Consider the following 115343-nt stretch of genomic DNA (forward strand, 5'->3'; position numbering starts at 1 on the left):
CTCCTCGGTGTGCAGGGCGCGGCGAGCCCGTCGGGCTCGATGGATCTGGCGGGGGTGGGTGTAGAGCGAGAGCAGCGCAGCGAGCTCATCGAGGGCGAAGCCGACCTGCCTGGTCAGCAGCAGTCCGAGCATCCGCAGCACGGTGCCGGCGATCAGCCGTAGCCACAGCAGCGGCAGCATCTGCGGACGACAGTTGACCAGCAGCGTGTAGAGCGCCGCCCGACGCTCGGCGTACCGGGTGTGTCGACCGGTCAGTGGCGTACGGCGCAGCCCCCGGTGCGCTGCTTCGGCGTGGAAGACGACCGCCGCCGGGGCCACCACGCAGCGGTGGCCGGAGGCCGCGGCCCGCCAGCCGAAGTCGAGGTCGTTGCCGAAGATCGGAAGTTCGTCGTCGAAGCCGCCCAGGCGTTCGAGCACCTCGCGGCGCACCAGCATCCCCGCTGTGTTGACGGCCAGCACCTCGCGGATGTCGTCGTGCTGGCCCTGGTCGTACTCGCCTCGCTCGAGGCCGGTCTCGCGGCGTCCGGTGCCGGAGATGGTGACGCCGACCTCCAGCAGCCGGCGCAGCGAGGGCCACTCCCGCAGCTTCGGCCCACAGATGTCGGCGTCCCGCTGCAGCGCCGCCTCGAGCAGTTCGAGCAGGGCACTGGGAGCCGGGGCCGAGTCGTCGTGCAGCAGCCAGATCCACTCGGGCGCGACGCCACGCGAGGCGAGGTGGTCCAGCGCTCGGCGTACTGCCGCCGGGAAGGAGGTCGAGGACGGGGCCGGGTCGAGGTGGCCGTCCCACGGGCCGACGCGCAGGGCGGCGGCGAGCAGTTCCCGGCTGTCGTCCTTGCTGCCGGTGTCCACGGCGACCAGGTGGGTGGGGGCGATCTCCTGGGCCTGCAGACCGGCGAGGACCTGCGGCAGCCAGCGGGCACCGTCATGGCTGACGAGCACGCAGGCGACGCTAGGAAGACTCACGGCCGACACCTTAGGGTGTCGGCCGTGTGAGTTCAGACTGCGCGTCGCTTCAGCTTGCGGCGTTCTCGCTCGGAGAGCCCGCCCCAGATGCCGAACCGCTCATCCTTCATCAACGCATACTCAAGGCAGTCGTCGCGCACCTCACAGGTGAGACACACCTTCTTCGCCTCGCGTGTGGAGCCGCCCTTCTCGGGGAAGAACGCCTCCGGATCCGTTTGCGCGCACAGCGCGCGGTCCTGCCACCCCAACTCTTCTACGTCGGGGTCTACGAGAAACAGTTCTCTCACGGTTCTTCGCCCCTTTTCGACCCTCGCACCCGCCCGACCGGCGAACGCGACACTATTGGAATTACATGCCTGTCATACCCCACAAGTCAAGCCCTGATCTGATATGGGGCAGGCTTGGTGTCCATGTATCGGATCACGGTCCTCTCCGGAGGCATGGGCGGAGCCCGGTTCCTGCAGGGTCTCAAGCACGGAATCGCGGCGGGGCGCTTGCCCCGGGCGGAGATCACCGTGGTGGCCAACACCGCCGACGACCTGTGGGTGCACGGACTGAAGGTCTGCCCCGACCTGGACACGGTGATGTACACCCTGGGCGACGGCATCGACACCGAGCGAGGTTGGGGACGCCGGGAGGAGAGCTGGAGCGTCCGGGAGGAGTTGGCGGCGTACGGCGTGGAGCCGACCTGGTTCGGCCTCGGTGACCGCGACATCGCCACCCACCTGGTGCGCACCCAGATGCTCGAGGCCGGCTACCCGCTGTCGCAGGTCACCGAGGCACTGTGCGCCAGGTGGCAGCCGGGGGTGCGGTTGCTGCCGATGACCGACGACCGGGTCGAGACGCACGTCGCGGTCGCCGATGCCGACAGCCCGAGTGGGCAGCGGGTGATGCACTTCCAGGAGTACTGGGTCCGCCTGCAGGCGTCGGTGCCGGCCGAGACGGTGGTGGTGGTCGGCCAGCCGGAGTCGACCCCGGCCCCCGGGGTTCTCGAGGCCATCGGCGGAGCCGACGTGGTGTTCCTGCCGCCCTCGAACCCGGTGGTCTCGGTCGGCACCATCCTGGGGGTCCCCGGTGTCCGGAGCGCCCTGACCACGACACCGGCGTCGGTGGTCGGCCTGTCCCCCATCGTCGGTGGGCGACACGTGCGCGGGATGGCCGAGCAGATGCTCGCCGCGATCGGTGTCGACGCCCAGGCCGGTGCCGTCGGCCGTCACTACGGCTCCCGGGCGGCCGGCGGCGTCCTGGACGGATGGCTGGTGGACACCGCCGACGCCGGCCAGGTCGAGGAGGTCGAGGCCGCCGGGATCAGGTGCCGATCGGTGCCGCTGATGATGACCGACCCGGACGCCACCGCGGCGATGGCCAGGGCCGCACTCGACCTGGTCGGCCGATGATCACCCTGCACGCCCCCGACGGGGTGGGCGAGGTGTCGCCGGGCGACGATCTCGCCGCGCTGCTGCTCGCCAGCACCGATGCGTGCCAGGACGGCGACATCGTGCTGGTCACGTCCAAGGTGGTCAGCAAGGCCGAGGGGCGGATCCTGACCGGCACCCGCGACGATGCGCTGCCGGGTCAGACCCGTCGCGTGGTCGCCCGCCGGGGACCCACCGTGATCGTCCGGAACCTGCTCGGCCTGACGATGGCCGCCGCCGGCATCGACGCCTCCAACGTCGAGGCGGGCCGGGTGCTGCTGCTGCCCGAGGACCCCGACGCGAGTGCCCGGCGGTTGCGCGCCGCCATCCGGGAGCGGACCGGGGTCAATGTGGGGGTGATCGTCACCGACACGGCGGGGCGGGCGTGGCGGACCGGGCAGACCGACATCGCCATCGGCGCCGCCGGCATCCGTGTGGTGGAGGAGTTCGCCGGCCGCACCGACGCGCACGGCAATCCGCTGCTGGTCACCGCCCCGGCGGTGGCCGACGAACTTGCCGGGGCCGCCGAGCTGGCCAGCGGCAAGCTCGGTGGGCGACCGTTCGTGGTGGTCCGGGGGCGGGCCGACCTGGTGCTGGACGCTGGTGAGCACGGCACCGGAGCCTCGGTGCTGATCAGGGCCGAGGGGGATGACCTGTTCGGGTACGGCGCCCGGGAGGCGGTCCGCCGGGCGGTCAGCGGCGACGCCGCGGACCGGGCGCCGTTCGGGCCGCCGCTGACCGCCGACGACCTGGCCGCCGAGTTGACCGAGACGGTGGCCGGGCTGGACGTCGACCGACACGGCGACGAGGTGGAGGTGCGGGCCCCGGATGCCGCCACGGCGGCCCGCGCGAGGGTGCTGGCCTACGCCTGTGGCTGGCAGAGCGAGGCCGGGCACCCGACTCGGCTGCGGCTGCGACCAGCGACTGCATAGACTCTGCCTCGATCCCACGAGAACGAGCAGAGAGCCCCGACGTGACCAAGAAGAACTCGGCCAAGGCGGACCGCCGCGCCGTCGTCGACCAGTTGCGCAGCCAGCAGAAGAATGCGGACCGGCGACGCAACATGATGATCGTCGGCGTCAGCATGCTCGTGGCCGCGCTCATCATCGGCTCCGCGGCGTACCGGCCGGTGAAGAACTGGTACGACCTGCAGAAGTTCAGCGGCCTGGACCTCTCCTCGATCGGCGCCCCCGCCGACGTCTGTGGCGAGGTCACCGTCGACTCCTCGGGTGCGGCCGGCTCGCACGTGGCCCCGGGCACGCCGATGACGTACCCGGAGGCACCGCCGGCGTTCGGCGACCACTGGGAGACCTGGGATCCGATGGAGCGGAAGTTCTACACCGCGGCGGACCGCCCCGACCTGGGCATGCTGGTGCACAACCTCGAGCACGGCTACGCGATCCTCTGGTACGACGAGACGGCGGCGGCGGACTCGGAGATGATGGCCACCATCCGAGGCATCGCCAGCACGTTCAGCGGCAGCACCAACTACCGGATGAAGTTCAAGGCGGTGCCGTGGACGAGCGCCGACGGTGACGAGTTCCCCGAGGACCAGCACATCGCCTTCACCCGCTGGTCCGCCGGCGGCATCGGGAACACCGACCAGGCGATGTTCCAGGGTGTCTGGCAGTACTGCAGCGAACCCTCCGGGGAGGCGCTGGAGCAGTTCATGCTCGAGTACCCCTACATGGACTCCCCCGAGCCGAACGCCAGCTGAGCGACCCGGCCGGTTCAGGTCAGGCCGGTTCAGGTCAGGCCGGTTCAGGTCAGGCCGGTTCAGGTCAGATCTGAGCGACCCGCGTCCTTGAGGCGGGCCACGATGCCCTTGACCTGCTGGGCATGGGCCCGGGTGGTCACCAGCAGCGCGTCCGGGGTGTCCACCACCACCACGTCGTCCAGGCCGATCACCGCCACCACCCGATCGCCGCCGGGGATCACCAGGCCGCTGGACTCGACGCCGAGCACCGTCTCGGCCTCGCCGAGGACGGTCAGCCCGGCGGGCTCCGCGTCCAGCAGGCCGCGCAGCGCGTCGAAGTCGCCGACGTCCTCCCAGTCGAACCCGGCCGGCACCACCACCACCCGGCCGGCGCTGGCGGCCGGTTCGGCCACCGCATGGTCGAGCGCGATCCGGGGCAGCGTCTCCCAGACCTCGGCCAGCGTGTCAGGGGCGGCGGCGACCGCGCGCAGTGCCGCCGCGAAGTCGGGATCGGAATCGGCGAGGAGGTCCAGCAGCACCCCGGGACGACAGACGAACATGCCGGCGTTCCAGACATGGGTGCCGGCCGCCACGTACCGCTCGGCCACCGACTGGGACGGCTTCTCCACGAACTCGTCGACATGCCACACCTGGTCGTGATCGGCCAGCGGGCCACCTCGGGCGATGTAGCCGAACCCGGTGGCCGGATGGGTGGGAGTGATCCCGATCGTCACCAGCCAACCGTCGCGAGCGGCGGTGACCGCCCGGCGTACACACTCCCCGAAGGCCCGCCCGTCGGCGATCACGTGATCGGCGGCGAACGACCCCATCACCGCATCGGGGTCGCGGCGCTCCAGGAGGGCGGCGGCCAGCCCGATGGCGGCCATCGAGTCGCGGGCCGAGGGTTCGGCGATCAGTTGGTCCGGGGCCACCTGCGGCAACTGGGCGGCGACGGCGTCGCGGTGCCGTTGGCCGGTGACCACCACCAGTCGGTCGGCGACCAAGGGGCTGAGCCGGTCGGCGGTCTGCTGCAACAGGGACCGACCGGTCCCGGTCAGGTCGTGCAGGAACTTGGGGCTGCCGGCCCTCGACACCGGCCACAACCGGGTGCCGGCGCCGCCGGCCGGGACCACTGCCCAGAAGTGCGGCACCTGCGTCTCGTCCACCATGGCAGCGAAGCCTAACCGGGCCACGGCACCTAGGCTTGGCCGGTGACCACCTTCAACGACGTGTTGCAGCGCCGACTGCGCGCGGACGCCGGCCGGCCCCTGGTGACCTGCTACGACGAGCGGACCGGTGAACGCACCGAACTCTCGGTGACCACCTACGCGAACTGGGTGGCCAAGACCGCGTCGCTGTGGGTCGAGGAGTTCGACCTCGAGCGGGGATCCCGGGTCCGACTCGACCTGCCGACACACTGGCTGGGCCCGGTCTTCCTGGGTGCCGCCTGGTGTCTCGGCGCGGTGGTCGTCGCCGACGGCGAGGAGTCGGACCTGGTGGTCTGCGGGCCTGACGGCGTCGAACGCGCAGCGGCTCTCGGCGTCCCCGTGCTCGCCTCGGCGCTGCTGCCGATGGGCGTTCGCTTCCGCGAGGCACTTCCCTCCGGTGTGCGTGACTACGGCGTTGAGGTGTGGTCACAACCGGACGCGTTCGTGCCCTGGGATCCGCCTGGTGATCAGGACGCGGCATTCGACGACCTCAGCCAGGCCGCCCTGTGGACCCAGCCGACGGCTGCGGTGCCGGAACGGATCCTCACCGACGCCAATCCGGTGACCCGGGCCGGCCTGTGGAGCTTCACCGGCCCGTTCGCGGCCGGCGGCTCCACGGTCTGGGTGGCCGGCGGCAACCCGGACCGGCACGCCGATCTGGCTGCCACCGAGCATGCGGTGGTCGTGGGTCAGCCGATCAGGTCGTAGCCGGCCAGACCGTCGCTGAGGTAGCGACGGGGGGTGGCGTTGCCGGAGCCGTCGTTGCGGATCACGTACAGGTGCCCGGTGCTGCGTTCCCGAGCCAGCAGGCCGGGCCGGCCGTTGAGCATCAGGTCGGGCGTCCACACCACCGCGTCGTACGGGGCGAGGTTCGCTCCGCGCAAGGTTGGCATGCCAGCCGCCGGCACGGGCTCGCCCACCGGGTTCAGCCGGTTGCCCGGCAGGATGTGCACCTGCCCGGTCGCGGCCCGGGTCACCAGGTCGGGACGCCCGTTCCCGTTGACGTCACCCAGGGCGTGCACCTGCTGGCCGCTGTGGTCGGCGGAGCTGATGGTGACCGGTGCCGCGAACTGGCCTCGGCCGTTCCCCTGTCGGACCCGCAGGCGGCCGTTGTCTGCGCGCCGGATGACCAGATCGCCGTGTCCATTGCCGGTCCAGTCACCTGCATTGATCAGCAGATCGATGTTGTTCGCGCTGATGCCGGTGTCGACGGCATCGCCAACGTCGTAGTAGCCGAGGTGCTTGACCACCGACAGCCGGCCGTTCGGGCGACGCCCGACGAGGTCGGGCCCGGACCCCGTCGACCCCACCCGGCCGGGGCTGGACAGCATCACCTGATTGGCGACACCCGTGATCGGTCCATGAGGCGCCCCGAAGTTGGCGCCGTTCCACGGGAGCACGTAGCCACGACGAGTCTTGGCGTCGCGGACGAAGATGTCCGGACGCCCGTTCCCGGTGTGGTCGCCGAGACCGGTGATCGCGTCCCAGCGGTCCCAGGAACCAGCGATTCGCTGCCTGGGGGCCAGTCTGGCGCCGCCGACCGCCGCATGCAGCCACAACCGTCCCAGCCGGTCCTTGGCCAGGATGTCACCGCGACCGTTCCCAGACAGGTCACCGGCACCCACCACCGTGACGTAGTTGCCGAAGTTCCGTCCGAGACTGATCCGCTTGAACCCTCCGCTGGGTCGCCCGCGGAACAGGATCAGCGCCTTGGTGGCGGGGTTGAAGCCGACCAGGTCGTTGCGCCCGTTGCCGGTCAGGTCGCCGACGGCGGTCAGGTGGATGACGTTGGCGAATGCTCTGGGCTTGAACTTCCGGACCGCCTTGGCGAAGCGGCCGTTCGGCCTACCCGGCCGGATCAGCACCCGTCCCTTGGCGTTGCGGAGCACCAGGTCGGCGCGTCCGTTGCCGGTCAGGTCCGGCGAGACGAGGAGGCTCTCGAACCTTTCGAAGTTTCCGAAGGCCTCCGACTGGCGATAGCGGAGCAGTCCCTCGGTCGGCAGCAGCATGATCCGGTTGTCGCTGCGCCGCCGCAGCACCAGGTCGGGGTACGGCGATCCGATCAGGTTCCCCCGGGGGTCAGGCACGATCGTGGGCAGCGACGGCGCCGGCGGTGGCGCCGGCGTGCTCACCCCGCCGCCGTTGCGCTGGATGGTTGCGGCTCTGCTGCGGACCGCAGGAAGCTTGGCATAGATGTAGCGGCCGGGGCAGGCGGTGGACCCCACGTCGCGGTGACCGACGATGGTGTTGAAGGAGCGTCCGTTGTGGGTCCAGGTGGTGTTCGCGGTCACGCCGTGGTGAGCCAGCTTCCAGGCCATCAGGTGCTCGAAGGCCGCCATCATCGCCGAACTGGGCTCCTTGATGTCGTAGTTCCCCAGCGCACTGGCCCCGAAGGCGACGTGGTTGTAGCCGCTGGCGTGGGCGCCGATCACGGCGCGGCCGGATCCACCCTTACGGCCGATCCAGATCGTGCCGAACCGGTCGACCAGGAAGTTGTAGCCGATGTCCTTCCAGCCGCGCGACTGGGTGTGGTAGCTGTAGATGCTCCGGATCATCGCCGGCACCTGGGACGCCGAGTAGTCGTTGGACGTCACCGTGTGGTGGATGACGCCGCCCTTCACTGCGCCGTACGTCGGCGTTCCGGCCCAACTCTCGTTGGCCCCCCAGTCCTTGCGGGTCCGCAGCGCCGGCTTGGTGACCGAGCTGAGCGCGAGGGCGTCGTCGCCGCCCTCGGTCTCGGTGGCTGCGTCGCCGGGGGCGTCGGCGGGCACCTCCGTCTGGGTCTCGGAGTGGCCGGGATCGATCACCACCAGCCGTAGTCCGGTGGGTACTGCTCCGTCATCGGTGAAGGCACGGGCCTGGACCGCGTCCACCTCACCCACGAAGAAGATCTCGGTGCCGTCGCGGAGGCCGCTGGCCTCATCACTGTCGACGTTGGGCGCATCGACCGGGGAGTACTCCGCGTGCTCCCACTCCGACCACTCCTCACCCGTCCGGGTGCGAACCTCGACCAGGATCTGCTGCTCGGACCATTCCTGACCCACGTCCCAGGTGACGCCGACCGCGCCGTACCCGGTGACGGGGTGCTCGTCGCTGACGGCGGCCAGGAGCCCGTCGGAGAGCAGTTCCTCCTCGGCCTCGGCCAGCAGGTGGGCCAGGTGGTCGTCGGTCTCCTCGGCCGGTGAGGTGTCGTGCTCGTCGGTGGCCTGACGACGCCCGTCCACGTCCGCGAACGCCTCGGCCAGCGCGCCGGCCGCCGGGAGCTCGGCCTCCAGCGCCTCGGCCTCCTCGAACGCGTGCTCCACGAGGGTCGGGTCGACCACCTCGGTCTCCACCACCACCGTCTCCGACACCGGCGTCGCGGTGCCCGAGTACTCCTCGCCGGGGGCCTTGCGAACCACGTCCAGAGAGATGACATTGGTGGCGGGTGCGAGGACGACGACCACCACACCGAGGGCCAGGATCTGCTGGCACGCGGTGACGAAACCGGCCTTCTTGACGGGCATGGGGTCCACTCCAGTGATGGGGAAGGATCACGTGAGTCCCAAGTGTCACATCAGTCACAGGGGTCACCGCAAGGGTTCGTGAGTAACTACAATGATGTAATTTCCAGTCGACACGCCGACACATTCCAAATTTCCTCCCCCTCCCTGCCCCAGGGGTGGGCGGAACACCCTGATATCAGGGACTGCTGAACGTTGTCAGGGGTTGCAACCCCTGACAACGTTCGGAACACCCTGACATCAGGGTGTTCCGTCAGACCGAGTACCGGGTGGGTCAGACGTCGGAGCCGAGCTCGTCGTCGATGTCGTCCTCGGGGGTGCCCTTGGGCTCGTCGTACTTGAGGTAGCGGATCCCCTCGGCGACGTCCCCGTCGAAGCCGACCCGACCGTGCTCCAGGACGATCGCCCGGTCACACATCTTGCGCACCGACCCGGGCGCGTGGCTGACGTAGAAGATCGTCCGCCCCGACTCACGGATCTCCTGCATCCGCTCCATGCACTTCTTCTTGAACGGCTTGTCCCCCACCGCCAACACTTCGTCGGCGAGGAAGATGTCCGAGTCGACATGGATGGCCACCGAGAAACCCAGCCGAGCCGCCATCCCGGAACTGTAGTGACCGACCGGGGTGTCCAGGAACTGGCTGATGTCGGAGAACTCGACGATCTCGTCGAACTTCCCCCGCGTCTCGGCCTCAGTCATTCCGTTGATGGCGGCGTTGATGTAGATGTTCTCGCGGCCGGTGAGCTGCGGGTGGAAGCCGGCTCCGGTGGCGATCAGGCCGGCGATCCGACCCCGAGTGCGCACCGAGCCCCGATCCGGCCGCATCACCCCGCTCACCAGGCGCAGCAGCGTCGACTTCCCGGACCCGTTGAGGCCCATCAGCCCGATCGACTCGCCCTGCTGAACAGTGAACGAGACGTCATCGAGAGCCAGGAAGCGATTGCTCACGTCGCGCCCGCGCATCTTCGCTACGGCCATCTGCTTCAAGGTCCGGTGGTAGCGGAGCGTGAACTGCTTGGCGACACCGTCCACCACGATCGACTCAGACATGCAAGCGCCTCACAGATGCTCGGGGATCTTGTTCTCGTACCGGGTGAAGACCCACTGGGCAATCCCCAGCAGCACCACCGCGACGAGCAACGACACACCCGCGCGCATGAATAGGTCGTCGGGGAGATGCTCCAGCGCAGTGGCCTCGGGGTCCTTCGTGGTGCCGACCCAGAAGGCACGATGCATCAGCAGCACCGCCTGGGCGATCGGGTTCGCCAGGTACGCCTCCAGGCTTCCGGCCCCGAACCGGTCCTCCACCATGGTGAACGGGTAGATCATCGGCACCCCGAACCTGATGAACATGGTCAACACGTTCACCAGGCTGCCGACGTCGCGCATGAAGACGTTCGCGACGCTGAAGATCAGCGCGAGGGCCGTGCCGAGCACACACATCAGCAGCAGCGCCAGCAACAACGCGGCCATCCCGACCAGGTCAGGCACCCAACCCACGACGACACAGACCCCGGTCAGGATCACCAACTGCGGTCCGGCGTGGAACCCTGACACCAGCATTGAGGCCACCGGGAACATCTCCCGAGGGACCGCCAGCTTTGTCACCAGCGCCTTGTTCTGCACGATCGATCGAGTGCCGCCATTGAGGGTCTCGCCGAAGAAGACCACCACCACCAGCCCGGCGAAGACGTGGATCCCGAACCACTCGATCTCCCGCAGATTCATGATGATGCCCATCACCACGAAGAAGAGCACGAACTGCGCCGCCGGGTTGATGTAGGACCACAGCATCCCCAGGAACGAGCCTTGGTACCTGGCCTGGATCTCCCGCCTCACCAGCAACCGGAGCAGGTACCGTCGCTGAAACACCTCCAGCAGACCGGTGTTCGCCGCCGGGTCCACCAGCGGAGCGTCCACGTCCCGGCGCGGTGGCTCACCCGCGCCGGCAACCGTCTCACTCATCGGAGCCCAGCCACGGGGCGAAGGTCTTCTCCCATGCCTCGGGAGACGTGATCTCGGACAGCGCCTCGCGGTACCGCTCAGCCAAGGCGTCCCACTGGCTGGCCAACTCCTTGTGGATGGCCATCGTCTCCTTCATCGACCCGGCGAAGAGTTCCCGGTCGCGACGGTAGAAGGCCGCCGCTGTGCCGTCAGGCATTGAGACCACTGCCGAGTCGTACTTGCTGATCCGGTACCACTTCGCGTCGGTCGCCGAGATCGCCGTCTCGGGGTGGTGGCGAGCGAGTTCTCGGGGTTTGCGGAACTGCCGCAGCGGTTGCAGCAACGCTGTGACGGCCTCCTGACTGCGTGACGCCACCCGACCGTCGTCCAGTCTCCGGGCCAACTTGCTGGGGCGCACCGACGGGAACGCCTCCGGGTCCGACTCTGTCTGACCGTCGCTGTACCTGCGAGAGAGTTCGCGGATCTCAGGCAGGGTGCGGGCGAGTGCATCGTGCAGACCCTCGGGCCCGGCCAGCACATCCTGCAGGGCGCGGTGCCGCAGCGCGGCCGTCGAGTACTGCATCGAGACCAGGTGCTTGACCTGATGGTTGAAGCTCTCCAGCAGCATCCGGCCGCCACGCGGGTACTGCGAGTGCAGGAGCGCGGCGATGAAGCGGTTCCGGACATGGAAGTACGCCTGCCAGTCCAGGGCATCGTTCTTGTCGGTCCACGGCACATGCCAGACCGCGGCCCCGGGGAGGGTCACGGTCGGATAGCCGGCCTCTTTGGCCCGCAGCCCGTACTCGGAGTCGTCCCACTTGATGAACACCGGCAGGCTGAGCCCGATCGTGCGGAGCACCTCGAGTGGGATCAGGCACATGAACCAGCCGTTGTAGTCCACGTCGACCCGCATGTGCATCCACCGAGTGGAGCGCAGATTCCGGCTTGTCAGGTCCCAGCCGGGGATCACGTTCGGAGCTGACCCCCACCAGAACCGATAGGGCGCCACCCTCTCGCCGAAACTGTGCAACTGAGTTTTGTGATAGATCGAGAACATGTGGCCGCCGACGATGGTCGGCCTACGACACAGATCGCCGAAGGTGGCGGCGCGGACGATGCCCTCGGGCTCGCACTCGACGTCGTCGTCGAGCATCAGACAGTACGTCGACTCGTCTGCCTTGAGCGCCTCGTACTGGGCGCGTGCGAAACCACCGGAGCCGCCGAGGTTGCCCTGTGTGATGATCCGCAGCTTCTTCCCCAGTGCTTCCAGGGCGGCGTCGAAGTGGTCGGAGTCAACGACCAGATCCTTGCCCTGCTCCATCACCAGGACCCGGTCCAGGACCAGCGCGAGTTCCGGGTGATCCCCGAGCGAGGCGAGCAGTTTGGCGCAGAAGTCGGGCCGGTTCATGGTGGTGATCCCGATAGTGACCGTGCCGGGGGTATCCAGGTCGGCGGGGACCTGGGCGGTCCACTCGGCCGTCTCCACCACCACCGCTGAGTCGTCGGGAGCCACCACGTCGTACCAGTACCAGCCGCCATCGGTGAAGGGCTTCAGGGTGAGTCGGAAGGAATGCGTCGTCAGATCCTCGGCATTGACCGCACCGGCCACCTGCTGGGACCGACCGTTGGCCATCGATCGGAAGACGCTGACCTTGGCGCCACGACCGCGAATGGTCACGGCCAGATCGACCTCGGTCACCACCGTCCACCGTCGCCAGTAGCTCGCTGCGAAGGCATTGAAGTAGCTGCCGAACGACAGGCTCTCCCCCGCCTCGATCCGGATCGAGGTCCGGGACTCGATCTGCTCGGGATGAATGGTGGCGCCTGTCTGGACACCCTGACGACTCATCGCAGAGTTGAGTTCCCGCGCCTTGCGGTTGCTGCCCACGTCGTACTTGTCTGCGTCCAGCACCAACGGCTCGGGGTCGACGTAGAGACGGATCGCCTCGATCTCGGCCTTGGCCGGCATGATCTGCCGCTGCAGCAGCCGGGTGACCACCGGGTCACCACCAGTTGCCGGGGCCCGCACCGCGATCGGTGCCGGATGTACAGCCGGAGGCAGTTGCTTCCCACTCATGCGTCCACTCCTCCGCTGGTCAGCGGCACACCGTCCACGAAGTGCGGCCGGAGTTTGTTCTCGAACATCGACAGCGCCGATCCGATCGCCATGTGCATGTCGAGGTACTTGTAGGTGCCCAACCGGCCACCGAAGAGCACCATCGGCTCAGCCTTGGCGAGTTCGCGGTACTTGAGCAGCTTCTCCCGGTCCTCGGCGGTGTTGATCGGGTAGTAGGGCTCGTCGTCGTCGGTGGCGAAGCGCGAGTACTCGTGCACGATCACGGTCTTGCCGGGCAGGTGGGTCCGCTCGGGGTGGAAGTGCTTGAACTCGTGGATGCGGGTGTAGGGCACGTCGGCATCGTTGTAGTTCAGCACCGCACAACCCTGGAAGTCGTCCACGTCCTTGACCTCGGCCTCCAGGTCGACGGTTCGCCAGGAGAGTCGGCCCTCGGCGTTGTCGAAGTACTCGTCCACGGGGCCGGTGTAGATGATCGGCACCTTGCCCTTGAACTCGTCGGCGACGTCGAAGAAGTCCGTCTCCAGCCGGACCTCGATGTTCTCGTGGTCGGCCATCCGGGTCAGCCAGGCGGTGTAGCCGTCGACCGGCAGGCCCTCGTAGGTGTCGTTGAAGTAGCGGTTGTCGAAGGTGTAGCGGACCGGGAGCCGGGTGATGATGTCGGCGCTCAGCTCGGTCGGGTCCGTCTGCCACTGCTTGCCCGTGTAGCCCTTGACGAACGCCTCGTAGAGCGGCCGGCCGATCAAGGAGATCGCCTTCTCCTCCAGGTTGGTGGCGTCCTCGGTGGCGATCTCACTGGCCTGCTCGGCGATCAGTGCGCGCGCCTCGTCAGGGGTGAAGGCGCGTCCGAAGAACTGGCTGATCAGACCGAGATTCATCGGGAAGGAGTAGATCTGGCCCTGGTACTTGGCGAACACCCGGTGTTGGTAGCTGGTGAACGCGGTGAACCGGTTCACGTACTCCCAGACCTTCTCGTTGGAGGTGTGGAAGAGGTGGGCGCCGTACTTGTGCACTTCGATGCCGGTCTCCGGCTCGACCTCGCTGTAGGCGTTGCCGCCGAGGTGGTACCGACGCTCCAGCACCAGCACCTTCAGACCCAGCTCGGCAGCGCAGCGCTCCGCGATGGTGAGGCCGAAGAAGCCGGAGCCGACGACGACGAGGTCGGGCAGGTCGGGGGCATCAGTGGTGGACACGATCGGTCAGTCTACGGAAGGACCCACCGAGGGTGTGACACCACGCGCAATGGCCGGCGCCGCACGCATGGCCTTGATCACGTTCCGGGCCTCCGCACGGCCCCCCCGCACCGGGCTGAGCATCAGCACGGCCAGCATGATCAGCCACGGCTTGAGGCGCACCAGCACGTTCTCGCCGTACCGCAGATGCACGACGAAGAGGTTCCGGTACATGTAGTACCCCTTCCAGGTATCCAGCGCGTGCTGTTGGTCGAAGTCGAGTTGCCGGACCAGGACGGCGTCGCGGACGGCCCAGATCCGGAACCCGGCCCGGCGGGCCCGCAACGCGAAGTCCACGTCGTCGTAGAAGATGAAGAACGCCGGATCGGGCAGCCCGATCGCAGCCACCACCTCGCGCCGGACCAGGAACCCCTCGAACGCGACGTTCTGGATCTCCACCAGCTCCGGCATCGCCTCACGGGTCCGGTACGTCGTCTCGACCATCGCCGTCTTCGGCTTGATCGCGAACGGGTTGGCCAGGTCGAACCGCACCGCCGCCTTCTCGCACAGGGCGCCTCGGGAGTCCTCGCGCACCGCGGCCAGGCAGGCCTCGTCGTGGCTCAGCAGGACGCCGAGGCAGTCCGGCGCGGGGATCACGTCGTCATCCATCAGCCAGATCCGGTCGAACCCCTGCTCGTAGGCGGTCTTCATGCCGAGGTGGAATCCGCCGGCGCCGCCGAGGTTCTCGGGGCTGCGGATCACCTGGACGGGGAAGGCCGCCAACACCTCGGGAGTCCGGTCGGTGCTGGCGTTGTCCACCACCAACACCGCGTCCGGGGCCGGGTCGAGGCGGGCCAGCCCGGCGAGCATCTTCTCCAGCAGGTCGGCCCGGTTGTAGGTGACCACGACCACGGCCACTGTCTCCGTGCTCATGCCAGGTACCTCCGGTGTCCCGAGAAGTCTCCCCGCAACCCGGCGTACGCGGCCCGGGCGCTGATCGGGATCCGGGCCGGCTGCGGCCGGGTGAACAGGTAGAACCAGACGGTCTTCACCCAGAACGCGACCACCTGCAGCCAGCCCCGGTGCTCGCGCAGATTGACGGTGTTGTTGCGGGCCATGCAGTAGTGCTTCAGTTCGCTCGGGCTGTGGTTGTAGGTGGTGCGGCCGAACATCATCGGCGTGCCGAGCTCACCGATCGAGGGATGATGCACCTTCGCGGCGGTGACTGTGGCGATGCGGGCGCCGGCCCGTTCCGCGCGCAGTCGGTACTCGTGATCGTCGCCCCAGATGAAGAACTCCTCCCGCGGCAGCCCGATCCGCTGCACCAGTTCGCGGGTGACCAGCACCCCGTTGAACGGGATCACGATGCCGGCGATCACGCCGCTCGGGTCCGCCCGTTCGGCGACCGACACGTCGTGCACCACGCGGGTGCCGCCGGGGAGTCGGATCGGGAACACCAGTCGATCCGGGGCCGCCTCGTCCACCACCAGGGGCCCCCAGAAGTCGAGTCCGTGGTGGTCCAACAGGGTGGCCAGGCAGTCCCGCTCGGGGAGCCCGTCGTCGTCCATCAGCCAGACCAGGTCGGCGCCTTCGTCGACGGCCCAGCCGAGGCCGTGGTGGAAGCCGCCGGCGCCGCCGCGGTTCTCGTCCAGGGTGTGGTGCCGGAGTCCGGGGATGTCGGCGGCCTCGAGCCAGGCCCCGGTGCCGTCGTCGGAGGCGTTGTCGACGACCAGGACCTCGTCGACCTCGCCGATCTCGGCGAGCCGGTCCAGGAGACGCTGCAGCAGCGGCAACCGGTTGAAGGTCACCACCACGGCGACGATGCGGCGCTCGGACACGGCCGCCACCCTAGCCGTCACGCCCCCGATCAGCAGGCGTCGGCCAGGTCGTCGGCCTCGTTCGCCTGGTAGCCGTGGCGCAGCGACCCCTTGGAGCCGCCGGTGGTCTCGTTCGGGTTCGGGCCGGGCGTGTCGGCCGCTCCGGTCGTTCCCGACGATCCTGCCGCACCGCTGGACTCCGCCGGCTTGGGCTTCGCCAGTGCGCGCCCCTCGGCGCGGGCGATGGCGTTGTCGACCATCTGCCGCACCTTGGCCAGGTCGGGGTTCCTGGTGTTGATTTGCGGCGGGGTGAACGACACGGAGCCGATCGGGTGGTTCCGGGCCTTCAGCGCCAGGTCGATGAAGGTGTCGAGTTCGCCTGAGGGCAGGTTGGTCTCGAACATGGCCACCGACGCCGACGCGATCTTGTCGAAGTTGCGGACCACCCGCTGCGGGCTGATCTGGCCGACCATGGCGTGCATCACGCACTTCTGGCGTGCCATCCGGGAGTAGTCGTCGGACCCCTCTCGGGCCCGAGCGAACCAGAGCGTGTCGTGCCCGTTCAGTTTGCGGGTGCCCGGCTCGAGGTAGTGGGTCACGTCCCGGCCCAGGCCACCGACCGGGATCGGGTCGCGCAGGGTGAGGGTGACGCCGCCGACCGCGTCGACGAGCCTTCGGAAGCCCTGCATGTTGACGATCGCCCAGTAGTTGATGTCCAGGCCGGTGATCCCCTCGACGGCCTGCATGGTGGCCTCGACGCCGGGGTTCTCCGTGTCGAAGAGTTGTGGCCGGTCCTCAGCCCAGGTGCTGACCGCGTTGAGATAGCAGTCGTCACAGTTCCAGCCGTCCGGGAAGTGGTCGGCCATCACCGAGCCGTCTGCGAACGGGAAGTTCTGCAGGTTCCGCGGCAGCCCGAAGATCACCGTGCGTCCGGTCTTGGCGTCGATGCTGGCCACGTTCAGCGAGTCCGGCCGCAGACCCATCCGACCGTCGCCGGAGTCTGCTCCGAGCAGCAGCACGTTGTAGCGGCCGTTGCTGGCGTCGGAGCGCTCCGAGCCGGTGAACATGGTGGCGACGAAGTCGCGCTGCACGCTGACCAGGTGTGCGGAGAAGAGGACCGCCCCGGCCACCGAGAAGACCAGGGCGCCGTTGAGCCCGGTCATCAGCAGCCGCTGGTTGCGCAGCAGCGACAGCGGCCGGCCGAGTCGCCAGGCGTCGATGAGGAGCCCCGCCCATCCGAGGGCGACCAGGGTCAACACCATTTGCACCGAACCGAGCGCGAGGGTGGAGGAGACCAGTGTGAAGATCAGGCCATGCCACAGGTAGCCGAGCAGCAGCAGGAAGCCGAAGACGGCCCATAGGGCCGCCCAGACCCGGATCGCGGCCCGGCCCAGGGGGCGGTGGCCAGCGACCAGCTGCGCGGACCCGGGGAGCACCAGGGTCATCACCATCAGGGTGATGGCGCGTCGGAACCGCACCCGTGCCGCGCGCTCACCAGCGGCGACCCGGGCCATGCCCGACTGAGGTACGGGTGGCATGGGATGCCTCTCGTCCGGGGAAGGATCAGTCCGGGCCAGTATCACCAGTCACAGGTGTCACATGCGTCACGGCGCGCCGAGCGGTCCTGGATCAACTGCGGATCAACTGTGGCGCCCTGCTTCGATCTCCCGCTTGCTCGCCAGCCGGTGGGCGCGGCGGATCTCGGCCTCCCGGAACCGCCGTACCTCCTCCGGCGTCTCCGGGGTCAACGCAGGCACCGGCCGCGGACGCCCGTCCGCGTCGACGGCCACGAAGACGAAGTACGCCGAAGCCACGTGTCGCGGCGAACTCGCCGCGTCGTTCCACGGCTGGGCCTCGACTCGGACGCCGATCTCCATCGAGGAGCGCCCCGCCCAGTTGACCTGCGCACTGGTGCGGATGATGTCGCCCACGTGCACCGGAGTCAGGAAGGCCATCTCATCCATCGAGGCGGTCACCGCGGGCCCGCCCGAGTGCCGTTGCGCCACCGCACCTGCGGTGGTGTCGGCCAACTTCATGATCTCGCCGCCGTGCACGTTCCCGTGCAGGTTGGCCTCGCCGGCGTGGGCGATGATGGCCAGCGAGACACGGGCGTACGACGACCCGTGCGCCGCGTCGGGGGCGTCTTCGAGCGAGGGTGCCATGGCGGCACGGTAGCGTCTGTGCGCATGGCAGAACGTCCTGGGACTCCAGGTCCCCGACCCGGGACCCCTGAGTACGACTGGCTCTACGGTTCCGGCACCGCCGGGACGGGGCAGCCCGATCAGACCCGCATCCTCCCCGCCGAGCCAACACGCCGGGGGGTTGAGGGCACCCGCGCCACCCAGGACGGGCCCGCCAAACCGCCGGTGCGGCCCGGGCCGCCGCCCCTCGCCCAACCCACGCCGCCGCGCCGCCGCCGGAGGCTGCGGCCGGGCGTCCTGCTGGTGGTGCTGGTGCTGGCACTGGTGGCCTACCTGGTCGCTGTCCCCTACTGGGCATGGACCCAGACCGACCGGATCGACGCCTGGCCCACCGAGGCGCGGCCCGCCTCCCAACCGGGCACCACCTATCTGATCCTGGGCAGCGACACGGCCGACGACCTCACGCCGGAGCAGCAGCGCCAGGTCCGGGCCGGGGTCCGGGACGGTTCCCGTGCGGACACGATCATGTTGCTGCGCGTGGGCAGCGGACCGAACGTGCTGATGTCGATCCCCCGCGACTCGATCGTGGCCATTCCGGGACGTGGCACTACGAAGATCAATGCTGCGCACGCCTTCGGTGGCGCACCATTGATGGTCGCGACCATCGAACAGAACACCGGCATCCGCGTCGATCATGTGGTTGAGCTCGGCTTCGGCAGCGTGGTCAACATGGTCGATGCCCTCGGGGGCATCGAGGTGTGTCCGGAGTCGGCGATGGTGGACAAGGACGCGCGGCTGGACATCGCCGCCGGCTGCCAGGAGGTCGACGGGGTGACCGCCCTCGCCTACGCCCGCTCCCGCAAGACCGGCCGGCTCGGCGACATCAATCGGGCCGAGAATCAGCGCGAGGTCGTCTCGGCCATCGGCCACAAGGCGCTCAGCCCGTGGACGGTGCTGAACCCGGTGCGCTGGTGGCAACTGAACACCGCCGCCGCCGGCACCGTGACCACCAGCGAGGGCACCGGCCTGGTGGCGATGGGCAGGTTCGCGCTGGCGCTGACCCGAGCCGGCGGAGACTCCACCCTCACCTGCGGCATCCCGATCCGGGACCTGCAGGTGAACTGGGACACCGAACGGGCCGAGCGGCTCTTCGCCCGCATCATCGCGGGCGAGACTGACCGGATCGGCCGCCAACTCTGCACCCCGACGGGACTTCCACGATGAGCGACTACCGGACCCTCGACTGGTCCGTGACCGACCGCGTCCTCACCCTGACGCTGGACCGTCCCGACGCCTTGAACGCCTTCACCGTGACGATGGCCGATGAACTCGTCGACGCCTACGGACGCGCCTCCGACGACGATGCGGTGGGCGCGATCGTGGTCACTGGCTCCGGCCGCGCCTTCTGCGCCGGCATGGACCTGTCGGTGCCCGGCAACGTATTCGGCCTCGACGAGGACCTCGCACTGAGCCCTGCCGAGCTGGAGGCCCGGTACGACGACCCGGCGGTGGTCTCCGGGGTCCGCGACACCGGCGGTCGGGTCAGCCTGGCCGTCTACGAGTGCCGCAAGCCGGTGATCGCGGCGATCAACGGTCCCGCGGTCGGCATCGGCGCCACCATGACGTTGCCGATGGACGTGCGGCTGGCTTCGACCCAGGCCCGGATCGGCTTCGTGTTCGGCAGGATCGGCATCGTGCCCGAGGCCTGCTCGTCGTACTTCCTGCCCAGGATCGTCGGCATGTCACAGGCGCTGGAGTGGGTCTACGGCGCGGACATCCTCACCGCCGAGCAGGCACTGGCCGGTGGGCTGGTCCGCTCGGTGCACGAGCCCGAGCAACTCCTGGACGCGGCGTACGAGTTGGCGCACCGGTTCATCGATCACCGCTCCCCGGTCGGGGTGGCCCTGGCCCGGCAGATGATGTATCGCGGCGCGGGTGCCAGCCACCCCCGCGAGGCCCATCTGGCCGAGTCGCTGGCGATGTGGCATGCCTCGGTCGGCGACGGCAAGGAAGGGGTGGCGGCCTTCTTGGAGAAGCGGTCGCCCGAGTTCACCGCCAAGGCGTCGCAGACCCCGGACGTCTTCGGCGCCGCATTGCGGCCGTGACGCGGCTGTTCACAGCGAGCCGAGCCGCGGTGACAGCGCTGCTGCTGCTCGGCTTGGCCGGGTGCACGGTAGGGGCCGGCGACTCAGTCGACGACGACATCGCAGCCGTACTGGAGACCCTCGCCGTCGACACCGTCTATGTCACCTACCAAGGCGACGGACACGGCTTGGAAGAGCTGGGGACCCTGACCCGCAACGGCTTGTCCGAGATGCTGACCGAACCAGCGGCGTACACGTTCAACGGCGTGTCGGGAAACGGGCGAGATGTCGTGGTCACTGCTGGCGGCGTACCGGCCGAGGAGTACGGCGGGGGGTTCCTCTTCGATGAGCACTTCCGCCTGGTCGACGGCCGGCTGGAACCGCTTCCGGAAGCTGACGTGATGCTCTTCGCACCGGAACTGTCACCGGAAGGCGACATCGTGGTGATGCGACGGGACAAGGGTTTCGCGATCCTGCGGAACGGCGAGACCACCTGGGAGACCGACCCACGCAGCAGTTCGCAGAGCCTGCGGAGCAACCTCGAATGGACTTCGGAGGGACACCTGGTCACCCTCAGGAAGGGGGGCAAGCCCGGTTCAAGGATCGTCTTGTACACGACCGATGGCGGCGAGCGTCAGGGCGGAACCGCGTTCTGTGCTGTAGGGCTCACACCGGCTCCGAGCCGTGCGTTCCTGGCGACCTACCCGTCCATGTCACGGAAGGAACGTGAGGCAGCCCCGGGCTGCGACCGAGCCCACCTCCTCGGCTACGACGCGGACTTCAACCAGACCCACGTCACCGAGTTGCCGCCCGGCTGGTGGCCGCTCGCCTGGTCCGAGGACTCCACCACCCTGCTGATGTCCAGCACAGACGAGATCGCAGCCGTGAGCATCACCGGTGAGGTGATCGCGACGGCGTCAGTGCCACGGCGGGTGCTGACGGCGGCGATGATCTACCGCGAGTCAGAACCAGGGCCCGCCGAGTAGGCGACTTCACAGGTTCCTGCTACGCGACGGCTCAGCCATCGGCAGCGTCGCCGCGACCGAAGCGACCGCCAGGCCCGTAGCCCCGGTGGCCGTCGGGCTTGCCGGTTCCGTCCGGCTTGCCACGACCGTCCGGGGGGCCGAGGTGCTCGGGTCGACCCTTGCCGTCCGACATCCCGAAGCCGTGGCGCCCGTGGCCCTTGCCGAGCCCACCGGGACCCCAGCCACGCTGACCGGACTCGATCCGCTCGCGCAGCTCCTCCGCCCGCTCCTCGGAGATGCGTCCATCCTCCACCGCGCGCGCCAACTGCTCGAGTTTGCGCTCCCGGTACTCCTGATCGCGCTCCGCCCGGATCTCCGCCTGGGCCTCACCCAGCGCGTCGGCCACCTCGTCGGCATCGAGACCGAGCTTCTCGGCCAGCCGCTCGGCCAGTTCGCGGTGCTTCTCCGCGACCCGTTCGGCGGCGGCCGCACGACCAGGATTCTCAGAGTCCCCGGAGGTCTGGGCGAGCGCCAGTCCACCGGCCCCCAGGGCCAGTACGGCTGCTGCCGCCGTCCCCGCAACCCACGATGTGCGTCTCACCAGCGTCTCCTTCGCCTCCGGTTCCCTCCACTGTGCCTCAGGAACCTGGGAGTTGGCCATGGAAAGCCTTTGAGAAGACCGTGAAGTCTCCCTCGATCAGAGGTCGGACTGCACTCCGGCGAGGAGTTGCCGGGCCATCACGATGCGCTGCACCTGGTTGGTGCCCTCGTAGATCTGAGTGATCTTGGCGTCGCGCATCATCCGCTCCACCGGGTAGTCGCGGGTGAAGCCGTAGCCACCGAGCAACTGGACCGCATCGGTGGTCACCTGCATCGCCACGTCCGAGGCGAAGCACTTGGCGGCGGCGCCGAAGAAGGTCAGGTCGGCGTCGCCCCGCTCGGAACGGCCCGCGGCCGCGTAGGTCATCTGCCGCGCCGCCTCGATCTTCATGCCCATGTCGGCGATCATGAACTGCAGGCCCTGGAAGTCCCCGATCGGCTTGCCGAACTGCTGACGCTCCTTGACATAGCCCAGCGCATAGTCCAGCGCCCCCTGGGCAACGCCGACGGCCTGCGCGGCGATGGTGATCCGGGTGTGGTCCAGGGTCTTCATCGCATACTCGAAGCCCTTGCCCTCCTCGCCGATCAGCCGGTCCGCGGGGATCCGCACCTTGTCCAGGTACACCTCACGGGTGGGGCTGCCCTTGATGCCGAGCTTCTTCTCCGGAGCGCCGAACGAGACGCCCTCGTCCGACTTCTCCACCACGAACGCCGAGATCCCGCGGGACCGGCTGTCGGGATCGGTCATCGCCAGCACGGTGTAGAACTCCGACTCCCCGGCGTTGGTGATCCATCGCTTGGTGCCGTTGAGCACCCAGCCGTCGCCGTCACGGACGGCCCGGGTCTTCTGGTTCGCCGCGTCGGAGCCGGCCTCGGGCTCGGACAGACAGTAGGAGAACATCCCGTCGCCGGCGGCCAGCTTGGACAGGTACCTGGCCTTCAGTTCCTCCGAGCCGCCGATGATCACCGGCAACGAGCCGAGCTTGTTGACGGCCGGGATCAGGCTGGCGGAGACGTCGGCGCGGGCCACCTCCTCGATCACGATCACGGTGGCCAGCGCGTCGGCACCCGCGCCGCCGTACTGCTCGGCGACGTGCGGGGCGTGGAAGTCCGAGGCGACCAACGCATCGTGCGCCTCCTGCGGGAACCGCGCCTCCTCGTCCACCTCGGCGGCGTACGGCGCCACTTTCGCGTCGCAAACAGCCCGCACCGCCTCCCGGATCGCCTGGTGTTCCTCGGAGAGTGCGTACATGGGCTGGTCTGCGGTCATGGCGCGGATTCTAGGTCAGGGTGAACCGACGCTAACCCCGAGGCGTCCCCGCTGGACAGCTACCGTGAACACATGACCGTCCCCGGTGCCGACCTGGCGCTCCCGGCTGGTCCCGGCATCCCCTCCGGGCTGGTGATCCCGGCAGCCGAGCTGACCGAACGCTTCTCCCGCTCCCCCGGCCCGGGCGGGCAGTCGGTCAACACCAGCGACACCCGGGTCGAGCTGGTGTACGCCGTGTCCGCCTCGGCAGCCTTGAGCGACTCCCAACGCGAGCAGGTGCTGCGCCGGCTCGCCGACCGACTCGTCGACGGCACCCTCGTGGTGACCGCCTCGGAACACCGCAGTCAGCACCGGAACCGGGTCGCGGCCCGGGAGCGGCTGAGCCGACTGCTGCGCGAGGCCCTGGCCCCACCGGCACCGCCACGGCGGCCCACCCGGCCGACCGCCGGCTCCCAGCGCCGACGAGTGGCCGCGAAGAAGCGCCGCAGCGCCACGAAGACGTTGCGGGGCCGAGTGCGCGGCGACGAGTGAGCGACGCCGAGCCGACCGTTCTCAGCGAGACGCAAGCCCACCTGCGGCCCGGGAGACCCACCGGACCACCGCTTCGGCCGGCCCCCGGCGGCCGGCCACCGCGAAGCCGGCTCCGATCCCCAGCACCACCAGCAGGTGCCAGGCGATCGCGTCGGGTTCCTCAGCCGGCCACACCTGCGGGGTGCGCATCACCACATGGAGCGTGTAGAGGGACAGGGTCATCGCCCCGGCCCCGGTGAGCACCTGCAGCACCCGCCCGAGCCCTGCCGGCAGCATCGCCACGACCAGCAGGCTCACGCCCAGGACCAGCAGCGACGTCCCGATGGTGTGGGCGAGGTCGAAGGGGGTGCCGCTGTGCGGGGCGGACACCCACAACCAGTGCCAGGTCTCCCCCGCCGGCGTGGTGCCGAACATGCCGCCGGCGATCCCGTCCAGGAACTGCTCACGCTGCTCGCCGCTGGCGGAGCCGGTCAGCGCCCGGAGCGTGTCGGCCTGCCGGGTCGCCTCGTCCGAGATCAGCTTCGCCGCCGAAGCCAGCACTGCTCCCCCGGCCGCCACCGCCCCCGCGACCTGCCAGCGGCGCAGGTCCAGTCGCCCCAGGGCCATCCCGGCGAGCAGGTAGGCCATCCACACGAACGCCGGGTAGTAGCCGGTGAGGAACAACTCCGCCAGCAACTCCCCCGGACTGCTCAGTTGATCCAGGTTCGGGCTGTCCACGCCACGGTCGGGGAGGAACGGGCGCACCAGATGCGAGAGGACCGGCGCCAGCACCACCCACACGGCGGCGGCCACGGCGAGCCGTCGAGCCGACCATTCCAGGAACGGCACCGCGAGCACGAACAGCATCGCGTAGTAGCTGAGGATGACCGCCAGGCCGGAGTCCAATCCGCCGAGCACCAGGCCCAAGGCACCGATCAACAGGGCTCGGACCAGCAACTGCACGACCCGTTCGGCGCGTGTCGGCCGCCGGTCCCGACGAGCCCAGCCGCTGCCCAGCGTCAGGCTCACTCCGGCCAGCACCGCGAAGAGCGCCGAGGCCCGACCACCCGCGATCGACTGCCACAGGGCAAGGTCGCCGTCGGGCGTACGGGCGACCAGGACATGGGTGGCGATCATGCCGAGCAGCGCCAGGCACCGCGCGACGTCGACGCCGATCAGACGGTTCAGAAGCCCACCTTCCGGCCCTGCTGCCCCGCAGCATCGCGAACCACGGCGCCCTTGGCGTGGGCCTGGTCCCGCAACTGCACGGCGTACCCGGCAAGCTTCTCGGTCAGCGCGCTGTCACCGGAGCCGAGGATCCGCGCGGCCAGCAGGCCCGCGTTCTTGGCTCCGCCCACCGAGACGGTGGCCACCGGGATCCCGCCGGGCATCTGCACGATCGAGAGCAGCGAATCCAACCCGTCGAGGTGTCGCAGCGGCACGGGTACGCCGATCACCGGCAGGGTCGTCACCGACGCGAGCATCCCGGGCAGGTGGGCGGCGCCGCCAGCGCCGGCGATGATCACCCGCAGTCCACGCTCAGCGGCCTGCTGGCCGTAGGAGATCATCTCGGCGGGCATCCGGTGCGCGGAGACCACATCGGCCTCATAGCTGATCCCGAACTCGTCGAGCACCTCGGCGGCGGCCTGCATCACCGGCCAGTCCGAGTCCGACCCCATCACGATCCCGACCAGCGGCGTCTGCTCCATGACGGCCGAGCCTAGCCGGTGGCCGGGCCTGCTCGCGGTCGAGCCCGCCGATCGCCGGCAGTCGCGATCTCAGTCCGATTCGTCGCCGAGGTCGCCCCGGAACCAGGCGGCCGCATGCCGAGCGCGCTGCAGGCAGTCCTCCAGGTCATCCCCGTAGGCGTTGACATGGCCGACCTTGCGCCCGGGCCGCAGGCCCTTGCCGTAGAGGTGCACCTTGAGTCGCGGATCCCGGGCCATCACGTGCGGATAGCCGTCGTAGAGGCGACCAGCGTCGACGTCGCCACCGAGGATGTTCACCATCACCGTCCACCGGTCCCGCGGCTCCGGGGAGCCCAGCGGCAGGTCCAGCACCGCCCGGAGGTGGTTCTCGAACTGGCAGGTGACGGCCCCGTCCTGGCTCCAATGGCCAGTGTTGTGCGGCCGCATCGCCAACTCGTTGACCAGCACCCGTCCGTCCGTGGTCTCGAACAACTCCACCGCCAGGATGCCGACCACGCCGAGCTCACCGGCGATGGTGAGGCCGATCCGCTGCGCCTCGCCCGCCAGCACCGGGTCGAGGTCGGGGGCCGGGGCGATCACCTCGTGGCAGACACCGTCGCGCTGGCGTGACTCCACCACCGGGTACGCCGCTGCCTGGCCGCTGGGCGACCTGGCCACCAGCACCGACAGCTCCCGGGTGAAGTCGACGAGTTCCTCGGCCAACACCGCGACGCCGGCCTCCGCAGCGACTCGCAGCGGTTCGTCCACCTCGGCGATCGAGCGGACCACCCAGACGCCCTTGCCGTCGTACCCGCCCCGGGTGGTCTTGAGCACGCAGGGGAAGCCGAACTCAGCGACCTCCGTCGCGGAATCGACGACCCGGTGGCGTGGGCAGGGCACCCCGAGCCCGGTCAGCGCCTGGCGCATCACCGCCTTGTCCTGGGCGTGCACCAGGGCATCGGGGCCGGGCCGCACCGGCACCCCGTCGGCCTCCAGGGCGCGCAGGTGCTCGGTCGGCACATGCTCATGGTCGAAGGTCACCGCAGCACAGCCCTCGACGATCCGACGCAGCGCTGCCAGGTCGCGATGGTCGCCGACCTGCTGGTCGACGATCACTTGGGCGGCGGAGGCATCGGGGCTCTCGGCCAGCAGTCGCAGCCGTACCCCGAGCTCGTTGGCCGGCGAGGCCATCATCCGCGCGAGCTGACCGGCGCCGATCACGGCGAGGGCGGGTGCGAGGGCGGCAGACACGCCGCACAGGATAGTGGGGCGGCAGGTCAGCCGCTGAACGAGTCCGAGGAGGCGCGCTCGAACCGCAGCCCGTGACCCCGGATGGTGCTGATCAAGGTCGGATGGCGGGCATCGTCGCCGAGTTTGCGGCGCAACCAGCCCAGGTGCACGTCGATGGTCTTGGCGGAGGTCCAGAAGTTCGTCTGCCACACGTCGCGCATCAATTCGTCCCTCGTCACGATCTCGCCGGGGCGACTGATCAGGGCATGCAGGAGGTCGAACTCCTTGCGGGAGAGGAGCACCTCAGCATCCCCCCGCCAGACCCGTCGAGCCTGCGGATCCACGCGGACGTCCTGGACTTCCATCACGCTTCTGACAGTAAGCAGAACGCCCGAGACGGCGTGGCCGAATCCAGAAAATTTGACTTAGTGCGGCCAGCGCCGGATCCGGAGCCCGGCGCCGCCGCGACTGGTCAGGCGCGGCGGACGGTGATCGGCTCGACGAGGCCGAACCCGTGCAGCGGGCGGGCCGGCATCCGACGGTACTCGAACTCCCCCTCGGGCAACCGGTCTGCGGTGGCCTGGTCGATGATCAACCGGTTCCGCCGGGCCACCTGGGTGAGCCTGGACGCCAGATTGACCGGAGGCCCGAATACGTCCCCGAGGCGCAGCGTCACCTGCCCGGACGCGAGTCCGAGACGGACGTCGGGCATCCGCTGGTCACGTCCGATCACGGCGATGATCCCCTCGGCGGTCTCCAGGGCGGCCCCCGGGTCGTCGTTGACGAAGAGGACCGAGTCCCCCAGCGACTTGATCACCCGACCCCGGTTGTTGGCGATCACGTCCGCGCAGCGCGACTCGAAGACCTCGACGAGGTCACCGATCCGCTCCTCGCCGATCTCGTTGGAGAGCTCGGTGAAGCTCACCAGGTCCGCGAAGCCCACGGTCAGGAACGCACCGCGCTCGTCGCCACCGAACATGGCGGACTGGCGGGCCAGGGCCGCCGCGAGGTGACGGCGCCACGCGTAGACCAGCATCCGCTCGAACGGCGGGTTGAGGTGCTCGAGGAGTCCTACCGCGATCTGGGGGTCACGCAGCAACTCCGGACTCAGGTACTGCACCAGCCCGGCCACCTCCCAGTCGGCCAGTCGGGCGACCGTCTGCCCGATGCCCCGGGTCAGGTTCACCGCCGTGTCCACGTCGATGTCGCGCTCGTCCATCACCTCAGCCAGGTCGGTGAGGGCGTCCTTGTCGGCGGCGGTGAACGCCACCTCGGTCCCGGGCTCGGCGAACCCCAGCGCCCGCCACAGCCGTCGGGCCACCAGCATCGAGAGCCCCGCTTCGGCAGCGACCTGTTCGGCGGTCCACTCCCGGGCTCCGCCCAGCACGAGTTGCTCCACCTGCTCGGAGAACTCCGCCTCGGCGCGGACATGCACCACATCCCCGGCTCCGACCGGCACCGTCCCGGCGTCGGTCTCCACCATCAGCCGGCCGGTGCCGTCGATCCCGGTAGCCGTGCCGCGCAGCTCCGACCCGTCCGGCAGCGCCACCCGGACCACCCGACCGAGGGTGACGCAGCGGGCCGCGTACTTCTCCCGCAGCGTCGCCGCACCCTGCCCCAGCCACGCGTCGTACTCGGACAACAGCGCCCGGACCAGACCAGCCAGCAGCGCCGTGCGGTCCGGGGTCTGTCCGGTCGCCTCCGCGATCGAGGTGGCCTCCTCGATCGGCAGCTCAGCGGCGGTGGTGGTCACGTTGAGGCCGATGCCCACCACCGCGACCGGACCGGTGTCGGTCTCCACGCGTTCCACCAGGATCCCGGCGACCTTGCGGTCGCCGAGCAGCACGTCGTTGGGCCACTTGAGGCCCGTCTCCACGCCGGCCTCGGCCAGTGCCGTCTGGACGGCGTACCCGGTGACCAGGGGGAGCCAGGGCCAGGCCTGGGGCGGAATCTCCGGCCGCAGCAGCACCGAGAAGGTCAGCGCCGCCCGCGCCGGAGACACCCAGGTGCGGTCCAGCCGACCACGACCTGAGGTCTGGTGCTCCACCACCACCACGGTGCCGTGCGGGGCGCCGGCGCGGGCCAGTTCGGCAGCGTCGGCGTTGCTCGATCCCGACTCCTCGCGGACGTCCACGGTGGCGACGATGTCGGCCAACTGCTGGGCGAGCCGATCCGGATCGAGGGGTGGGCGCGTGCGGGCGGCGTCGGTCATGGGCACTAGATTGGCACGCGGTGTCGCGGCAGGCACCACAGGAGTTGCCGAGGAGGCCTGAGAACGTGAGTGCAGTACCCGACGAGCCGACGATCGACATCCACACCACGGCAGGCAAGCTTGCCGATCTGGAGCGCCGCCTGGACGAGGCCGTGCACGCGGGCTCGGCCAAGGCCGTGGAGAAGCAGCACGCGAAGGGCCGCCAGACCGCCCGTGAGCGGATCGAGATGCTCTTCGACGAGGGCTCCTTCGTCGAGCTCGACGAACTGGCACGGCACCGCTCCACCGCCTTCGGTCTGGAGAAGAACCGGCCCTACGGCGACGGGGTCATCACCGGCTACGGCACCATCGACGGCCGTCAGGTGTGCGTCTTCTCCCAGGACTTCACCGTCTTCGGTGGGTCCCTGGGTGAGGTCTACGGCGAGAAGATCACCAAGGTGATGGACCTGGCCATGAAGACCGGCTGCCCGATCATCGGCATCAACGAGGGAGCCGGTGCCCGGATCCAGGAGGGTGTCGTCTCGCTGGGCCTGTACGGCGAGATCTTCCGCCGCAACGTGCACGCGTCCGGCGTGATCCCACAGATCTCCCTGATCATGGGCAACTGCGCCGGGGGCCACGTGTACTCCCCCGCGGTCACCGACTTCACGATCATGGTCGACCAGACCTCGGCGATGTTCATCACCGGTCCTGACGTGATCAAGACGGTCACCGGCGAGGACGTCTCGATGGAGGACCTCGGCGGCGCCCGGACCCACAACACCAAGTCCGGCAACGCCCACTACATGGCGGCCGACGAGGAGGATGCCCTCGACTACGTCAAGGCGCTGCTCTCCTTCCTGCCGCAGAACAACATGGACGAGCCGCCCTCCTTCGACGAGGTGGCCGACACCGACTTCTCCGACACCGACCGGGCCCTGGACACGCTGATCCCCGACAGCCCCAACCAGCCCTACGACATGCACACGGTGATCGAGTCCGTCGTCGACGACGAGGAGTTCGTCGAGGTTCAGGCGATGTTCGCACCCAACATGATCATCGGCTTCGGTCGCGTCGAAGGTCGCCCGGTGGGCGTGGTCGCCAACCAGCCGATGCAGTTCGCCGGCACGTTGGACATCGATGCCTCGGAGAAGGCAGCCCGGTTCGTCCGGACCTGCGATGCGTTCAACATCCCGGTCCTCACCTTCGTCGATGTGCCCGGCTTCCTGCCCGGCACCGACCAGGAGTGGAACGGCATCATCCGCCGCGGCGCCAAGCTGATCTACGCCTACGCCGAGGCCACCGTGCCCCTGATCACCGTGATCACCCGCAAGGCCTACGGCGGCGCCTACGACGTGATGGGCTCCAAGCACCTCGGCGCCGACATCAACCTCGCCTGGCCGACCGCCCAGATCGCCGTGATGGGCGCCCAGGGGGCCGCCAACATCGTGCACCGCAAGACCCTGGCCGAGGTGGAGGCCTCCGGCGGTGACGTGGAGGCACGCCGGGCGGAGCTGATCGATGAGTACGAGACCACCCTGGCCAACCCCTACATCGCCGCCGAGCGTGGCTACGTGGACGCGGTGATCACGCCGCACGAGACCCGCGTCGAGGTGGTCCGGGCGCTGCGACTGCTCCGCTCCAAGCGGGAGACGCTGCCGCCCAAGAAGCACGGCAACATCCCGCTCTGACTCCGACCGTCCCCCGCACCAGCCGAGGATCACGCCGATGACCGACGCCACCCACACTCCGCCGGCCCTGCACGTCGTCAACGCTGACGCCACGCCCGAGGAGATCGCCGCGGTGGTGGCGGTCTTCAGCGCGCTCGGCGGATCAGCGGACTCCGCGCCGCGGGCGCCGCGCCCGGAGTGGAACGCCCCGCACCGGCTCGTCCGACGGCCGGTGCAGCACGGCCTCGGAGGGTGGCGGTCCAGCGCCCTGCCGCGCTGACCGAAGAGCCGGAAATGGCACAGGCACCGTCGGTGCCCTCCGGCTAGGGTGACTGCGTGACCGAGCCGGACATCCACGCACTCTCCGACAGCTACCTCGAGGACTACTGCCGCCTGGACCCGATCGCTGCCACCTTCCTGGGGGTGGCCGGACACGACCACGCATGGCCGGACCTGTCCCCGGACGGGTTCGCTGCCCGCGAGCGACTGGACCGGGCGACGTGCCAGCGGGCCGAGGCGATGACCCCGGTCGCGGAACGGGACCGGGTGGCGCGCGAGGCACTGGTCGAGCGGCTGGGCCTCGCGGTGGAGCGCGTCGACGCCGGGGTCGCCCGACGCCAGTTCAACGTGCTCACCTCACCGCTGCACGACGTACGGCAGGTGTTCGACCTGATGCCGACCGAGACCGAAGCCGACTGGGTCGCCATCGCCACCCGGCTGGCCTCGGTGCCCGACGTGCTCGACGGGTTGCGGCGCACCCTGGCCGAAGAAGCGGCCGCCGGTCGGGTGGTCGCCGCCCGGCAGTATGCCGAGGTCGCCGATCAGGTGACCGGGTGGACCAGCTCCGAGACCGGACCCGATGTGTTCACCGCGCTGGTCTCCGGGGCGGCCGGGATCCCCGACTCACTGACCGCTGAACTCGGCGCCGCCGCAGCCCGAGCCCGCGACGCGTTCGGCTCGTTCGGGACGTTCCTGAGCGCGGAAATGGTGCCGCTGGGCCGGGAGAAGGAGGCCGTGGGTCGCGAGGAGTACGAACTGGCGTCGCGTGAGTTCCTGGGCGCCACGGTCGACCTGGAACAGACCTATGCCTGGGGCTGGGACGAGCTGGCTCGCCTCACCGAGGACATGTCGGCCACCGCCGCCCGGATCCTGCCCGGCGCCGGGATCGCCGAAGCGGTGGCCCACCTGGACGCCGACCCCGACCGACAGATCCAGGGCAAGGAGGCGTTCCGGGACTGGATGCAGGAGCTGGCCGACCGGACCGTCGCCGAACTGGCGGACGTGCACTTCGACATCCCCGAGCCGATACGTCGCATCGAATGCTGTCTGGCCCCGACCAGCGACGGCGGCATCTACTACACCGGACCGTCGGAGGACTTCAGCCGGCCGGGCCGGATGTGGTGGTCGGTCCCCGAGGGCATCACCAGCTTCACCCCGTGGCGGGAGGTCACCACCGTCTTCCACGAGGGTGTCCCCGGCCACCACCTGCAGGTCGGGCAGACCGTCTATCGCAGCGAAGCGCTGAACCGGTGGCAACGGTTGATGTGCTGGGTCAGCGGTCACGGCGAGGGGTGGGCGCTCTACGCCGAAAGGCTGATGGACGAGCTCGGCTACCTGGCCGACCCCGCTGACCGGCTCGGGATGTTGGACGCGCAGACCCTCCGGGCGGCCCGGGTGATCGTCGACATCGGCATGCATCTGGAGTTGCCGATCCCGGCGAACCCCTGGAACTTCCACGTCGGCGAGACCTGGACGCCGGAGTTGGGGCTGGAGTTCATGCGCGCGCACGCGCGGATGGAGGACGCCTTCATCCGCTTCGAGGTCAAGCGGTACCTGGGGTGGCCCGGCCAGGCTCCGTCGTACAAGGTCGGCGAGCGGATCTGGCTCGAGGCCCGAGAGAGCGCCAAGGCACGCCACGGCGCCGACTTCGACCTCAAGGCCTTCCACTCCGCGGCGCTCGACCTGGGCTCGATCGGCCTCGATCCGCTGCGGGCCGCGCTGGCGCGACTGTGAGGAGGCAGGCCCGACCGTGATGAACGCGATCACCGACGTTCCCGGGATCCGGGTGGGTCACGCCCACCGCGTCGGCGACGGCTGGCTCACCGGCACCACCGTGGTGCTGCCACCGTCGACCGGCGCGGTGGCCGGCGTGGATGTGCGCGGCGGCGGGCCGGGCACCCGGGAGACCGATCTGCTGGATCCGCGGAACCTGGTCGAGCGGGTGCACGCGATCGTGCTGGGCGGCGGATCGGCGCTCGGCCTGGCCGCCGTCGACGGGGTGGCGGCCCGGTTGCTGGCCGCCGGCGTCGGCTACCCCGTCGGCGCCGCTCCGGGCGAGGTGGTGCCGATCGTGCCGGCTGCGATCTGTTTCGATCTCGGTCGCGGTGGCGAGTTCGGCCACTACCCGGACGCTGCGTTGGGCGCGCAGGCGTACGACGCCGCCACCGACGTCACCGGCCAGGGCAACGTGGGCGCCGGCACCGGGGCGCGCAGCGGCGGCCTCAAGGGCGGGGTCGGCACCGCGTCGACCACCCTGCCCGGCGGCCACACGGTCGGCGCTCTGGTGGTGGTCAACTCGGTGGGCTCGTGTGTGGACCCGGCCACCGGCGAACTCTACGCAGCCCGCTTCTGCCGACCCGGGGACCTGCCCGGACTACGCCGCCCGGACCCCGACGACCTCGCGGCAGCGGTTGCGGCGGCCGCGTCCCAACCCGCGGAGCGGCGGTCGGCGCTGGCGACCACGATCGGTGTGATCGCCACCGATCTCACCCTGACCAAGGCCCAGTGCGCGAAGGTGTCCGGCATCGGCCACGACGGGCTGGCCCGGGCGATCAGACCGGTGCACACCATGTTCGACGGAGACACCCTGTTCACGATGGCGACCGGGGCCGGTCCGGCTCCGGACCCGATGGTCTTCCACGGACTGCTGGAGGAGGCGGCCGACTGCGTCACCCGGGCGGTGGCCCGGGCGATGCTGGCAGCGCAGAGCACCAGCACCGACTGGGGCGAGATGCGCAGCTACTCCGCAGCCTTCCCCAGCGCCCTGGTCTGACCGCGCTGGTCTGACCGCCCTGGTCCGACCGCGCTGGTCAGACCACCGCCTGCTCCCCCACCGCCCGGGCCTCGGCCTTGGCGGCGTCCACCGCGGCGCGCGCGGCCTCGGTCGCGGCTGCGGGAGTGGTCGCGGGAGTGGCTGTGGGGGCGATCACCTGGGGCCGGGCGACCGGCCCGATCCGGGGGGCCGGCACCGCCGGCGGCGGCGCCGGCTGATCCTCGCGGCTCGCGAACGCCGAGGTGACCGTCCGCACCGCCTCGGTGAACTCACCGGGGATCATCAGCCACCCGTTCCCGTTCTCCGCCAGCTTGGGCAGCATCTCCAGGTACTTGTAGGCCAGCACCTTGGGATCGGCGTCGTTGGCGTGCACCGCCTGGAACACCCGCTCCAACGCCTGGGCCTCCCCCTCGGCGGTCAGGATCATCGCCTGCCGGCGCCCTTCTGCCTCGAGGATCTGCTTGTTGCGCGTCCCCTCGGCGGTCAGGATCAGCGCCGCCCGCTCCCCCTCGGCGTGCAGGATGGCAGCGCGCTTGTCCCGTTCGGCGCGCATCTGCTTCTCCATCGCCTCCTTGATGGTCACCGGCGGGTCGATCGCCTTGATCTCCACGCGGTTCACCCGGATCCCCCACTTGCCGGTGGCCTCGTCCAGCACGTCCCGGAGGCGGGTGTTGATCGTCTCCCGGGAGGTGAGGGTGCTTTCGAGGTCCATCGAGCCGATCTGGTTGCGCAGCGTCGTGACGGTGAGCTGATCGATCGCGTGCAGATAGTCGGCGACCTCGTAGGCCGCCGCCCGAGGGTCGGTGATCTGGTAGTAGAGGACGGTGTCGATGTTGACCACCAGGTTGTCCTCGGTGATCACCGGCTTGGGGTCGGAGGAGTAGACCTGCTCGCGTACGTCGAGCCGGGTGTTCACCCGATCGACCAGCGGGATGATGAAGTTCAGACCCGGCTGGAGCGTGCGTTGATAGCGGCCGAACCGTTCGATGTTGTAGCGGCGCGCCTGCGGCACGATGCGGATGGTAGCGGCCACACCGAAGGCCACCAGCAACGCCAGGATGATGATCGGCACCAACAGGGTCATCGTGCTCACTCCTCGTTCAGTTCGGGTAGCGGGTCCCGGGGCAGCACCAGGGCAGTGGCGCCCTCGATGCCGAGGACGTCGACGCGCACGCCGACCGGGATCACCAGGTCCTCGTCATAGGACCGGGCCGTCCAGTCCTCACCGACCAGATGGACCAGCCCGGTGGTCGCGGTGATCTCCCGGGTGACCAACGCCTGCCGGCCGATCAGCGCATCACTGCCCTCACGCGAGCGCGGTGGCAGCACCAGGTGCCGACGGGCGATCGGGCGGACCGCCCACAGCCCCACGGCGCCGGTCACCGCGAAGGTGAGCACCTGGATCGGCAGCGCGGCACCGAGTCCGGCAGCGAGCGCGGCAGCCAGCGCGGCGGCGGCAAGGAGGCCGAACGCCAGCGTCAGCGTGAGGGACTCCACCACGCCGAGGAGTACGGCCAGCACCAACCAGAGCATCCACCACATAGGACCACCAATCCGCACGGGATGTGGTCCCTCCATGGTACGCCGACCCCAAGGCCTAGGGTCGTCCCGTGATCACGTTCGTCCTTGCCTCAGCCTCGCCCGCCCGTCTGGAGACCCTGCGCCGTGCCGGCCTCGATCCGACGGTGGTGGTGTCAGGAGTCGACGAATCCCAGGTGGACGGATTGCCGGCAGCCGAGCTGGCCTTGCAGTTGGCGGAGTTGAAGTGTGCCGCGGTCGCCGCACGCGCCGACCTGCCCGCGGACGCCCTGGTGTTGGGGTGCGACTCGGTGCTCGAGTTCGGCTCCCAGATCCTGGGCAAGCCTGCGGACGCTGCGGAGGCGGCCGCCCGCTGGCATCAGATGCGGGGAGGGTCGGGCGTCCTGCACACCGGCCACAGTCTCCGTGACACCCGCACCGGCCAGGTGGCGGCCGCCACCGCGTCCACGCGTGTGCACTTCGCGGACCTGACCGACGCCGAGATCGCGGCGTACGTGGCGACCGGGGAACCCCTGCACGTGGCTGGCGCGTTCACCGTGGACGCCCTGGGTGGGCCGTTCGTGGCCGGGATCGAGGGCGATCACCACAACGTGGTGGGGGTGAGCCTGCCGCTGCTCAGGGACCTGGTGGCGGAGTTGGGTCACTCCTGGGTGTCTCTGTGGAGCCCGTCGTGACTCCGGGGTGGACGTGGCCCTCGCGGTGGTCGATCGGCTCGATGGTGTTCGCGATCCTCGCCTTGTGATAGGCGGGCCTGGCGAAGACCAGGTGCCGGAACAGCCAGAACCGCGCAGTCACCCCCAGGGTCAGCCCGATGACGTTGGCAGCCACGTTGTCAGAGATCGGGTCGGTCAGCTCCAGCACGTTGCGGCTGAACCACAGGCATCCCAGCGGCAGCACCATCGTCATCGAGTTGATCAGCAGGTACATGGTGCGCCCCCCGTCGGGGTGCACCGGCCGTCGGTGTTGGAAGGCCCAGTGCCGCGAGCCGTTGTAGGAGATGCTCATCCCGATCGCGTTGGCGACGATGAACGCCAGCAGCGGCCGATCGGCCAGCCAGGCGTCACCGGAGTGGAAGCCGTGCAGCAGGAAGTTGAACAGCGCTACGGCGACGAGGGTGGCCACCCCGCCGACGGCGAGGAAGCGCGAGATCTCGTCGACCAGCCGGCGCCCGGTGTTCACACCTGCCAACCTACCGCTCGCCCGCCGGGCGGGTGCGCACCTGCTCGGGTCGCAGGAAGACGAAGGCACGGAACGCCCAGAACCGGGTCACGGTGGCCAGTCCCAACCCGATCACGTTCGCGGAGACATTGTCGGAGATCGGGTCGTCCAGACCGAGCAGGTAGCGGCTGATCGCCAGGCACACCACCGGGATCACCAGGGTGGCCGCACCGATCGCGAAGAAGCGGAAGGGACCGGTGACCTCGTCGGTCACCTCTCGGTGAGCGAACGCCCACCCGCGGAGGCCGAGGTAGGCGAGCACCCCACCGACCGCGTTCGCCACCACGTACGCCGGCACCGGCAGCGCGTGCATCGGACCGGCGCGCCCGGGCAACCCGTGCACCAGCACGTTGAAGCCGACCAGTGCCACGATGGTTGCGACCACCCCGACGGTCAGGAACCGCGCTGCCTCCGGGGCGAGGCGAGCGAGGCGTCCGAGCATGCTCTCGACCCTACGGGGCAGCCTGAAGGCGCCCCGGCCAGGGTCGCTCCGCGTCCATGGCACAGGCAGGCGGCCCGGTGCCGGATCGAACCCCCTAGACTCACCTGCGGCAGCGCACCGGCTGTGCCTGCCTTGCGAGACCAAGAGGAGAGTCCGTGCCAGTCAAGCCGTTGAACAAGGTCCTCATCGCCAACCGTGGCGAGATCGCCGTCCGTGTCGTCCGTGCCTGCAAGGACGCCGGGATCGGCAGTGTTGCCGTCTACGCCGAGCCGGACCGGGACGCATTGTTCGTGCGCCTGGCCGACGAGGCGTACTCGCTCAACGGGGCGACGCCGGCCGACTCCTACCTCGACATCGACAAGATCCTGGACGTGGCCAAGCGCTCCGGCGCGGACTCGGTGCACCCCGGCTACGGCTTCCTCGCCGAGAACGCCGGCTTCGCGCAGGCGGTCCTCGACGCCGGGCTGATCTGGATCGGCCCCTCGCCGGCGGCCATCGAAGGTCTCGGCGACAAGGCCAAGGCCAAGCAGATCGCGCTCGCCGCTGGTGCGCCGCTGGCGCCGGGTCTCAAGGACGCCGTCCAGGATGCCGACGAGATCGTCGAGTTCGCGAAGGCCCACGGACTCCCGGTCGCGATCAAGGCCGTCTTCGGTGGCGGTGGCCGGGGCCTGAAGGTGGCGCGCACGCTCGAGGAGATCCCCGAGCTCTACGAGTCGGCGGTCCGCGAGGCGGTGACCGCCTTCGGTCGCGGCGAGTGTCTGGTCGAGAAGTTCCTGGACCGTCCCCGGCACGTGGAGACCCAGTGCCTGGCCGACCAGCACGGCAACGTGGTGGTCGTCTCCACCCGCGACTGCTCACTGCAGCGGCGGCACCAGAAGCTCGTCGAGGAGGCGCCCGCGCCGTTCCTCACCGACGATCAACTGGAGACGCTCTACTCCTCCTCCAAAGCGATCCTGCGTGAGGCCGGGTACGTCGGCGCCGGCACCTGTGAGTTCCTGGTCGGCCGCGACGGGACCATCTCGTTCCTGGAGGTCAACACCCGCCTCCAGGTGGAGCACCCGGTCTCCGAGGAGGTCACCGGCATCGACCTGGTCCGGGAGATGTTCCGGATCGCCGCCGGCGAGGAGCTCGGCTACGACGACCCGGAGATCCGCGGCCACTCGATCGAGTTCCGGATCAATGCCGAGGACGCCGGCACCAACTTCATGCCCGCGCCGGGCACCCTGTCCGCCTGGCATCCGCCGTCGGGACCCGGCGTACGCGTCGACTCCGGCTACGAGAACGGCGAGACCATCCCGGGCTCCTTCGACTCGCTGGTGGCCAAGCTGATCGTCACCGGCCGCGACCGCACCCAGGCCCTGGAACGCTCCCGCCGGGCTCTCGACGAGTTCATCGTCGACGGCATGCCGACGGTGATCCCCTTCCACCGTGTGGTGATCGACGACCCGGCCTATGTGGGCGCCTCGACGCCCACCGGCGAAGGCACTTTCGAGGTCTACACCACCTGGATCGAGACCGACTTCGACAACCAGATCGCCCCCTACTCAGGTGAGGCTGCCGAGGCCGAGGAGGCCGGCGAACGGCAGAGCGTGGTCGTCGAGGTCGGCGGTCGCCGCCTGGACGTGGTGCTGCCCGCCGGGCTCGGATTCGGAGCCGGTCCGGCTGCTGCTGCGAAGAAGCCGAAGCGGAAGAAGGGCAAGGCCGGCGCTGCGGCCAGCGGAGACGCGGTCGCCTCGCCGATGCAGGGCACCATCGTGAAGATCGCGGTCGCCGAAGGCGACCAGGTCGCCGAGGGGGACGTGATCGTGGTCCTCGAAGCGATGAAGATGGAGCAGCCCCTCAAGGCTCACAAGGCCGGCACCGTCACGGGACTGGACGCCGAGGTCGGCGCCACCGTGACCTCGGGCGCCGTACTCTGCGAGATCAAGGACTGAGCACCCCCCTCGAACGCCGCCGCGAGTCTCTCGCGGCGGCGTTCGTGCTCCCTCGACACCCGACCGGCGTCAAGGTAAAGAGCAGGGTAAAGGCCAGGGCAAAATCTGGGGCAGGTTCGGCGAATCCGCTTGACGCCTCTGCTCCCGCGGAGGAGGTTGGGCCGTGGGAGCAAGAACATAAGTCGTTGCGTTGCTTCGACGGCCAGACGAACCGGTGGGGGCCGGACGTAGGGTCCTCGGACGGGGTTGAGCAGCGTCTGGCGTTAACACCACGGGGTGTCTGACGCGATCCTTCGGGGAGGGTCGCAGTTTCGTCGTGAGCGGGGCTGCTGAACACAAAGGCTCAATGCCATGTCCAAGCTCTGGTCTGTTCCGACGAAGCGCGCCCTGTCCACCGGACACCTGCGCGCGTTGATCGCCCTCATCGCCGCCTTGGCGGTGGTGCTGCTGGCGACTCCGTTCATGGCCTTGTCGGCCTCTGCGGAGACCGACGAGTCGCCCGACGACGTCGTCGCCGCGGCGCAGGCGGCTGAGCCGGATCCGGAGCCTGCCCCGAAGCCGGAGCCTGCCCCCGAGCCGAAACCAGAGCCCGAGCCCGCTCCAGAGCCGAAGCCGGCACCGGAGCCCGCTCCAGAGCCGGAGCCTGTACCCGAGCCGGAGCCTTCGCCCGAGCCGGAGCCGGAGCCTGAGCCGGAGGTGGCCGCCGCAGTCGACGAGACGGAGCAGGCCGCCGAGGAGGAGGCCGCGGAGCAGGAGTCCGTGGCGGCGAGCAGCACCCTGACCACCAAGTCGGCCGGCACCGAGCCCGAGGACGACCTCATCGCGCCGATGAGCCACGACGGCTGCGGCCCGAACTCCGGCACCGGCACGATCCCCGGTGGCGGCGGCTTCGCGCAGAACACCAAGGCCGACAGCAGCGGTAACTGGATCCACAGCGTGCTGAACAACAACAACTCCAACTACGCCGAGGGACAGTTCGTCCCCCAGCGGATCATCGTCACCGGGCTCAACCCGGGCACCAACCACCTGGTCATCGGCCACCAGGTCACCAAGGGCGGCAAGTACGCCTACGACTACCTGGGCAACCTCGCGATCTCGCCCGGTTCCGCCTCGGTGAGCTGGGATGCCGTCTCGGCACCATTGGCCGCCTTCCCGGGCGCCAACCACGAACAGACGGTGCACATCACCTTCCAGGTGCCCAACGGGGTCACCGAGGTGACGATCACCTTCGGCGGGCACATCGCCTCCGAGTTCGACTACGGGCCGGGTCTGGGCGCCGGGTCGATCAGCGGTGCGCCGTACCACATCTGGCTCGAGTCCCTGAACTGTGCTTCGGCCGGCAACCGGGACAACCAACTGATGGCCTCGGCGTTGGAGTCCGGGCACATCACCATCGCCAAGCAGGCCCAGCCGCCGACCGCGGACCTGTTCTCCTTCGACCTGTCCCGGCCGGACGCCAACTTCCAGTTCCAGTTGGCCCACGGCGGGAGCGTGACCTTCTGGGTGGCCCCGGGTGGCTATGCAGCCGAGGAGATCAACCTCCCCGCTGGCTGGACGCTGGATGACATCGTCTGTGTCAACACCGGGGACAGCTCCTCGAGCGTGAACGTCGGGAATGCCACCGCCTCGATCACGGTCGCTGACGGGGGCACCACCACCTGCACGTTCCACAACACCAAGACGTCCTCGCTGATCGTCGACAAGGTGTGGGTGGTCAACGGACAGAGCTACCCCAACGGACAGCAGCCGGACCTGATGTCGGCTGGGCTGCTCCTGGATGGGGCCGGGCACTCCTTCGGGGTGCCGAAGACCGGCTACCTGTCCGGCACCCAGGTCAGCATCGACGAGACGGTCGACTTCGAGAGCTGGTTGTGCACGCTCGACGACTCCCGGGTCACCTCGGTCAACGGTGCCAACACCAACCATCAGCTGCCACACCTGGCCACGCTGGACGATCCCGACAACACCTTCACGATCACCAACACGGTGACCTGTGACTCCGCCCTGACGCTGATCAAACTGGTCGACAACGGCGACACCGGCGGCACCGCGGTGCCCGCGGACTGGATGCTGCATGCCAACGGCCCGGACAACGTCCAGGGAGCCGGCGGCTTCGAACTGGTGACGGTCACCCCCGGCGCCTACACACTGAGCGAGTCCGGTGGCCCCGGCGGCTACACCGCCGGCGACTGGGACTGCGACGGCGGGTCACTGTCCGGTGACGTGGTGACCGTGGCGCTGGGTGAGACCGCGACCTGTGTCATCACCAACACGGCGATCGCCGGTGAGTACATCGGCGAGAAGACCAGCGACCCGGTCAGCGGCTCCACCGTGGAGCCCGGTGACGTGATCACCTACACGGTCACCCTGACCAAGACCAACGACGGTGTGAACCTGCTCAACGTCGTCACCACGGACGACCTGTCCGGAGTGCTGGCACACGCCACGCTGGTCGACGGCAGCATCAACGCCTCGGCCGGCACCGCAGCGCTGGTCGGAGACCAGTTGGTCTGGGAGCTGCCGGTGCTCAGCGGCACTGAGACGCTCACCTACCAGGTGCTGGTCAACGACGACGCCTGGGGCGTGACCCTGGTCAACGTGGTCACCTCCGACGGTGCCGAGGAGTGCATCGACGGCTGCACGACCACCCACCACACACCGCACTATCTGCTGCACAAGAGCAGCGTGCCGCCGTCGGGCAGCGAGGTGCTGCCAGGTGACCAGATCGTCTACACGCTGCACGTGGAGAACGACTCCGACGGCCACCTGAGCGGCAAGATCGTCGAGGACGACCTGTCCGGAGTGCTGGCGAACGCGACCCTCGACGAGGGTTCGCTGCCGCCGAGCGCCATCCTGGCCGGCACCACGCTGATCTGGGGCCTGCCGGATCTGGCCCCGGGTGAGACCGCGGAGCTGTCCTACACGGTCACCGTCAACGCCGGCGCCTGGAACGTCGAGCTGGTCAACGTGGCCACTCCCGACGAGGCCGGCGACTGCGTCGAAGCGTGCAGCACCGACCACTTCACCCCGCCGGTGACCACGCTGGTGATCAAGAAGGTCGACTTCGAGACCGGTGAGGCCCTCGCCGGAGCGGTGTTCGAGCTCTGGCACAACGACGAGCTCATCGACACCCAGGTCAGCGACGCTGACGGCCTGGCCAAGTTCGGCGAGCTGCTGCCGGGTGACTACCTGGTGGTAGAGGTCGCCGCACCTGACGGGTACGCCCTCCCGGACGACCCGACCATGGCGATCACCATCGACGACGACAACTTCGTGCCGATGGGCGAGATGGCCGAGATCCTGTTCACCAACGCCGCCCTCGGCCAGATCGAGGTGGTGGCCAAGCAGCAGTTCACCCGCTCCGGCGGGGAGTGGGTGCTGGCCCCCAGCGGCTCGACGGTCGAGTACGGCGACCGGGTGCTCTACCGGGTCGCGGTCCGGGCCACCGGCCGCAAGCTCTTCCACGACGTCACGGTCACCGACTACATCCCGGGCATGAGCCCGGAGGACGAGACCTCGACGCTGGTGGCGGAGTACCGCGACGGTACGGCCCGGTGTGTCGGCATCGACTGCGTGGTCACCGTCGACGACGACGGTCTGATCACCTGGGCCGCCGGCACCATCACCGACGTCGAGTTCACGGTCGAGTTCGAGGTGTTCTTCCCCGACGTGGACATCGCCCCAGGTACCTCCAGCGAGGACTTCCTGTGGAACGTCGGCTACCTCGGCTGGTCGGAGTTCGTCGGGTTCGAGGTCATCGACTCCCTCGACCCCGACGACATCGTGGCCCGCGGCGCCGCCGCTCGTGCAGCGACGGAGATCTTCGTGGAGCACCTGTTGCGTTCCAACGAAGTCGTGATCGGCGCCTCCGGCGAGGTGGCACCGTTCGTCGAGGACAAGACCCCCGGCAAGCTACCGCCGGGAGTGGCGGGTCTGCCCGAGGTCGGACTGGGTGCCTACCTGGCACAGTTGGCCCTGCTGGCTCTGGTCTTGCTGATGGCAGGTCTGGCGTTGCTGCGGATGCACGGAGGGAACAGGGCAGGCGCACGGCGCGAAGCCTGATCTGTCTGGACCGGGCCGCCGCCGTCAGGCCCGGTCCAGGGGTCACCGCCGAGGACCGTAGTTACCGGACCGTACCGCGGTCTGAACCGCATTCTCCCTGGTCGTGTCCACTAGCCTGCGACGCATGATCCAGCAGGGCATGTTCACCAAGATCCTGGTCGCGAACCGGGGCGAGATCGCGATCCGCGCCTTCCGTGCGGCGTACGAGGTCGGCGCCCGGACGGTCGCGGTGTTCCCGTACGAGGACCGCGGCTCCGAGCACCGGATGAAGGCCGACGAGGCCTACCAGATCGGCGAGCGCGGACACCCGGTGAAGGCCTACCTGGATCCCCAGGCGATCGTCGACGTGGCCCTGCTGTGCGGCGCCGACGCCATCTATCCCGGCTACGGGTTCCTGTCGGAGAACCCCGGCCTGGCCGAGGCCTGCACTGCCGCCGGGATCACCTTCATCGGCCCCGATGCGAGCGTCCTGGAGCTGACCGGCAACAAGGCCCGTGCCATCGCAGCCGCGAAGAAGGCCGGCGTGCCGACGCTGCGGTCCGTGCCGCCGTCCACCGACGCCGCGGCACTGGTCGCGGCCGCATCCGAGTTGCCGTTCCCGGTCTTCGTGAAGGCCGTGGCCGGTGGCGGTGGTCGCGGGATGCGCCGCGTCGACGACCCCGCCGACCTCGCCACCGCGGTGGAGACCTGCATGCGGGAGGGCGAGGGCGCGTTCGGCGACGGCACCGTCTTCATCGAGCAGGCTGTGGTCGACCCCCGACACATCGAGGTGCAGATCCTCGCCGACGGCACCGGCGACGTGATCCATCTCTTCGAGCGGGACTGCTCGGTGCAGCGGCGACACCAGAAGGTCGTCGAGATCGCCCCGGCGCCGAACCTCGACCCGGCGCTGCGCGAGCAGATGTGCGCCGACGCGGTCAGGTTCGCCCGCGAGATCGGCTACCGCAACGCCGGCACCGTGGAGTTCCTGGTGGATGCGGCCGGCAACCACGTGTTCATCGAGATGAACCCGCGCATCCAGGTCGAGCACACGGTGACCGAGGAGGTCACCGACGTCGACCTGGTCGAGTCCCAGATCCGGATCGCGGCCGGCTCGACGTTGGCCGACCTGGGGCTCAGCCAGGACCGGATCCGGGTCCGCGGGGCCGCCCTGCAGTGCCGGATCACCACCGAGGACCCGGCCAACGACTTCCGGCCGGACACCGGCAAGATCACCACCTACCGCTCCCCCGGCGGCGCCGGCGTACGACTGGACGGCGGCACCACCTACACCGGAGCCGAGGTGTCGGCCCACTTCGACTCGATGCTGGCCAAGCTCACCTGCCGAGGCCGGACCCACGAACTCGCGGTCCAGAAGGCCCGGCGAGCGTTGGCGGAGTTCCGGATCCGTGGCGTCGCCACCAACATCGCCTTCCTCTCCGCGCTGCTCGAGGAGCCTGATTTCACCGCCGGGAAGGTGACCACGTCCTTCATCCCCGATCACCCGCACCTGCTGGCCGCCCGGCAGCCCGGCGACCGGGGCTCGAAGCTGCTCGCCTATCTGGCCGACGTGACCGTCAACCAGCCGCACGGACCCTCACCGGTCAGCATCGACCCGACCAGCAAGCTTCCTGACCTGGCCGACACCGCAGCACCCGACGGCTCCCGGCAACTGCTGCTGTCGCTGGGTCCGGAGGAGTTCGCGACCAGGCTCCGCCAGCAGGACCGGGTCGCGGTCACCGACACCACGTTCCGCGACGCTCACCAGTCCCTGCTGGCCACCCGGGTCCGCACCCGCGATCTGGTCGCCGTCGCCGGGCATGTGGCCCGGATGACCCCGGAACTGCTGTCCATCGAGGCCTGGGGTGGGGCCACCTACGACGTGGCGCTGCGGTTCCTCGGTGAGGACCCCTGGGAACGACTGGCCGCGCTGCGCGAGGCAGCCCCCAACGTGTGCCTGCAGATGCTGCTGCGCGGTCGGAACACGGTCGGCTACACGCCGTACCCGACCGCAGTCACCGACGTGTTCGTGGCCGAGGCGGCCGCCACCGGCATCGACATCTTCCGGATCTTCGACGCCCTCAACGACGTGGAGCAGATGCGGCCGGCGATCGAGGCGGTGCGCTCCACCGGCAGCACCGTCGCGGAGGTGGCGCTCTGCTACACCGGCGACCTCTCCGACCCGGCCGAGCAGCTCTACACCCTCGACTACTACCTGCGCCTGGCCGAGCGTGCGGTGCAGGCCGGCGCACACGTGCTGGCGATCAAGGACATGGCCGGACTGCTCCGGGTGCCGGCCGCACGCACCCTGGTCACCGCCCTGCGACGTGAGTTCGACCTGCCCGTGCACCTGCACACCCACGACACCCCCGGCGGCCAGTTGGCGACGTTGCTCGCCGCCATCGAGGCCGGGGTCGACGCCGTCGACGCGGCCAGCGCGCCGATGGCCGGCACGACCTCCCAGCCTCCGCTGTCCGCGCTCGTCTCCGCCACTGACCACTCCGAGCGTGAGACCGGCCTCTCCCTCGCCGCCATCAACGCCCTCGAGCCCTACTGGGAGGCGGTACGCCGGGTCTACTCGCCGTTCGAGTCAGGTCTGCCGTCGCCGACCGGGCGGGTCTACCACCATGAGATCCCCGGCGGCCAGCTCTCGAACCTGCGCCAGCAGGCGATCGCCCTGGGTCTGGGCGAGCGGTTCGAGGAGGTCGAGGACATGTACGCCGCCGCCGACCGGATCCTGGGCCGGCTGGTGAAGGTGACCCCGTCGTCGAAGGTGGTCGGCGACCTGGCCCTGGCCCTGGTCGGGCTCGGTGCCGACGCCGACGCGTTCGCCGCGGAGCCGGGCAGGTTCGACATCCCTGCGTCGGTGATCGGCTTCCTGCACGGCGAGTTGGGGGATCCTCCCGGTGGCTGGCCCGAGCCGTTCCGGACCAAGGCGCTGGCGGGGCGCTCCTGGACGCCGCCCGCAGAGACGCTGACCAGCGACCAGGAGCAGCGGCTCAAGTCGGATCCCCGAGCCACCCTCAACGAGCTGCTCTTCCCCGGTCCGACCAAGGAGTTCAACGAGATCCGGGCCACCTACGGCGACCTGTCGGTGCTGCCCACCTTGGACCACCTCTACGGTCTCCAAGCCGGTGAGGAGCACGAGGTGAAGCTGGCCGAGGGCAAGAAGTTGCTGATCGGCCTCGAGGCGATCAGCGAGCCCGACGAACGCGGCTACCGCACGGTGATGTGCACCATCAACGGTCAACTGCGCCCGGTGGTGGTGCGGGATCGCTCCATCGCCGCGGAGGTGACCGCGGCGGAGAAGGCCGACGCTGGAGTGCCGGGGCAGGTCGCGGCACCGTTCCAAGGTGTGGTCACGGTCCAGGTGGAGGTCGGCCAGTCGGTCGCCGAGGGTGACGTGGTCGCCACCATCGAGGCGATGAAGATGGAGGCCTCCATCACCGCCGGTGTCGGCGGTACCGTGCAGCGGGTCGCCTTGCCGGGCACCCAGTCGGTGGACGGCGGAGACCTGGTGCTGGTGATCGACCCCGATCAGCCGAAGGCGAAGTAGGTCGACCGCAGGCCGAGCACCATCCGGAAGTCGTGACCGGTCACCGTCCGGCTGCCTTGGTCACCCACCAGCCTCACTTCAACGACCCGACCGCCCCACTGGCCCTCACCGTCGCGCCGCGTGACGATGATCCGCTGAGGCCTGCCCAGCCCCGGCCACGCCGCTCGCACCGCAGGCCGGGCGATGCTCACGGTCCAGTCGTGGTTGGGGTTGATGGCGACGCCGTCGAAGGAGTCGGCCTTGCCGACCTGGTAGGGCACGGTCCCGGGGGCGGCGTGGCCGCCGTTGCTGGAGGAGTACTGGGTGAAGGCGGGGGCACCGTTGTGGACCCGGATCTCACCCTTGGTGGCCCGTACCGCGGCGTTGGTGCTCGGGTGGTGGGCGCTGAAGCCTCCGTAGACCTGGCAGGCGGTGGTGTCACAGATGTCGTGATTGCCTCGCGGATGGCGCATCGCATTGGCGGCGTAGGTGCGCGCGGCGACGGTTTGGGCACGCAGCGCTGCCTGCGACCAACTGGCCGGCATCTCTCGGGGGACGACGCCCCTCAGATAGGCCTGGAGTCCGAGCACGTTGATGGTCTGACCCGACGACGACCGCAGCACTCCGCGGTAGGGCCGCATCCCGGCCGGGGTGCGCAGCATGATCGGGCGACCACCCGCTGTGAACTGCCCACCGCCGGAGAGGCGCTTCCAGCGGTGCCAACTGCCGCCCCGGCGGAAGTCGACCCGGGTGCGCCCGTTCGCCAACGGCACCAGCCGCCAGCGTCCGGCTCCGTTGTCGGGGAGGCGATGCACCCCGGCCGCGAGGTCACGGACCCTCAGATGTGAGCGCGCCCTGACCACCAGGTTCTTGTGGGTCGCCGCTGTCAACAGCACCCGGATCCGGCCACCGGCTCGACCTATCTCGGTGCCGGCGTAGTAGAAGTCCAGGATCTCCTGATGGCTGTGCCCGGCTCGCGCCGCACCCTCGGCGCCGTACTGGGACATCCCGCGGCCATGCCCGAAGCCCTTGCCGGTGAGGGTCACCGACGTGGAGGAGCCGAACACGTACTCGTCGTTGCTGGCGTGCGCCGGAGCAGAGGCGACCGTCAGCGTCGCCGCCACCAGACCGATGCTGGCGAGGGCGGCCGCGCTCGGACGGGTCCGTGACCTGGCAGGGCTCGACACGACATTTCCTCCGCTTGTGTGGCTGTTGTGACTGGTGTGACTCCTGCATGGGAACACGAAGGAAGTGTCGCCCACAAGCCAGGTTGATGAACTACATCCATGTAGTTCATCGTTTCGCCGAAGGATCCTCGCTTGCGGACGCTACTGATCGACACTCCTGCCGGGCTACCGGGACGGGGCTAGATTGGGGGCCATGGAACTCCTGGTCGTGGTCGGCGCAGTGATCGTCGTCCTGGCGGTGCTCTACCACCGCGCCCAGCAACGCGAGCTCGGCGCCGCCGACGACGCACTCGCCAAGGTCGCCCGCGTCGCCGAGGAGGACGTCACCCGCTTCGGCGAGGAGTTGCAGCAACTCCACATCGAGACTCTCACCACCACCCTCGACACGCCGATGCGCCAGGACTACCAGCAGGCGCTCGACTGCTACGAGAACGCCAAACAGTTGCTGCAGGGCGCCCAGGTCCCCGACGACATCACCGGGGTGACCCGGGCGCTCGAGGACGGCCGCTACGCGATGGCCTGCGTGCTGGCCCGCCAGGACGGCGAGCCGCTGCCCCAACGACGACCGCCGTGCTTCTTCAACGCCGCCCACGGCCCCGCCCAGACCGACGTCAGCTGGTCCCCTCCGGGTGGAGTGGCCCGGGACGTGCCCGTCTGTCTCGCCGATGCCGAGCGGCTGGCCCACGGCGCCGAGCCGGCGACCCGACTGGTCCGTGACGGCAACCGGATGGTGCCCTGGTACGACGGCGGGCCGGCGTACCAGCCCTATGCGAACGGCTACTACGGGGCATACGCCCTCAACGGCCTCTTCCCCGCCTTCGTGCTCGGGGCGATGATGTCCGGCGCCTTCTTCGACACCGGTGCTGCGGCCGGCGGTGGGCTGGGCGACGGCGACTTCGCAGGAGGCGACGCCGGGGGTGACGCTGGAGGCGACGGGGGCTTCGGCGACGGCGGGTTCGGCGACGGCGGCGGACTGGACTTCGGCGGCTTCTGAACTACCCGCAGTGGGATCAGAACTGGTGCAGCCGACGGGCGGCCTCACCGATCGACCCCGACATCGACGGATAGACCGTGAACGCCTGCGCCAACTGGTCGGCGGTCAGGCTCTCGGTCACCGCGATCGAGATCGGGTGGATCAGCTCACTGGCTCGTGGCCCCACCACCACCCCACCGACGACGATCCGGGTGCCGGGGCGGCAGAAGAGCTTCACGAACCCGTCACGCACGCCCTGCATCTTGGCGCGGGGGTTGCCCGACAGCGGCAGCATCACCGCCTCGGCGTCGATCTCGCCGGCATCGATGGCCTGCTGCGACCAGCCGACGGTGGCGATCTCCGGGGCGGTGAAGACGTTGGAGGAGACCCGCTTGAGGTTCAACGGATGCACGCTGTCACCGAGGAAGTGCCACATCGCGATCCGCCCCTGCATCGCCGCCACCGACGCCAGCATCAGTACGCCGGTGCAGTCGCCGGCCGCATAGACGCCGCGGGCGGAGGTGCGCGAGACCCTGTCGACGGTGATGAACCCACCCTCATCGAGGGTGACTCCGGCCTCCTCCAGCCCGAGGCCGGCGGTGTTCGGGATCGACCCCAGCGCCAGGATGCAGTGCGAGCCGGTGACGCTGCGGCCGTCGGTCAAGGTGACGGTGACCGTGTCACCGTCGCGGGTGACCGACTCCATCCGGGACTGCGACAGCACCTGCATGCCACGTCGGATGGAGACATCCTCGAGCACCTGGGAGGCGTCCGCGTCCTCGCCGGGCAGCACGCGGTCGCGTGAGGAGACGAGGGTGACCTCGATCCCCAGGGCGAGGTAGGCGCTGGCGAACTCGGCGCCGGTGACTCCGGAGCCGACCACGATCAGGTGCTCGGGCCGCTCGTCGAGGTCGTAGACCTGCTCCCAGGTGAGGATCCGCTCGCCGTCGGGCTGGGCACTGGGCAGGGTGCGTGGGGCGGCGCCGGTGGCGACCAGCACCGCGTCGGCCTCCAGGGTCTCCACGGAGCCGTCGGCCAACGTGGCGAGCACCCGGTCGGGGCCGGCCAGGCGGCCGAAGCCGGGCACGATCCGGACGTTCTCCTTGATGAGTCGACGTTCGATGTCGGCCGACTGCTCCGCGGCAAGCCGCTTGACGCGGGCGTTGACCGTGGCCAGATCGACGCTGACGCCGGCGTCCTCGTCGATCACCACGCCGAGCTCAGCTGCGGCCCGCACCTCACTCATCACCTCGGCGGTGGCGATCAGGGTCTTCGACGGGACACAGTCGGTGAGCACTGCTGAGCCGCCCAGACCGTCCGAGTCGACGACGATCACCTCGGCCCCGAGTTGGGCGGCGACCAGAGCCGACTCATAACCTCCGGGTCCACCACCGATGATCACCACACGCGACATGGCCGTCATTCTTGCATCGTCGGCTCTAGCATCGACCGGTGACCGTACGCGACTTCGAGGCGATCTCTCGCCCACTCCGACTCTCCGCGGTGCCACTGATGCTGGTCGCCGGACTCCTGGTCGCCGGCCAGAGCGAGATCAACGGTCGGCTCGCCGCCGAGTTGGGTGTCGGCCCCCGGGCCGGCATCGGCGCTGCCCTGATCAGCTTCGGCAGCGGCCTGGCCCTGCTCGTCGTACTCACCCTGGTCCAGCCGCGGCACCGCGCGGGGGTCCGGCACCTGGTCGCTGCGGTCCGCGACGAGCGGCTCCCCGTCCCGCACCTGCTCGGTGGCCTGTGTGGCGCGTTCCTGGTCGCCAGTCAGGGCCTGACCGTGCCGACGATCGGAGTGGCCCTCTTCATCGTGGCGGTCACCGCCGGTCAGACCACGAGCAGCCTCCTCGTCGATCACCACGGCCTCGGCCCGTCCGGGCCGCAGGCTCTCAGCCGCCCGCGGCTGGTGGCCGCCGTCTTCGCGGTGGTGGCGGTGCTGATCGCGACCGGGGAGCGGCTGCACACCTCGGTTTCACTCCAGGTGGCGCTGCTCGCCGCACTACCGCTGCTGGCCGGTGCCGGGATCGCGGTCCAGCAGGCGTTCAACGGCCGGGTCTCCCATCAGGTGGGCCCGTGGATCACCACCCTGAACAACTTCGCCGTCGGCACCGCCGGATTGTTCCTGGCCTTCCTGGGCAGTCTGTTGCTGCCCGGGCAGCTGCAGGCGCTGCCGACCACCTGGTGGCTCTACGTCGGCGGCGCGATGGGGGTCGCCTTCATCTGGCTGGCGGCCCTGCTGGTCAAGGTGCACGGCGTGCTGGTGCTCGGACTGGCGGTGATCGCCGGCCAGGTGGTCGGCTCCCAAGCCATCGAGCTCGCCACCACCGCCCACATCGGGCCACTCGGCGTCCTGGCCGGGGCCCTGACCATCGTCGGGGTGCTGGTGGCGCTGCTGCTGCGTGGGGTCAGAGGTTGATCATGTGCCCGGTGATGCCGTGCACGGCCTCCTTGACCGCCTCGGACAGCGTCGGATGCGCGAACACGTTGCGGGAGACCTCGTCCGCGGTCAGGTCCCACTGCTGGGCCAGGGTGAGCGCGGGCAGCAGTTCGGTGACGTCCGGCCCGATCATGTGCGCACCGAGGATCTCGTTGAACTCGGCGTCGGCGACCACCTTCACGAAGCCGACCGCGTCCCCGAGCCCCTGGGCCTTGCCGTTGGCCGAGAACGGGAACGTCGACGTCTTCACGTCGTACCCCCGCTCCTTGGCCTGCTCCTCGGAGTAGCCGAAGGAGCCGATCTGCGGCTGGCAGTAGGTGGCCCGCGGGATCATGTCGAAGTTGATCTCCTGGGTCTCCGCGTCGGCGATGGTCTCTGCGGCCACCACCCCCATCGCCTCGGCGACGTGGGCGAGCATCATCTTGCCGGTGACGTCACCGATCGCGTAGACGTTCGGCACGTTGGTGCGGCCGCGGCCGTCGATGGCGATGGCGCCGCGGTCGGTCAGTTCGACACCGGTGTTCTCCAGGCCGAAGCCCTCCACCCGGGGTGCGAAGCCGAAGGCAGCCAGGAACTTGTCGGCGGCGAGCACCTCCTCGTCTCCGCCGCCGGCCGGAGCCACCGTGACCTTGACACCGGAGCCGGTGTCCTCGACACCCTTCACCGCAGTCGAGGTGAGGACCTTCACGCCGAGCTTCTTGTAGTGCTTGAGCAGCTCCTTGGAGACCGCCGCATCCTCGGTGGGCACCATCCGGTCAAGGAACTCGACGATGGTGACGTCGACACCGAAGTTCTTCATCACGTAGGCGAACTCGACGCCGATGGCGCCGGATCCTCCGATGATCATCGATGAGGGCAGCTCAGCGTCGAGGATCTGCTCCTCGTAGGTGACCACGTTGCCGCCGATGCTGACGCCGGGGACGGTGCGCACCGTGGCGCCGGTGGCGATGATCAGGTGGTCGCAGGTGTAGGTGGTCGACGAGCCGTCGTTGCCGGCCACCTCGATGCCCTGCTTGCCGTCCTTGGCGCCGGTCAGGGTGCCCCATCCGTCGATCTCGGTGATCTTGTTCTTCTTCATCAGGTAGTGGACGCCCTTGACGATGCCGTCACTGACCTGGCGCGACCGCTGGTGCGTCGGCCCGTACGACATGGAGGCGTCGCCCTCGATGCCGAACTTGGCCTTCTCGTGGGTGAGCAGGTGGGCGAGCTCGGCGTTCTTGAGCAGCGCCTTGGAGGGGATGCAGCCGACGTTGAGGCAGACGCCTCCCCAGTACTGCTTCTCCACCACGGCGACGGACTGGCCGAGTTGGGCTGCACGGATGGCGGCGACGTACCCACCGGGGCCGGCACCGAGGACGAGGACGTTGAAGTGGGTCACGCCCCGAAGCCTACTAGTGCCGCTGGGGCGACGGTGAGTGCGGACGGCACGGCTTGGCGGGGCCTGTCATGGTGGATGAGTATGAGCATCTCGGAGACCCCGCCCGCCAGCTCGGCCGGACGTGCGCTGGGGCGTCGGCACGCGGTGGCGATCGCTGCGGTGGCACCGGTGGCCGCACTCCTGGGCAGCCCCGCCGCCGCCGGCGTGCGACCCGAACGACTCCGCCTGCGACGCGACCCGGGCTCGCCGGTCGCCGCCCTGGACGTCGCCCTGCCCTCGTCCCAGGGTCGCTACCGGAGCCCGGTGATGGAGACGACCGGCTTCACCATGCTGGGGGTGACCTGGCGCTCGGGCCGGGGCACCGTCCGCGTCCGGGTCCGCGACGGCGCGGGCGGCTGGGGTCGGTGGCAGGTGCTCCGCGCCCTGCACGACGGCCCGGACGGCACCAGCGCGGAGGGCGCGCACAGTCCCCGAGCCACCGAACCGGTCTACGTCGGGCGCAGCGACGCCGTCCAGGTGGAGCTGATCGGCCGGCATCGTGACGCGGAGTTGGCGCTGATCGACACGGGCCGCCGCAACGACGACATCGAGCCGCCGGTCGAGCCGATGGCGAGGCCGACGCTGGAACCGACATCCGTGGACGCCCGGCAGAGCAGCGTCCCTCGTCCGCGGGTCCGCCGACGCCGGGCCTGGGGCGCCGACGACAGCCTCCTCAACGGCACCCCCGATCGCAACCGGACGATCAAGCAGGTGCACCTGCACCACACCGCCACCGGGAACAGTTACACCCGGCGCGAGGTCCCTGGGATCATCCGTGGCATCTACCGCTACCACACCCAGAACCTGGGCTGGTACGACATCGGCTACAACTTCCTCGTCGACCGGTTCGGCCGGATCTGGGTGGGGCGCCGAGGCAGCGCGCACGCCACCCGACTGGTCCGCGGTGCGCACACCCGCGGGTTCAACCATGCCTCGATCGGGGTGGCGGTGATCGGCAACTTCGAGGATGCGACTTCGAACCGACGGATCGTCGGGGCCGTGGCCCGGATCGCCGCCTGGCGACTGGCCCAGTTCGACCGCAGGCCTCGGGCCAGGATCCTGATGAAGTCACGAGGCAGCAGCCTGTACCCGAAGGGCGAGGAGGTCAGGCTCCCGGTGATCGACGGTCACCGCGACACCAACGCCACCGCCTGCCCGGGCGAGCACCTGTACGCGCGGTTGCCGAACATCCGGCGACGCACCAAGCGGCGGATCGACAGGCTCTCCTGACCGGCTAGGGTGACGCACGTGACGCTGTATGCCGCCTACGGGACGAACCTGGATCCCGCCCGGATGAGTGAGCGGTGCCCACACTCGCCATTGCGCAGCACCGGCTGGCTGACCGGCTGGCGACTCACCTTCGGCGGTGAGGAGCACGGCTGGGACGGCGCCCTGGCCACCATCGTCGAGGATCCGCTCGAGCAGGTCTTCGTGGCCGTGTACGACGTGACACCGGAAGACTCCGCCGCCCTGGACGGCTGGGACTCCGCCGACACCGGCCTCTACCGGCGGGTGAAGGTGAGAGTGGCCACCATGACCGGAGAACTGGTCGCCTGGGCCTACGTGCTGGACGCGTTCGAGGGGGGTCTGCCGAGCGCGTCGTACCTCGGCGTACTGGCTGACGCTGCGGAGGCAGCCGACGCGCCGGTCGACTATGTGGCGTCGTTGCGCCGTCGTGCCTGCCGTTCCACCGGCCTGTGACCCGTCCACCCGGCTAGAGTGCGGCGGGTGACCGAGACACTGCCAGGCCAGGCCGCCGCCGAACTCGCCCGACTGACCGGGATCGCCCGTCACGACGCCGCCGTGGTGCTCGGCTCCGGCTGGCTACCCGCCGCCGACGCGCTGGGCGAGGTGACCGCGGAGCTCCTCACCACCGACCTGCCCGGCTTCGCCCCGCCGGCGGTGGCCGGCCACGCCGGGAAGCTCCGGTCGGTGCGGGCCGGTGACCGGAACGTGCTGGTGATGCTGGGCCGGACCCACCTCTACGAGGGCCTGGGCGTCGCCGCCGTCGTGCACGGGGTCCGCACCGCGGCCGCCGCGGGCTGCCGGACCGTCGTACTCACCAACGGCTGCGGGGGGCTCAACCCGAGTTGGCAGCCGGGTACTCCGGTGCTGATCAGCGACCACATCAACCTGACCGGCACCTCGCCGATCGAGGGCGCCAACTTCGTCGATCTCACCGACCTCTACTCGGCGCGACTGCGTGGCCTGTGCCGGTCCATCGACTCCTCCCTGGACGAGGGGGTCTATGTGCAACTGCGCGGCCCTCACTACGAGACCCCCGCCGAGATCGGCATGGTGCGGGCGATCGGCGGCGACCTGGTCGGGATGAGCACCACGTTGGAGGCGATCGCAGCACGCGAGGCCGGCCTGGAGGTGCTCGGCCTGAGCCTGGTCACCAACCTGGCCGCCGGCATCACCGGCGAGCCCCTCAACCACGCCGAGGTGCTGGAGGCCGGCCGGGCGGCCGCCTCCCGGATGGGCGCCCTGCTCGCCTCGGTGGTGCGCGACCCCGCCTTCTGACCCCCCTCTCTCCCCCCCGGGCGGAAGAGCCTGATGTCAGGGGCTGCTGACTGTTGTCAGGGGTTGCAACCCCTGACAGTCAGAACAGCCTGACATCAGGGCTTTCCGGCGACCCCCTTTGCATGGCATCACAAAGTATGGTTAGGCTACCCTTGCACAGGTAACCCTTACCTAACTTCATGGGGATGATATGCGGGGAACACGACTGGTCGGACTGATCGCGGCCGCTGCGACAGTGCTGGCGACCGCCGGTTGCGAGGTCGGGCACTCCGACGTGGGCCACGACACGGCCTCCCCCGCCGCCATCCCGGCGATCGCCGACGTCTCCCCCGCCGCCGACCCGCGCGGCCACCATGGTGTGGTGCAGGTGGCCCTGCCCGAAGTCACCATCGACCCGGTGATCGACGACCCGACACCTGACCTCCCGACCAACGTGGTGGACCACCAGGGCACCGAGGTCGTCGTCGAGGACGTCTCCCGGATCCTCGCCCTGGACATCTACGGCACCCTGGCGCACACCGTCTTCGAACTCGGCCTGGGTCACCAGGTGGTGGGCCGCGACGTCTCCACCCAGTTCCCCCAGGCCGCCGACCTGCCGCTGGTCACTCAGAACGGCCACGAACTCAACGCCGAGGCGATCCTGGACCTGGACCCCACCCTGGTGATCACCGACACCTCCCTCGGCCCGTGGCAGGTGGTCGAGCAACTGCGCGACGCAGGAGTCACCGTCGTGGTGGTCGACCCCGAGCGCAGCATCGACAATCTCGCCGCACTGACCCAGCAGGTCGCCGACGCGCTCGGGCTGCCGGAAGTGGGCCGTGAGCTCGGTGACCGGATCCAGGCCCAGGCCGACGCCGTCCGCGCCGACATCGAGGCGGTCGCCCCCACCGACGACCGTGCCCGGCTCCGGGCGGTCTTCCTCTATGTCCGCGGGTCGGCCGGGGTGTACTACATGTTCGGGGAGGGCTCGGGTGCCCAGGGCCTGCTGCAGGCGGTCGGCGCGTACGACGTGGCCGCCGAGATCGGCTGGGCCGGGATGCGTCCGATCACCGACGAGGGCCTGGTCCATGCCCAACCGGACGTGATCGTGATGATGACCGGCGGCCTCGACTCGGTCGGCGGCATCGACGGGCTGATCGACCGGTTCCCTGCCATCGCGCAGACGCCCGCCGGCGAACAGCAGCGGGTGGTCGCGATGCCTGACACCCAGATCCTCAGCTTCGGGCCGCGTGCGGCCGAGGTCCTCAACGCGCTGGCTGTGGCGTTGTACGCACCCGAGGAGCTGTCGTGACCCAGACGCACCTCCAGGCGCCTCCGGCACGGACCAGTCGACCCACGCCGCCAGTCACCCCGGAGCGACGCACCGTCGCTCTCTTCGTCGCCCTCAGCATGGCGTTGGTGGTGGCCAGCATCGTCGCCGCCGGCTCCGGCCAGCTCCCGGTCCCGTTCGTCGAGGTGGTCGGCTCGGTGCTGCACCGGTTCGGCATCGACCTCGGTCCGCTGCCCAGTCACCCTCGCGGCGAGGCGACGCTGTGGAGCATCCGCTTCCCCCGGGTGGGGATGGCGATCCTCGTCGGCGCCTCGCTGGCGGTCGCCGGAGCCCTGATGCAGGGGGTATTCGGGAACCCGCTGGCCGAGCCGAGCGTGGTCGGCGTCTCGGCCGGCGCCGCGGTCGCGGCGGCCGCCGCGATCGTCTTCGGCCTCACCTTCGCCGGGGCCTGGACGGTGGCAGCCTGCGCGTTCATCGGCGGCCTCGTCACCACCTTCGTGGTCTATGCGCTCTCCCGCGCCGATGGGCGGACCGAGGTGGTGACGTTGGTGCTGACCGGGATCGCGGTCAATGCGGTCGCCGGAGCCCTGCTGGCGTTGCTGCTCTTCCTCGGTGACACCCAGGCCCGCGAGCAGATCGTCTTCTGGCAACTGGGCAGCCTCAACGGCAGCCGTGGCGCCTACCTGCTGGTGGTCGCCCCGCTGGCCGCCGCCGGCCTGGTGGCCGCCATCGCCTTCTCCCGGCGCCTCGACCTGCTGGCGTTGGGAGACCGCCCCGCCCGCCACCTGGGGCTGCACGTCGAGCGCTTCCGGATGCTGACCATCGTGGCGGTCGCGCTGCTGACCGCCGCCGCGGTCAGCTTCTGCGGGATCGTCGCCTTCGTCGGCCTGATCGTGCCGCACCTGGTCCGGATGGTCACCGGCCCGGGGCATCGGGTGCTGATCCCCGCCTGCATGCTGGCCGGCGCCCTGCTCCTGGTGTGCGCCGATCTGGTGGCCCGAACCGCGGTCGCCTACGCCGACCTGCCGCTGGGCATGCTGACCTCGCTGGTCGGTGGCCCGCTCTTCTTCTGGCTGCTGCGCCGGGCTCGTCGTACCGCCGGAGGATGGGCATGAGGCGACCCGCGCTGCGCGCCCGGGGGGTGAGCGTCCGGATCGGGGCGGCCACCCTCCTCGACTCCGTCTCCCTCGACGTACACGCGGGCGAACTCGTCGCGCTCGTCGGCCCGAACGGAGCCGGCAAATCGACGCTGCTGTCGGTGCTGACCGGGGATCTGACACCCTTCTCGGGCACGGTCGACGTACACGGCCGTCCGGTGACCGAGTGGACGCTCGGCGAGCTCGCCCGGGAACGAGCAGTGCTGACCCAGGAACACCGGGTCGCCTTCCCGTTCCCCGTCGGCGACGTGGTGCGGATGGGACGCAACCCGTGGCGCGGCACTCCTGCCGAGGACCTCGACGACCTCGAGGTGGCGGCCGCCATGCACGACTGCGAGGTGACCCACCTGGCGCAGCGGCGACTGCCCACCTGCTCGGGAGGCGAGAAGGCCCGCACCGCACTCGCCCGGGTGCTGGCCCAGCGAACCGGGATCCTGCTGCTCGACGAACCGACCGCCGCCCTGGACCTGGGGCACAGCGAGACGGTGCTGGCCAGGGTGCGTGCGCGGGTGGACGCCGGGGCGGCCGGCGTGATCGTCGTGCACGACCTCAACCTCGCCGCCGCCTGGGCCGACCGGGTGGTCCTCCTGGATCGCGGCCAGACCGTGGCCGACGGCGGGATCGACGAGGTACTGACCAGCGACCTGCTCTCCCGGGTCTACGAGCATCCGGTGGAGGTGCTACGGCACCCGGTGACCGGCGGGCTGCTGGTGCTCCCGGACCGGATCACCGCCGCGCGCCAACGACTGGAGGTCTGAACAGTGACTCGCCGACTCTGTGCCACCCTGCTCGCGGCCCTGCTGGGCTGCGCGTGTGTGGTGATCGTGACCACCCCGGCCCAGGCGGCCGCCCGCGTCACCGTCGTGAACGACCGTGGCGGTGCGGCCGCCGACGTCACGTATCGGACCGCGCTGACCGTGTCGGGGACCGGGTTCCACGCGGTGCAGGGTGGTTTCGGGGGGCTCTACGTCGCCTTCGGTTGGGTACGCCGCTCCGGCTGGCAGCCCTCGTCCGGCGGGATCAGCGGCAGCGACTACAAGTACGTGCCCGACAGTGAGAGCGGGGACAACCAGGGCTACCTGAGGTTCGTCGCCTTCCCGGGCAGTTCCACCGCCGACGACGCACATGCGGTGATGAGCCGGAACGGCGCCTGGTCGGTCGAGCTGACCGTGCCCGGACCCGTCTTCTCCAGCGTCGACCGGGACGGCCAGGTGAGCACCGTGGACTGCCGCGAGGTGACCTGCGGGGTGATCACCATCGGCGCGCACGGTGTCAAGAACGCCGCCAACGAGACCTTCACCCCGGTCCGCTTCGGCAACGTCTACAAGGTCGAGGACCAGCAGCCCGGCACCCCCGCGCAGCCCAGCACCCCCGCGCAGCCCAGCAGCCCGGCATCGCCCGGCACTCCGACCGCCGAACCCCCGGCGCCGGTCGGCGAGAACGACGACGAACCAGTCGAAGCGGAGGAGGTCGTCGACGACTCGGAGGTCGACGAAGCCAACGCCACCGTGTCCGTCGACCGGGCCACCGCCGCCCAGGGCCAGGTGTTGGCCTTCACCGGCTCCGGCTTCACCCCCGGCGAGATGGTGCTGGCACTGCTCGACGACGGTCTCGCCGCCGTCGGCCCACTGCCGGCCGGCGAGCACGGCGACGTGGCCGGGCTGATTCAGCTTCCGGTCGGCATCGGGCCGGGCACCCACGAGCTGAGGCTGCTGGGGGCTGCGTCGGGCGAGCGGCCCAGCGAACGGTTCGCGATCCGCGCCGTGGCCACCGGGCCCGACCCCCGGCGCGCGCAGCCGCCGACGATCTTCGTCGCGGCCTCGGGGTTGGTGCTCGCCCTGGCGCTGGCCCGACTGCTGTGGGTGCTCCGCCGACGGAGAGTGCCCTGAGATGCGTCGTACCGCCCTCGCCGTCGTCGCGGCGCTCGCGCTGAGTCCTGCTGCGTTCGCCACCGAGGTGGATCCGGAGATCCCCGAGGTCCCCGAGTCCGCATTCGAGGTGACGGACGCGTCGCTGCGCTGGGGGATCAACAACGAGTCCCAGAACCAGGCCTTCGCCCCCGGCACGTTCAACTTCCTCTCCGCTGGGATGGTCCCCGACCCGCGTGTCGGCGGCAGCACCGTGGTGGCCAGCGGCGACCACGGGGTGTGGCGCAGCACCGGGGCACGCGCCTGGTGGGCCGAGGTCGGGAACGTCCGCATCGAGAAGTTGCAATCCGACGGCCACAGCACCGCGCTGGCCACCTTCGCGGGGCTGAGCACCCGTCCCGACGGAACCCCAATCGGCGGGCCGACCAGCAACGGCTTCAGTGGCCACGACGTGGTGCTTCGCGGCGGCACCGGGCAGGTGGACCCGGAGACCGGCACCGCCGAGATCGGCTGGGAGGGCTCCTGGTCGGTTCTCTACTACTCGGGGATGTCGTTCTTCACCGTCACCGATCCCGAGCTCGTCGTCACCCGCGACGCGGCCGAGTTGACCGCCGTGGTCGCCGGCTACGCCGCCTCGATGGACGACCCGACCGCCTGGCAGCCGGTGGCCGGGCGTCGGGTGAGGCTGGCCGACCTGCCTCGGAACTCGATCGATCTGGACGCGGAGCTCGGCTTCGCCGTCACTCCGACCTACCGTGGTGTCGAGTACGACGCACCGGGCGCCGGGCAGGTGCGCAGCGGTGCCGACTGGGGCGCGTTCCCGTCCTCGTTCGTGGATCAGCTGACTCGGCTGGGCAGCGGCGGCTACTGGTACAGCACCGGCAGCTCGGTGGATCGCTTCAAGGTTCCGTTGCCGCTGACCGTGAGCTATGCCGCCGGAGACCCGATCACACCGGACCGCCCCGTCGGCTCCGCACCCGTCGAGACACCGCCGACACCCACGGCACCGCCACCGCCCGCCCCGAGCAGCGACCCCGCGCCCCAGACCCCCGTGCCCCAGACCCCCGTGCCCCAGACCCACCCGCCTGAGCCCGAGACCCCCGAGGCTGTGCCCGCCACTCCCGGGCCACCCAACCCCGCCACCGGTCCACCGGCGTCCGTGCCGCCTCCCGCAGCAGCACCTCCGGCGGCCGAGGCAACCGCGCCGGCGATCCGCCTGATGCCGGTGGCCACCGTCCACGGTCTGGCCGCCGACACACCGGCCCCGCCGTCCTGGCAGTGGCCGATCGGGGCAGCGGCACTGCTCACGGCTGGGCTGCTGACGACCGCCACCCGACGACTCACCCGCCCCACCCAGAGATGAAGGAAACACGATGAGACCGACACCACCGCGGCGGTTCGCCGCCGGACTGACCGCCCTGACCATGGCCGCCGCCGGCCTGGCGTCGATGCCGACCCCGGCCGCCGCGGCCACCGCCGACGTCACCGACGTCACCTTGGTCTGGGGCATCAACGGCTACAGCCAGCAGGGCATCTTCGGGCCCTGGACCTACCACGACCTCACCGGCCACACCGAGCAACTGGTCGGCTCGGTCAGCGGCGGCACCCAGACGGAGTACCTGGTCGAACCGTTCCCGGCCACCTCGATGTCGGTCTCGAACCCCCAGAAGACGCCGAACGCCATCAAGTTCACCGCCGGCGAAGGCGAGCTCGACCCCGACACCGGCGAGGGCACCATCGGCTGGGACGGCTCGTACACGATCAATGCCTACCCGGCCGGGTTCGGCGCCCCGGACGAGATCTATGCCGATCCGGAGTTGCAGATCAACGCCGACGGGTCCGGTGAGCTCACCATGGACCTCACTTTGGGTGAGGGCGTCGACATGGCCGGCGAGCCGGTGCCGGCCCAGCCGTTCGGTCGGCTGCCGGTGGTCACCTTCTCCCCCGGCGCCATCGACAGCTCCGAGGGCAGGCTGCGGATCACCCCCGACTATGCCGGCGTCGAGGTGGACGGACTCACCACCGAGCAGGCACGGAACTGCACCGGCGACGATGTCTGGGGCGCCTGGCCGGAGGCCTTCGTGAGCGCCGTCGCCGAGACTGCGATCGCGCCGCACTTCTACTCCACCGGCTGCGGCGGCCTGCAGAACAACAAGCCCGCCCTGCCCGTCGACATCCACCTGCCGACGACCGAGGCGTCGGCACCGGCCATCGAGGTGTCACAGGTCGAGTTCTCCACCGTGGGCAGCGTCGAGGTCACCGTCACCGGCTCCGGCTTCGACCCCAGCCTGGTGATGGCCACCCGGCCGCCTCTGTCGGGAAGCTCCGGTGGCGTGTACGTCGTCTTCGGCAGGTTCGCCGACCAGTGGCGCCCGTCCACCGGCGCCACCGGCAGCGCCCGGGTCAACAGCGACCAGAAGTGGGCCGTGCTGGCCGGCGACATGAGCACCGTGGGCGGCAGCAACGCCGGCGCCGTTGAACTCACCCCCGACGGCACCTTCACCGCGGTCCTCACCGTTGACAAGGACGCCGTCGACGCCGTGGCCGACGCCCACGCGAACGCCGAGAACCTGGTCAACTACGGCATCTTCACCTACCCCGGCGGCGGCGCCGTCAACGCCGAGTACGAACACCACACCCCGGTCACCTTCATCGAGCCGGAGCCGGCCACCCCGACGCTGACCCTCACCGTGCCCGGCGCGCGCGCCGGTGACCGACCCACCGCCCAGGTCACCCTCAGCAGCGACGTGACCCCCACCGGCCAGGTCACCTGGTCGTTGGACGGTGAACCGCTCGGCAGCACAGCCGTCGCCGCGGGGCGCGCGCAGGTGACCCTGCCGCGGCTCGCCGGCGGCCGGCACACCCTCGAGGCGACCTACTCGGGGGACGACGCCCATGCGAGCGCGACGGCAGCGGGTACGTTCACTGTGGCCAGGGCGAGCGCGAAGGCGTCGGGCAAGGTGGCCCCGAAGCAGGTGCGGGTCCAGACCCGCAAGGCTGCGGCGGCAGCCCGACCGAAGGCGCGCCGCGTGGTCCTCGACACCCGCACCAGCACCGGCTTCGGCCTGGACCGCAAGGTCGCCGTCGTGGTGCGTCGCGGCGGGAAGGTCGTGTTCCGGCTGCAGAAGAAGGTCAACGCGGCCGGTCGGCTCGCCTTCCGGCTCCCGCCGCGGGTCAGCGGCGGTGCCCACCGGATCGTCGTCAGGTACCCCGGCGACACCCACCACGCCGCCTGGCGGACCGCGGCCGGCTTCCGAGCCCGCTGACATGCCCCGGTCCGGCCGGATGCCCAGCATCCGGCCGGGCCACCCACCACCCTCAGGAGATTCCATGACAGCCCTCAGTGCCCCCGAGGCGCCCCTCTCCGTCGCGATGCGCGACGGCTCCGCGGCCGAGCACGATGCCGCTGAGACCTCCCGCTTCCTCGCCGCCCTGTTGGCCGGCGACGTCAACGAGCAGGGCTACGCCGACTACCTGCTGCGGCTCCGTCCGGTCTACGCCGCCCTGGAGGAACTCGCCCTCCGGCTGGTCGACCATCCCGCGGTGGCCGCGGTCGCCGACCCGGCCCTGAACCGGCTGGCCGCGATCGACGCGGATCTCGCGCACTGGGCGCCCGACGCCGAACCCGCCGACAGCGCCGCCAGTGCGGCGTACGTGTCCCGAGTGCTGGCCTGCGAGGAGTGGCCACCGCTCTTCGTCGCGCACCACTACACCCGCTACCTGGGGGATCTCTCCGGCGGGCAGGCCATCGGCCGGATCCTGGATCGAAGCTTCGGCCTCGGCGGGGCCGGGTTGGCGTTCTACGACTTCCCCGAGATCGCTAGGCCGAAGCCGTACAAGGATCGCTACCGTGCCGCCCTCGACGCCCTGGAGGTGACTCCCCGGGCGCGCGTCGTCGAGGAGGTGCAGGTGGCCTTCCGCTGCAACCGGGCGATCTTCGACGAGCTCGCGGCGCAACTGCCTCGCTACGCCCGCTGACCCACCCGGCTACGTAGGCCCTCGATCCCGCCGGCCAGCATCCGGTCGTGGTTCCACACCAGGACCGGACGGAGCAGTCGGGAGGCGGCCGACAGGAGGGGGCTGGCGACCTCGACCTCCTGCTCGAAGAGCAACCTGGTGCCCCCCGTCTCGGCGACGAGGCGCCAGCGGACCTCACCGATCAGATCCCCGGTCAGGTCACTCTCCAGCACGTCCGGGTCCCGCCGGGTGGCCGTCAGCGTCAGGTCCAGGGTGTAGGGCAGCGCCGAGCGGCAGAGCACCCGGGCGCGGTCGTCATCGATCTTGGCGACAGCGCGGACCTGGGGCCACCAGCTGGGGTAGTGCTGCAGATCGAGGAGGACGGCGTGCACCCGTTCTGCCGGGGCCGGCAGCAGCCAGCTCCCGGAGAACGAGTACGACGCGGTCACTCCCCCATCATGCCCGGCCGGGCTACTCCTTGAAGACCACGAAGGTGAACCCCATGTTCGCCGGATCGCCGTCGGCGTTGAAGCAGTACACGCGCAGCTTCCCAGCGGCCGGAGTTGCCGTGCAGTGCCGGTTCCGGTGCGTCGTGAGCTGCCAGCCGGGGTTGGCAAACACCGTGATCGAGGTCGGTGTCACCTGGAAGGCGGCGCCGCCGGTCAGGGTGGCCCCCGGAACGGTCACGTCGTACACGCCGGTGCCGGTGCTCTGCACGGTGACGTTGCCGCCGACCCGGTTGAAGCTGGTGGAGGCGGTCAGCACGCCGGCTGGCGGAGTGAATGCCTGACCAGCAGCCAGCGCGACACCGTCGACCTTCCCGGCCAACTTGCTGCCGGTGACCGCGCCGTTGGCGAGCTTCGCAGTGCTGACCGCACCGTTGGCGATCTTCCCCGTCGTCACAGCACCGCCGGCGATCTTGCCCGCCTTCACGGCGTTCTTCTTGATCTTGGGCGTGGTGACTGCACCCTTCTGGATGTCGCTGGTCTTGACGGTGAGGTGGTTGGCTGCGACCGGAGCCATGTTCACAGCTGCCATCGCCACCACCAACCCGCCGGCCACCATGGCCAGGCGCCGCCGGGCTCGCCGACGCTCCTGGCCCACCACCTCGGTGAGGCGTTCTTCGAACTCGTGCGTCTCCATGACTTCCTCCTGGTTCACGAGCCCCTGGGTCGAGGGCCTCGTCGATGGGGTGAGTCAACGCCTGCGGTGTTCAGGTGAGGTTCAGGTCACGTTCGGGTCGATGCCGGGGCTACCGTGGCGCCATGACCGACTTGCTGCAGCAGGCCCGTGAGTGGCTGATGACGGATCCGGACCCGATGACCCGCGCCGAGTTGTCCACCCTGGTCGCCGATGTCGAGGCCGGCGGCGACTCCCGCGAACTCGCCGACCGGTTCGCAGGCACCCTGCAGTTCGGTACCGCGGGCCTGCGGGGTGCGCTCGGCGCCGGACCGAACCGGATGAACCGCGTGGTGGTCGGTCGGGCGGCGGCCGGACTCGTCGCCCACCTGCAGGCCACCTCGGTGACCCCCGGAGCGCCCGTTGTGATCGGGTACGACGCCCGACACAACTCTGACATCTTCGCCCACGACACCGCCGAGATCGTCGCAGGCGCTGGTTTCCGGGCGCTGCTGCTGCCCAGGCCGCTGCCCACCCCCGTGGTTGCCTTCGCGATCCTGCACCTGGGGTGTGCCGCCGGAGTGATGGTGACCGCGAGCCACAACCCGCCGGCGGACAACGGCTACAAGGTCTATCTGGGGGACGGCTGCCAGATCGTGTCTCCTGCCGACGCCGAGATCGCCGCTCAGATCGCGGCCGTCGGCGACCTGGCGTCGGTGCCCCGGGGCACCGACATCGAGGTCCTCGGCGAGGAGATCCTCGACGCCTACCTGGCCTCGGTCGGGCGCGTGGTGGGGGACGGAGACCAGGCGACGCGCGCAGACCTGTCGGTGGTCTACACGGCCCTGCACGGCGTCGGGGACAGTGTGATCGGTCGTGCCCTGGTCGAGGCGGGGTTCTCCGCGCCGCACAGCGTGGCGGCCCAGGCCGCCCCGGACCCGGAGTTCCCGACCGTGGCCTTCCCCAATCCCGAGGAGCCGGGCGCCATGGACCTGGCGATGGCGGTCGCCGAGGACGTGGGCGCCGACGTCGTGGTCGCCAACGACCCTGACGCCGACCGGTGTGCGGTCGCCGTGCCGGGCCCCGGCGGGTGGCAGATGCTGCGTGGCGATGAGGTGGGGGCACTGCTGGCCGCGCATCTGCTCGGCGAGGGTCGGGCGGGGGTGTACGCGACCTCGATCGTCTCCTCCTCCCTGCTCCAGGCGATGGCCTCGCGCCACGGTCAGGAGTACGCCGAGACCCTCACCGGCTTCAAGTGGATCGGTCGGATCGACGGCCTGGTCTTCGGCTATGAGGAAGCCCTCGGCTACTGCGTGGACCCGGTGCACGTGAAGGACAAGGACGGGGTCTCCGCAGCCCTGCTGATCTGCGAGATCGCGGCCCGGGCCAAGGCGCAGGGTCGGACCCTGGTCGATCTGCTCGATGACATCGCAGTCGCCCACGGCCTCTACGCCACCGATCAACTCTCGGTGAGGGTGGATGACCCCCTCCAGATCGCCGCTGCGATGCAGCGGCTGCGACTGGCAGCCCCCGGCTCGCTGGGTGGCTTCGCCGTGACCTCGGTCGACGACCTCGGGGACGGGTCCGCCACGCTGCCGCCCACCACCGGACTGAGGTACACCCTGGATCAGGGTGCCCGGGTGGTGGTTCGCCCGTCGGGGACCGAGCCGAAACTCAAGGCCTACCTCGAGGTGCGCGTGCCCGTCGAGGCCGACCAGCCCGACCCCGGAGTGGCCGTCGGTGCAGCCCGGATCGCTGCGGCCGGGCGACTCGACGCCATCCGCGACGACCTGCGGGCAGCCCTGGCCCTCTGATTCCCGTGCATTGCGCACCTCCCACGCCCATTTCGGGTGCGGAAGGTACGGGAATCGCGTGGTTCCAACCATCCGGGGTGCAGGATGCAGTCATGAGCATCGAGTCCAGCGCCGAGTACATCCGCCTCGAGGAGCAGTTCGCCGCGCACAACTACCATCCGTTGCCAGTGGTCGTGGAGAGCGCTGAGGGCGCCTGGGTCACCGACGTGGAGGGCAAACGCTACCTGGACGCGCTGGCCGGCTACTCGGCCCTGAACTTCGGACATCGACACCCCACCCTGATCGCGGCGGCCAAGGAGCAGTTGGACAAGGTCACCCTGACCAGCCGCGCCTTCCACACCGACCAGCTCGGCCCGTTCTGTGAGGCACTCGCGCGTCTGGTCGGCAAGGAGATGGTGCTGCCGATGAACACCGGCGCCGAGGCGGTCGAGTCGGCCCTCAAGGTCAGCCGCAAGTGGGGGTACGACGTCAAGGGCGTCGCCGAGGGCCGGGCCCGGATCGCGGTGATGGCAGGCAACTTCCACGGCCGCACCACCACCATCGTCGGCTTCTCCGACGACCCGGGCGCCAGGGCCGGGTTCGGCCCGTTCACGCCCGGCTTCGACAGGGTCGCGTACGGCGATCTCGAGGCGCTCGCGGACACGCTCACCGACGACCACGTGGCCGTGCTGTTGGAGCCGATCCAGGGTGAGTCCGGGGTGCTGATCCCGCCGCCCGGCTACCTGGCCGCAGTGCGCGACCTCTGCACCTCCCGCGGGGTGCTGATGATCGCCGACGAGATCCAGTCCGGGCTCGGGCGCACCGGCACCACCCTCGCCTGCCAGCACGAAGGCGTCGAAGCGGACATCTACACGCTCGGGAAGGCCCTCGGCGGAGGCATCGTGCCCGTCTCGGCGGTGGCCGCGGACCGTGAGGTGCTCGGCGTACTCACCCCGGGGACCCATGGCTCCACCTTCGGCGGCAACCCGCTGGCGGCGGCCGTCGGGCATGCGGTGGTCGACCTGTTGGCCACCGGCGAGTTCCAGCAGCGCGCCACCCAGCTCGGGGCCCGACTCGCGGCCGGCGTGGAGCCGCTGATCGGGAAGGGCCTGGATGCGGTACGGATCCGCGGGCTCTGGGCCGGACTGGACATCGACCCCACGCTGATGTCGGGGCGGGCGGCCTGCTCCGCACTGGCCGACAAGGGGGTGCTGGCCAAGGACACCCACGGCTCCACGATCCGTCTCGCGCCGCCGCTGGTGGTGACCGAGGACGACATCGACCACCTGGTCGAGCAACTGACCTCGGTGCTGCACGGCTGACCCGCCGACTCACCTATGCTGGATCGGTGACGATGACTGCTGGCCTCAACGATGCGGCCGCCTCGGAGTCCTCGCTGCGTCAGTTCCTGCACGGACTGCCGGGCGTGGACCAGGTGGGCGCCGACCAACGAGCGGCCTCCCTGGCCACCCGCTCGATCAAGACCTCCGCCAAGGAGTTCGCGATCGACCTGGCGATCAGGATGGTGGACCTGACCACGCTGGAGGGCCAGGACACCGCAGGCAAGGTCCGGGCGCTGGCGTCCAAGGCGATCCATCCGGACCCGGCCGATCCGAGTTGCCCGTCCGTGGCCGCGGTCTGCGTCTACCCCGACATGGTCGCCACCGCCAGGGAGGTCCTCGGTGACCGGCCGATCAACGTGGCGTCGGTCGCCACCGCGTTCCCCTCGGGCAGGGCGGCGCTGGATATCAAACTCGCCGACACCACCGACGCGGTCGAAGCGGGTGCCGACGAGATCGACATGGTGATCGACCGGGGCGCCTTCCTCACCGGCCGCTATCAGCAGGTGTACGACGAGATCGTCGCGGTCAAGGAGGCGTGCCGCCGCGCGGACGGCAGCCGTGCGCACCTGAAGGTCATCTTCGAGACCGGCGAGCTTCAGACCTACGACAACGTACGCCGGGCGTCCTGGCTGGCGATGCTGGCCGGCGCCGACTTCATCAAGACCTCGACGGGCAAGGTGCAGCCGGCCGCCACGTTGCCGGTGACGATGGTGATGTTGGAGGCGGTCCGCGACTTCCGCGACGCTGGCGGCGCGATGGTCGGTGTCAAGCCGGCCGGCGGCATCCGGACCACCAAGGACGCGATCAAGTACCTGGTCGTGGTCAACGAGGTGGCCGGGCCCGACTGGCTCGATCCCGACTGGTTCAGGTTCGGCGCCTCCACGTTGCTCAACGACCTGCTGATGCAGCGCACCAAGCTGCGTACCGGCCGCTACTCCGGTCCCGACTACTTCACCTTGGACTGACATGACTGCGAAATTCGACTACGCGCCGGCTCCGGAGTCCCGGGACATCCTCGATCTCGCCCCGTCGTACGGCCTGTTCATCAACGGCGAGTTCACCGACGGCTCCGGCACCGCCTTCAAGACGGTGAACCCGGCCACCGAGGAGGTGCTGGCCGAGGTCGCCGAGGCCAATGCCGCCGACGTGGACGCCGCTGTGAAGGCGGCCCGCAAGGCCTTCCGGACCTGGTCGCGGATGCCCGGCACGGAGCGGGCCAAGTACCTGTTCCGCATCGCCCGGATCATCCAGGAACGCTCCCGCGAGCTCGCGGTCTGCGAGTCCTTGGACAACGGCAAGCCGATCAAGGAGTCCCGCGACGTCGACGTGCCGATAGTGGCCGCGCACTTCTTCTACCACGCCGGCTGGGCGGACAAGCTGGCCTACGCGGTGCCCGGTAGACCGGATCCGCAGCCGCTCGGCGTGGCCGGTCAGGTGATCCCGTGGAACTTCCCGCTGCTGATGCTGGCCTGGAAGGTCGCCCCGGCCCTGGCCTGCGGCAACACCGTGGTGCTCAAGCCGGCCGAGACGACCCCGCTGACCGCGTTGCTGTTCGCCGAGATCTGCCAGCAGGCCGACCTGCCTCCGGGCGTGGTGAACATCGTCACCGGCGCCGGCACCACCGGGCAGGCCGTGGTCGCCCATCCGGATGTGGACAAGGTGGCCTTCACCGGCTCCACCGACGTCGGCAAGATGATCGCCCGGGCGGTGGCCGGCACCGACAAGCGGGTCACCCTGGAGCTGGGCGGCAAGGCCGCCAACGTGGTCTTCGACGACGCGCCACTGGACCAGGCGGTCGAGGGCGTGGTCAACGGCATCTTCTTCAACCAGGGCCACGTCTGCTGCGCCGGCTCCCGACTGCTCCTCCAGGAGTCGGTGGCCGAGGAGTTCCTGGCCCGGCTGAAGCGCCGGATGGGCACCCTGCGGGTCGGCGACCCGCTGGACAAGAACACCGATATCGGGGCGATCAACTCGGCCGAGCAGCTGGCCCGGATCACCGACCTGGCTGCCACCGGCGAGGCCGAGGGCGCCGGCCGCTGGTCGCCGGAGTGTGACCTGCCCAGCCAGGGGTTCTGGTTCCCGCCGACGCTCTTCACGAACGTCTCGCAGGCGCACCGGATCGCCCGGGAGGAGATCTTCGGGCCGGTGCTCAGCGTGCTCACCTTCCGGACCCCGGCCGAGGCCGTCGAGAAGGCCAACAACACCCCGTACGGCCTCTCCGCCGGCGTGTGGACGGACAAGGGCTCGCGGATCCTCTGGATGGCCGAGCGGCTCCGCGCCGGCGTGGTGTGGGCGAACACGTTCAACAAGTTCGACCCGGCCAGCCCGTTCGGTGGGTACCGGGAGTCGGGGTATGGCCGCGAAGGTGGCCGCCACGGGTTGGAGGGGTACCTCAAATGAGCAGGATCGACGTGCGCAAGACCCACAAGCTCTTCATCGGCGGCGCGTTCCCACGGTCGGAGTCAGGGCACTCCTACCCGGTGCACGACGCGAAGGGGGCGTTCGTGGCCAACGCCGCACTGGCCTCACGCAAGGACGCCCGGGACGCGGTCGCCGCAGCCCGGAAGGCGTTCGGGGGGTGGGCCGGACGGACGGCGTACAACCGCGGCCAGGTGGTCTATCGCATCGCGGAGGTGATGGAGGACCGCAAGCCCCAGTTCGTCGACGCGGTGACGATGAGCGAGGGCGTCGGGAAGGCGGTGGCCGGACGGACCGTGGACGCGGCCATCGACCGACTGGTCTGGTACGCCGGGTGGGCGGACAAGTACGCCCAGGTCGTCGGTGGCGGCAACCCCGTGTCGGGACCGTTCTTCAACCTCTCCTCGCCGGAACCGACCGGGGTGGTGGCGGTGCTCGCGCCGCAGGGTTCGAGCCTGCTCGGCCTGGTCAGCGTGGTGGCCCCGGTGATCGTCACCGGCAACACCTGCGTGGTCGCCGCGTCCGCCGACCGGCCACTGCCGGCGGTGACGGTGGCCGAGGTGCTCGCCACCTCCGACGTCCCCGGTGGCGTGGTGAACATCCTCACCGGCTCCCTGGATCGGACCGCCCCCACACTGGCCAGCCACATGGACGTCAACGCCGTCGACCTGGTCGGGCTGGCCGGTGACCCGCAGACTGCTGCGGCACTGGAGGAGGCCGCCGCCGACAATCTGAAGCGGGTACGGCGTGCACCTGCCGCCGAACCGGACTGGACGCAGGAGCCCGGGTTGGACTCCCTGACCGCGTTCACCGAGACGAAGACGGTCTGGCACCCGATCGGGATCTGAGGTTCACTGCGACTCGGGTGACCCCGCCCCCTTGCCGCGCGTGTTCAGGAAGAACAAGGTCACCACGACGGCGATGATGGCGAGTTGCACGACGATCGCCCGAGGGCTGGGGCTGCTGAGCGCCGAGAGGACACTGTCCAGCGCACTGCCGTCAGCAACGCGGGCTGCGGCGTTGGCGACTCTCTCCACGACGAGCACCAGCAGCCGCAACAGCAAGAACACGCCGATGACGGTCAAGACCCACTTGACAGCCTCCTCGAGCACAGTCGACCCCTGCTTGCCGCTGCCCTGATCGCCCACTCTGTCAATGTAGCAAGGTCGGCAGCAGTCGTTGGCTGGCACCCGATCGGGATCTGAGGTTCACGGCTCCCAGTCGACGACCGCCTGCGCGACCGCGTCTGCGTGTTCGGCGAGCACCGCCTGATCAGCGTCATCGCGACGTTCGCTGAGGGTCACCACCACCCAGCCGCTGGCCCGAGGGACGGCACGTAGGTCGCGGGCGGTGACCAGCGTCGGCTGATGCGTGTCGTCGATGGCGATGCTGTCGCAACGGTCCTCCCCCGCACACGCCGCACCGAGCTCCTCGGCGACCCGCGCCTTCGGGTCGTCGTCGGCCGCCGCGCTGTGCAGGTGCACGGTGAGCAGCACTGGTTCGACGCTGCTGGTCATGAAGCAGATGGTCTCGACCTCGGGGCGGAGCCGATGCTCGCTCGGACCCGGCGAGAGGGACCAGGCCTCGACGATGTCGTCGGGCACCAGGTCGCACAGGTCCGGCCACTCCTCGAGCGCGACCGCGTCCACCCCGGAGCAGGCCGAGGTGGCCAGCGCGAGCGCGGCCAGCCCGCCGATCAGGCGTCTCATGGCACGGAGTCTGCCACCCCACCGTGCCCTGGGTCCTCGCAATCGCCAGGGGGACTAGGGTCGGCCGTGACCAGGAGGTGTGGGATGAGGATCCGGGGTGCGGTGCTCGAGGAGATCGGCCGGCCGGGGCCGTGGGCGGAGACCCGCCCGATCACGGTCGGGGAGTTGGAGTTGGACCCACCGGGGCCGGGCGAGTTGCTGGTCCGGATCGAGGCCGCCAGCCTGTGCCATTCCGACCTGTCGGTGGTCAACGGCAGCCGGGTCCGGCCGGTGCCGATGCTGCTGGGGCACGAGTCCGCCGGGCGGGTGCTGGAGACGGGTGCCGGGGTCGCCGACGTCTCCCCCGGCCAGCGGGTGGTGATGACGTTCCTTCCCCGCTGTGGCGACTGTCCCGGCTGCCGGACCGACGGCCGGCTGCCCTGTCAGCCCGGCTCCCAGGCCAACAACGCCGGCAGCCTGCTCAGCGGCGTGCGTCGGCTGCACCGCAGCGGCGACGAGGTGCACCACCATCTCGGCGTCTCGGGGTTCGCTACGCACGCCGTCGTGGATCGACGCTCGGTGGTGCCGGTCGACGAGGACGTCCCCGCTGACGTCGCCGCGATCCTCGGCTGCGCCGTCCTCACCGGCGGTGGGGCGGTGCTCAACGCCGGGCGCCCGGCACCGGGCGACGACGTGCTGGTGGTGGGGCTGGGCGGGGTCGGCCTGGCCGCCGTGCTGACCGCCCTGGCCGGCGGACACCGGGTGATCGGCGTGGACTCCCTCGAGGCCAAGCTCGACCTGGCCCGGGAGCTGGGTGCCACCGAGACGTGGACCCCGGAGCAGGCGCTGGAGGCGGGGGTCCGGGCACCGGTGGTGGTGGAGGCGGCCGGCCACCCGAAGGCGTTCGAGACGGCCGTCCTGCTGACCGCTGCGGGCGGCACCACGGTGACCGCCGGGTTGCCCGCACCCGAGGCCCGGTCGTCGATCTCGCCGTTGCTGCTGACCGCCGAGGCGCGCACCATCATCGGCAGCTACCTGGGCTCGGCGGTGCCGGCCCGGGACATCCCGACGTACGTCGACCTGTGGCGCGCGGGTCGGCTGCCGGTGGAGAAGCTGATCTCCGCCCGGGTCGGCCTCGACCAGATCAACGAGGCGATGGACGCGTTGGAGTCCGGCAGTGCGCTGCGCCAGGTGATCACCATGGAGGAGGCCCGATGACCAGCAGTTCCGACTTCCCGGTGTTGTGGCCGGTGCCGACCCGGTGGGCCGACAATGACCACTACGGGCATGTCAACAATGTGGCCTACTACGCCTACTTCGACACGGCGGTGAACGCGTGGCTGATGTCGGCCACCGGCACCGACATCCGCGACCTGGGCGCTATCGGGATCGTCGCCGAGACCTCGTGCGTCTATCACCGGGAGCTCTCCTTCCCCGACCTGCTCGACGTCGGCATCTCCATCGAGCGGCTCGGCAACCGCAGCATCAGCTATGCCCTGGCGATCTTCCGGCGCGGCGAGGACGGTCACCAGTTGGCGGCCACCGGCCGGTTCGTGCACGTGTACGTCGACGCCACCTCCCGGACGCCGGTGCCGATCCCGGACGCGATCCGGGCCGCGGCCCAGGCCCTGGTGCCGGACCCGTCGTGAGTGGCCCCGGTGCCGAGCTGCCGGAGTGGCTCACCGCCGGCGGGCGGTGTCAGCAGCCGGACCGCGTCAGCTGCGGCGCCACCGTGCTGGTGGTGGCCCGGATGCTGGCCGACCCAGCGTTGTCGGCACCACTGACCCGGTCGCGGGAGGCGTTCGCTGCCGAGGTCCGGCGTACCCACCGGGAGCTCACCGGCGTGCTCGACGGCGTCGGGCTGGCCCAAATCCCGTGGCCGCGGGCGCTGGGCACTCCGCCGTGGAGCCTGGGCCGGGCGTTGACCGGGGTGCGCCGGCTGGTGCCCGCCCGTTGGGGGTCGGATTCGTTGTGGGAGTCGACCCGCGCCAGCCTCGAGGTCGGCGCCGTGGTGCCGTGGTACGTCGGCAGCCGTCGGCTCCCCCGACACGTGGTGCTGGTGGTGGCCGCGGACGGCGACTCGGTGCAGGTCTTCGAACCCGGCACCGGCCGGGTGAACCGGGTCGCCGACCGCGACGTGGCCGGGCAGCGGATGCGCGGGGCGGGCTGGCCGGTGTGCTGGTTCGGGTTGCCGCTGGCTCAGTCGGCCAGGGCGGCGTAGCCGGGCTTGATCAGGTCGTTGATCAGCGCCAGCCGGCCGTCGAAGTGCAGGAACGCGGACTTCATCGCGTTCACGGTGAACCACTGCAGGTCGGCCAGGTCGTAGTCGAACGCGTCCACCAACCGGGCCATCTCCTCGGTCATCGAGGTGCCGCTCATCAGCCGGTTGTCGGTGTTCACGGTGACCCGGAACCGCAGTTCGGTGAGCAGTCCGATCGGGTGCTCGGCGATCGAGGCGGCTGCGCCGGTCTGGATGTTGGAGGTCGGGCACATCTCCAGCGGGATCCGCTTGTCCCGGACGTAGTTGGCGAGCCTGCCCAGCCGCGCCTCCCCGTCGACGACCTCGATGTCGTCGACGATCCGGACACCGTGGCCGAGCCGGTCGGCGCCGCACCACTGCAGCGCCTCCCAGATGGACGGCAGCCCGAAGCCCTCACCGGCGTGGATGGTGAAGTGGGCATTCTGTCGCTGCAGGTACTCGAAGGCGTCCAGGTGGCGAGTGGGTGGGTAGCCGGCCTCCGCTCCCGCGATGTCGAAGCCGACCACACCGGCGTCGCGCCAGGTCACCGCGAGCTCGGCGATCTCGCGGGAGCGGGCCTGGTGCCGCATCGCGGTGAGCAGTTGCCGGACCACGATCCGACCACCGCTGGCTTCGACTCCGGCATCGAAGCCGGCCTGCACCGCCGCGACCACGTCGTCCAGGGTGAGACCGTCCTCGACGTGCAACTCCGGGGCGTACCGGATCTCGGCGTACACGACCCCGTCGGCGGCCAGGTCCTCGACACACTCGCGGGCCACCCGGCTGATCGCGTCCGCGGTCTGCATCACCGCGACCGTGTGGCTGAACGTCTCCAGGTAGCGCTCCAGGCTCCCCGAGTCGGCGGAGTCGCGGAACCAGCGCCCCAGCGCCTCGGCGCTGTCGGTGGTGGGCAGCACGTGCCCGATCGTGTCCGCGAGCTCCAGGACGGTCTGTGGCCGCAGGCCGCCGTCGAGGTGGTCGTGGAGCAGCACCTTCGGTGCCCGGCGGATCAGGTCCCTCGTCATGTCTCCCATGCGTGCATCCTCGCAGGTGCAGTACGTTTGCGACATGCGCGTTTTCACGACTTTCGAAGAGATCGAATCCTCCGCCGGCACCGAGCTCGGCTCCAGTGACTGGGTGACCATCGACCAGAAGCGGGTGAACCAGTTCGCCGACGCGACCGGTGACCACCAGTGGATCCACGTCGATGTGGAGCGGGCCAAGGAAGGGCCCTTCGGTGGGACCATCGCGCATGGCTACCTGACCCTGTCACTGGTGCCGTGGTTGGGCAGCCAGATCTTCTCGCTGCAGACGCCCGGCGCCAAGCTCAACTACGGGGTCAACAAGGTGCGCTTCCCGAACCCGGTCAAGGTCGGCCAGCGGATCCGTTTGCATGTCTCGATCGCCGCGGTGGTCGACGTCCCGGCCGGCAAGCAGTTGACGGTCAAGCACACCATCGAGATCGACGGCGAGGCCAAGCCCGCGTGCGTCGCTGAGACGGTGGTCCTGCTGCTCCCCTGAGCCGGCGCACGAGGCTCAGGCGAGTCGGTCCAGGAGCAGCGGGGTCCGCGTGTACGCCGTGCCGATGTCGTAGCCGCCCTCCAGCGCCGCCAACGCCCGGTCGAACTTCTCCGGGGTGTCGGTGAGCAGGGTGAACAGCGGCTGCCCGGCGGTGACCGGGTCGCCGGGTCGGGCATGCCAGCGGACGCCCGCGCCCGCCTGCACGGGATCCTCCTTGCGGGCCCGGCCCGCGCCCAGCCGCCAGGCCGCCAGACCGACCGCCATCGCGTCCAGTCGGGTCAGTACGCCGGAGGTCGGTGCGGTGACCACCTGCGACTCCTGCGCCACCGGCAGCGGTGCCCCCGGGTCACCTCCCTGAGCGGTGATCATCGCCCGCCAGGTGTCCATCGCGGAGCCGTCGGCGAGCCGGTCGGCCGGGTCGACGTCGTCCCGTCCGGCGGCGGCGAGCATCTCCCGGGCCAGCGTCAGCGTCAGCTCCACCACGTCCGCCGGACCGCCACCGGCCAGCACCTCGACGGACTCGTCGACCTCGATCGCGTTGCCCGCGGTGAAGCCCAGCGGGGTGTCCATGTCGGTGAGCACCGCGACGGTGCGCACCCCGGCGTCGGAGCCAAGATCCACCATCGTGCGGGCCAGTTCGCGGGCATCGTCGACCGACTTCATGAACGCGCCGACCCCGACCTTGACGTCGAGCACCAGGGCACCGGTGCCCTCGGCGATCTTCTTGCTCATGATCGAGGAGGCGATCAACGGGATCGCCTCCACCGTGCCGGTCACGTCCCGCAGCGCGTACAGCTTCCGGTCCGCCGGGGCCAGCCCGTCACCCGCCGCGCAGATCACTGCGCCGACGGACTCCAGTTGCCCGAGCATCTCGGCGTTGCTCAGCAGCGCCCGCCAGCCAGGGATGGACTCGAGCTTGTCCAGGGTGCCGCCGGTGTGTCCCAGGCCGCGACCGGAGAGTTGCGGCACCGCCACCCCGCACGCGGCCACCAGCGGGGCGAGCGGCAGGGTGATCTTGTCGCCGACCCCGCCCGTGGAGTGCTTGTCGGCGGTGGGCCTGCTCAGCATGGAGAAGTCCATCCGCTCCCCCGAGGCGATCATCGCCGCGGTCCAACGGCCGGTCTCGGGGCGGGTCATCCCGTTGAGCAGGATCGCCATCGCCAGCGCTGACATCTGTTCGTCGGCCACCTCGCCGCGGGTGTAGGCATCGATCACCCAGTCGATCTGGGAGTCGGTGAGCACCTGACCGTCCCGTTTGGCGAGGATCACCTCGACCGCGTCATGCATGACTGTTCACCCTCACTCGGTGGTAGCCGCGGAGCACGAAGGTGCCGCGACTCTCTGGCTCGCCGGCCAACCGCAACCCGGGCCGCTGCTGCCACAGCAGCGCCATCGACTCGATCATCTCCATCCTCGCCAGTGGTGCGCCGAGGCAGAAGTGCAGCCCGGCACCGAAGGCCAGGTGCGGGTTCGGATCCCGGGTGACGTCGAAGGAGTCGGGGTCGTCGAAGACCGCTGGGTCCCGGTTGGCGGCACCAAGCAGCGCGGCCACCCTCTGGCCGGCCTCGATGCTCACGTCGCCGATCTGGACCGTCTCGGTCGCGGTGCGTTCGAAGAGCTGCAGGGCGGAGTCGAAGCGAAGCATCTCCTCCACGCAGGCGTCGATGCGCGCCAGATCCGGTGCCAGGCCGCGGCTCAGCATCGCCACATGCCCGTTGCCGAAGACGTTCACGCTGGCCTCGTGGCCGGCGTTGAGCAGCAGCACCGCGGAGGCGACCACTTCGTCCTCGGTGAGCGGGTCGTCGCTCTGGCCGGCCAGCGTGGAGACCGCGACCAGGTCCGAGACCAGGTCGTCGCGAGGCTCGGCGGCGCGTGCCTTCGCCAACTCCCTGATCGCCCCGGCGAACTCACCCGCCGCGGCCACCGCAGCGTCGACCACGGTCGGGGACGGGTCGATCTCGTACATCCGCACGATCGCCTGCGACCAGTCCCGCAGCATCGGCACCAGCGCCTCATCGACACCGAGCAGGTCGGCGATCACCAGCACCGGCAGCGGCTCGGCGTACTCGGCGATCAGGTCGAACTCGTCCCCGGCCTCGGCCAGCAACCCTGCGGCGATCTCACGGACCCGCGGTCGCAGCCGCTCGACGTGGCCCCGGTTGAAGGCGCCGGCGACCCTTCTGCGGAGCCGGGTGTGCGCGGGCGGTTCGTTCTCCATCATCTGGTTGCGGTGCAGCAGGTTGAACGGCTCCAGGTAGGCGGCCGGCTCCCGGTCGGTCCACAACCGGCCGAGCCGCCGGTCCCGGAGCACCGCCGAGGCGCTGGCGTGGTCGAAGGTCAGCCAGCGGCCGGTGCCCTGATGCCAGGCGATCGGGTGCCGCTTCCGCTCGGCCGCCAGTGCCGGGTAGGGGTCGTCCACGATGGCTGACAGGTCGATGTCGGTGGTCCTCACCCGCGGCCCTTCGGTTCGTCGACGCGGTCAAGATCGGCGGGTCCGAAAGCGTCCGGCAGCACCTCGGCCATCGAACGGACCCCGGAGACGGTGAGCAACGTCAGGTCGGCGCCGCCGTGCTCGAAGAGCAGTTGCCGGCACCGGCCGCAGGGCATCAGCAGGTCGCCCAGCCCGTCCACGCAGACGAAGTGGGTGAGCCGGCCACCGCCGCTGGCGTGCAACGCCGAGACCAGGCCGCACTCGGCGCACAGCCCGACCCCGTAGGAGGCGTTCTCGACGTTGCAGCCGACGACGGTGCGTCCGTCGTCGACGCGGGCGGCCGCCCCGACCGGGAAGTTCGAGTACGGCGCGTAGGCGCGGCGCATCACTGCACGTGCCGCCTCGACCAACTCCGGCCACGGGGCCTCGGTGGGGATCGTCGCTGCCACTAGCCGGCCTCGCCGCGTCGATATCGCTGCCCGTCGGCCTTCGGCATCCGCAGTCGTTGGGAAGCCAGACCGAGCACCAGCAGGGTGGCGATGAACGGCGTCATCCCGGTGAAGTCACTCGGCACCGAATCGGTGGCCAGGTGCAGCACCACCAGTCCCACTCCGAAGGCGGCGGTGACGCCTGCCTGGGCGACCTTGCGCTTCCAGAGCCACCACACCGCCAGCGCGATCAGCCCCACCCCGATCAGCAGCAGCAGGGCGTGCACGGACTCGCCGCCGCGACGCAACCGGAGCGCGTCGGTGTAGCCGAAGAGGCCGGCCCCGGCGACCAGTCCGCCGGGCCGCCAGTTGCCGAAGATCATCGCGGCGAGGCCGATGTAGCCACGACCACCGGTCTGTCCGTCCCGGTAGACCGAGGCGTCGTCGACCAGGAACGCGCCGCCGAGACCGGCCATCGCCCCGGAGGCGAGGACTGCGGAGTACTTGTAGAGGTAGACGTTGACACCGAGGGTCTCGGCCGACTGCGGGTTCTCACCACAGGCGCGGACCCGGAGACCGAAACTGGTGTGCCACAGCAACAGCCAGGTGCCGACGATGCAGGCCAGACCGATCACGGTGAGCAGGCTGACCCGGGTGGTCAGGCCGGCCAGCACGGCCCCGGCATCGGTGAGGAAGACGAGGTCGGTCTGGGCCAGTTCCCGGCCGGCCCAGGAGAGGCCGGGGATGTCGAAGGTCGGCATCCGCTCCACCGGCGGGGACTGGGTGGGGCCGCCGCCGGGCTTGCCGGTGAACGTCAGCGCGGCCAGGTACTGCGCGGCACCCAGGCCGATGATGTTGACCGCCACTCCCGAGACGATGTGGTCGACCCCGAATCCGACGGTGGCGATGGCGTGGATCAGGCCGCCGACGGTGCCCATGAAGACGGCGAACGCCAGGGCCGCCCACGGCCCCCACTGGTAGCCGGCGAACCCGGCTCCGAAGGTGCCGAGGATCATCATCCCCTCGAGGCCGATGTTCACCACCCCGGCCCGTTCCGCCCAGAGGCCGCCCAGGCCGGCCAGCGCGATCGGCATCGCCGCCCGCACCGCCGCTCCCATCGTGCCTGCAGAGGCGACGTCGTCGGCGCCGGTGACGGTGCGCAGCGCACCGAGGGCCAGGATCACGCCGGCGATGCCGATCAGCAGCCAGCCCCAACTGAACCGGCTCCGGGTCACCGTCTCGTCTCGGGGGACCTCGTGGGTGGGCGTGCTCATCCGGTCACCTCCGTCGCCTCGGCGCGGGCCCGGGCCAGTTCGGCGGCCACCCGCCGCTGCTCCGCGGCGCGGTTGGCGCGGCGTACCACCTCGTAGGCGATCACCACCGACAGCACGGTGATGCCCTGCATGACCTTGACGATCTCGGCGGAGACGCCGGCCTGCAACTGCAGCGCATTGGCCTGCTCGTTGAGGAAGGCGAAGAGCAACGCCCCGAAGGCGATCCCGACCGGGTGGTTGCGGCCCAGCAGCGCCACCGCGATGCCAGCGAATCCGAGGCCCGGCTGGAAGGTGACCCCGTAGGAGTAGGAGTCGCCGAAGAGCAGCGGCATGCCGACCAGCCCGGCGACCGCGCCGCTGATCAGCATCGCGGCCAGGATCATCTTCTTGGTGTCGATGCCACTGGCCACCGCCGCCGACTCCGACGCTCCGGTGGCGCGCAGGTTGAAGCCGAACCGGGTCCGCGACAGCAGCACCCAGTAGAAGAGGCCGGCCGCGACGGCGAGGAAGACGAACCCGTAGATCTCGTTGTGGGCGCCGGGGATCAGCGCCATCCCGGGCACCCGGCTGGACTCGGGGATCGGGGTGGTGGTGATGTTGTTGCTGCCCGGCACCGCGACCGAGCGCAGCATCCAGGCCACCAGGGCGGTGGCGATCGCGTTCAACATGATCGTGGAGATCACCTCGGAGATGCCGCGAGTGACCTTGAGCAGCCCGGCGATGCCTGCCCACATCGCACCGACCAGCATCGCGGTGAGGATGGCCAGGGCGATGTTGAGGATCCCGGGCACCCACGCCTGGCCGGCCACATAGGCGGCCGCGAAGGCGGCGATCCGGTACTGGCCGTCGACGCCGATGTTGAACAGGCCCATCCGGAAGCCGACCGCGGCAGCCAGCGCGGAGAGGTAGAGCACCGAACCGGAGTTGATGATGTTGACGATGTTGCGCGGTCGCGGTTCGGAGAAGATCGTCCCCCACACCCGGCCGACCGGATCCCCGGCGGCGAGCAGCACCACGGTGGTGATCAGCACCGCCAGCGCCACCGCCAGGATCGGAGCCGCCATCGTCATCAGCATGCTGCGCACCCGGATCATGCCGGCACCTCCGCTCCGGTCATCGCCGAGCCGAGTTGCGTCGGCGTGACGGTGCGCGGGTCGACCTCGCCGACCAGCGCCCCGCGGAGCATCACCGCGATCCGATCCGACAGCCCGATGAGCTCGTCGAGATCGGCCGAGATCAACAGCACCGCCAGGCCCTTGCGCCGGGCGGTCTTGATGTGGTCCCAGATGGCAGCCTGGGCGCCGACGTCGACACCGCGGGTGGGATGGGCGGCGATCAAGAGCACCGGGTCGCCGCTCATCTCCCGGCCGACGATCAGCTTCTGCTGGTTGCCGCCGGACAGCGCCCGGGCATGGGTGTCGATGCCGGGAGTGCGTACGTCGTACGAGGTAACGATGCGTTCGGTGTCGGCGCGGGCGCCGGCCCGATCGATGAAGCCGCGCCGGCTGCAGGGCGGGCGGGTCTGGTGGCCCAGGATCCGGTTCTCCCACAGTGGCGAGTCGAGCAGCAGGCCATGCCGGTGTCGGTCCTCGGGGATGTAGCCGATGCCGGTCTCCCGGCGGCGGGTGGTGGACTCGTCGCTGATCTCCCGTCCGGCCAGCCGGATGGTCCCTGCGGGGCTGTGTCGGATGCCCATGATCACCTCGACCAGTTCGGACTGGCCGTTGCCCTCCACCCCGGCGATGCCGAGCACCTCTCCCCGGTGGATGGTGAACCTGATGTCGGTGAGCAGGTCCCGGCCGCCGTGCGGGTCGACCAGTCCGACCCCGGAGACCTCCAGCAGCACCTGGTCGGTGACCGTGGACACCTCGGTCGCCGGGGACGGGAGTTCGGAGCCGACCATCAGGGTGGCCAGGTCGCGGGCGGTGACATCGGCGGGAACGACGGTGTCGACGGTGGTGCCGCGCCTGATCACGGTGATCTCGTCGGCGACCTTGAGCACTTCGTCGAGCTTGTGCGAGATGAAGATGACGGTGAGCCCCTCGGCCTTGAGTTCGCGGAGGTTGTCGAAGAGTTCGTCCACCTCCTGGGGCACCAGCACTGCGGTCGGCTCGTCGAGGATGATGATCCGGGCGCCGCGATAGAGCACCTTGAGGATCTCCACCCGCTGCCGGGCACCGACCCCGAGGTGCTCGACCAGCGCGTCCGGGTTGATCGCGAAGCCGTAGGCGGAGGCCAGTTCCCGGATTCGGCGCCGGGCCCGCTCACCGGTGCCGTGCAGCTTCTCGGCGCCGAGGACGATGTTCTCCAGGACGGTGAAGTTGTCGGCCAACTGGAAGTGCTGGAAGACCATCCCGATGCCGACGTCGATGGCGTCGGCGGGTGAGGAGAACGAGACCTGGTTGCCCTCGACCTCGATGGTTCCCGAGTCCGGCGCTTGCACGCCGTACAGGATCTTCATCAGGGTGGACTTGCCGGCGCCGTTCTCGCCGACGACCGCGTGCACCGTGCCGGGGTGCACGGTCAGGTTGACGTCGTCGTTGGCGATGACACCGGGGAACCGCTTGCCGATGCCGGTCAGCCGCACGGCGACGGGTGTCTCGTCGCTCACGGACCCTCCTCACTCGTGCCGGGGCCTCACCCCGCCCAGCCGAACGCTACCGCGTCGGCGAAGGTCGTGGGGTCGGTCTGGAAGGACTCAGCGGGCCAGCCGAGGACTTCGGCTGGCCCGCTGAGGTGCTGCCTCACATCGAGTCGGGAACGGTGATCTCCCCGGCGATGATCTGCCGCTTGAACTCGTCGAGCTGGTCGGCGATGTCGTCGACCAGACCACCGCTGGTGGAGTAGTCGACCCCGCCGGCCTCCAGGCCGAAGACGACCTCACCCGACAGCGGGCTGCCGTCGATGAAGCTCTTGATGTAGTCGTAGACCGCGACATCGACCTGCTTGAGCATCGAGGTCAGGATCACGTCCTGCAGCTCCGACGGCACGGTGTGGTACTGGTCGGAGTCCACACCGATCGCCAGGCCACCTGCGGTGTCGGCGGCCTGGAAGACACCCAGGCCGGAACCACCGGCGGCGTGGTAGACGACGTCGGCGCCGGCGTCGAACTGGCCCTCGGCGGCGGTGCGGCCCTTGGCGGGGTCACCGAAGCCGGAGAAGTCCGGCGGCTGGGTGAGGTAGGTCGACTCGATCTCGATGTCGGGGTTCACGGCCAGCGCACCCGCGGCGTACCCGGCCTCGAACTTCGCGATCAGTGGCACGTTGACGCCGCCGATGAAGCCGATCTTGCCGGTCTCGGACTTCAGCGCGGCGGCGGCCCCGACCAGGAAGGATCCCTCGTGCTCGGGGAACACCAGGTTGGCGATGTTGTCGCCCATCGCGTCGGTGCTGTCGATCAGACCGAACTGGGTGTCGGGGAACTGCGGCGCCACCTTGGCCACCGCACCGGCGTAGGCGAAGCCCACGCCGATCACCGGGTTGAAGCCGGCATCGGCCAACTGGATGAGCCGCTCCTCGCGGGCGGACTCCGGCTCGCCGTCGATGGCCGAGGACTCGGTGGAGTCCACCCCGAAGTCGGCGATCGCGCGGTCCAGGCCGGCGGCGGCAGCGTCGTTGAAGGACTGGTCGCCACGACCGCCCACGTCGTAGGCGAGGCCTACCTTCACCTCGGACGTGCCCGGGTCGGTGCCGGGGTCGGTGTCTGGCCCGTCCGGGTCGTCGGTGCCGCACCCGGCGAGCACCAGGCTCGCCGCCATGCCGGCGATCATGATCTTGGCTGACCTGCGCAAGATTCCTCCTTGGTTCATAGCGTGCGCGAACGCGCGCACGGATGGCTGCACACTAGTGGCGGACCGGCCATGCGAACACCCACAAGGTAGGGACCGGGACGTAGTTGTTACGCAGTCGTGACGCGTGTCCCCGCGGCCAGCGCCCGGACCGCGACTTCGGCCAGCAGCCCTGCGGCGATGGTGACGCTGCGTTCGTCGATCCGCAGCTCGCCGCGGTGCAGGTCGTACGTCGGGCCGCCGGGGCTGCGAGTGCCGAGCCGGGCCATCGCGCCGGGGATGCGGGACAGGTACCAGCCGAAGTCCTCCCCGCCCAGACTCTGCAGGGTCGGCACCAGCCCGTCCTCACCGAGGATCGCGGTGGCCGCCTGACCCATCACTGCGGTGCAACGGTGGTCGTTGACCACCGGCGGCACGCCCCGCTGGTAGTTCACCCGCGCGGTGACGCCGTAGGGCTCCACGATGGTGGCGATCATCTCGGTGACCAGCTTCTCCGCCTCACCCCAGGCCAGGGCGTCGAGCATCCGGACGGTGCCGGCCAGGTGACCGGTCGCCGGGATCACGTTGTGCGCGGCCCCGGCGCGGACCTTCCCCCAGACCACGCTGACGCCGGCGCGTGGGTCCAGACGCCGCGAGAGGATCGCCGGCAGTTCGGTGACCAGTTTGCCGAGCGCGAAGGTGAGGTCCTCGGTCAGGTGTGGTCGTGAGGTGTGCCCGCCCCGCCCGGAGAGGTGGATGTCGAGGGCGTCCGCGGCTCCGGTGATCGGCCCCTCACGGAGCCCGATGGTGCCCACGTCGATGCTGGGGTCGCAGTGCACGCCGTAGATCTCGTCGACCCCGTCCAGGACACCCTGCTCCAGCACCTCCAGGGCGCCGCCGGGCATCACCTCCTCGGCCGGCTGGAAGACCAACCGCACCCGCCCTGGCAGGTCACCGGAGGCCGCCAGCTCGGCCAGCACCAGCCCGGCGCCGACCAGTCCGGCGGTGTGTACGTCGTGCCCGCAGGCGTGGGCGACGCCTGGGGTCGTGCTGGCCCACGGATCCCCGGTCAGGTCGTCGACGGGGAGGGCGTCCAGGTCGGCGCGCAGGGCCACCACCCGGTCCCCGGTGCCGACGTCGGCGACCAGTCCGTTGCGGGGCATCCGGGTGACCGTGATCCCGGCTGCCTCCAGCCGGTCGGCGACCAGCGAGGTGGTGCGGTGCTCGGCCCAGGAGAGCTCGGGGTGGGCGTGCAGGTCCCGGCGGAGCGCGATCAGTTCGCCGGCGAGGTGGCCGACGATGGCGGGGGTGGTACGCGACACGGTCATCGTTCCCGCACCCTACCGCTGCCGGTGCTGGTCCGGACCGGGCTGCTCAGTGGTCGTCGTAGGCGGCCAGGATCCGGTCGGCCGCGGCCGGGGCGGCGAGCTCCCCGGCCAGGATCAGCGTTTCGATCTCGTCGCGGACCAGGGCGACGCCGGGCGAGTGGGCGAGGCGTTGTTCCAGTTCGTCGCGGACCAGCGCCCAGGCGAACACGAGCTGTTGGCGGGCGCGCTTCCCGGCGAGCCCGTCGGGGCCCATCCGCTCGCGGTGGGCGAGCACCTCGTCCCACACCTCGCGCACTCCGGTGTTGGTGAGGGCCGAACAGGTGACCACGCTCGGGGCCCGCTCCGCCGAGCCGTGCACCAGCCGCAACGCTCCGGACAGCTCTCGGGCCGCCGCCTTCGCCTCCGTCTCCCGCTCGCTGTCGGCCTTGTTGACCGCGATCACGTCGGCGATCTCCAAGATGCCCTTCTTGATGCCCTGGAGTTGGTCGCCGGTGCGGGCCAGGGTGAGGAAGAGGAACGTGTCCACCATCCCGGCAACGGTGACCTCGGACTGGCCGACGCCGACGGTCTCGACCAGCACCACGTCGTACCCGGCAGCCTCCAGGACCGTCATCGCCTGGGCGGTGGCGCGGGCCACGCCGCCGAGGGTGCCTGCCGAGGGGCTCGGCCGGATGAACGCATCCGGGTCGACCGACAGCGTCGCCATCCGGGTCTTGTCGCCCAGCACCGAGCCGCCGGTGCGCACCGAGGACGGGTCCACGGCGAGGACGCCGACCCGGCTGCCGGCCCCGGTCAGGTTGCCGCCGAGCGCCTCGATGAAGGTGGACTTGCCGACCCCGGGGACGCCGGAGATGCCGACCCGCACCGCCGGCGAGTCGACACCGCGCCCCTCGGCCAGGGCGGCGAGCAGCTCCCGGGCCGCAGCCCGGTGTCGGGGCGCGGTCGACTCGACCACGGTGATCGCCCGCGCCACCGAGGCGCGGTGCCCGGAGCGGACACCGTCGACGAGGCTGGCGATGTCCACGGCGTCAGTGGCCGAGCTGGGCGGAGAGCTCGGTCAGCAACCCCAACGCCGACTCGGAGATCACCGTGCCCGGCAGGAACACCGCCGCGGCACCCATCTCCTTGAGAGTGGCCACGTCGTCGGGCGGGATCACGCCACCGATGACGACCATGATGTCGTCCCGGCCCAGATCGGCCAGCGCCTGCTTCAGCGCCGGCAGCAGGGTCAGGTGACCCGCGGCCAGCGAGGAGACCCCGACGATGTGTACGTCGGCATCCACCGCCTGCTGGGCGACCTCCTCGGGCGTGGAGAACAGCGGGCCCACGTCGACGTCGAAGCCCATGTCGGCGAAGGCGGAGACGACCACCTTCTGGCCGCGGTCGTGGCCGTCCTGGCCCATCTTGGCGACCAGGATCCGAGGGCGGCGCCCCTCGGCCTCGGCGAACGCCTCGGTCGCGGCCAGCACCTGCTCGACCACGTCGTTGCCCTGAGCCTCGGACTTGTACACGCCGCTGATGGTACGGATCACCGCCTGGTGTCGACCCCACGGCTCCTCCATCGCGTCCGAGATCTCGCCCACGGTGGCCTTCGCCCGGGCGGCGGCGACAGCCAGCTCCAGCAGGTTCCCGTCGGCGTCCCCGGCGGCGACCTTGGTGAGGGCCTCGAGGGCGCTGCGCACCTCGTCGTCGTGACGCTCGGCGCGCAGCCGCTCCAACTTGGCGACCTGCTGCTTGTACACCTCGTCGTTGTCGACCTTGAGCACATCCAGCGGGTCCTCGTTGGCCTGCCGGTAGGTGTTGATGCCGATCACCTTCTGGGCGCCGGAGTCGATCCGGGCCTGGGTGCGGGCGGCCGCCTCCTCGATCCGCATCTTGGGGATGCCCTGCTCGATCGCCTTGGCCATGCCGCCGGCGGCCTCGGCCTCGGCGATATGGGCCCACGCGCGTTCGGCGAGGTCGTGGGTGAGCCGCTCCACGTAGTAGGAGCCCGCCCACGGGTCGATGATCTCGGTCGTCCGCGACTCCTGCTGGAGCATCAACTGGGTGTTGCGGGCGATCCGGGCGGAGAAGTCGGTCGGCAGCGCGATCGCCTCGTCGAGGGCGTTGGTGTGCAGCGACTGCGTGTGTCCCTGGGTCGAGGCCATCGCCTCGATGCAGGTGCGGCCGACGTTGTTGAAGACGTCCTGGGCGGTCAGCGACCAACCCGAGGTCTGCGAGTGGGTGCGCAGGCTGAGCGACTTGGGGTTCTTCGGGTCGAACTCGGACACCAACCGGGCCCACAGCGCCCGGGCGGCGCGCATCTTGGCGATCTCGGTGAAGAAGTTCATCCCGATCGCCCAGAAGAAGCTGAGCCGCGGCGCGAAGGAGTCGATGTCCATCCCGGCGGCCAGCCCGGCGCGGATGTACTCGACCCCGTCGGCCAGTGTGTAGGCCAACTCCAGGTCGGCGGTCGCGCCGGCCTCCTGCATGTGATAGCCGGAGATCGAGATCGAGTTGAACCGCGGCATGTGCGCGGAGGTGTAGGCGAAGATGTCGGAGATGATCCGCATCGACGGTGCCGGCGGGTAGATGTAGGTGTTGCGGACCATGAACTCCTTGAGGATGTCGTTCTGGATGGTCCCTGCCAACTGCTCCGGCTTCACCCCCTGCTCCTCGGCCGCGACGATGTAGAGGGCCATCACCGGCAGCACGGCGCCGTTCATGGTCATCGAGACGCTCATCTTGTCCAGCGGGATGCCGTCGAAGAGGGTGCGGGTGTCATAGATCGAGTCGATCGCCACGCCGGCCATCCCGACGTCGCCGCGCACCCGCGGGTGGTCGGAGTCGTAGCCGCGGTGGGTGGCCAGGTCGAATGCGACGCTCAGCCCCTTCTGGCCGGCCGCCAGGTTGCGTCGGTAGAAGGCGTTGGACTCCTCGGCGGTGGAGAAGCCGGCGTACTGCCGGATCGTCCACGGCTGGGTGGTGTACATCGTCGGGTACGGGCCGCGCAGGAACGGGCTCAGTCCGGGCCAGGTGTCCAGCGCGTCGAGGCCCGCGAGGTGCTCGGGGCCGTAGACGCCCAGGATGTCGATGCCCTCCGGCGAGGTCCAGGGGTCCTGGCTCGTCGCTGGTGGGGTGGTCGCCGAGGAACGAGTCGGCGTGTCGAGACCATCGGAGAGCGACAGTCCGGCGAAGGAATCAGGGATGCTCATGCCAGCTTCTCCCGGGTCGTGGTCAGGAAGGCGATGGCGTCCACGCCCATCGCACAGGAGTCGTCCACCAGTGCGGCCGCAAGGGTCTTGTCGCCTGGCTTGCCGGCGAGGATGACGTGCCGGGCGCCTGCCTCGCGCAGGGCGGCGACCAGGTCGGCGCCCCACTCGGCGTACGCCGCGTCGGTGCCGGCCAGGCAGACCACCGACTGGCCGGCGTAGGCGGCGATCACGTCGGCGACGACGGTGCTGGGTCCGCCGACCTCGACCGCAACCCCGCCGGCGGCGAACAGGTTGGCGGCGAAGGTGGCCCGGGCCGTGTGTGCGGCGACCGGACCCAGGGTGGCCAGGAAGACCGGGCTGCTCGGGGGGTTGTCCCGCATCGCCTCGAACGCCGCGCCGTAGCGGCGTACGCCGTCGCCCTCGGCGGGGAGGCGTTCGGGCAGCCTCTCGGCGAGGTTCGGGAACTCGCTGAGCCCGGTGATCGGCCGCTTCCGGGTGGCGACCTGACGGTCGCGGACCGCGACCACCTCGGAGACCCGGGCGTCGAACTCGGCCACGGCCGTCCCGGCCGCGATCCCACCGGCGGCCTCGATCCGGCCGAACTCCTCCCAGCCGGCTGCGGCCAGGTCGTCGGTGAGCTTCTCCACCGCGTACGCGCCACCGGCCGGGTCGGCGACCCTCGCCACGTGGGACTCGTGGATCAGCAGCGCGGAGGTGTTCCGGGCGATCCGGCGCGCGAACGCATCGGAGACCCCTAGGGGTGCGTCGAAGGGGACCACGGTGACCGCGTCGGCGCCGCCGACACCGGCCGCGAAGGCGCCGACGGTGCCGCGGAGCATGTTGACCCAGGGGTCGTACTTGGTCTGGGCGGGCCGGGAGGTGACCGCGTGCTGCCGCTGGCCACCCCGCTCGGCCGTAGCGCCGCTGAGTTCGGCGACACGCGACCAGCAGCGGCGGGCCGCGCGCAGCTTGGCGATGGTGGGGAACTGCTCGGGGGTGGCGGCGTAGCGGAACTCGACCAGACCGAGCGCGTCGTCCACGGAGATGCCGGCCGCGACCAGGCGGCGCAGGGCCGCGGCTCCGACGGCCAGCGACCAGCCGAGCTCCTGGGCGTCGGAGGCGCCGGTGTCGTGGACGGTGGTGGCATCGATGACGAACCCGAGGACACCGGCACCGCTGGCCAGAGCGGCCACCTCGGCGACGTCGTCGGTCAACGGGTCGGCTCCCAGGTTGGTGCCTTCGGCCGGGTTGTCCCCGGTGAGGTCGAGCAGGGCCCGGGCGGCAGCGAGACGCTCGGCGGCGTCGAGTGCCCTGGTCTCCAGGACCACCGGGGCCAGGTCAAGGCGGACCCCGTCGAGGACCTGCGGCAGGTCGGCGGGCGTCAGCCCGACGCCCAGCCGGACCAGCAGTGAGGTGACGCCGCCGTTGAGCTCGGCCAGGGCCGCCTCGTTCGCGGTCTTCGCGTCAGGGCCGGACAGTTCGGCGCGGATGTCCCACTCGCCTCGCAGCGTCCGGCCGCGGGTGAACGGGGCCGCGCCGGGGACGCCGGGCTCGGGGAGCCCGGCCACGGTGGCCGGCGCCCCGATCGGCGGCACCGCGATCCCGTCCAGGGTGGTCCGGGTGAGTGCGTCCCAGACCGCTGCGTCGGGGTCGTTCTCGGTGAGACGACCGGACTTGCGGAGCACGGCGGCGGTGGCCTTCTCCCAGTCCTGCGCCGTGTATCGGTCGGTCTCCGACGCCAGCGCCAGGCGCGGAGTCTCTGCTGTGCCCATGCTGGGCAGGATAGAGCCATTGCCCGGTCCCGGGGCGCCGAGGCCGGTGAGTGAAACATCACCGGGACACCGGCGAGTTCACGTGGGTGTCGCCGTCCGTTCCCCGGCAGGGGCACCAGGTGTTCGTCCCGGACACTGACAGTGGTGGCATGCGGGTGACTGTGGTGACCGAGTCGTTCTATCCCGCCGTCGACGGTGCCACCACGACGGCGAAAGCGATCCTGGACCGGCTGATCGACACCGGTCATGAGGTGTCGTTGATCGCCCCCGGCCCGGGGCTGGCCTGCTACCGGAACAGCTCGGTGGCCAGGGTCAGGTCCCTGGACCGTCCCGGCGCTCAGGTGCGCGCCGCGTTGGCCGCCCGGAACCCGGAGCTGGTGATCGTCCTCTCCCCCGGCACGGTCGGACGCAAGGCGCTCAAGCATGCCTCGCGGGCCGGCGCCACCACGCTCACCGTGCAGCAGGCGCCGTTGCGGGACCTGACCCCTGCCTACTGGCAGGCCAAGGTGGTCGACCGCTCCGACCTGATGCTGACCACCTGCGACTGGATGCGGGCCGAGGTGGCCCGGCTCGGAGTCGCGGCGCCGGTGTGGGCACCAGGCGTCGACCCGGTCGCCTTCGCCCCGTCGGTGCGTGACGAGCGCCTGCACGACTCGTGGGCGAAGGCCCGATCGGCACAAGGGCCGCGAGTGGTGGTCGGCTTCGTCGGCAGCCTGCACAAGAGTCACGGCGTACGACGACTGGTCGAGGCCGCTGCGGTGCCTGGCAGCAGGCTGGTGATCATCGGTGACGGGCCGCAACGGAGTTGGCTCGACGACCGGTTGCCCGGCGCCAAGTTCACCGGCGCCCTCGGCACCGGCGACCTGGCGGTGGCGATGGCATCGATGGACCTGCTGGTGCACCCGGGCGAGACGCTCACCTGCGCGCACGCACTCCGGGAGGCCGCGGCCAGCGGGCTGCCGGTGGTGGCCGCGGATGCGGGCGGTGCCCGGGACGTGGTCCGGCATCAGCAGACCGGGCTGCTCTTCGACCCCGACCGCACCGGCGACCTGTTCACGGCTGTCTCCTCGGTGGTGGCCGATCCTCGGCGCGGCCTACTCGGCGAACGCGGCCGGGAACTGATCAGCACGCGCACCTGGGCGAGTGCGGTCGACGAACTGATGGTGCGCTACGTGCCGAGCGCCTTCGCCGCCCACCACCCCGTGGTCGCTTGAGTGCCGCGCGATCGGCGGCCCGAACCCCACGCTCACCTCGCAGTCAGCGTCACATCCTTTGTTCGCCGTCCCGGATCGCCTCGCGGATCCGGGTGTAGGTGCCGCAGCGGCAAATGTTGCGGATCGCGTCCAGGTCGGCGTCGGTGATCGAGCGCCCCTCGCGCTTGACCTTGTTGACCAGCGCGACCGCGGCCATGATCTGACCGGGCTGGCAGTAGCCGCACTGGGCGACGTCCCGGTCGAGCCATGCCTCCTGCATCGGGTGCAGGCCATGCTCACCGCGCTGCCGATCGGGGACCTGCCCGGGAAGCCCCTCGATCGTGGTCACCTCGTCGTCCGCCTTCAACGCGCCGACGGGCACCGCACACGGGTTGAACGCCTTGCCGTTGATATGGGAGGTGCACGCCTTGCACACGTTGATCCCACATCCGTACTTCGGGCCGTTGATCGCGAGGATGTCGCGGAGCACCCACAGCAGGCGGACATCGTCCTCGACGTCGACGGTGACCCTCGCCCCGTTCACGATGAAGGTCTGCTCGGGCATCTGGAATCTCCTCAGTAGGTGAAGTCGAGGCCGTCGGTCGGGGACTGCGGCACGGGCGGGATGAACGACTTCGGCTCGAAGCCGAGCGGCCGGTTGTGATTGATCGGGAACTCGGTCGGCATCGTGCCCGTGGCCCGGGCGTAGGCGCAGGCCACGGCCGCGCAGGCGGACGCCACCCCGGCCTCACCGACGCCACCAGGGCGTTCGTCGGACGGCATCACCACCGTCTCGACCTGGGGAGGCGTGTTCCATTGCCGGGTGTAGAAGTAGTTGTCCCAACTGGCCTCGAGGAAGTGGCCGTCACGCAGGTGCAGGCTGCTGGTCAGCGTCATCGCGATGGCGTCGTTGATACAGCCCTGCATCTGCGCCTCCACGCCACGGGGGTTGATCGCCAGGCCGGGGTCCATGACCATCGTCGCCCGGGTCACCCGTGGCCCGGTGACGCCGTTCCAGACCCGTCGATTGACGGTCTCGGGGCGAGCGTCGATCTCGACGATGCAGGCGCTCACGCCCTTGTACTCGACATGGACACCGATCCCCTGCGCCATGCCTGCGGGCATCGACTTGCCCCACTCGGCCCGCCGGGCCGCCTCCTGCAGCACCCGCTTGAGCCGGGCATTGCGCAGGAACTCGAGCCGGAACGCCAGCGGATCCTTGCGCATCGCCTTCGCCAGCTGGTCGACGACGAGTTCGTTCGCCGTGCGCACGTCGGGTGAGTAGATGTTGCGCATCGACGCCGTGTTGAACCGGGAGTCGGTCTCCATGATCGTCTGCAGCAGCACCCCGAAGTCGTAGGGGATCACCTGGGTGGTGTTGAAGATCGTCTGCGCGAAGCCCAGGTTGCCCAGGCCGAGCGGCAGGTCGGCAGCCGTCGCGGTGAGCATCTCGCCGACGCCGTGCCGGTAGTCGGTCTCCACGCTCGTGTGTGACTGCTGGAAGGCGAGCACCTGGCCCAGGCTGTGCATCGCCCGCACCCGTGAGGTGCACATCGGGTGTGCCCGGCCCACCCTGGCGTCATCGGCTCGGTGCCACATCAGCTTCACCGGCACGCCCATCACCTGGGACGCCTCGGCCGCCTCGAAGGCGCCGTCGGAGAAGAGCCGCCGGCCGAAGGATCCCCCACCCTCGACCACATTGACCTTGACCTTGTCCTGGGGCAGTCCGAGGGACTGTGCGATCCGCTGCTGGGTCCAGATCGGATTCTTCAGCGAAGACCAGATCTCGGCACGATCACTGCGCACATCGGCGATGGCGCTATTGGTGTCCATCGCCGAGTTACTGCGGAAATAGAAGGTGAAGTCTGCCGAGATCGTCTTGGCGAGCAGGTTGTCCGGGAGGGCCGGCATCGGCAGTTCGGCTGCCTTGACACCGGCCAGGATGTCGGCGTCCGACAGCCCCGCCACCGGGCCGTCCTGCCAGACCACGTCGAGGGCTCGGATAGCGTCGATGCACTGGCCGAAGGTCCTGGCCCGGACCGCCACCCCGGTGGAGATCAGGGCGACGTGGGTGACCCCCGGCATCGCCTTGACGTGCGCGGTGTTGCGGACCGAGACCGGCCTGCCGTTGAGGGTGGGTGCCCGACAGACCATGGTGGGCAGCGCCCCCTCGACGGTGAGGTCCGTCGCGTAGACCTTGGTCCCGGTGACCGCCGCCAGCGCGTCGATGCGGTTGGTCGGGCGACCGATGACACCGAACGATCGATCGTCCTTGAGGTCGACGGCCACCTGTCGGGTGGAGGGGGAGGCAGCCAGTGCGGCGAGATCTCCGTAGCTGGCGGTGGACCCGTCCGGCGCGGAGATCAGTCCCTGATAGGCGGTGAGTCGGTCGACGCCATAGCCCAGCAGCACAGCCGCGGCCTCCAGCAGCGCGCCCTTGGCGATCGCGGCGGCCACCCGGATCGGGTAGTACATCGCGTGGATGGTGTTGGAGCCACCGGTGATCTGGTTCCAGACCAGTTCCGGACGGGCCGGCGCCAAGGTGACGCGCACCTTCTCCAGCCCGATCTCCAACTCTTCGGCGATGATCATCGCCACGGCGGTGGTGATGCCCTGGCCGACCTCGGCCCGGGGCAGAGCGAAGCTGGCAGAGCCGTCCTCGTGGATGGTGACCGTGATCAGTTGGGATGTCGGCAGGGCCGCATCGGTGAGCAACTCATTGAGGTCATAGAGGTCCGCGACCTGGGGAACGCTGGGGACTGCCGCGGCGGCTGGCGGTGTCAGCATCGTCAACTCTGCGGCTGCGACCACCGTCGCCCCACCCACCAGATACCCGAGGAACCTTCGTCGGCCGAAGGAACCACGGTCCTCGGCGTCGTGACGGGTCGGTCGCACGTCGCTCATGCGGATGAACCTTTCGGAACTTCGGCCCGAGTGCCGCTCGGAGACGTCGGTTCCCTCCCACTGCGTACAGTGACAGAGGTCACACCCGGCTGACTAGTCCCCCGATGCCAAGGGCACCCGTTGCTTTAGTGCCTGCGCACAAGCAATCCCGAGGCCTCAATCGCGTCCGTCGTAGTCCTTGTTGCGGATCCCGATCTTGTTCCCCAGCCACACCAGTGGGTCGAACTTCTTGTCGGCGACCCGCTCCTTCATCGGGATGATCGCGTTGTCGGTGATCTTGATGCCTTCGGGGCACACCTCGGTGCAGCACTTGGTGATGTTGCACAACCCCAGACCGGCCGCGTCCTGAGCCAGGTCTCGGCGGTCGTGGGTGTCCAGCGGGTGCATGTCCAGTTCGGCGTACCGCAGGAAGAAACGGGGCCCGGCGAAGGCCGGCTTGTTCTCCTCATGGTCGCGGACCACGTGGCAGGTGTTCTGGCACAGGAAGCACTCGATGCACTTGCGGAACTCCTGGCCGCGCTCCACGTCGACCTGCATCATCCGACGCTTGCCGTCGGGGTCGCGGGGTGGCGGCGCGAAGGCCGGCACCTCCTTGGCCTTCTCGTAGTTGAAGGAGACGTCGGTGACCAGGTCGCGGATCACCGGGAAGGCCCGCATCGGGGTGACCGTGATCGTCTCGGCAGGGTCGTAATCGGAGAGCCGGGTCATGCACAGCAGCCGCGGCTTCCCGTTGATCTCCGCGCTGCAGGAGCCACACTTGCCGGCCTTGCAGTTCCACCGCACCGCCAAGTCGCCGGCCTGGGTCGCCTGCAGCCGGTGGATCGCGTCCAGCACCACCTCGCCCTCGGCGACCTCCACGGAGTAGTCATCCAGGTCGCCGCCGGTCTCGTCGCCGCGCCAGATCCGCATCTGCAACTGGTAGCTCATCGGCCTCTCCCTACTCCTCGAAGAACGACTTCAACTCGTCGGGCATCTCGGGCAACGACTGTTCCACGAGGTCGACTCCGGTCCCGGCCGCGTTCAGACTCACCACCAGGTTCTTCTTGCCCCACTCCGGATCGGGGCCCGGGAAGTCGTTGCGGGTGTGACCACCTCGCGACTCCTGCCGTGCGAGCGCCGCCTTGGCGATCGACTCACTGACCAGCAGCAGGTTGCGCAGGTCGACCGCGAGGTGCCAGCCCGGGTTGTACTGGCGGTGCCCCTCGACGCTCATCCGTCTGGCACGCTCCTTGAACCCCTCGATCCGCTCCAGCGCCTCCTCGAGTTCGGTGCCCTCGCGGATGATGCCGACCAGGTCGTTCATCGCCTGCTGCAGATCCTGCTGGATCGTGTACGGGTTCTCGCCGCCCTCGGTCTCGAACGGCGCCAGCGCGGCGCGCTGCGCAGCCTCGAGGTCCGCCTCCGCGATGACGACCGAGTCGCGCACCTCGGACGCGTACGCCGCGGCCGCGTCGCCGGCGCGCTTGCCGAAGACCACCAGATCCGACAGCGAGTTGCCGCCGAGCCGGTTGGACCCGTGCATACCCCCCGAGCATTCGCCGACGGCGTACAACCCCGGGATCGCGGAGACCTCGGTCTCGGGGTCCACCTCGATGCCACCCATCGCGTAGTGGCAGGTGGGGCCGATCTCCATCGGCTCCTGAGTGATGTCGACCAGGGCCAGTTCCTTGAACTGGTGGTACATCGACGGCAGCAGCCGGCGGATGTCCTCAGGGGTACGCCGGGACGCGATGTCGAGGTAGACGCCACCGTGCGGCGACCCGCGGCCCGCCTTGACCTCGGCGTTGATCGCCCGGGCCACCTCGTCGCGTGGCAGCAGCTCCGGGGGCCTGCGGTTGTTCTTCTTGTCGTCGTACCAGCGGTCCGCCTCCTCGATGGTGTCGGCGGTCTCGGCCCGGAAGTACTCAGGGATGTGGTTGAACATGAACCGCTCACCCTCGGAGTTCTTCAGCACCCCGCCGTCCCCACGCACCGACTCGGTGACCAGCAGCCCCTTCACCGACGGCGGCCACACCATGCCCGTCGGGTGGAACTGGACGCACTCCATGTTGATCAGGCTGGCCCCGGCCCGCAGCGCCAGGGCGTGACCGTCGCCGGTGTACTCCCACGAGTTGGAGGTGACCTTGTAGGCCTTGCCGAAGCCACCGGTGGCCAGCACCACGGCCGGCGCCTCGAAGACCACGAACCGGCCGCTCTCCCGCCAGTAGCCGACGGCGCCGCCGATCCGGCCCGGCTGGGCGCTGTCCTTGAGCAGGTCGGTGACGGTGAACTCCATGAACACGTCGATGCCGAGCGCGACCAGGCGCTGCTGCAGGGTGCGGATCAACTCCAGGCCGGTGCGGTCACCGATGTGCGCCAGCCGGGCGTACCGGTGGCCCCCGAAGTCACGCTGACTGATCAGGCCGTCGGCGGTGCGGTCGAAGAGCGCCCCCCAGTCCTCCAACTCCATCACCCGGTCCGGCGCCTCCTGGGCGTGGATCTGGGCCATCCGCCAGTTGTTCAGCATCTTGCCGCCACGCATCGTGTCGCGGAAGTGCACCTGCCAGTTGTCCTCGGGGTAGACGTTGCCCATCGCCGCGGCGGCGCCGCCCTCGGCCATCACCGTGTGCGCCTTGCCGAGCAGCGACTTGCAGACCACGGCCACCCTGGCGCCCGCCTCGTGGGCGGCGATCGCCGCGCGCAGGCCGGAGCCGCCGGCGCCGATCACCACCACGTCGTACGCGTGTCGCTCCAGACCGCCCTCGGCCTCAGGGGACATCTCATTGCCCGTCATCGGGTGCCTGTCACTCATCTAGAAGAACCTCAGATCGCTGATCCGGCCGGTGGCCAACAGGTACACGTAAAGATCGGTGAGCGCGATCGAGAAGAGCGACACCCAGGCGTATCTCGCGTGCCGGGCGTTGAGCCGGGACACCCAGGTCCACAGGCGGTAGCGCACCGGATGCTTGGAGAAGTGCCGTAGTCGGCCACCCACGGTGTGTCGACAGGAGTGACACGACAGCGTGTAGAGCCAGATGTAGACGGCGTTGATCACGAAGAGGATCGAGCCCAGCCCCATGTGCCCCCACGCGCCGTCGGCGTCGCGGAACGTGCGGATCGCGTCGATCGACAGCAGCACCGCGAACAGCATCGCGACGTACCAGAAGTAGCGGTGCACGTTCTGCAAGATCAACGGCAGCCGGGTCTCGCCCGAGTACCCCTTGTGCGGCTCGGCGACCCCGCAGGCCGGCGGCGACAGCCAGAACGCCCGGTAGTAGGCCTTCCGGTAGTAGTAGCAGGTCATCCGGAAGCCGAGCGGCCAGATCAGGATGATCAGCGCCGGCGACAGCCGCCACCAGTCGCCCACCGGCTGACCGAGATCGGAGGCCGACTCCGGGCAGCTGGTCGCCAGGCATGGGGCGTAGAACGGTGAGAGGTAGGGCGTCGTGTAGTAGTTGGCGCCCTGGAAGGCCCGCCAGCTCGCGTACACGATGAACGCGCTGAACACCACGAACGTGACCAGGGGCGGTAGCCACCATCGATCCCCGCGCAGCGTGGCGCGCTCGATCCTCGCCCTACTGGGCCCGGTGACACCGGTGTCGGTCGCCATCGATTGAACCTCCGTCGTCGGCCTTGGGTGAGTCTTGCGTCACATCTCCGAAAACGGAAGAGGCGCGCCGAGGACCGGGACATCAGTGAGCGGCACCCCTCAGCATCGCGACCGGGCGCCGATCCGGGCCTCGCAGATGACCGGTCGGTAACCGGGGATATGTCACACACCCGCTGCGCCCGCCGGGGCCGCGGTGGGGGTACGGTGACCCCCGTGGCAACCTCGACTCTGGTAAAGGGCGCCCGTTCGACTCGTTCGACGGTCGCGCTGAAACTCCTCATGGCAGTGAGCGGCCTGATCTTCATCGGCTTCCTGCTCATCCACATGTACGGCAACCTCAAGGTCTTCGCCGGGCACGACGCGTTCAACGAGTACGCGCACCACCTGCGGACCTTCGGCGAGCCGATGCTCCCCTACGGCGGCCTGCTGTGGATCATCCGGGTGACCCTGATCGCCGCGCTGGTGGCGCACGTGTCGTCGGCCGTGATGCTCACCATCCGGGCCGGCAAGGCGCGCACCACGAAGTACGCGGTGAAGAAGAACCTCGCCTCCTCACTCTCCTCGCGCACCATGCGCTGGGGCGGTCTGGCGCTGTTCATCTTCGTGATCTGGCACCTGATCCACTTCACCATCGGCAAGGTGAACCCGACCGGTGGAGCCACGAACGACCCGTACCAGCTTGTGGTCGACTCGTTCGGCCTCTGGTGGATGGTGCTGATCTATCTGGCCGCCCTGGTGGCCGTCGGACTGCATCTGCACCACGGGACGTGGAGTGCCATGCAGACCTTGGGCCTGACCGGCAGCCCCCGGGCGCGGTCCCGCGCCAAGGCGGCCGGCCTGGTGATCGCCGTACTGATCGCCGGGGGCTTCGCCCTGGTCCCGCTATCCGTCCTCTTCGGGATCGTCGCGTAAGGAGCGAGTGAGATGACCGATTCGAACTATGAGTTCTCCGCCGACATCGAGGGCCACGCCGACTCCCCCGCCGCGTTCAGCGACGACGCAGCCGGCTACTACACGCTCGGCGAGCCGCTGGCCGACACCAAGGCACCCAACGACCTCCCGATCAGTGAGCGTTGGAGCACCCGCAAGTTCGAGGCACGCCTGGTCAACCCGGCCAACCGGCGCAAGCTCTCGATCATCGTCGTCGGCACCGGCCTGGCCGGCGCCTCCGCCGCCGCCACCCTCGGTGAGGCCGGCTATGTGGTGAAGTCCTTCTGCTACCAGGACTCCCCGCGTCGGGCGCACTCGATCGCGGCTCAGGGCGGCATCAACGCGGCCAAGAACTACAAGGAGGACGGCGACTCGGTCCACCGTCTCTTCTACGACACCGTCAAGGGTGGCGACTACCGGTCCCGGGAGTCGAACGTCTACCGCCTGGCCGAGGTGAGCACCAACATCATCGACCAGTGCGTCGCCCAGGGTGTCCCCTTCGCCCGCGAGTACGGCGGCCTGCTGGACAACCGGTCCTTCGGTGGCGTGCAGGTCTCCCGCACGTTCTACGCCCGCGGCCAAACCGGCCAGCAGCTGCTGATCGGTGCCTACCAGGCGCTGGAACGGCAGGTGGCCGCCGGGACGGTCACGACGTACACCCGGCACGAGATGCTCGAGGTCATCGTCGTGGACGGCAAGGCCCGCGGCATCATCGCTCGGGACATGGTCACCGGTGAGATCGAGACCCACCTGGCCGACGTGGTGGTGCTGGCCTCCGGCGGCTACGGCAACGTCTTCTACCTGTCCACGAACGCCATGGGCTGCAACGTGACCGCCGCCTGGCGGGCGCACCGCAAGGGTGCCTACATGGCCAACCCCTGCTACACGCAGATCCACCCCACCTGCATCCCGGTCTCGGGGTCGCACCAGTCCAAGCTCACCCTGATGAGCGAGTCGCTGCGCAACGACGGCCGGATCTGGGTGCCCAAGGACAAGGCCGACTGCGCCAAGGACCCCCGCGACATCCCCGAGGAGGACCGCGACTACTACCTGGAGCGGATCTACCCCTCCTTCGGCAACCTGGTGCCCCGGGACATCGCCTCCCGGGCCGCGAAGTACCAGTGCGACGACGGCCGCGGCGTGGGCCCGGAGGTGGACGGCGTACGACGTGGTGTTTACCTGGACTTCGCCGACGCGATCAAGCGGCTCGGTCGGGACGCGGTCGAGTCCAAGTACGGCAACCTGTTCGACATGTACGCCCGGATCACCGGCGAGGACCCCTATGAGGTCCCGATGCGTATCTACCCGGCCGTGCACTACGTGATGGGCGGCCTGTGGGTCGACTATGACCTGCAGTCGACGATCCCCGGCCTGTTCGTGACCGGCGAGGCGAACTTCTCCGATCACGGCGCCAACCGTCTCGGCGCCTCGGCGTTGATGCAGGGGCTGGCGGACGGCTACTTCGTGCTGCCGCACACCATCCGCGACTACCTGGCCGACGGGCCGTTCGAGCCGATCAGCGAGGACCACCCGGCCGTGGTGGAGGCCCAGCAGAACGTCCAGGACCGGATCAACCACTTCCTCACCGTGGACGGCACCCGCAGCGTCGACTCCTACCACCGCGAGCTCGGCAACATCATGTGGGAGTACTGCGGGATGGAGCGGACCGAGACGGGGCTGAAGAAGGCCATCGAACTGATCCGCACCCTCAAGGACGACTTCTACCGCAACGTCAAGGTGCTCGGCACCGCCGACTCGTTGAACCAGTCCCTGGAGAAGGCCGGCCGGGTGGCCGACTTCTTCGAGCTCGGCGAGCTGATGTGCATCGACGCCCTGAACCGGCGGGAGTCCTGCGGCGGCCACTTCCGTGGCGAGTCCCAGACCGAGGACGGCGAGGCGCTGCGCCACGACGACCAGTTCGCCTACGTGGCGGCCTGGGAGTGGGGCGGCGAGGACGGGCAGCCGGTGCTGCACAAGGAAGACCTGACGTACACGGCCATCGAGATGAAGCAGCGGAGCTACAAGTGAGCGCGTCGACGACCGAGGAAGCGAAGACCGGGATGAAGCTGACCCTGAAGATCTGGCGACAGCCGGATGCGACCTCGTCGGGCAAGCTGCACACCTACCAGTTGGCGGACGTCTCTCCGGACATGTCCTTCCTGGAGATGCTCGACGTCCTCAACGAGGAGCTGAACGCCAAGGGCGAGGACCCGGTCGCGTTCGACTCCGACTGCCGTGAGGGCATCTGCGGCATGTGTGGCCTGATGATCAACGGCGAGGCGCACGGCCCCGAGGTGACCACCACCTGCCAACTGCACATGCGCTCCTTCTCCGACGGCGACGTGATCACCATCGAGCCGTGGCGCTCCGACGCCTTCCCGGTGATGAAGGACCTGTGCGTGGACCGTCAGGCCTTCGACCGGATCATCCAGTCGGGCGGCTACATCTCGGTGAACACCGGCTCCGCGCCCGAGGCGCACTCGGTGCAGGTCCCCAAGGACGCCGCCGACCGTGCCTTCGACGTGGCCACCTGCATCGGCTGCGGCGCCTGCGTGGCGGCCTGCCCGAACGGGTCGGCCTCGCTCTTCATCGGCGCCAAGATCACCCACCTGGGCGAGCTGCCGCAGGGCCAGGCCGAACGCGACTCCCGGGTGGTGGACATGCTCGGCCAGCACGACGCCGAGGGCTTCGGAGGCTGCACCAACATCGGTGAGTGCGCCGCCGCCTGCCCCAAGGAGATCCCGCTCGATGTGATCAGCCAGTTGAACAAGGACCTGCGCACGGCGATGCTGCACGGCCGCTGAGCCCTGGGGCGGAACAGCCTGATATCAGGGACTGCTGATTGTTGTCAGGGGTTGCAACCCCTGACAACAGTCCGAACACCCTGACATCAGGGTGTTCCGCCGGGCCGGCGAGGCAGGCGCGGGGCCAGGTCGGGCTTCTAGTCCCGGGGTCCAAGCGCCAGTGCACGGCGCAGGCGCTCGATGGTACGAACGGGTGACTCCAGGTCGCTCCAGGTGATCCGGATGCATCGCCAACCGGTCAGTTCGACGATTCGCTCTTCGCGCCGCTTCTCACGGATCACGGCATCGGCAGCCGTCTCCCCCGGAGCGACGTACGTCGTGTACTTGACCTTGCCGTCCACCTCGAGGAACACCCCGTGGTCCGGCCAGGCGAAATCCACCCGCCCCACCAATCGCCCGTCCTGATCCCTGACCTCGAACTGGGGAATCGGGATCGGCAGACCAGCACGCCAGAAGAGGTAGATGGCGCGACTCTCCGCAAGCGACTCGCATCTCGCGTCGGCCATCGCCAGGACATGCTCTGTCGTCAACGTGGCCGGCCAGTGCGCCATGGCGGTCAGTCGCTCGCCTCCCGCGCTGATCATCGTCTCCCCGCGCTGGTAGCGAGCACGCAACTCGTCGAGCGTCGTCAGCCCCTCGTGCAAGAGGTGGTTCACCACGCCGAGCGCGGACTCGGGGTCCATCACCGTGGTCACGTCCAGACAGGTTCGTGTGGGTGAGGTGATCCGACGACCCTCGATCTCAACGATGTCCTCGGCGAGCAGCAGTCCGCGATGCTGCACCACGCCGCCCTCGCGCCGGCCGCCTCGCTCGTCGAGTCGCGTGGCATGCACCTGGGTGAGGTCCGCGCGCAGCAACGGGGCGCCGTACTCGTTGGCTGCCGACACATGCGAGAGCACCAACTCCGACTTGGCCTGTTGATAGACGGCGTGACACACGGTCGCATACTGCGCATGTCCTCCGAGCTCCCTCCAGGAGGCCGCGTCGACGTAGGCTCCTCTGCGGACCCGATGGAGTACGCCGCTGCGGAGCAGGCCGCGGATCGCCTTGTCGTCGAGGCCCGTCGCCACCAGATCACGCCGTAGCTGGACGTCGATTGCTCGAGAGTGGGTGGATGTCGAAACCATGCCATTCACCCTGCCCGAGATCCGTCCCGCCTGACGCCCGTCATCCACAGGCTGCCAACCACCGCACCGACGTACACCCTGATGTCAGGGACTGCTGACTGTTGTCAGGGGTTGCAACCCCTGACAACAGTCCGAACACCCTGACATCAGGGTGTTCCGCCAGGACCATGAGCCACCTCGCCACCGGCCGCGCTCAGTGCTGGCGCCGGTACTCACTCGGGGAGAGCCCGAGGACCGCACGGAAGTCCCGGGTCAGGTGGGCGTGGTCGGAGTAGCCCAGCTCCACCGCCACCTCGGCCAGGGACAACTCCGGCTCGTCCCGCAACCGTTCAGCAGCCTCCTGGAGCCGGCGCCGCCGGATCATCGCGGTCGGCGACAGGCCGACGTACCGGGTGGCGAGGCGCTGCAGCGTGCGCGGCGCGACGTGCAGCGCCGCGGCCGCATCCCCCAAGGTGCACACCGACGAGTCGCTGGTGAGCAACTCCACCGCCGCATTGGCCAGCAGCCCCTCCCCCTCCGCGGCCGGCACATGCTCGCTCACCCACTCCGCGAACCTCGCCACCGCCTCGGCCCGCCGCAGCTCCGGCACGGCACCTGAGTTCATCTCAGTGGCCACCACCTCGTGCAGGGCCGGCAGGTCCATGCGCAGATAGTCGTCCCGCAGCCTGGCCGGGTCTTCGGTGAAGGCCGGTACGGCGGCCGGGCGCAGCAACGCGCCGACGGCCCACCCTCGCCCACTCAGGTTCCGGAACGAACTGGTGGTGGTCGGCCCGGCCAGGCCGACCACGTCGGCCTCGACGACCAGGTTGCTGGCCGGGAACGAGATCACCTGCTGCCGGGCGATCTCGCCGGGCGGCAGGTCCCACTCGGGGATCCAGAACCACACCACCAGGTCGGCCACTGAATCCGGGGGACGGATCCGGTGGAAGGTCGGCAGTCTGCCCGGGAAGACGATGCCCCGATCGCTCGCGTCCACGCCCTCAGCCTAGGCGCGGATCTTCAAGCCACCGACCGACCGAGCGCATTAGCGTCGCAGGCATGACTGCAGACGTTGCCGCCGCCGCGGCCCATGGGGAGTTCACCGATCACGGCACGCCACACGGTTCGACCAGCATCACGCCGTTCCTGTGCCTGCCGGACGTCCGGGCTGCACTGTCGTTCTACGAGCACGCCTTCGACGCCGAGGTCCTGGACGTCACCGAGGTGGGCGGGTCGGTCGTCCACGCCGTGCTGGACTTCGGCAACGGCCAGCTCCAGCTCGGCGAGCCGTCTCCGGCGTACCGGCTCATCGAGGCCCCAGGGGGCGAGGACGACTACTACTCCCTCAGCCTGTACTGCGCCGACGTCGACGCCACCGTGACGCGGGCGGAGCTGGCCGGCGCGACCATCCGGATGCCGGTCACCACCTTCGTCTCCGGAGATCGCTACGGCAGCATCCGGGACCCGTTCGGGGTCCGCTGGTCGGTGATGACGCGGGTCGAGGACCTCTCCCCCGCCGAGAGCGCTCGGCGGGTCGCCGCCTGGGCAGCCAGCCAGGTGAGCGACTGAGGCTCAGGCGCCACCGCGGCGACGCAACGCCACAGCCAGGGCGATGCCCGCCCCGGCGCCGGTCAGGAAGGTGGCGGCCAGTCCCTTGGCGCGTCCTGGTCGATCCGCCGCCAGGTCAGCGGCGATGGCCTGGGCGGCCTCAGTCGCCGCCGCCGCATCCGCCTGTTGCACGGCTTCGACCTCGGCCCTGCGGACCGCTTCGGCAGCGGGCGCGGTGTAGGCCCACGCCGCGGCGTACATGACCACCCGGGAGAAGTAGTTGATCCAGACCAACAGGATCAGCGCGATCCCGAACGCCTGGAACGCGGGCTGGCCCTTGGTGGCGGCCAGAAGGAACGTGGACAGGTGCTTGAGTGCCTCGAACCCGATCGCCCCGACCAGGGCACCCTTCCAGAGGGCGGCTGACGGCAGCGGCGCTTTGGTGAGCAGCCGGAAGAGCGCGTAGAAGAGGACGGTGTTGGCAGCCAGGCCGAGTACGACGGCCAGCAGCCGCAGCAGCCACGACAACCCACCATCGAGGCCGACGAGTTCGAGCAGCTGTTGACTGAAGCCGGTGACCGCGCCGGCGATGGAGACACTCACCACCATCACCACGCCGATCACCGCCAACGACAGCAGATCCCGGAGCTTGCCGACCACGAAGTTGGGGTGATCGTCAGCGGGGAGCACGAAGACCGTCACCAGCGCCTGCCGCATCCCCGACAACCAGCCGAGGCCGGCGTAGAGGACACCGGCCAGACCGATCAGCCCGATCGCACCGGCGTTCGCCTCGATGGCGGTGAGGGAGAGCTGGCCCGGTCCTTCGCCGATGATCCCCGGCAGCACCCCGTCGATGGCCGCGACCAGGTCGTCACGTGCCTCGGGATAGATCCGGGACACCTGACCGACCACGAAGAAGCCCAACGCGATCAGTGGGAAGAAGGAGAGGAACGCGAAGTAGGTGACCGCGCCGGCCTGCAGCGTCCCCTTCACCAGGCCGTAGTGGCTCACCATCCGCAGCACGTGGTCGAGGAACCGACTCCGCGCCCGGAGGTCGTCGAGCTTGGTCACGGTGCCTCCGTGGGGGCGGTCAGGGCGAACTCGCGCCGCGGCTGCCAGCCCGCCGCCTCGTCGTGGGTGTACAGGTGGAAGTCGACGGCCTCGAAGCGACACTCGAAACCGGCCAGGTCCTTGAAGGCGCGATCCAAGGCCGCCTCGTCCAGGTCGTGGGCGATCGTCACGTGCGGGTGGTAGGGGAACTCGAGTTCGGTGGCCAGCGGACCCTTCCGGACCTCCGCAGCCAGCCGCTCGCAGCCGGCCACCCCTTCGGCCAGCATCACGTAGACGACGTCGGAGACCGGTCGGAAGGTGCCGGTGCCACGCAGGTGTACGACGAAGCTCGGCACCCGCGCGGCCGCGCTCATCAGGTGCCCCTCGATGACCTCGAGGTCGGCCGTGGACACCTCCAGCGGCGGCACCAGGGTGATGTGCGTGGGGATCCTGGTCGCGGTGTCGTCGCCGATGGACACCCGGTACTCCTGGAGTTGGGACGCCCAGGGTTCGGGGATCGCGACGGCGACACCGATCGTGGTCACAGCGGCACCCTAACGAATCCGCCGCCGGGTGCCGACACCGCGGTTTGTAGGATCGCTCGTTGTGAGCGACTCCTATCAGGCATCCGTGGCCCGCAGCCGGCAGATCGAGGAGCGTCTCGCGGTGCAGCCCGGCGACTTCCGGATGCTCACCGGTGACCGGCCCACCGGCGCGCTGCACATCGGCCACTACTTCGGCTCCATCCAGAACCGGCTGCGACTGCAGCAGGCGGGCGCGGAGATCTGGCAGTTGATCGCCGACTATCAGGTGATCACCGACCGCGACTCGGTCGGCGAGATCCAGGACAACGTCCGCAACCTGGTCCTGGACAACGTGGCGGCCGGGTTGGACCCCGAGCGGGCCACCTTCTTCACCCACTCGGCGGTGCCGGCGCTGAACCAGTTGCTGCTGCCGTTCCTCTCCCTGGTCAGCGTCGCCGAACTGCAGCGCAACCCCACCGTGAAGGACGAGGCGACCACGGCCGGGATCAAGTCGATCAGCGGCCTGATGCTCACCTACCCGGTGCATCAGGCGGCGGACATCCTGTTCTGCAAGGCCAACGTGGTGCCGGTGGGCCGGGACCAGTTGCCCCACCTGGAGCAGACCCGGGTGATCGCCCGCAGGTTCAACGAGCGCTACGGCGCCACCTTCCCCGAGCCGGACGCGCTGCTCTCCTCGGCGACCCTGATCCTGGGCACCGACGGCACCAAGATGAGCAAGTCCAAGGGCAACGTGGTCGAGTTGCGGATGACCGCCGACGAGACCGCGAAGAAGCTCAAGGGCGCCAAGACGGACTCGGACCGGCACATCACCTACGACCCCGAGAACCGGCCCGAGGTGGCCAATCTGCTGCAGATCGTCTCCCTCTGCGAGGGCACCGACCCGGCGTCGATCGCCGAGGAGATCGGCGACGGTGGCGGCGGCGGCCTGAAGAAGCGGGTCACCGAGGCGCTCAACGAGACCCTGGCGCCGCTGCGTGCCCGGCGCGCTGAGCTCGCCGCCGAACCGTCGTACGTGCACGAGGTGCTGCGCCGCGGCAACGAGCGGGCGACCGAGATGGCCGAGACGACGCTGGCCGAGGTTCGCGAGAAGATGCGGATGGTCTACTGAGGCGCATGCGCCTCGGTCACCCGGAAATGAGTCCGGCCGCCCCCTGGCAGGGACGGCCGGACCGAAGGCGGGGCGGACCTACAGGGCCGCCAGCGCCTCGTTGAACGTCGTCGACGGCCGCATCACCGCGGTCGCCTTCGTCTCGTCGGGCCGGTAGTAGCCGCCGATATCGGCCGGGGATCCCTGCACCGCGAGCAGTTCGGCGACGATCTTCTCCTCGTTCGCGACCAGGGACTCGGCCAACGGCTTGAAGACGGCCGCCAGGTCGGTGTTCTCGGTCTGGGCCGCCAACTCCTGGGCCCAGTAGAGGGCGAGATAGAAGTGCGACCCGCGGTTGTCGATGGTGCCGAGCTTGCGACCCGGTGACCGGTCCTGCTCCAAGAAGGTGGCGGTGGCCCGGTCCAGGGTGTCGGCGAGCACCTTCGCGCCGGCGTTGTCGTCGTACCCGGCCAAGTGCTCGAAGGAGGCCGCCAGCGCGAAGAACTCGCCGAGGCTGTCCCAGCGCAGGTAGTTCTGCTCCACCAGCTGCTGCACGTGCTTGGGCGCGGAGCCACCGGCACCGGTCTCGAAGAGGCCGCCACCGTTCATCAGCGGCACGATGGAGAGCATCTTCGCGCTGGTGCCGACCTCGAGGATCGGGAACAGGTCGGTGTTGTAGTCACGCAGCACGTTGCCGGTCACCGAGATGGTGTCCTCGCCGCGCCGGATCCGCTCCAGCGAGTAGGCGCAGGCCTCGGCCGGGGCCATGATCTCGATGGTGAGCCCGTCGGTGTCGTGATCGGCGAGGTACTCACGGACCTTGGCGATCAGGTTGGCGTCGTGGGCGCGGTTCTGGTCCAGCCAGAAGACGGCCGGGGAGCCGGTGGCCCGGGCCCGGTTGACGGCCAACTTCACCCAGTCGCGGATCGAGACGTCCTTGGTCTGGCAGGCCCGCCAGATGTCGCCGGCGCTCACCGGGTGGCTGATCAGCGCGTCGCCGGCGGAGTTGACCACCCGGACGGTGCCATCGGCAGGCAGTTCGAATGTCTTGTCGTGGGAGCCGTACTCCTCGGCCTTCTTCGCCATCAGGCCGACGTTGGGCACCGACCCCATGGTGGCCGGGTCCAGAGCACCGTTGCGACGGCAGTCATCGATCACGGTCCGGTACACGCCGGCGTACGACGAGTCCGGGATCACGGCGAGGGTGTCGGCCTCGGCGCCGTCAGGACCCCACATCTTGCCGCCGATGCGAATCATCGCCGGCATCGAGGCGTCGATGATGACGTCGGAGGGGACGTGCAGGTTGGTGATGCCCTTGTCGGAGTTCACCATCGCCATCTTCGGCCCCTCGGCCAGCGCCGCGTCGATGGCGGCCCTGATCTCGGCTCCGTTGGAGAGCTTGTCGAGGCCGTCCAGGATGGCGCCCAGCCCGTCGTTCGGGGAGAGCCCGGCAGCCGCCAGATCGTCGCCGTAGGCGTCGAAGACCGGCTTGAAGAAGGTCCGCACCGCGTGGCCGAAGATGATCGGGTCGGAGACCTTCATCATGGTGGCCTTCATGTGCAGCGAGTAGAGCACGCCCTCGGCCTTGGCCCGCTCGATCGTCTGGGCCAGGAACGCCTGCAGAGCGGCGACGTCCATGAAGGTGCCGTCGACGACCTCGCCGGCCAGCACCGGCAGTGACTCCTTCAGCACCGTCACGGTGCCGTCGGTGGCGACGTGCTCGATGCGCAGCGTGTCGTCTGCGGCCATCACCACGGACTGCTCGTTGGAGAAGAAGTCCCGCTCCCCCATGGTGGCCACGTCGGTCTTGGAGTCCGGCGCCCACTCGCCCATCGAGTGCGGGTGCTTGCGTGCGTAGCTCTTCACCGCGCCGGGAGCCCTCCGGTCGGAGTTGCCCTCACGCAGCACCGGGTTGACCGCGGAGCCCTTGATCCTGTCGTACTTGGCCCGCGTCTCCTGCTCCTGGGGCGTGGAGGGGTTCTCCGGGTAGTCGGGGATGTCGAAGCCCTGGGACTGCAGCTCGGTGATGGCCGCCTTCAACTGCGGGATCGAGGCGGAGACGTTGGGGAGCTTGATGATGTTGGCCTCGGGACGGGTCGCGAGCTCGCCGAGCTCGGCCAGCGCGTCGTCGGCCAGCCCGAACTGGGCCAGGATGCGGGCGGCGACGGAGATGTCGCGGGTCTCGACGCCCACGCCGGCCTTGGCCGCGTAGGCCTCGATGACGGGAAGGAACGAGTACGTCGCGAGCAGTGGCGCCTCGTCGGTGTGCGTGTAGATGATCGTGGCCATGTGGGCAGCTGCTCCTCGGCTCGACAGAATGATTGCTTGACGTCAAGATACCTGCCCGGCGTGTGTCTCGGCTAGGGCAGGTCCCCCCGGGCTCCGGGCGACAACTCCACCGCCTCACCTAGAGTGCTGGTGTCAGGGGACGCGTGAGGCGGTCCCGGTCTCGGAACGCATGAAGGGGCACACGATGTCGGAACACGGAGCAGTCAGCGACCACCCACTCCCCGAGCCGGCGCCCGAGGGTGTCGAGTCGCCGCTGTGGCGGAAGTTGCTCGCCGAATGGCTGGGCACCGGCCTCCTGGTCTTCTTCGGCTGCGGCGCCGCGATCGTCGGCAACGACTACGTCGGCACCGCCCTGGCCTTCGGACTGACCCTGGCCTTCCTGATCTGGGCGTTCGGGCACGTCTCGGGCGGCCACTTCAACCCGGCGGTCTCCCTCGGTGCCGCCCTGTCGGGGCGCCTCTCCTGGGCGCATGCCGCCGGGTACGCCGGCGTCCAGGTCCTCGGCGGCATCGTCGGAGCCGTCGTACTCTTCGTGCTGCTGCTCGGCTTCCCCGGCTACGGCTACGGCGACGGTCTCGGCGCCAACTCCTTCGGTGACGCCGGCACCGGGTATGCGACCTGGGCGGCCTTCCTGGCCGAGTTGACGCTGACCGCGATCTTCGTCCTGGTCATCCTCGCGGTCACCGACCGCCGCAGCCCGAACGCCTCCCTGGCGCCGCTGGCGATCGGCGTGGCCCTGGCGGTGATCCACCTGGTGTCGATGCGGATGACCGGGACCTCGGTCAACCCGGCCCGCTCGATCGGCCCGGCTCTCCTGCAGGGCGGGCTCGACCCGATCCTGCAACTGTGGGTCTTCATCCTGGCGCCGTTGCTGGGTGCCACCATCGTCGGACTCCTCTACCCGTTGCTCTTCGGCCGGGACGCGGATCCGGTGCCGGGTTCGGGAGTCGCCCTGTCCACCGGCCCCCGGGCCGCCGCCGCACCGGGCTGGGCGCCGCCCGGCGTACCCGGCGCACCCGGCGCCTGGGGTGCTCCGCCGAGCGCCCCCGGCGCTGCTCCGCAGCCGGGCGGCTGGCCGCCGGCGCCGCCGGCCTCGTTCGAGCAGCCGGCACCCCCCGCATCGCCGCCGGGCCAACCGCAACAGTGGGGTCCGCCGCCCACCGCCCGACCGCAGCAGTACGGCGACACCCCGCCGTACGACGACGAAGGCGACGACCGCACCCAGATCCGTCCCCCGTCCTCCTGAGTCGACCACCCGTCGACCAGGGGTGGGTGCCAGCAGCCGACGCTGCTAGTTTCAGCCGTGGACCATCCCGCACACCAAGGAGTCACCCGTGAGTGCCCAAACCCCGCTGAAGGTCGCCGTCACCGGCGCCGCTGGTCAGATCGGCTACAGCCTGCTCTTCCGCCTCGCCTCCGGTGCCCTGGGCGACCGCCCCATCGAGTTGCGCCTGCTCGAGATCGAGCCCGCTCTCAAGGCCCTCGAGGGCGTCGTCATGGAGCTCGATGACTGCGCGTTCCCCGGCCTCGCCGGAGTCGAGATCGGCGCGGACGCCGCCACGATCTTCGACGGCGTCAACCTCGCCCTGCTCGTCGGTGCCCGCCCCCGGGGACCCGGCATGGAGCGTGGTGACCTGCTGGAGGCCAACGGCGCCATCTTCACCGCCCAGGGCAAGGCACTGAACGAGGTCGCCGCCGACGACGTACGCATCGGCGTCACCGGCAACCCCGCCAACACCAACGCGCTGATCGCGATGACCAACGCCCCCGACATCCCGAACGAGCGGTTCTCGGCGCTGACCCGCCTGGACCACAACCGGGCCATCTCGCAGTTGGCTGCGAAGACCGGGGCTGCGGTCACCGACATCACCAAGATGACGATCTGGGGCAACCACTCGGCCACTCAGTACCCGGACATCTTCCACGCCGAGATCTCCGGCAAGAACGCCGCCGAGGTCGTCAACGACCAGGCGTGGGTGGCCGACTACTTCATCCCGACGGTGGCCAAGCGCGGCGCCGCGATCATCGACGCCCGCGGCGCCTCCTCGGCCGCCTCGGCCGCCTCGGCGACGATCGACGCCGCCCGCGACTGGCTGAGCGGCTCCGCTGCCGGTGACTGGGTCTCGATGGCGGTGCCCTCCGACGGCTCCTACGGCGTGCCCGAGGGCCTGATCTCGTCCTTCCCGGTGACCACGCGGGACGGCAACTGGGAGATCGTCCAGGGCCTGGAGATCGACCCGTTCTCGCGCGGCAAGATCGACGCCTCGGTCGCCGAACTCGTCGACGAGCGGGCCGCGGTCACCGAGCTCGGCCTGATCTGAGCCACCTGAGTGTGGGGGCGGTCCCTGGCGGGGCCGCCCCCACACTCATGTCACCCGCCGTCCGACGGAACACCCTGATGTCAGGGGTTCCTGACTGTTGTCAGGGGTTGCAACACCTGACAACAGTGCACAGTCCCTGACATCAGGGTGTTCCGACTGGTCAGGGGTGCGCCGAGTGGGGGTCAGCCGGGCTGGTTGGGGATGGTGGCGGCCAGGAAGGCCAGCAACGCGGCGGCGCCGGCCAGCAGTGCGGCATCGACGTACTTGTGGCGCACCTTGAGCATTCCGGCGTCGACGTCGGTGAATACCAGCCGGGCCACCGCGGCCGCGAACAGGGAGGCAGAGATCCACCCGACGCCGACCCGCCACGACCCCAGCACCGCGTACCCGACGCCGCCCAGGGTCACCAGCAGGATCACCAGATAGACCGCGCCACCGATCGTCGAGGGATACCGGCGCGCGGACTCGGTCACGCCCGGGCCGCCTGCTGCTCAGCGATCTCGACGATGTTGGAGAGCAGCATCGCCCGCGTCATCGGGCCCACTCCCCCAGGGTTCGGAGAGACCCAGCCGGCGGTCTCCCAGACGTCGGCGGCGACATCCCCGGCGATCTTGCCGTCCACCCGGGAGACGCCGACATCGAGCACCGCAGCGCCGGGCTTGACCATCTCCCCGGTGATGATGTTCGGTACGCCGGCAGCCGCGACCACGATGTCCGCCTTGCGCACGTGCGCGGCCAGGTCCCGGGTCCCGGTGTGACACAGGGTGACCGTGGCGTTCTCGCTGCGCCGGGTGAGCAGCAGCCCGAGCGGGCGGCCGACGGTGACGCCCCGGCCGACCACGACCACTTCGGCGCCGCCGATCGGCACCTGGTGGCGGCGCAGCAGTTCCACGATGCCGGCGGGAGTGCACGGCAGCGGCGCCTCGGTGCCCAGCACCAGCCAGCCCAGGTTGGTGGGATGCAGGCCGTCGGCGTCCTTGGCCGGGTCGATCAGGCCGAGCACCCGGTTCTCGTCACGGCCCCGCGGCAACGGCAGTTGGACGATGTAGCCGGTGCAGGCCGGGTCGTCGTTGAGCCCCCGCACCGCGTCCTCGATCTCGGCCTGCGAGGCGGTCTCCGGCAGGTCCACCCGGATCGAGGAGATGCCCACCTCGGCGCAGTCGGCGTGCTTGCCGTTCACGTACCAGCGCGAGCCGGGGTCGTCGCCGACCAGCAGGGTGCCCAGCCCCGGCACGACGCCCCGCTCGGCAAGCGCGGCCACCCGGGCTGAGAGTTCGTCCTTGATGGCCTTGGCGGTGGCGGTCCCGTCCAACTTCTGCGCAGTCACGGCGCTCATCCTTTCATGCGGACCACCGCGCCAGGCACACGAGGACCGCCCGGCACCACGTGCGTCAGCGAGGGGCTCAGTAGTGCTCTGCGGGTCAGTGGAAGAAGTGCCGGGTCCCGGTGAAGTACGTCGTCACGCCGGCCGCCTGGCACGCCTCGATCACCTCGGCGTCGCGCACCGAACCACCCGGCGCCACGATCGCCCGCACGCCGGCGTCGATCAGGATCTGGGCGCCGTCGGCGAACGGGAAGAATGCATCCGAGGCCGCGACGGAGCCGCGAGCCCGCTCCGCGCCGGCCCGGGAGACCGCCAGACGGCACGAGTCGACCCGGTTGACCTGGCCCATGCCGATCCCGACCGACGCCCCGTCTGCGGCGAGCAGGATCGCGTTCGACTTCACCGCACGGACCGCGTGCCAGGCGAACGCCAGGTCGGCCAGGGTGGCCTCGTCGGCAGCCTCGCCGGCGACCAACTGCCACCGCGAGGGGTCGTCGCCGTACGCGACGCCGTCCTTCTCGCCGGCGGCGTCGATCCGGTCCCGCTGCTGCAACAGCACACCACCGGAGATCGGCCGCAGCTCGACCCCCCGGGGCTTCGCGGGCTCGGCGACCAGCAGCCGGATGTTCTTCTTGGCGGTCAGCACGTCGAGCGCCTCGCCCTCGAACCCCGGCGCGACCAACACCTCGGTGAAGATGTCGGCGACGGCCTCGGCCATCGCCTTGGTCACGGTCCGGTTCGAGGCGATCACGCCACCGAAGGCGGAGACCGGGTCGCAGGCGTGCGCCTTGCGGTGCGCCTCGGCGATGTCCGCGCCGACGGCGATCCCGCACGGGTTGGCGTGCTTGATGATCGCCACCGTCGGCTGGTCGCCGTGGTCGTAGGCGGCCCGGTACGCCGCGTCGGCGTCCACGTAGTTGTTGTAGGACATGTCCTTGCCGTGCAGCTGCCGGGCCTGGGCCAGGCCCGGCACACCGACATGTCCGGCACTGTAGAGGGCAGCCGGCTGGTGCGGGTTCTCGCCGTAGCGCAGGTCTCCGGCCTTCTCCCAGGTGGCGCCCATCCAGGCGGGGAATCCGGTGCCGGCCGAGGTGTCGGTGAGCACGCTGCCCATCCACGAGGCGACCGCCACGTCGTAGGTCGCGGTGTGCACGAAAGCCTCGGCGGCGAGCTGCTGGCGCTCATCGAGCGAGAAGCCGCCGGCGGCGACCGCAGCCAGCACGTCGTCGTAGCGGGCCGGCGAGGTCACGATCGCGACCGATGGGTGGTTCTTCGCGGCCGCTCGCACCATCGACGGACCGCCGATGTCGATCTGTTCCACGCACTCGTCCGGAGTCGCCCCGGAGGCCACGGTCTGAGTGAACGGGTACAGGTTGGAGACCACCAGGTCGAACGGCTCCACGCCCAGCTCAGCGAGCTGGTCGACGTGCGACTCCAGCCGCCGGTCGGCGAGGATGCCGGCGTGCACCCGCGGGTGCAGGGTCTTCACCCGGCCGTCGAGACACTCGGGGAAGCCGGTGAGCTCCTCGACCTTGGTCACGGGGATGCCGAGTGACTCGATCAGCTTCGCCGAACCGCCGGTGGACACGATCGCCACACCGGCTGCGTGCAGTCCGCGGGCGAGCTCCTCCAGTCCGGTCTTGTCGTAGACGGACACCAGTGCCCGCTTGATCGGAATCTGGCTCATTGGCCGAACCGGACCTTCCTGTTGATGATCGTGATGCCTTCACGGGCCCAACGGCCCACTGTGTCGACGAGCATTCGGCGCTCGGCGACCTTGATGCGTTCGTGCAGGGAGTCGGTGTCGTCGTCGTCGAGCACGTCGACGACGGTCTGGGCGACGATCGGCCCGGTGTCCACACCCTCGTCGACGACGAAGACGGTGGCGCCGGTGACCTTCACCCCGTAGGCCAGCGCGTCGGCCGGCCCCTGCATGCCGGGGAACGACGGCGACAGGGCCGGGTGGGTGTTCAGCACCCGGTGCGGGAAGCGGCGCAGGAACCCTGGCCCGACCAGCTTCATGAAGCCCGCGAGCACCACCAGGTCCGGCTCGAAGGTGGCGACGCTGTCAGCCAAGGCAGTGTCCCAGTGCTCCCGGGAGGTGAACTGGGCGACCGGCTTCACGAAGGTGGGGATGCCCGCCCTCTCGGCGCGCTTCAGCCCCTCGATGCCGTCCCGGTCCGCACCCACGGCAACGATCCTGACGCCGTACGCCGGATCCTCGGCTGCGTCGATCAGTGCCTGCAGGTTGGTGCCGGACCCAGACACGAGTACGACGACGCGCGAAGGATCACCTGCCACGCCAACGGAGTCTAGAACGCCGCCTCAGCGCGGCTCCGAGCAGCCCTCCGACCAGACCACCGACGCCGAGCAGCGGCACCGCGTGGACGAGCACCGGGACCAGCTCCGGTCCGAGCTCGCTCATCCGGCCCGGGCCCAGCGCCCCCGCCGAGAGGACGGTCAGCAGCGCCACAACGAACGCCGCGGTCAGGCCTGCCGCGCAGCCGTGGAGGGCGGCCCGGTCGAACGCTGAGGGGATCTCCGGGCCGCGGGTGCCGGCCACCGCGGCGACGGCGACCAGGAACGGCAACGCCATCAGCGCGAGCGTCCAACCGCTCCCGGACCCGTTGGCCGGGACCGCGCCGAAGATCGGGAAGAGAGGGAGTTCGCCGACCGAGACCAGCCCGGGCGAGACGACGGTGCCGGTGCCCAGCGCGAAGCCGGGGCCGACCAGGTAGGCCGAGGCCCACAGCACGACGTTGGGCAGCATCAGCAGCGAGACCACCGTGTAGGCGCCGGCCTCGGTGCCGCTGAACTGGAGCCGGGACAAGACGGTGGCGGCGTCGCCGAACCCGAGGATCAGCCCCACCGCCAGCACCAGCGCGGAGACCGCGAGGTGGGCCAGCAGCACCACCCCGGAGGCGCGGACCACGCTGCGCACCGGCACCGGCAGCATCGGCAACCACACTGCGGCGCGACCTGAGCCGACGGCGTACGCCGGGACCCCCACCAGCGCGGCGACCAGCAGGGCGCCGGTCAGTGCCCGGGGCAGCGACGGGGCGACGGTGCTGGTGGCTGACAGGACTCCGGCTGCGACCGCCACCAGCAGGTAGCCGCCGACGAACAGGGACCCGGCCACCGGGACCGTCCAGTCCCGTTCCCCGTCGGCGATCCGGTGCGCGTCCGGCCCGTGACCTGACAGCGATTCCCCGACCCGGACCCCCGTGCGCCAGGTCACCCAGGCGCACAGCAGCGTGAGCCCCAGCGGCAGCAGGGTGACGTCGGCGCCTCGCACAGTGGCTCCGGAGCCGTGTGCGACCAGCCAGGCCAACGCACCGACCCTCAGACCCTCCCGCGGTTCGCCGTGCGATCCGGCGTCGCTGGCGAACCAGCCGATCATGCCGACCAGCATCAACAGTCCCAGCGGCAGCAGCGCCGCCATGATGCCGCCGACGGTGGCGGTCATCGGTAGGGACCTCCAGGCCCGGGTGGTGGCCGTCACCGCGGCGCCGACGCGACCGGCTGGCCCGGGTGTGGTGTCTCCGTCACGTTGTGAGGGGGGCAACAGGGCAGTCATGACGTGCCCATCATCACCCAGCGCTCGAAGCGGGAACCGCATCCCACGCCGTGTACCTTGGTGC

At 69.9% G+C, this 115343-nt stretch carries 102 protein-coding genes (1 of these 102 cut by a window edge); 45 read left to right on the forward strand and 57 right to left on the reverse strand.

Features of this window, described 5'->3' with window-relative positions; all coding sequences use genetic code 11:
- Together JKG67_RS08480 and JKG67_RS08485 are read right to left on the reverse strand one after the other, a co-directional pair.
- On the reverse strand, positions 1–963 hold the 5' end (the start) of the coding sequence (locus tag JKG67_RS08480) for a glycosyltransferase family 2 protein (protein WP_203336852.1). Its footprint begins 1920 nt before the window's first position; 963 of the gene's 2883 nt are visible here — the first part of the coding sequence; the start codon lies at positions 961–963; its stop codon lies off the left edge, out of view.
- A 32-nt stretch (positions 964–995) separates the two neighbouring features.
- The gene (locus JKG67_RS08485) at positions 996–1250 is read right to left on the reverse strand and encodes a WhiB family transcriptional regulator (protein WP_203336853.1); all 255 of its coding nucleotides are present in this window, start codon (positions 1248–1250) and stop codon (positions 996–998) included.
- Between the two features lie 123 nt (positions 1251–1373).
- Here JKG67_RS08485 and cofD point away from each other — a divergent pair, with 123 nt between their 5' ends.
- Genes cofD through JKG67_RS08500 form a run of 3 tightly spaced genes read left to right on the forward strand, consistent with a single transcriptional unit; the run spans position 1374 to position 4095 of the window.
- Positions 1374–2360, forward strand: coding sequence for a 2-phospho-L-lactate transferase (gene cofD, locus JKG67_RS08490; RefSeq protein ID WP_203336854.1), 987 nt, complete (start codon positions 1374–1376; stop codon positions 2358–2360).
- The gene (cofE, locus tag JKG67_RS08495; RefSeq protein ID WP_203336855.1) at positions 2357–3310 is read left to right on the forward strand and encodes a coenzyme F420-0:L-glutamate ligase; all 954 of its coding nucleotides are present in this window, start codon (positions 2357–2359) and stop codon (positions 3308–3310) included. The genes cofD and cofE overlap by 4 nt, the downstream gene beginning before the upstream one ends.
- 41 nt (positions 3311–3351) lie before the next feature.
- A complete protein-coding gene (locus JKG67_RS08500; protein ID WP_307816479.1) occupies positions 3352–4095 on the forward strand; it encodes a DUF3105 domain-containing protein in 744 nt (247 codons plus the stop codon).
- A gap of 59 nt (positions 4096–4154) precedes the next feature.
- On the opposite strand, the gene JKG67_RS08505 is transcribed toward JKG67_RS08500, so the two are convergent.
- Positions 4155–5243, reverse strand: a complete 1089-nt coding sequence (locus tag JKG67_RS08505; protein ID WP_203336856.1) for a mannose-1-phosphate guanylyltransferase — start codon at positions 5241–5243, stop codon at positions 4155–4157.
- 42 nt (positions 5244–5285) lie between these two features.
- Between JKG67_RS08505 and JKG67_RS08510 the strand changes: the two genes are divergently transcribed.
- Positions 5286–5990, forward strand: coding sequence for a TIGR03089 family protein (locus JKG67_RS08510; protein WP_203336857.1), 705 nt, complete (start codon positions 5286–5288; stop codon positions 5988–5990).
- Here the strand turns inward: JKG67_RS08510 and JKG67_RS08515 are convergent.
- The 9 genes from JKG67_RS08515 to JKG67_RS08555 all read right to left on the reverse strand — a co-directional run bounded on the left by JKG67_RS08515 (position 5972) and on the right by JKG67_RS08555 (position 17955).
- The gene (locus JKG67_RS08515; RefSeq protein ID WP_203336858.1) at positions 5972–8788 is read right to left on the reverse strand and encodes an FG-GAP-like repeat-containing protein; all 2817 of its coding nucleotides are present in this window, start codon (positions 8786–8788) and stop codon (positions 5972–5974) included. The two genes, JKG67_RS08510 and JKG67_RS08515, sit on opposite strands and share 19 nt — an antisense overlap.
- Positions 8789–9059: 271 nt before the next feature.
- Positions 9060–9836, reverse strand: coding sequence for an ABC transporter ATP-binding protein (locus tag JKG67_RS08520; RefSeq protein WP_203336859.1), 777 nt, complete (start codon positions 9834–9836; stop codon positions 9060–9062).
- A 9-nt stretch (positions 9837–9845) separates the two neighbouring features.
- Complete coding sequence (locus JKG67_RS08525; RefSeq protein WP_203336860.1) at positions 9846–10751, reverse strand: ABC transporter permease; 906 nt, start codon at positions 10749–10751, stop codon at positions 9846–9848.
- Entirely contained in the window at positions 10744–12807 is a 2064-nt protein-coding gene (locus JKG67_RS08530) for a glycosyltransferase (RefSeq protein ID WP_203336861.1), read from the reverse strand. Before JKG67_RS08530 ends, JKG67_RS08525 begins: the two co-directional genes overlap by 8 nt.
- Positions 12804–13997 carry a UDP-galactopyranose mutase gene (glf, locus tag JKG67_RS08535; RefSeq protein WP_203336862.1) on the reverse strand — a complete coding sequence of 398 codons (1194 nt, stop codon included), beginning with the start codon at positions 13995–13997 and terminating at the stop codon, positions 12804–12806. The genes JKG67_RS08530 and glf overlap by 4 nt, the downstream gene beginning before the upstream one ends.
- Positions 13998–14003: 6 nt before the next feature.
- Positions 14004–14909 (reverse strand): glycosyltransferase family 2 protein, encoded by a 906-nt coding sequence (locus JKG67_RS08540; protein ID WP_203336863.1) that lies wholly within the window; start codon positions 14907–14909, stop codon positions 14004–14006.
- Complete coding sequence (locus tag JKG67_RS08545; RefSeq protein ID WP_307816480.1) at positions 14906–15814, reverse strand: glycosyltransferase family 2 protein; 909 nt, start codon at positions 15812–15814, stop codon at positions 14906–14908. The genes JKG67_RS08540 and JKG67_RS08545 overlap by 4 nt, the downstream gene beginning before the upstream one ends.
- 29 nt (positions 15815–15843) lie before the next feature.
- Positions 15844–17331, reverse strand: coding sequence for an LCP family protein (locus JKG67_RS08550; RefSeq protein ID WP_203336864.1), 1488 nt, complete (start codon positions 17329–17331; stop codon positions 15844–15846).
- A gap of 102 nt (positions 17332–17433) precedes the next feature.
- Complete coding sequence (locus tag JKG67_RS08555; RefSeq protein ID WP_203336865.1) at positions 17434–17955, reverse strand: acyl-CoA thioesterase; 522 nt, start codon at positions 17953–17955, stop codon at positions 17434–17436.
- 24 nt (positions 17956–17979) lie between these two features.
- On the opposite strand from JKG67_RS08555, the gene JKG67_RS08560 reads away from it, so the two are divergent.
- Genes JKG67_RS08560 through JKG67_RS08570 form a run of 3 tightly spaced genes read left to right on the forward strand, consistent with a single transcriptional unit; the run spans position 17980 to position 21004 of the window.
- Complete coding sequence (locus JKG67_RS08560) at positions 17980–19158, forward strand: LCP family protein (RefSeq protein WP_203336866.1); 1179 nt, start codon at positions 17980–17982, stop codon at positions 19156–19158.
- The gene (locus JKG67_RS08565; RefSeq protein ID WP_203336867.1) at positions 19155–20039 is read left to right on the forward strand and encodes a crotonase/enoyl-CoA hydratase family protein; all 885 of its coding nucleotides are present in this window, start codon (positions 19155–19157) and stop codon (positions 20037–20039) included. Before JKG67_RS08560 ends, JKG67_RS08565 begins: the two co-directional genes overlap by 4 nt.
- Complete coding sequence (locus JKG67_RS08570; RefSeq protein ID WP_203336868.1) at positions 20036–21004, forward strand: hypothetical protein; 969 nt, start codon at positions 20036–20038, stop codon at positions 21002–21004. Before JKG67_RS08565 ends, JKG67_RS08570 begins: the two co-directional genes overlap by 4 nt.
- 31 nt (positions 21005–21035) lie before the next feature.
- Here the strand turns inward: JKG67_RS08570 and JKG67_RS08575 are convergent, their stop codons facing one another.
- Positions 21036–21584, reverse strand: a complete 549-nt coding sequence (locus JKG67_RS08575) for a hypothetical protein (protein ID WP_203336869.1) — start codon at positions 21582–21584, stop codon at positions 21036–21038.
- 96 nt (positions 21585–21680) lie between these two features.
- On the reverse strand, positions 21681–22853 hold the full coding sequence (locus JKG67_RS08580; RefSeq protein ID WP_203336870.1) for an acyl-CoA dehydrogenase family protein: 1173 nt from the start codon (positions 22851–22853) through the stop codon (positions 21681–21683).
- 72 nt (positions 22854–22925) lie between these two features.
- Here JKG67_RS08580 and arfB point away from each other — a divergent pair, with 72 nt between their 5' ends.
- Entirely contained in the window at positions 22926–23384 is a 459-nt protein-coding gene (gene arfB, locus JKG67_RS08585; RefSeq protein WP_203336871.1) for an alternative ribosome rescue aminoacyl-tRNA hydrolase ArfB, read from the forward strand.
- A gap of 21 nt (positions 23385–23405) precedes the next feature.
- Here arfB and JKG67_RS08590 read toward each other — a convergent pair whose 3' ends face one another.
- The 5 genes from JKG67_RS08590 to JKG67_RS18465 form a co-directional block, all read right to left on the reverse strand.
- The gene (locus JKG67_RS08590; RefSeq protein ID WP_307816494.1) at positions 23406–24551 is read right to left on the reverse strand and encodes a heparan-alpha-glucosaminide N-acetyltransferase domain-containing protein; all 1146 of its coding nucleotides are present in this window, start codon (positions 24549–24551) and stop codon (positions 23406–23408) included.
- Positions 24548–25072, reverse strand: a complete 525-nt coding sequence (gene purE / locus JKG67_RS08595) for a 5-(carboxyamino)imidazole ribonucleotide mutase (RefSeq protein ID WP_203336872.1) — start codon at positions 25070–25072, stop codon at positions 24548–24550. The genes JKG67_RS08590 and purE overlap by 4 nt, the downstream gene beginning before the upstream one ends.
- A 69-nt stretch (positions 25073–25141) precedes the next feature.
- Entirely contained in the window at positions 25142–26302 is a 1161-nt protein-coding gene (locus JKG67_RS08600; protein ID WP_203336873.1) for a 5-(carboxyamino)imidazole ribonucleotide synthase, read from the reverse strand.
- A 26-nt stretch (positions 26303–26328) separates the two neighbouring features.
- Positions 26329–26646 carry a winged helix-turn-helix domain-containing protein gene (locus JKG67_RS08605; protein WP_238998211.1) on the reverse strand — a complete coding sequence of 106 codons (318 nt, stop codon included), beginning with the start codon at positions 26644–26646 and terminating at the stop codon, positions 26329–26331.
- Between the two features lie 107 nt (positions 26647–26753).
- Entirely contained in the window at positions 26754–28493 is a 1740-nt protein-coding gene (locus JKG67_RS18465) for a biotin--[acetyl-CoA-carboxylase] ligase (protein WP_238998150.1), read from the reverse strand.
- A 65-nt stretch (positions 28494–28558) separates the two neighbouring features.
- Between JKG67_RS18465 and JKG67_RS08615 the strand changes: the two genes are divergently transcribed.
- The 4 genes from JKG67_RS08615 to JKG67_RS08630 are packed head-to-tail and all read left to right on the forward strand — an operon-like array spanning position 28559 to position 33194.
- The gene (locus tag JKG67_RS08615; protein ID WP_203336875.1) at positions 28559–30163 is read left to right on the forward strand and encodes an acyl-CoA carboxylase subunit beta; all 1605 of its coding nucleotides are present in this window, start codon (positions 28559–28561) and stop codon (positions 30161–30163) included.
- A 37-nt stretch (positions 30164–30200) separates the two neighbouring features.
- Positions 30201–30422 carry an acyl-CoA carboxylase subunit epsilon gene (locus JKG67_RS08620; RefSeq protein WP_203336876.1) on the forward strand — a complete coding sequence of 74 codons (222 nt, stop codon included), beginning with the start codon at positions 30201–30203 and terminating at the stop codon, positions 30420–30422.
- Positions 30423–30478: 56 nt separating this feature from the next.
- Positions 30479–32155, forward strand: a complete 1677-nt coding sequence (locus JKG67_RS08625) for a DUF885 domain-containing protein (RefSeq protein ID WP_203336877.1) — start codon at positions 30479–30481, stop codon at positions 32153–32155.
- Positions 32156–32174: 19 nt separating this feature from the next.
- Positions 32175–33194, forward strand: coding sequence for a P1 family peptidase (locus tag JKG67_RS08630; RefSeq protein WP_203336878.1), 1020 nt, complete (start codon positions 32175–32177; stop codon positions 33192–33194).
- Between the two features lie 37 nt (positions 33195–33231).
- Here the strand turns inward: JKG67_RS08630 and JKG67_RS08635 are convergent, their stop codons facing one another.
- Entirely contained in the window at positions 33232–34278 is a 1047-nt protein-coding gene (locus JKG67_RS08635) for an SPFH domain-containing protein (RefSeq protein WP_203336879.1), read from the reverse strand.
- 5 nt (positions 34279–34283) lie between these two features.
- The gene (locus tag JKG67_RS08640) at positions 34284–34727 is read right to left on the reverse strand and encodes an NfeD family protein (protein ID WP_238998151.1); all 444 of its coding nucleotides are present in this window, start codon (positions 34725–34727) and stop codon (positions 34284–34286) included.
- Positions 34728–34804: 77 nt separating this feature from the next.
- Between JKG67_RS08640 and JKG67_RS08645 the strand changes: the two genes are divergently transcribed.
- A complete protein-coding gene (locus tag JKG67_RS08645) occupies positions 34805–35407 on the forward strand; it encodes a Maf family protein (protein ID WP_203336881.1) in 603 nt (200 codons plus the stop codon).
- Here the strand turns inward: JKG67_RS08645 and JKG67_RS08650 are convergent.
- Together JKG67_RS08650 and JKG67_RS08655 are read right to left on the reverse strand one after the other, a co-directional pair.
- Positions 35349–35912 (reverse strand): GtrA family protein, encoded by a 564-nt coding sequence (locus JKG67_RS08650; protein ID WP_203336882.1) that lies wholly within the window; start codon positions 35910–35912, stop codon positions 35349–35351. The genes JKG67_RS08645 and JKG67_RS08650 overlap by 59 nt on opposite strands.
- A gap of 10 nt (positions 35913–35922) precedes the next feature.
- The gene (locus JKG67_RS08655) at positions 35923–36393 is read right to left on the reverse strand and encodes a GtrA family protein (protein WP_203336883.1); all 471 of its coding nucleotides are present in this window, start codon (positions 36391–36393) and stop codon (positions 35923–35925) included.
- 155 nt (positions 36394–36548) lie between these two features.
- On the opposite strand from JKG67_RS08655, the gene JKG67_RS08660 reads away from it, so the two are divergent.
- The 3 genes from JKG67_RS08660 (at position 36549) to JKG67_RS08670 (ending at position 45924) form a co-directional block, all read left to right on the forward strand.
- Complete coding sequence (locus tag JKG67_RS08660; protein WP_307816481.1) at positions 36549–38327, forward strand: acetyl/propionyl/methylcrotonyl-CoA carboxylase subunit alpha; 1779 nt, start codon at positions 36549–36551, stop codon at positions 38325–38327.
- 351 nt (positions 38328–38678) lie between these two features.
- Positions 38679–42389, forward strand: coding sequence for a DUF7927 domain-containing protein (locus JKG67_RS08665; protein WP_203336884.1), 3711 nt, complete (start codon positions 38679–38681; stop codon positions 42387–42389).
- Between the two features lie 124 nt (positions 42390–42513).
- Positions 42514–45924, forward strand: coding sequence for a pyruvate carboxylase (locus JKG67_RS08670; protein WP_443678535.1), 3411 nt, complete (start codon positions 42514–42516; stop codon positions 45922–45924).
- On the opposite strand, the gene JKG67_RS19055 is transcribed toward JKG67_RS08670, so the two are convergent.
- Entirely contained in the window at positions 45906–47090 is a 1185-nt protein-coding gene (locus JKG67_RS19055) for a SpoIID/LytB domain-containing protein (protein WP_203336885.1), read from the reverse strand. The two genes, JKG67_RS08670 and JKG67_RS19055, sit on opposite strands and share 19 nt — an antisense overlap.
- 193 nt (positions 47091–47283) lie before the next feature.
- Between JKG67_RS19055 and JKG67_RS08680 the strand changes: the two genes are divergently transcribed.
- Positions 47284–48084, forward strand: a complete 801-nt coding sequence (locus JKG67_RS08680) for a hypothetical protein (RefSeq protein ID WP_203336886.1) — start codon at positions 47284–47286, stop codon at positions 48082–48084.
- Between the two features lie 16 nt (positions 48085–48100).
- Here JKG67_RS08680 and JKG67_RS08685 read toward each other — a convergent pair whose 3' ends face one another.
- A complete protein-coding gene (locus tag JKG67_RS08685; protein WP_203336887.1) occupies positions 48101–49477 on the reverse strand; it encodes an NAD(P)H-quinone dehydrogenase in 1377 nt (458 codons plus the stop codon).
- A gap of 38 nt (positions 49478–49515) precedes the next feature.
- On the opposite strand from JKG67_RS08685, the gene JKG67_RS08690 reads away from it, so the two are divergent.
- Positions 49516–50484 carry a DMT family transporter gene (locus JKG67_RS08690; RefSeq protein WP_203336888.1) on the forward strand — a complete coding sequence of 323 codons (969 nt, stop codon included), beginning with the start codon at positions 49516–49518 and terminating at the stop codon, positions 50482–50484.
- Here the strand turns inward: JKG67_RS08690 and lpdA are convergent.
- On the reverse strand, positions 50474–51883 hold the full coding sequence (gene lpdA / locus JKG67_RS08695) for a dihydrolipoyl dehydrogenase (protein ID WP_203336889.1): 1410 nt from the start codon (positions 51881–51883) through the stop codon (positions 50474–50476). The genes JKG67_RS08690 and lpdA overlap by 11 nt on opposite strands.
- An 81-nt stretch (positions 51884–51964) precedes the next feature.
- Between lpdA and JKG67_RS08700 the strand changes: the two genes are divergently transcribed.
- The 10 genes from JKG67_RS08700 (at position 51965) to JKG67_RS08745 (ending at position 62718) form a co-directional block, all read left to right on the forward strand.
- Complete coding sequence (locus tag JKG67_RS08700) at positions 51965–53152, forward strand: N-acetylmuramoyl-L-alanine amidase (protein ID WP_203336890.1); 1188 nt, start codon at positions 51965–51967, stop codon at positions 53150–53152.
- Positions 53153–53170: 18 nt separating this feature from the next.
- Positions 53171–53623: a gamma-glutamylcyclotransferase gene (locus JKG67_RS08705; protein ID WP_203336891.1), complete on the forward strand. Its 453-nt coding sequence runs from the start codon at positions 53171–53173 to the stop codon at positions 53621–53623.
- Between the two features lie 27 nt (positions 53624–53650).
- Positions 53651–54445, forward strand: a complete 795-nt coding sequence (locus JKG67_RS08710; protein WP_307816482.1) for a purine-nucleoside phosphorylase — start codon at positions 53651–53653, stop codon at positions 54443–54445.
- 190 nt (positions 54446–54635) lie between these two features.
- A complete protein-coding gene (locus JKG67_RS08715; protein ID WP_203336893.1) occupies positions 54636–55736 on the forward strand; it encodes a heme/hemin ABC transporter substrate-binding protein in 1101 nt (366 codons plus the stop codon).
- On the forward strand, positions 55733–56830 hold the full coding sequence (locus tag JKG67_RS08720) for a FecCD family ABC transporter permease (protein ID WP_307816483.1): 1098 nt from the start codon (positions 55733–55735) through the stop codon (positions 56828–56830). Before JKG67_RS08715 ends, JKG67_RS08720 begins: the two co-directional genes overlap by 4 nt.
- The gene (locus tag JKG67_RS08725) at positions 56827–57630 is read left to right on the forward strand and encodes a heme ABC transporter ATP-binding protein (protein ID WP_203336894.1); all 804 of its coding nucleotides are present in this window, start codon (positions 56827–56829) and stop codon (positions 57628–57630) included. The genes JKG67_RS08720 and JKG67_RS08725 overlap by 4 nt, the downstream gene beginning before the upstream one ends.
- Before the next feature lie 3 nt (positions 57631–57633).
- Entirely contained in the window at positions 57634–58761 is a 1128-nt protein-coding gene (locus JKG67_RS08730; RefSeq protein WP_203336895.1) for a hypothetical protein, read from the forward strand.
- Position 58762: 1 nt separating this feature from the next.
- Positions 58763–60103, forward strand: a complete 1341-nt coding sequence (locus JKG67_RS08735) for a hypothetical protein (RefSeq protein ID WP_203336896.1) — start codon at positions 58763–58765, stop codon at positions 60101–60103.
- A gap of 10 nt (positions 60104–60113) precedes the next feature.
- Positions 60114–62006, forward strand: coding sequence for an Ig-like domain repeat protein (locus JKG67_RS08740; RefSeq protein WP_203336897.1), 1893 nt, complete (start codon positions 60114–60116; stop codon positions 62004–62006).
- Between the two features lie 64 nt (positions 62007–62070).
- Positions 62071–62718, forward strand: coding sequence for a biliverdin-producing heme oxygenase (locus JKG67_RS08745; RefSeq protein ID WP_203336898.1), 648 nt, complete (start codon positions 62071–62073; stop codon positions 62716–62718).
- Here the strand turns inward: JKG67_RS08745 and JKG67_RS08750 are convergent.
- A complete protein-coding gene (locus JKG67_RS08750; protein ID WP_203336899.1) occupies positions 62706–63146 on the reverse strand; it encodes an SRPBCC family protein in 441 nt (146 codons plus the stop codon). The two genes, JKG67_RS08745 and JKG67_RS08750, sit on opposite strands and share 13 nt — an antisense overlap.
- A gap of 22 nt (positions 63147–63168) precedes the next feature.
- Positions 63169–63840 (reverse strand): hypothetical protein, encoded by a 672-nt coding sequence (locus JKG67_RS08755; protein WP_203336900.1) that lies wholly within the window; start codon positions 63838–63840, stop codon positions 63169–63171.
- Positions 63841–63962: 122 nt separating this feature from the next.
- On the opposite strand from JKG67_RS08755, the gene JKG67_RS08760 reads away from it, so the two are divergent.
- The 5 genes from JKG67_RS08760 to JKG67_RS08780 all read left to right on the forward strand — a co-directional run bounded on the left by JKG67_RS08760 (position 63963) and on the right by JKG67_RS08780 (position 70218).
- Positions 63963–65630, forward strand: a complete 1668-nt coding sequence (locus JKG67_RS08760; protein WP_203336901.1) for a phospho-sugar mutase — start codon at positions 63963–63965, stop codon at positions 65628–65630.
- A gap of 92 nt (positions 65631–65722) precedes the next feature.
- Positions 65723–66931: an ornithine--oxo-acid transaminase gene (gene rocD, locus JKG67_RS08765; protein WP_203336902.1), complete on the forward strand. Its 1209-nt coding sequence runs from the start codon at positions 65723–65725 to the stop codon at positions 66929–66931.
- A gap of 32 nt (positions 66932–66963) precedes the next feature.
- Positions 66964–67917, forward strand: a complete 954-nt coding sequence (deoC, locus tag JKG67_RS08770; RefSeq protein ID WP_203337060.1) for a deoxyribose-phosphate aldolase — start codon at positions 66964–66966, stop codon at positions 67915–67917.
- A gap of 1 nt (position 67918) precedes the next feature.
- Positions 67919–69352, forward strand: coding sequence for an aldehyde dehydrogenase family protein (locus tag JKG67_RS08775; protein ID WP_203336903.1), 1434 nt, complete (start codon positions 67919–67921; stop codon positions 69350–69352).
- Positions 69349–70218 (forward strand): aldehyde dehydrogenase family protein, encoded by an 870-nt coding sequence (locus JKG67_RS08780; protein ID WP_203336904.1) that lies wholly within the window; start codon positions 69349–69351, stop codon positions 70216–70218. Before JKG67_RS08775 ends, JKG67_RS08780 begins: the two co-directional genes overlap by 4 nt.
- 3 nt (positions 70219–70221) lie before the next feature.
- Here JKG67_RS08780 and JKG67_RS08785 read toward each other — a convergent pair whose 3' ends face one another.
- Both JKG67_RS08785 and JKG67_RS08790 read right to left on the reverse strand, forming a co-directional pair.
- Positions 70222–70518 (reverse strand): hypothetical protein, encoded by a 297-nt coding sequence (locus JKG67_RS08785; RefSeq protein WP_203336905.1) that lies wholly within the window; start codon positions 70516–70518, stop codon positions 70222–70224.
- 60 nt (positions 70519–70578) lie between these two features.
- Complete coding sequence (locus JKG67_RS08790; RefSeq protein ID WP_203336906.1) at positions 70579–71079, reverse strand: hypothetical protein; 501 nt, start codon at positions 71077–71079, stop codon at positions 70579–70581.
- An 84-nt stretch (positions 71080–71163) separates the two neighbouring features.
- Between JKG67_RS08790 and JKG67_RS08795 the strand changes: the two genes are divergently transcribed.
- Genes JKG67_RS08795 through JKG67_RS08805 form a run of 3 tightly spaced genes read left to right on the forward strand, consistent with a single transcriptional unit; the run spans position 71164 to position 73279 of the window.
- Positions 71164–72276, forward strand: a complete 1113-nt coding sequence (locus JKG67_RS08795; RefSeq protein ID WP_203336907.1) for an alcohol dehydrogenase catalytic domain-containing protein — start codon at positions 71164–71166, stop codon at positions 72274–72276.
- Positions 72273–72707, forward strand: a complete 435-nt coding sequence (locus JKG67_RS08800) for an acyl-CoA thioesterase (protein WP_203336908.1) — start codon at positions 72273–72275, stop codon at positions 72705–72707. Before JKG67_RS08795 ends, JKG67_RS08800 begins: the two co-directional genes overlap by 4 nt.
- A complete protein-coding gene (locus JKG67_RS08805; protein WP_203336909.1) occupies positions 72704–73279 on the forward strand; it encodes a hypothetical protein in 576 nt (191 codons plus the stop codon). Before JKG67_RS08800 ends, JKG67_RS08805 begins: the two co-directional genes overlap by 4 nt.
- Here JKG67_RS08805 and JKG67_RS08810 read toward each other — a convergent pair.
- Positions 73258–74331 (reverse strand): adenosine deaminase, encoded by a 1074-nt coding sequence (locus JKG67_RS08810; protein ID WP_203336910.1) that lies wholly within the window; start codon positions 74329–74331, stop codon positions 73258–73260. The genes JKG67_RS08805 and JKG67_RS08810 overlap by 22 nt on opposite strands.
- Positions 74332–74365: 34 nt before the next feature.
- On the opposite strand from JKG67_RS08810, the gene JKG67_RS08815 reads away from it, so the two are divergent.
- On the forward strand, positions 74366–74818 hold the full coding sequence (locus JKG67_RS08815; RefSeq protein ID WP_203336911.1) for a MaoC family dehydratase: 453 nt from the start codon (positions 74366–74368) through the stop codon (positions 74816–74818).
- A gap of 15 nt (positions 74819–74833) precedes the next feature.
- On the opposite strand, the gene JKG67_RS08820 is transcribed toward JKG67_RS08815, so the two are convergent.
- The 11 genes from JKG67_RS08820 to JKG67_RS08870 all read right to left on the reverse strand — a co-directional run bounded on the left by JKG67_RS08820 (position 74834) and on the right by JKG67_RS08870 (position 89012).
- Positions 74834–76105: a thymidine phosphorylase gene (locus tag JKG67_RS08820; RefSeq protein WP_203336912.1), complete on the reverse strand. Its 1272-nt coding sequence runs from the start codon at positions 76103–76105 to the stop codon at positions 74834–74836.
- Positions 76098–77270 carry a cytochrome P450 gene (locus JKG67_RS08825; RefSeq protein WP_203336913.1) on the reverse strand — a complete coding sequence of 391 codons (1173 nt, stop codon included), beginning with the start codon at positions 77268–77270 and terminating at the stop codon, positions 76098–76100. The genes JKG67_RS08820 and JKG67_RS08825 overlap by 8 nt, the downstream gene beginning before the upstream one ends.
- Complete coding sequence (locus tag JKG67_RS08830) at positions 77267–77686, reverse strand: cytidine deaminase (protein WP_307816495.1); 420 nt, start codon at positions 77684–77686, stop codon at positions 77267–77269. The genes JKG67_RS08825 and JKG67_RS08830 overlap by 4 nt, the downstream gene beginning before the upstream one ends.
- 11 nt (positions 77687–77697) lie before the next feature.
- Positions 77698–78951, reverse strand: coding sequence for an ABC transporter permease (locus tag JKG67_RS08835; RefSeq protein WP_203336914.1), 1254 nt, complete (start codon positions 78949–78951; stop codon positions 77698–77700).
- Complete coding sequence (locus JKG67_RS08840) at positions 78948–80045, reverse strand: ABC transporter permease (RefSeq protein ID WP_203336915.1); 1098 nt, start codon at positions 80043–80045, stop codon at positions 78948–78950. Before JKG67_RS08840 ends, JKG67_RS08835 begins: the two co-directional genes overlap by 4 nt.
- Positions 80042–81562 carry an ABC transporter ATP-binding protein gene (locus JKG67_RS08845; protein ID WP_203336916.1) on the reverse strand — a complete coding sequence of 507 codons (1521 nt, stop codon included), beginning with the start codon at positions 81560–81562 and terminating at the stop codon, positions 80042–80044. Before JKG67_RS08845 ends, JKG67_RS08840 begins: the two co-directional genes overlap by 4 nt.
- A gap of 133 nt (positions 81563–81695) precedes the next feature.
- Positions 81696–82742 (reverse strand): BMP family lipoprotein, encoded by a 1047-nt coding sequence (locus JKG67_RS08850; RefSeq protein ID WP_238998153.1) that lies wholly within the window; start codon positions 82740–82742, stop codon positions 81696–81698.
- 107 nt (positions 82743–82849) lie between these two features.
- Entirely contained in the window at positions 82850–84046 is a 1197-nt protein-coding gene (locus tag JKG67_RS08855; protein ID WP_203336917.1) for an amidohydrolase, read from the reverse strand.
- Between the two features lie 46 nt (positions 84047–84092).
- Positions 84093–85070, reverse strand: a complete 978-nt coding sequence (gene meaB, locus JKG67_RS08860) for a methylmalonyl Co-A mutase-associated GTPase MeaB (RefSeq protein ID WP_203336918.1) — start codon at positions 85068–85070, stop codon at positions 84093–84095.
- 4 nt (positions 85071–85074) lie between these two features.
- Positions 85075–87240 (reverse strand): methylmalonyl-CoA mutase, encoded by a 2166-nt coding sequence (gene scpA / locus JKG67_RS08865; RefSeq protein ID WP_203336919.1) that lies wholly within the window; start codon positions 87238–87240, stop codon positions 85075–85077.
- Positions 87237–89012 (reverse strand): methylmalonyl-CoA mutase family protein, encoded by a 1776-nt coding sequence (locus JKG67_RS08870; protein ID WP_203336920.1) that lies wholly within the window; start codon positions 89010–89012, stop codon positions 87237–87239. The genes scpA and JKG67_RS08870 overlap by 4 nt, the downstream gene beginning before the upstream one ends.
- 149 nt (positions 89013–89161) lie before the next feature.
- On the opposite strand from JKG67_RS08870, the gene JKG67_RS08875 reads away from it, so the two are divergent.
- Positions 89162–90226 carry a glycosyltransferase gene (locus JKG67_RS08875; protein WP_203336921.1) on the forward strand — a complete coding sequence of 355 codons (1065 nt, stop codon included), beginning with the start codon at positions 89162–89164 and terminating at the stop codon, positions 90224–90226.
- A gap of 49 nt (positions 90227–90275) precedes the next feature.
- Here JKG67_RS08875 and JKG67_RS08880 read toward each other — a convergent pair whose 3' ends face one another.
- The 5 genes from JKG67_RS08880 to sdhC form a co-directional block, all read right to left on the reverse strand.
- Positions 90276–90770: a (2Fe-2S)-binding protein gene (locus JKG67_RS08880; RefSeq protein ID WP_203336922.1), complete on the reverse strand. Its 495-nt coding sequence runs from the start codon at positions 90768–90770 to the stop codon at positions 90276–90278.
- Positions 90771–90781: 11 nt separating this feature from the next.
- Positions 90782–93109: a molybdopterin cofactor-binding domain-containing protein gene (locus tag JKG67_RS08885; RefSeq protein ID WP_203336923.1), complete on the reverse strand. Its 2328-nt coding sequence runs from the start codon at positions 93107–93109 to the stop codon at positions 90782–90784.
- 156 nt (positions 93110–93265) lie between these two features.
- Positions 93266–94036, reverse strand: a complete 771-nt coding sequence (locus JKG67_RS08890) for a succinate dehydrogenase/fumarate reductase iron-sulfur subunit (protein WP_203336924.1) — start codon at positions 94034–94036, stop codon at positions 93266–93268.
- A 10-nt stretch (positions 94037–94046) separates the two neighbouring features.
- Positions 94047–95900 (reverse strand): fumarate reductase/succinate dehydrogenase flavoprotein subunit, encoded by a 1854-nt coding sequence (locus tag JKG67_RS08895; RefSeq protein WP_203336925.1) that lies wholly within the window; start codon positions 95898–95900, stop codon positions 94047–94049.
- Positions 95901–96698: a succinate dehydrogenase subunit SdhC gene (gene sdhC / locus JKG67_RS08900; protein WP_203336926.1), complete on the reverse strand. Its 798-nt coding sequence runs from the start codon at positions 96696–96698 to the stop codon at positions 95901–95903.
- 159 nt (positions 96699–96857) lie between these two features.
- Between sdhC and JKG67_RS08905 the strand changes: the two genes are divergently transcribed.
- Genes JKG67_RS08905 through JKG67_RS08915 form a run of 3 tightly spaced genes read left to right on the forward strand, consistent with a single transcriptional unit; the run spans position 96858 to position 100432 of the window.
- The gene (locus JKG67_RS08905; protein ID WP_275403313.1) at positions 96858–97610 is read left to right on the forward strand and encodes a succinate dehydrogenase cytochrome b subunit; all 753 of its coding nucleotides are present in this window, start codon (positions 96858–96860) and stop codon (positions 97608–97610) included.
- 12 nt (positions 97611–97622) lie between these two features.
- Positions 97623–99656 carry a fumarate reductase/succinate dehydrogenase flavoprotein subunit gene (locus tag JKG67_RS08910; protein ID WP_203336928.1) on the forward strand — a complete coding sequence of 678 codons (2034 nt, stop codon included), beginning with the start codon at positions 97623–97625 and terminating at the stop codon, positions 99654–99656.
- Between the two features lie 32 nt (positions 99657–99688).
- A complete protein-coding gene (locus JKG67_RS08915) occupies positions 99689–100432 on the forward strand; it encodes a succinate dehydrogenase/fumarate reductase iron-sulfur subunit (RefSeq protein ID WP_203337063.1) in 744 nt (247 codons plus the stop codon).
- A 137-nt stretch (positions 100433–100569) separates the two neighbouring features.
- On the opposite strand, the gene JKG67_RS08920 is transcribed toward JKG67_RS08915, so the two are convergent.
- Positions 100570–101559, reverse strand: coding sequence for a type IV toxin-antitoxin system AbiEi family antitoxin domain-containing protein (locus JKG67_RS08920; protein WP_203336929.1), 990 nt, complete (start codon positions 101557–101559; stop codon positions 100570–100572).
- 193 nt (positions 101560–101752) lie between these two features.
- Positions 101753–102535 carry an AraC family transcriptional regulator gene (locus tag JKG67_RS19060; RefSeq protein ID WP_203336930.1) on the reverse strand — a complete coding sequence of 261 codons (783 nt, stop codon included), beginning with the start codon at positions 102533–102535 and terminating at the stop codon, positions 101753–101755.
- 62 nt (positions 102536–102597) lie between these two features.
- Here JKG67_RS19060 and JKG67_RS08930 point away from each other — a divergent pair, with 62 nt between their 5' ends.
- Entirely contained in the window at positions 102598–103107 is a 510-nt protein-coding gene (locus JKG67_RS08930; RefSeq protein ID WP_203336931.1) for a VOC family protein, read from the forward strand.
- Positions 103108–103110: 3 nt separating this feature from the next.
- Here JKG67_RS08930 and JKG67_RS08935 read toward each other — a convergent pair whose 3' ends face one another.
- Positions 103111–104157, reverse strand: coding sequence for a YihY/virulence factor BrkB family protein (locus JKG67_RS08935; protein ID WP_307816484.1), 1047 nt, complete (start codon positions 104155–104157; stop codon positions 103111–103113).
- Positions 104154–104681, reverse strand: a complete 528-nt coding sequence (locus tag JKG67_RS08940; RefSeq protein ID WP_203336932.1) for a 2'-5' RNA ligase family protein — start codon at positions 104679–104681, stop codon at positions 104154–104156. The genes JKG67_RS08935 and JKG67_RS08940 overlap by 4 nt, the downstream gene beginning before the upstream one ends.
- Before the next feature lie 61 nt (positions 104682–104742).
- Between JKG67_RS08940 and trpS the strand changes: the two genes are divergently transcribed.
- Complete coding sequence (gene trpS, locus JKG67_RS08945) at positions 104743–105789, forward strand: tryptophan--tRNA ligase (protein WP_307816485.1); 1047 nt, start codon at positions 104743–104745, stop codon at positions 105787–105789.
- Between the two features lie 78 nt (positions 105790–105867).
- Here the strand turns inward: trpS and JKG67_RS08950 are convergent, their stop codons facing one another.
- Positions 105868–108057, reverse strand: a complete 2190-nt coding sequence (locus tag JKG67_RS08950) for an NADP-dependent isocitrate dehydrogenase (protein WP_203336933.1) — start codon at positions 108055–108057, stop codon at positions 105868–105870.
- A gap of 184 nt (positions 108058–108241) precedes the next feature.
- Here JKG67_RS08950 and JKG67_RS08955 point away from each other — a divergent pair, with 184 nt between their 5' ends.
- Both JKG67_RS08955 and JKG67_RS08960 read left to right on the forward strand, forming a co-directional pair.
- Positions 108242–109303 carry an MIP/aquaporin family protein gene (locus JKG67_RS08955; protein ID WP_203336934.1) on the forward strand — a complete coding sequence of 354 codons (1062 nt, stop codon included), beginning with the start codon at positions 108242–108244 and terminating at the stop codon, positions 109301–109303.
- Between the two features lie 88 nt (positions 109304–109391).
- Positions 109392–110378, forward strand: coding sequence for a malate dehydrogenase (locus tag JKG67_RS08960; protein WP_203336935.1), 987 nt, complete (start codon positions 109392–109394; stop codon positions 110376–110378).
- A gap of 182 nt (positions 110379–110560) precedes the next feature.
- Here the strand turns inward: JKG67_RS08960 and JKG67_RS08965 are convergent, their stop codons facing one another.
- The 5 genes from JKG67_RS08965 to JKG67_RS08985 form a co-directional block, all read right to left on the reverse strand.
- Positions 110561–110851 (reverse strand): DUF3017 domain-containing protein, encoded by a 291-nt coding sequence (locus JKG67_RS08965; protein ID WP_203336936.1) that lies wholly within the window; start codon positions 110849–110851, stop codon positions 110561–110563.
- Positions 110848–111705, reverse strand: coding sequence for a bifunctional methylenetetrahydrofolate dehydrogenase/methenyltetrahydrofolate cyclohydrolase (locus JKG67_RS08970; RefSeq protein ID WP_203336937.1), 858 nt, complete (start codon positions 111703–111705; stop codon positions 110848–110850). The genes JKG67_RS08965 and JKG67_RS08970 overlap by 4 nt, the downstream gene beginning before the upstream one ends.
- Before the next feature lie 94 nt (positions 111706–111799).
- Positions 111800–113389, reverse strand: a complete 1590-nt coding sequence (purH, locus tag JKG67_RS08975) for a bifunctional phosphoribosylaminoimidazolecarboxamide formyltransferase/IMP cyclohydrolase (RefSeq protein WP_203336938.1) — start codon at positions 113387–113389, stop codon at positions 111800–111802.
- Positions 113386–114003, reverse strand: a complete 618-nt coding sequence (purN, locus tag JKG67_RS08980) for a phosphoribosylglycinamide formyltransferase (RefSeq protein ID WP_203336939.1) — start codon at positions 114001–114003, stop codon at positions 113386–113388. Before purN ends, purH begins: the two co-directional genes overlap by 4 nt.
- Positions 113993–115168 (reverse strand): cell division protein PerM, encoded by a 1176-nt coding sequence (locus JKG67_RS08985; protein WP_203336940.1) that lies wholly within the window; start codon positions 115166–115168, stop codon positions 113993–113995. The genes purN and JKG67_RS08985 overlap by 11 nt, the downstream gene beginning before the upstream one ends.
- Between the last annotated feature and the right edge of the window lie 175 nt (positions 115169–115343).

Source organism: Nocardioides limicola, assembly GCF_016827675.1.
Taxonomy (GTDB): Bacteria; Actinomycetota; Actinomycetes; order Propionibacteriales; family Nocardioidaceae; genus Nocardioides; species Nocardioides limicola.

Bases quoted from the DNA above. Each gene is read 5' to 3' on its own strand.
- JKG67_RS08635 (WP_203336879.1), bottom strand. From the start codon at position 34,278: ATGACCCTGTTGGTGCCGATCATCATCCTGGCGTTGCTGGTGGCCTTC.
- JKG67_RS08605 (WP_238998211.1), bottom strand. From the start codon at position 26,646: ATGGAAGTCCAGGACGTCCGCGTGGATCCGCAGGCTCGACGGGTCTGG.
- JKG67_RS08875 (WP_203336921.1), top strand. From the start codon at position 89,162: ATGCGGGTGACTGTGGTGACCGAGTCGTTCTATCCCGCCGTCGACGGT.
- JKG67_RS08910 (WP_203336928.1), top strand. From the start codon at position 97,623: ATGACCGATTCGAACTATGAGTTCTCCGCCGACATCGAGGGCCACGCC.
- JKG67_RS08885 (WP_203336923.1), bottom strand. From the start codon at position 93,109: ATGAGCGACGTGCGACCGACCCGTCACGACGCCGAGGACCGTGGTTCC.
- JKG67_RS08895 (WP_203336925.1), bottom strand. From the start codon at position 95,900: ATGAGTGACAGGCACCCGATGACGGGCAATGAGATGTCCCCTGAGGCC.
- JKG67_RS08915 (WP_203337063.1), top strand. From the start codon at position 99,689: ATGAAGCTGACCCTGAAGATCTGGCGACAGCCGGATGCGACCTCGTCG.
- JKG67_RS08540 (WP_203336863.1), bottom strand. From the start codon at position 14,909: ATGAGCACGGAGACAGTGGCCGTGGTCGTGGTCACCTACAACCGGGCC.
- JKG67_RS08745 (WP_203336898.1), top strand. From the start codon at position 62,071: ATGACAGCCCTCAGTGCCCCCGAGGCGCCCCTCTCCGTCGCGATGCGC.
- JKG67_RS08505 (WP_203336856.1), bottom strand. From the start codon at position 5,243: ATGGTGGACGAGACGCAGGTGCCGCACTTCTGGGCAGTGGTCCCGGCC.
- JKG67_RS08685 (WP_203336887.1), bottom strand. From the start codon at position 49,477: ATGTCGCGTGTGGTGATCATCGGTGGTGGACCCGGAGGTTATGAGTCG.
- JKG67_RS08725 (WP_203336894.1), top strand. From the start codon at position 56,827: ATGAGGCGACCCGCGCTGCGCGCCCGGGGGGTGAGCGTCCGGATCGGG.
- JKG67_RS08640 (WP_238998151.1), bottom strand. From the start codon at position 34,727: ATGCTCTGGTTGGTGCTGGCCGTACTCCTCGGCGTGGTGGAGTCCCTC.
- JKG67_RS08870 (WP_203336920.1), bottom strand. From the start codon at position 89,012: ATGGGCACAGCAGAGACTCCGCGCCTGGCGCTGGCGTCGGAGACCGAC.
- JKG67_RS08755 (WP_203336900.1), bottom strand. From the start codon at position 63,840: ATGGAGACGCACGAGTTCGAAGAACGCCTCACCGAGGTGGTGGGCCAG.
- JKG67_RS08855 (WP_203336917.1), bottom strand. From the start codon at position 84,046: ATGACCGTGTCGCGTACCACCCCCGCCATCGTCGGCCACCTCGCCGGC.
- JKG67_RS08950 (WP_203336933.1), bottom strand. From the start codon at position 108,057: ATGGCCACGATCATCTACACGCACACCGACGAGGCGCCACTGCTCGCG.
- JKG67_RS08550 (WP_203336864.1), bottom strand. From the start codon at position 17,331: ATGCCACCCGTACCTCAGTCGGGCATGGCCCGGGTCGCCGCTGGTGAG.
- rocD (WP_203336902.1), top strand. From the start codon at position 65,723: ATGAGCATCGAGTCCAGCGCCGAGTACATCCGCCTCGAGGAGCAGTTC.
- JKG67_RS08515 (WP_203336858.1), bottom strand. From the start codon at position 8,788: ATGCCCGTCAAGAAGGCCGGTTTCGTCACCGCGTGCCAGCAGATCCTG.
- JKG67_RS08525 (WP_203336860.1), bottom strand. From the start codon at position 10,751: ATGAGTGAGACGGTTGCCGGCGCGGGTGAGCCACCGCGCCGGGACGTG.
- JKG67_RS08835 (WP_203336914.1), bottom strand. From the start codon at position 78,951: ATGAGCACGCCCACCCACGAGGTCCCCCGAGACGAGACGGTGACCCGG.
- JKG67_RS08985 (WP_203336940.1), bottom strand. From the start codon at position 115,168: ATGACCGCCACCGTCGGCGGCATCATGGCGGCGCTGCTGCCGCTGGGA.
- JKG67_RS08815 (WP_203336911.1), top strand. From the start codon at position 74,366: ATGCGCGTTTTCACGACTTTCGAAGAGATCGAATCCTCCGCCGGCACC.
- scpA (WP_203336919.1), bottom strand. From the start codon at position 87,240: ATGAGCATCCCTGATTCCTTCGCCGGACTGTCGCTCTCCGATGGTCTC.
- JKG67_RS08760 (WP_203336901.1), top strand. From the start codon at position 63,963: ATGACCGACTTGCTGCAGCAGGCCCGTGAGTGGCTGATGACGGATCCG.
- JKG67_RS08955 (WP_203336934.1), top strand. From the start codon at position 108,242: ATGTCGGAACACGGAGCAGTCAGCGACCACCCACTCCCCGAGCCGGCG.
- JKG67_RS08655 (WP_203336883.1), bottom strand. From the start codon at position 36,393: ATGCTCGGACGCCTCGCTCGCCTCGCCCCGGAGGCAGCGCGGTTCCTG.
- JKG67_RS08905 (WP_275403313.1), top strand. From the start codon at position 96,858: ATGTCACACACCCGCTGCGCCCGCCGGGGCCGCGGTGGGGGTACGGTG.
- JKG67_RS08880 (WP_203336922.1), bottom strand. From the start codon at position 90,770: ATGCCCGAGCAGACCTTCATCGTGAACGGGGCGAGGGTCACCGTCGAC.
- JKG67_RS08780 (WP_203336904.1), top strand. From the start codon at position 69,349: ATGAGCAGGATCGACGTGCGCAAGACCCACAAGCTCTTCATCGGCGGC.
- JKG67_RS08795 (WP_203336907.1), top strand. From the start codon at position 71,164: ATGAGGATCCGGGGTGCGGTGCTCGAGGAGATCGGCCGGCCGGGGCCG.
- JKG67_RS08775 (WP_203336903.1), top strand. From the start codon at position 67,919: ATGACTGCGAAATTCGACTACGCGCCGGCTCCGGAGTCCCGGGACATC.
- JKG67_RS08920 (WP_203336929.1), bottom strand. From the start codon at position 101,559: ATGGTTTCGACATCCACCCACTCTCGAGCAATCGACGTCCAGCTACGG.
- JKG67_RS08890 (WP_203336924.1), bottom strand. From the start codon at position 94,036: ATGAGCTACCAGTTGCAGATGCGGATCTGGCGCGGCGACGAGACCGGC.
- JKG67_RS08820 (WP_203336912.1), bottom strand. From the start codon at position 76,105: ATGCATGACGCGGTCGAGGTGATCCTCGCCAAACGGGACGGTCAGGTG.
- JKG67_RS08665 (WP_203336884.1), top strand. From the start codon at position 38,679: ATGTCCAAGCTCTGGTCTGTTCCGACGAAGCGCGCCCTGTCCACCGGA.
- JKG67_RS08735 (WP_203336896.1), top strand. From the start codon at position 58,763: ATGCGTCGTACCGCCCTCGCCGTCGTCGCGGCGCTCGCGCTGAGTCCT.
- JKG67_RS18465 (WP_238998150.1), bottom strand. From the start codon at position 28,493: ATGACCGACGCCGCCCGCACGCGCCCACCCCTCGATCCGGATCGGCTC.
- JKG67_RS08580 (WP_203336870.1), bottom strand. From the start codon at position 22,853: ATGACCGCAGACCAGCCCATGTACGCACTCTCCGAGGAACACCAGGCG.
- JKG67_RS08520 (WP_203336859.1), bottom strand. From the start codon at position 9,836: ATGTCTGAGTCGATCGTGGTGGACGGTGTCGCCAAGCAGTTCACGCTC.
- JKG67_RS08700 (WP_203336890.1), top strand. From the start codon at position 51,965: ATGAGCATCTCGGAGACCCCGCCCGCCAGCTCGGCCGGACGTGCGCTG.
- JKG67_RS08560 (WP_203336866.1), top strand. From the start codon at position 17,980: ATGGCAGAACGTCCTGGGACTCCAGGTCCCCGACCCGGGACCCCTGAG.
- JKG67_RS08930 (WP_203336931.1), top strand. From the start codon at position 102,598: ATGACTGCAGACGTTGCCGCCGCCGCGGCCCATGGGGAGTTCACCGAT.
- JKG67_RS08680 (WP_203336886.1), top strand. From the start codon at position 47,284: ATGGAACTCCTGGTCGTGGTCGGCGCAGTGATCGTCGTCCTGGCGGTG.
- JKG67_RS08530 (WP_203336861.1), bottom strand. From the start codon at position 12,807: ATGAGTGGGAAGCAACTGCCTCCGGCTGTACATCCGGCACCGATCGCG.
- purE (WP_203336872.1), bottom strand. From the start codon at position 25,072: ATGGAGCAGACGCCGCTGGTCGGGATCGTGATGGGGTCGGACTCGGAC.
- arfB (WP_203336871.1), top strand. From the start codon at position 22,926: ATGACCGTCCCCGGTGCCGACCTGGCGCTCCCGGCTGGTCCCGGCATC.
- JKG67_RS08630 (WP_203336878.1), top strand. From the start codon at position 32,175: ATGAACGCGATCACCGACGTTCCCGGGATCCGGGTGGGTCACGCCCAC.
- JKG67_RS08565 (WP_203336867.1), top strand. From the start codon at position 19,155: ATGAGCGACTACCGGACCCTCGACTGGTCCGTGACCGACCGCGTCCTC.
- JKG67_RS08800 (WP_203336908.1), top strand. From the start codon at position 72,273: ATGACCAGCAGTTCCGACTTCCCGGTGTTGTGGCCGGTGCCGACCCGG.
- JKG67_RS08620 (WP_203336876.1), top strand. From the start codon at position 30,201: ATGACCGACGCCACCCACACTCCGCCGGCCCTGCACGTCGTCAACGCT.
- JKG67_RS08840 (WP_203336915.1), bottom strand. From the start codon at position 80,045: ATGATCCGGGTGCGCAGCATGCTGATGACGATGGCGGCTCCGATCCTG.
- cofE (WP_203336855.1), top strand. From the start codon at position 2,357: ATGATCACCCTGCACGCCCCCGACGGGGTGGGCGAGGTGTCGCCGGGC.
- purH (WP_203336938.1), bottom strand. From the start codon at position 113,389: ATGAGCCAGATTCCGATCAAGCGGGCACTGGTGTCCGTCTACGACAAG.
- JKG67_RS08670 (WP_443678535.1), top strand. From the start codon at position 42,514: ATGATCCAGCAGGGCATGTTCACCAAGATCCTGGTCGCGAACCGGGGC.
- deoC (WP_203337060.1), top strand. From the start codon at position 66,964: ATGACTGCTGGCCTCAACGATGCGGCCGCCTCGGAGTCCTCGCTGCGT.
- JKG67_RS08740 (WP_203336897.1), top strand. From the start codon at position 60,114: ATGAGACCGACACCACCGCGGCGGTTCGCCGCCGGACTGACCGCCCTG.
- JKG67_RS08715 (WP_203336893.1), top strand. From the start codon at position 54,636: ATGCGGGGAACACGACTGGTCGGACTGATCGCGGCCGCTGCGACAGTG.
- JKG67_RS08810 (WP_203336910.1), bottom strand. From the start codon at position 74,331: ATGGGAGACATGACGAGGGACCTGATCCGCCGGGCACCGAAGGTGCTG.
- JKG67_RS08555 (WP_203336865.1), bottom strand. From the start codon at position 17,955: ATGGCACCCTCGCTCGAAGACGCCCCCGACGCGGCGCACGGGTCGTCG.
- cofD (WP_203336854.1), top strand. From the start codon at position 1,374: ATGTATCGGATCACGGTCCTCTCCGGAGGCATGGGCGGAGCCCGGTTC.
- JKG67_RS08790 (WP_203336906.1), bottom strand. From the start codon at position 71,079: ATGAGACGCCTGATCGGCGGGCTGGCCGCGCTCGCGCTGGCCACCTCG.
- sdhC (WP_203336926.1), bottom strand. From the start codon at position 96,698: ATGGCGACCGACACCGGTGTCACCGGGCCCAGTAGGGCGAGGATCGAG.